Origin of the sequence: Pseudorhizobium flavum, from assembly GCF_044142885.1 — a bacterium.
GTDB lineage: Bacteria > Pseudomonadota > Alphaproteobacteria > Rhizobiales > Rhizobiaceae > Neorhizobium > Neorhizobium flavum.
In genome coordinates this window covers 225,849-339,267 of the sequence record NZ_JBIOKZ010000004.1, presented here as the reverse complement: position 1 = coordinate 339,267, position 113,419 = coordinate 225,849, and the positions used below count along the sequence as shown (strand labels likewise).

Genomic DNA, 113,419 nt, shown 5'->3' with positions numbered 1-113,419 from the left:
AGCACACCCTTATCAAGCACGATGACCTGGAAGCGAGGAACACTAAGGACAATCCCGAAAACGTGAAGCCGCAGCAGGTGGAGGGCACGGCTAGCCTGGAGGAAAATCGCGTGCGCGTTACGGTGCCGCCCTATTCCTACTCGATGATCAGGATCAAGCTCTAGTTCGTTCACAAGTGGCGGTAGGAGGCCACTTCATCCAGGGAGGAGAAGACGATGGCGAATTGGTACAGGTTGACGAAGGCGCTTGTGGTTGCGACGGGGCTGATGACCTCCGCCGCACACGCGCAAGAAACCGTCGTGTGGTGGGACTTCCTTGCCGGCGGCGACGGGGTGCGCATGAAGCAGCTGATCAGCGATTTCAACGCCGCCCATCAGGGTGAGATCAAGATCGACGCGACCACGCTTGAGTGGGGCACGCCTTTTTACTCAAAGGTTCAAACGTCTGCTGCCGTTGGCGAGGCGCCGGACGTGATGACCTATCACGCAAGCCGCATTCCCCTTGCCGTAAAGCAGGGGATCCTGCAGGAGATCACCCCCGAGGACTGGAACACCATGGGGCTGGGCAAGGATGATTACGCAGCCGCCACCTGGGATGCGGTGACCGTCGATGGCAAGCAATATGCAGTGCCTCTCGATACCCATCCGATCGTGCTCTACTACAATAAGGACTTGCTGGCGAAGGCCGGTGTCCTTGGCGATGACGGCAAGCCGAAGGGGATGGACTCACGCGAGGGCTTTGAGGCGACGCTTCAGGCCCTGAAGGGCTCCGGAGTGAAATTCCCACTCGGGTCTGTCACCGCGGACGGTAACTTCATGTTCCGCACCATCTATTCGCTCATGGGCCAGCAGGACGGAGAGTTGATGACCGGCAACGAATTCCTTGCCGGAGATAATGCGGAGAAGCTGCAGAATGCGCTGTCCGTGCTGCAGGATTGGACGAAAAACGGTCTGCAGTCCACCTATACGGATTATCCCGCAACGGTCGCTCTCTTCACCTCCGGTGAGGCGGCAATGATGATCAACGGCGTCTGGGAAGTTCCGACGATGACGGATCTGCAGAAGGAGGGCAAGCTCTTCGAATGGGGTGCCGTCGAACTGCCGGTGATCTTCGACCATCCCTCCACTTATGCCGATAGCCACACGTTCGCGATTCCGGCAAACAAAGGCGAGGAGATGACTGCTGAGAAGCGTGCGGCAGTGCTCGAGGTGATCAGCTGGATATCCAAGAACTCGCTGCTCTGGGCAACGGCAGGTCATATTCCTGCCTATGGTCCAGTGACGGCTTCGGCGGAGTATGAGGCGATGGAGCCAAATGCGACCTATTCCTCGCTGACATCGAACATGATCTTCGACCCGAAGACACCGCTCGCCGGTATCGCGGGCCCGATCTTCGACGTCATGTCGACTTACTTCGTGCCAACGCTGAACGGCGAGATGGAACCAGCAGAGGCCGTGGAGGAGATAAAGCTCGGTCTCGAGGACCTTTGAATTGATCCCCTGGCCAGGCTGGACTCTGCCTGCCTGGCCAGATGGTTCGCCGTACATTGTTCAGCCGCCGGGGGGGAGGGATATCAGGGAGCATGCTGAGGAATAGACGCAGCGAGATGATGTTTGCCCTAGCGCTCGTCGCGCCTTTCGTGGCGATCTACGGGCTTGTCTTCATCTATCCGACCATCAAGCTTTTCATGATCAGCCTGACGGACGCTCCTCTAATCGGAGAGGGCAGTTATGTCGGCTTGGCGAATTATACCCGTCTGGTTAGTGACCGTCGGTTTGAAACGGCCTTGTGGAACACCGGCTATTTCGTCCTGCTGACTGTCATCCCAGGGACAATTGTCGCCTACGCGATCGCACTTGGTGTGAACCGGCTGTCAGGGCGAATGCAGGCAGCCGTCCTGGCGCTGTTCTTTCTGCCGTATATCCTTCCCGTTTCCGTGGTTTACCTGATCTGGGACTGGACACTGAACTTCCAGTTCGGGATCGCGATGTATGTCTTTGACCTTCTCGGGATCCAGCGGATCCCGGTCTTCAAGTCCACTCTCTGGTTCATGCCGGCGGTGGGCCTGATCACCATCTGGTGGACCGCCGGCTTTTCGATCCTGCTTTTCCTGGCCGGCTTGCGCGCCATTCCGAGAGAGATTTACGAGGCAGCAGCTCTAGACAATGCGGGGAGGTGGGCGACGTTTTCGCGCATCACATGGCCTTTGATGTGGCCGGTGACTGCGCTGGTCTTGACGATCCAGCTGATCTCGCAGCTGAAGATCTTCGATCAGGTCTATCTGTTCTCGACCGGCGGGCGGCCAAATGACAACCTGGTCCTCGTCTACTACATCTTTCTGCGGGCCTTCCAGTCCGACCAGGGAGGACGTGCGGCCGCCGCTGCCGTGGTACTCTTCTTTATCGTCATTGTCGTCTCGGTTCTTAATTTCCAGCTGACGAGGCTTTCGGGAGGCCGCAGCCGATGAATGCGCAGACCGCACGTCGCCTCAATCTCGCCGGCCTTCTCATCACCCTGTTCACCGTTGTTGCCGCGATCCTTTGGGCGTTTCCCCTTTACTGGGGCGTGGTCTCGTCGCTGAAGCCGGAAGATGAAGTGGTCCGGCCTTATATCGAACTTTGGCCGGATACGTTGACGTTCTCTCATTACATCTTTGCATTGACCGAGACCGAGATCGGCCGGTGGTACCTTAACTCCGTCGTCACGGCGCTTAGCGTCACTGTCCTGACGGTATCGTCTTCCTTGCTGTGCGGTTATGCGATCTCGCAGCTGAAGTTCCCGTTTCGCAACCTGCTGTGGTGGCTGATCCTGGCGAGCTTCATGGTTCCGATGCAGACGTTGATCGTCAACCACTTCGAGTTGGTCGCGAACCTCGGCCTGATCAACACCTGGGCGGGGATCGTGCTGCCGCAGCTGATCCACCCGGTTATCATCATCGTTTACAAACAGTTTTTTGATGGCATTCCAAAGGATTTCCGAGAAGCGGCAGTCATGGACAACGCTTCAGAATGGCGGATCCTAACTCGCATTTACATACCGATGAACTGGGGTGTCACGACGGCGCTCTGCATCGTCTGCTTCATCTGGTCGTGGAATTCGTTTCTCTGGCCGTTCCTCGCGGTCACGCGTACAGACATGATGACGATCACCGTCGGCATTACTCAGGTGAACGACGCCTTCGGCGTCTATTATGCTCGCGAACTAAGCGCAGCCGTTCTGGCGGGTCTGCCGGTCGCGCTGGCGTATCTGATCTTTCAGCGGCGCGTTACGGAAGCGATAACGCTGTCAGCGGGTATCAAAGGGTAGCGGCAGGACGCATCCGGTCTCTCGACCACGGCAATTGCGGAGTGCCCTAGTGTGCTGCGTAGGACTTGCCTGCTGTGTCGAACAGATGAATGGCGCTCGGATCAAAACGCAGACGGACGCGATCTCCGGCGCGCACGGGAGAGCGGCCTGCATCCTGAGCAATGATCTCCGTTCCATCGTCGAGCCTGCAATAGGCAAGGGTGCGCTCGCCCAGGCGCTCGACGACGTTGATACTCGCCTCCGTCGTCTCCCCCGGAGGAGCATCCCCCTGCGTCAGCACCTGCACGGCTTCGGGACGAATGCCGAGGTCGAATCGACCTGCGCTCGGTACGGGAGCATCGACGTGCATCTCAAAGCCGTTGCGCATACGGATCGGTCCCGGTCCTGGGCGGGAGACTTCCACGGGAAGGAAGTTCATGCCTGGCGAGCCGATGAAGCTTGCAACGAAGCGCGAGGCCGGTCGCAGATAAACATCCATCGGTGCACCGATCTGCTCGATCTTGCACTTGTTCAGCACGACGATACGGTCGGCGAGCGTCATTGCCTCCGTCTGGTCGTGGGTGACATAGATCATCGTGGCGTTCATCCGCTGATGCAGTTGCGCCAACTCCACGCGAGTTCGCACGCGAAGGGCGGCATCGAGGTTTGACAGCGGCTCGTCGAACAGGAAGGCTTTCGGCTCCTTGACGATCGCCCGGCCGATCGCCACTCGCTGGCGCTGGCCTCCCGAAAGCTGCGCAGGCCTACGGGCCAGCAGTTCTTCCATCTCCAGCATGCGCGCGGCTTCCTGGACCCGCGCATCGATTTCCCTGGCGGGCATTCCGATGTTGCGCAGACCAAACGCCATGTTCTCGCGAACCGTCATATGCGGGTAAAGGGCGTAGTTTTGAAATACCATTGCCACGTTACGCTGGCCAGGCGGGAGTGTTTCACTGCGCACGCCGCCGATCGTCAGGGCGCCGCCGTCGATGCTTTCCAGCCCGGCGATCATGCGCAACAACGTGGACTTGCCGGACCCGGAAGGACCCAAGAAAACCACAAGTTCTCCCGGTTCCACCGTGAGTGACAGGTTCTCGATCACGGACACCGCGCCATAGCTCTTGGACACGTTCTCCAGCCGAATATCCGCCATCCTCTCCTCCTCCTTTACCGTCGGGATCATCTTTCCCGGTACGTATCAGAAGTCAAGATATATAGGCGGGGCGGCATTTGGTGTGTCCGCGTCGGTGAGCTAGCGGGCGACATCCCGTCGCCGTTCTCAAGGCGTGTAAAGAGGGCATGGCCTCAAGGTTGGGTCTCAGCGGGCTGCCCAGTTGGCGCCGCGGCGGTAGATCTCTCTCATCTGCGGGACGTTGAACTCTTCTGCCACATGGCCGAGGGAGGAGTAGAAGACGCGGCCCTTGCCGTAGTGCCGTTTCCAGACGACCGGCATGACCACGCCATCGATCCACCATGCATGGTCTCCGGTGAACGTGGTCGTCGCCAGCACCTCGTTGGAAGGATCGACATGCATGTAATATTGCTCGGAGTGGTAGGGGAAGTCGGAGATGCCTTCCATGACGGGATCGTCGGGCCGGGTGATGTTGACGGTATAGTCGATGATGTTGCCGGGATGGGCGACCCACTGGCCGCCGACGATAAACTGGTATTCGACACATTCACGGAATGCGTCGCCCGCTCCACCATGATAGCCCGCCAGCCCCACGCCGTTCTCGATTGCGGTCGCGAGGTTCTTGGCCTCTTCCTTCTCGATCTTCGACATCGTCATGATCGGTACGATGAGCGAAAGGTCGTGAATTGAGGGGTCGGCAAAGGCCTCGGTGCTGCGCTCGACATACACGTTGAAGCCGTCCTTCTGGAGCATGTCCTTGATGATCTCGGAGCATTGTTCCGGTTCGTGGCCGCTCCAGCCACCCCAGACTATCAGGGCTTCCCGCATGTTCTGTTCCTTTCGTTCTGTCTCGTGATGTCAGGCAGCCAGCCGAGTTTCGGAGAGGGACTCCGAAAGAGGGGCCGGCCGCTCCGCTCTGGTCTCGATCATAACCGTGGTGCCGCTTTCGGCCGCCTTCTGGAAGGCTTCCATCACCTCCAGAACATGGAGGGCAAGGGCGCCATTGGCCCGGTGCGGCCGGTTGGCGCGGATCGCATACGCCATGTCCGCCACACCGATCGAGCGGTAGTTGCCATCGGCATAGGGCTGTGTGGTTTCCTGGGGTTCGAAGCTTCCACCCCTCTTCAGCAGTTCCACCTGTCCGCCGAAGTGGTTCGGATCGGGAACAATGAGCGTACCTTCCGTTCCATAAAGTTCGAGCGGCACGTGCTTATGCCCCGCCACGTCGAAGCTCATGCCGATCTGGACGATTGCGCCGCACTCAAAGGCCATCGCGCCCGCAACATGGGTTGCCACATGAACGGGGATGCGCTCGCCGTTGCGCGGTTGGCTGGTGATCAGGCGCTCACTGCGCGGTGAAAAGGCAAAGCCAGAGACCTTCGCCACCGGCCCCAGCAGATTGACGAGGTCGGTGATGTAATAGGGACCCATGTCCAGCATGGGTCCGCCGCCGATCTCGTAATAGAAGTCCGGGTTAGGATGCCAGCGCTCGTGACCCGGGCACATGAAGGTCGCCGTACCGCCGACCGGGAGGCCCAGCGCACCGGAGTCGACAATCGCGCGCGCGGTCTGATGCGAGCCGCCGAGGAAGGTGTCGGGTGCTGCCCCAATGCGCAGCCCCTTCGCTTCCGCAGCCTCCGCCAGGCGCTTGCCTTCAGCAAAATTTATCCCGAGCAGCTTTTCCGAGTAGGTGTGCTTGCCGGCGTCCAGCGCCTGCATGGCGACGGCAACATGGGCCTTCGGCACGGTCAGGTTGACGATGATCTCGATAGTTGGATCGGCAAGAAGATCTTCTACGCTACGCGCCTGAAGATTGAATTCGGACGCCCGCTGTCGGGCAAGCTCCGCATTGAGGTCGGCGAGTCCCCTGATGTCGAGGATGTCGAAGGAGGCCATGGCCTTCAGATACGCCGAGGAGATGTTCCCGCAGCCAATGATCCCGATCCCTACCTTTTTCATAAATCCTCCCAGATTTCAGTTGCAGCCGTCAGCGTCTCACCGCTGTGGCGTCGATGCGGGTCCCGTGGTCGACCACGGAGATTCGTACAGCTCCCAAAGGGCGACAACGGCTGCGCCTTGCGCCCACATCTCGTCGGGCGAACGATCAAAGACGAGATCTGCTACCTCGCGAATGGATGACGGGATCGCTGACCTGTAGGATTCGGAGAGCGCTTTGAGGAAAATCTCGCCGAGCGACAGGCTGGATCCGACGATCACTACCCTCGGCGGCCCGAAGAGGGTCACGATGTTGGCAACAGCAATGCCGACGGCCTCCCCAGCGCGCGTTGCCGCAAGGATGAGAGCGTCGTCTTCGGCCGCGATCAGTGTCTCGGCGACGGCCATTCCACGTCCCAGGCGGACGGCATCGGCGAAGCGGGCATGGTGGATATGCTCTTCCAGGATAGCGGCTTCTCCGGCCAGGGCGGAGAGGCGTACGGTTTCGGCCAAGCCGCTCCCCATCATCAGGTCGCCGAGGTTGTGGCTCAGTCCGCCGGCGCCGCGGAACAGCTGACCGCCGTGCAGGACGCCCAAGCCCAGGCTGTGCTCAAGAGACACGAGCACCATGTCGTCGAGGTCTCGCCCCTTGCCGAACCAGTGGTGGGCAAGGGTGATGGCATGCGAATCGCTTTCCACGATCGTTGAAACGCCGAGGCGCTCACTCGCGCCTTGCAGTTCCACCGCCAACATCAACCCTGCATAGCGCCCTTTTTAGATTAGCACGGCGCAAGTCCGCTGGGTAGCGTACAATCGGCACCGCAATGTCCGCTTTCTCAGGGGATGGATCTGGAGGCGGATATTCTGCTCCCGGCCTGAAGCGGAAATAGTTCCGTTCTGTTCCGGGCCTAGGAACTGCATCTTCAAATGCGCGAAGCGGAAGGAGCTTTTCCGGCACTTTACCGGATCGCCGTTGCTGCTCGGCAGGACCAGGCTTCAGCGGCTCAGTCGTGATGAAAGACCTCTTCCATCATCGCCCACCATTCCCCTTCCTGACAGCTGCCTAGAGGTGTTTGGCAGGGGATGGTGAAAGACCACCATTCTTGGTTCTTGGGGTCTGCTGCCATTTTTGCCATATCGGCCCTAAAGTCGTTACCATGGTACTCCCAGGTGCCGAACAGCAGGTTCTCCGGTTCGCGCAGAAAGATGGTGTAGTTGCGGATATTGCAGAGCGAGATCAGGTCGAGGATCTCCGGCCAGACCGTGGCGTGCAGTTGCTTGTATTCTGCGATCATCTCCGGCTTGACGCCTATAACCATCCCCATGCGCTGCATTCTGGCCTCCTCAGTAGTGTCAATGCCGTCGGCGCCCAAAGACACAGGCTTAGATAAGTCTTAGAACCGCGCCACGTTGAGATTGTAGAAGCGGACGGCATTGCCGCCAAAGACGGCGTCGTGGTGCTCGGGCGGTACAATGTCGAGGCATTGGGTCAGCCAGGCCTGATACTCTCCAGCAAGCCGTAGAACCGGCCAGTCGCTTCCCCAGATCACGCGCTCAGGCCCAAAGAGATCCAGGACGGTTTCCGCATATGGTCGCACCGCGGCAGGTTTCTGGTCGCCGGCCTCGGTCAGCAGGCCCGACAGCTTGCAATGCACATTGGGGAGTTCGGCGAGTGCCTTCATCCGCGCGTACCAGTCGACGAACCTGCCCTCGGCTATCAGCGGCTTTGCACAGTGATCGATGACGATCGGCAGCCGCGTCGATCGTCGGGCGAAATCGAGGAGCGGTTCGAGGTGCCTGGGCAGCACCAGTGCATCGAAGACGAGTCCTTGCTCAATCATCGCGGCAACGGCAGGCTTCAGCGCAGGATCATTGATCCAGCGATCATCTGCTATGTCCTGCAGCATTGGCCTGAAGCCCTTGAGCTTCGGCGTCTGCGCCAGCCGCGCGATGGCAGCGGGTGCATTCGGCGATTTCAGGTCCGTCCAGCCGACGACGCCAAGGATGAAAAGACTCTTGTCGGCCAACTCCAGCATGAACCGAGTGTCAGCGTCCGTCTTCGTGGTCTGCACCAGCACAGTCCCATCAATCTTCGCGTCAGCCATGAGCGGCTGCAAATCCTCTGGCATGAAATCGCGGTAGATCGCTGCCAGTTGTGCCGGAGGCCATTGTCCTGCCCGGTCAACGAGGCGCCAGAAGTGCTGGTGGGCATCGATCCGCATCTTGGATTATGCTCCATCCCGCGGCAGCGGGACGCCTTCAGCAACTAGTCCGCGATCGCGCAGCCGCTGCCAGAAACTGTCGGGGATGTGTTCTGAGAACCAGGCAAGGTTGGACTGGATCTGATCGGTCGTGCGGGCGCCGGACACGATAGTGACGGCTGCGGGGTGGAGGAGCGGGAACTGCAATGCTGCAGCCTGCAGGCTCACGCCTTCTTCCTCACAGGCTGTGCGGAGCGCATCGACCCGCGCCAGAACGGCGGCCGGTGCGTCGGTGTAGTTGAACTTCCTGTTGCCGGCAAGGATGCCCGAGTTGAACGGCCCGGCGACCACAATGCCGACGCCCCGGCGGGCGCATTCATCCATGAGCGGCAGGCTTTCCTGTTCCAGGAGCGTGTAGCGGCCGGCGAGCATGGAGACGTCGATGTCGAAGACCTCCAGCGTATCGCGGATGACTTCCCACTCATTCACGCCCAAACCGACGGCCTTGGTCGAGCCTTCGTCCCGGAGCTTTGCAAGCGCCCGGAACCCGCCGCCATCCGTCAACTGGCTCCAGTAGTGTTCGTGCTGGTCTCCATGGGTCATACGGCCGATGTCGTGCACGTAGAGGATGTCGGGCTTGAGGATGCCGAGGCGCTGCTGGCTTGCCTCGAAGGATCGCATGATGCCGTCATAGCTGTAGTCGTAGACCGGCCGGAAGGGAAGCGGCCGGACGTAACCATCCTCCTCCTCGCCCACGGTCTCATCCGGCGTCATGACACGGCCTACCTTGGTGCTGATGACGAAAGCGTCGCGCGGCAGGTCCGTCAGCATCGTGCCGAGCCGACGTTCCGAGCGAGTGTAACCGTAGAAGGGGGCCGTATCGAAATAGCGTATGCCCGCATTCCAGGCGGCCTTGAACGCACCGGCCGATTCCTCGTAGCTGGTCACGCGGTAGAGGTTACCCATCTGGGCGCAACCGAGGCCGACGAGGGTGACTTCCACATCTGCGTGAGGAAGTTTGCGAGTTTCGGCAGCGTTCATCAAAGTATTCCTTGGGAAGGGCGCGCATCATTCGCGATGCGCGCCAGGGAGGAACTCAATAAAGGACGTTCTGAGCTTCCGGCTTGTCGATATTGTCCTTGGTGACAAGCACGACACCGGTGTCGACGAATTTCTCGACCTTCTCCTTGTTGATGATGCTGGTCACTGTCTGAATGCCGAGTTCACCCATCTGGAAGGACCCTTGAACGGCGATCGCAGCCAGTGTGCCGTCCTTGACGAACTCCTGGAGGTCCTGGTTGCCGTCGAAGCCGACCGCCACAACCTGGCCAGCCTTACCAGACTGCTTCAGCGCGCGGCCCATTCCGATGGCGGTCGGCTCATTGGCGCCGAACATACCTTTGAGGTCAGAGTTCGCGGCCAGAACGTCCGTCGTCTGGTTCAGCGCCGTCGCCATCTGCGACTGAGAGTAGAAGGGGCCTACGATCTCAAGTTTCGAATTCGCTTTGATGTAGTCGGTGAAACCGCCGACACGGCCGATTTCTGAGCCAGCACCTGCGACATAAGACATGACCGCAATCTTGCCTTCGGTGCCGACGCGCTCGATCAGGGCTTGGGCGGCCAGTTCGCCGGCCTTCTTGTTGTCGGTCGAGAGGAAGGACTGATAGTACTGCTCAGCACCCTCGGCCAGCATGGAATCGATGATGATGACCGGGATACGGGCTTCCCAAGCCTTCTTCACGGCGGGAATTAGCGCGTCCGGATCGGACGGGGCAAGCACGATACCGGCAACGCCGCGATTGACGGCATTCTCGACCATGTTGACCTGGTCAGCGATTGCCGATTCCGCAGCCGGACCCTGAAAGGTCATCGTATGCTCCGAGACGTCCTTCATGGCAGCGTCGGCGCCCTTCTGGACGTTCTGCCAGAAGGTCGAGTTGACCGTCTTGACGATCACGGCGATTTCACCCGCCTGAGCGGCAGAGAGCGTGCCAAAGGCCATGGCGGATGCGAGTAGTGCTGTAGCGAGTTTCTTCATGTCTTCCTCCAACTGAGTGGCCATCCGGCCGGTTATCCGGGAGCTCCTCACTCCCTCATGCATGCCGCGGATAAGGGTCCGCACCCGTTCTTCATCGGCGGTTGCGCAGCTGGTCGATCCAGACAGTGCCGAGAATGACGAGGCCGATGATGATCTGCTGTGTGAAGGCGGAGACGCCGTTCATGTTGAGTCCGTTGCGTAGGATGCCGATCACGAAGGCCCCGATACCGGTACCGGAGATCGTGCCCACCCCACCCATCAGCGACGTGCCGCCGATAACGGCGCTAGCGATGGCGTCCAGCTCGTACATCACGCCTTCGTTTGGCTGTGCGGTGACGAGGCGGGACATCAGCACACAGCCGGTGAGGCCGGCGAGCGTTCCGGAGAGGACGTAAGTGAAGCTGACGACGCGCGTAACGTTGACGCCGGACAGGCGGGCTGCATCTGCGTTGGAGCCGACTGCATAGATATGGCGGCCGAGCACGGACCGGTTCAGCATCAAGGAGACGGCGACCGCGATCACCACCATCAGGATGACCGGGTAGGGAATGCCCGGAAAAACGACGGTCGGAAAGCCGTCATCACCAATGTTGACGATGCGAAACAGCGAACCATTCCCAAGCACGCCAAAGGCTTCGCCCAGCCCTGATACCGCACGCGCTCCCGTGATCTGCAGGGCGAAACCACGGGCAATCAGCATCATGCCGAGCGTGGCGATGAAGGGGGGAAGCTTCATCTTGGTGACGAGGATGCCGTTGATCCAGCCACAGATCGAGCCGGTCAGGATGCCGATCAACATGGCGAAGGGCACGGGGATACCCCAGTCCTTGACGGCGAGTGCCGCCACCACGCCGGCCAACGCCAGCACGGATCCGACGGAAAGGTCGATGCCGCCGGTGATGATGACACAGGTCGCACCAATTCCCAAAAGGGCAATGGAGGTGACCTGCAACGCAATGGTCATCGCATTATTGATGGTGAAAAACGCGCTGCTCGTTGCCGAGAATACGGCGATCAGCACGAAGAGGCTGCCAAGTGCGGCAAACTTCTGGATAATGTCCTTCTGGCGATCGCTTAGCCGCCGGGTCTTCTGTTCGCTTATGTCGGCCATGGTTACCCTCAGTGCACCCTCGGGCCGTAGCCCGAGGCGTATCGCATGATCTCTTCCTGGTCCGTGTTCCGCGTCTCCAGAACACCGGTGATGCGCCCGCCGTGAAACACGGCGACGCGGTCAGTCATTCCAAGCACTTCCGGCAACTCGGAACTAATCAGCACGACGCCGATTCCCTTAGCCGCCAGTTCATCCATGATCTTGTAGATCGCGAACTTCGCGCCCACGTCGATGCCGCGCGTCGGCTCGTCGAAGAACATCACCTTCGGCTTACGGAACAGCCATTTGCCAATGATGATCTTTTGCTGGTTGCCACCCGACAGAAGGCGGACCGGCTGTTTGATGGAAGGTGTGCGGATGTCGAGGAGTTGGACATACTCTTTCGCTACCTTGTCGTGCCTGGCAAAGTCGATGAGGCCGAACCTGTTCGACACGTCCTTCATATTGGCCAGCGTCATGTTGGCGTCGATCGGCATCTTGACTGCCAGCCCCTGCGCCTTGCGGTCTTCCGAAAGATACGCAAGTCCCGCCGAGATGGCGTCGCGTGGCGATTGAATCTTCAGCGTCTCGCCGTGGAGCGTAATGGTACCTGTCTCGAGCGGGTCAGCTCCGAAAATGGCGCGCGCGACTTCCGTGCGTCCCGCGCCCATCAACCCTGCAAAGCCGAGGATTTCTCCGCGCCGTAGCGAGAAGCTGACATCGGAGAACACACCGGTGCGGGTAAGGCCGGAGACGCTGAAGATGACCTCCTCGGAGGGAGCAGACGTACGCTCGGGAAATTTCTCTTCCAGGGAGCGGCCGACCATCTTGGCGACGATGTCGTTGACCGTAGTCTTCTCGAAGTCGTCGGTCGCGATGTAGCGGCCGTCGCGCAAGACGGTGACGCGATCGACGATTTCCGCCATTTCGTCCAGGCGGTGGGAGATGTAGACGATCCCGACGCCGGCGGACTTGAGATCGCGGATCACCTTGAAAAGCAGTCGCGTCTCCTGCTCCGTAAGAGAGGAGGTCGGCTCGTCCATGATCAGCACTTCGGCGTTGAGCGACAGTGCCTTTGCGATCTCCACCATCTGGCATTGCGCCACCGAAAGGTTGCGCACCGGCGTCTCTGCGTCGATCGACACGCCGAGCCGGTCAAGACAACGCTTCGCGTCGGCTCTAAGCTTCCTGCGATCGACAAAGGGGCCGCGGCGGGGCTCGCGCGCCAGATAGATGTTCTCCGCGACCGAGAGGTGCGGGACGAGATTGAGTTCCTGGTGAATGATGGCGATGCCGGCGGCCTCGGATTCCATGGGCGCCGCGAACTGGTGGATCTGTCCCTTGTAGACCATGGTGCCGCGGGTCGGCTGGTAGACGCCGCTGATGATCTTCATCAAGGTCGACTTGCCCGCGCCGTTTTCGCCGCAGACGGCGTGAACTTCCCCTCTTCGCAGGTCAAAGCTGACGTCTGACAGCGCGAGAACGCCAGGAAATTCCTTGGTGATGCCTTCGAGACGTAAAAGCGGTTGGTGGCCAGCGGCTGGAACTTCAGCTTCTGGATTGCCAGCCGACTTCCGCATGACGTCGTCCTCCCTCTGTCGGCATTGCTCCACCCGCCAACAACAAATGGTTAAACGCTCTATCGGAAAGTGGTCAAGCCAATTTTCACTAAGGCCGTCGCGGATTCTATTGTGGGCCCCCGGCAAGAGCCGCGAAACAGGTAGTTCCCGCCGATCCCATCCGATGCGAATGAGAGAAAAGGATGCGACGGTAAGGCCAATATGCAGATCCGGTGTCGCTGCAGGCCCCAGCACCGGGAAGTTGAACTGCAAGGCGCACAGGCCAAAGCGGAACGCCGTTGCTACAAATATGGCTTCATACTCCGCAACGTGGCTTGTCGAAGCGCGTCTGGGTATGCTTCATGGCGCGGTGGGGAGATCGTCCGGCGAGCGGCTGGTTGGGCTGCAGGGAAGACGTGTCCTGCCGGGAACTTGAGGCTCAAAGTGGCGTGTCGCCGGACAAAGGACAATCGGCTCAGGCGGACTTTCGTTCAACTAAGCGGCATTCCACCTTTAGCTGGTCGTGGGAGCTGTTCAGGCCGCCGGCAATGTCAGCCATCATCTCCACTGCCATTGCGCCCATCTCGAACATTGGCAGATGGAAGGTCGTAAGCGGCGGGAAGGTAAATTGGGCGATATCGCGATTGTCGAAGCCGACGACCGCGACGTCGGAAGGGATTGCCTTTCCGATTTCTTTCAGCGCCTCAATGCAGCCTAGCGCCATAAGGTCATTGGCGCAGAAAATTCCGTCCGGCGGATCCGGCAGCTTCATCAGGGCATGGGTTTTTTCATAGCCTGAAGAAGGTTCCCAGTTCCCATAGTGCACGAGCTCCGGATCGTAGGCGAGGTCGTTGCTGGCGAGCGCCTGCTTGTAGCCGCGCAGGCGATCGCGCGGGTTGTCCAATCCTTCCTGGCCATTGATGAGCGCAATGCGCCTGCAACCGGCCGCTATAAGCCTCTCCGTTGCCGCGCGCCCCCCCGCCACGTCGCCCGGCACAATAGAGGGAAGGCGCCGTTGCTGATCATAGCAGTTGACCAGGATCGACGGCACCTTGAAGAGTGGTTCCGGGGGATCGATCTTCCGTGTCAGGATCGTCCCGAAGATGTAGCCCACCAACGATTGGCTGTCGCAGATGGAGAAGATGCTCTCCTCCGGATCCTCATCCTTTCGAAAGACGCCAAGGGTGACCCTAATGCCAAGTTCCAGCGCCTTCTCGCGCGCCCCCTCGAAGGCGAGCGACATCCATGGATCCGTGGTGAGCTCATCAACGACGAAAACGATCACCTTGCTGTTCGAGTTCGCCGATGCCGCCGATCTGCTGGAAAGACGGTAACCCAGCTCTTGCGCCGCATCCAGAACCCGCTTGCGCGTCGCTTCGCTGAATCGGGCTCCTGAACTGCCGTTGAGAATGAGGGACACCGTCGCCTGCGATACGCGCGCCAGTGCGGCAACATCCATCATTGTCGGCTTCAATGCAGTCTCCCCGCCAAGCGTCGCCGTCTTCCTTGACGTGATCCGGTTTTCAAGACCTGAAATGCCGGACACGATCGAAAGCGACGGCGACTATGATGAAGGTACCTATGAACATACCTTGCCAGAATGTCGAGATGCCGAGCAGGATCAGGGAGTTGCGAATGACCTCTATCAACAGCGCTCCGACCACCGCGCCGAGTGCATTCCCTTCGCCGCCGGCGAGATTGGCCCCGCCGATGACAGCTGCCGCAATCACCGTCAGCTCCATCGCCTGGCCGAGATTGGTGGTCACGCTGCCGAGCCAGCCTGCCATCAGGATGCCAGCGAGCCCGGCCGTGAAAGCGGAAAACATGTATATGCTGACCTTCATCCGCCGCACTGGGATCCCCGTCAGAAGGGCCGCGTTCTCGTTGCCGCCGATCGCGAAGAGATGCTGTCCCCAGCGTGTCCACCGAAAGATGCACGACATCACCATGGTTAAGGCCGCCAGCACGAAAAGCGGATGTGGGACGCCGAGCGTCGAGCCGCCGCCGATCCACAAGAGGACGTTATGATCTGGCCCAAACTCCCAGATCATTTTGTTGTCAGAGAGCACCATGGCCAAAGAGCGCGCAGCGGACAGTGTGCCGAGTGTGACGACGAATGGCGGCATCCCCGCATAGGCGACCAACAGCCCGTTCAGCAGACCGACCAGGAGCGCGGAGCCAAGTGCCAGGGGTGCGGCCAGCCAGAACGGGGCACCGGCGGCCATCGTTATGCTGATCACCATAGCGCTCAGGACCACGCTGGATCCGACCGACAGGTCGATGCCGCCGGATGCGATCACGGCCGTCATGCCGATTGCGATGATCGCCACGAAGGCGAAGTTGCGTGCAACGTTGAAGAGGTTTCTTTCGCTCGCGAAGGAATCTGTCAGCAAGGTGAGTGCGAGGCACGCGACGATCGCTGCCACCAGGACCCAAAATGACTGCAGACTTGTGATCCGTGTGAACCAGTTCTTGTGCTCACTTGTCGAAATGACGTCATCAACTGTGGTCATCGGCCTTCCTCCCTCATGCCGCCTGGATCGCACCGGTGATGAGACCGGTGACTTCTTCTGGTGAGGAGTTGACGGCCTTTTTGTTGGCCACGAGTTCCCCGCGCCGCAACACAGCGATTGTGTCGGAGACACCGAACACGTCCGGCATGCGATGACTGATCAAGATCACGCTGATGCCGTGGTCTCTCAGGCGACGAATGACATCAAGCACCTCGGCCACCTGACGGACCGAGATCGCGGCCGTCGGTTCATCCATCATGACGATCTTCGGTTCAGACAGAAGCGTACGGGCAATCGCCACCGCTTGGCGTTGGCCGCCGGACATGCGTCGGACGAGATCACGCGGCCGGGTCTCCGATTTGAGGCGGCTGAACAGCCTCGCCGAGACCCCGTTCATGTAAGCATAATCGACATATGTGAAGGGACCGAGCCGCTTTACCGGCTCACGACCCAGGAAGACGTTGGAAGCAGCCGAAAGGTTGTTGCACAGGGCAAGGTCCTGGTAGACCACCTCTATACCCTCACGCTGTGCATCGCGGGGATTATGGAAGGCGACGGGGCGCTCATCGATCCGGATCTCGCCCGAGGAAGGCGGGAAATTGCCCGCTATGATCTTTACCAGCGTGCTCTTGCCAGCGCCGTTGTCACCCATGAGGCCGAGCACCTCGCCCGGCTCGATCGACAGAGATACAGCGGACAGCGCCCGTATTGCTCCGTAATGCTTTGAAATTCCGTCCAGTTTCAGCCGCGTCACCACCTACCTCCGTTGTTTCCCTGATTGGCGCGACCCGGGCACCCGGCGACGCCTGCTGCTCTTTAATCATCACCTGCTTCTTGACATAATATTATTACTAAATATTAATTGGATCAATGGGAAATGAGGGAGGCGCGAATGAGGCTGCTCGTGACGGGCGCGTCCGGTAAGGTGGGTCAGGCCTTCCTGCCTGCCTTTCTCGCTGACCCAAGGTTCTCGCAATGGGAGGTCGTCGCGCTCTGCAACAACCGGCAAGTTCACCTACTTCCCAGACTTTCTGTCGTGCAGGGTTCGATCGCTGATGCGCAGGCAGTTTCACGAGCTCTCGAAGGGGTGACCCACGTGCTCCACCTCGCAGCAGTTAAGGAGAGTCCGGATCAGGCAATCGACGTAGCCTTGAAGGGGCTTTTCATTTTGCTCGAGCGTTTCCGGCGAAAGGCAGATGCGCGCCAGTTCATCTTGCTGAGTGGTGACTGCGTCGTCGGGCATATCTTTCAGGAATATGCGCATCCGATCACCGAGCATTCTCCTCGCAAGGCATACAAAGGCAGTTATGCCCTCACCAAGGTTCTCGAGGAGGTGATGCTGGAGCAATTCGGCAGCCAGTATGGTCTCAACTGGACGACGCTGAGGGCGCCTTGGGTCATGGAGAAGGATGACTTCCGGTTCGCATTTGATCTGTCGGACTCGCAATTCGGAGGTCCCTCTTGGGGGCAGATCGTCGATCCTGAGCGCCTCACGCAGATCCGAAGTCGAGAGGCGTTCCCGGTGATGCGCGATGCGGAAGGACGTCCGCTCAAGCGCAGCTTCATCCATGTGGAGGATCTGGTTCGCGCAATTCTCGCAAGCATCGATAACCAAAACGCCTTTGGCGAGCTCTTCAACATCGCCATGAACGAACCCGTCGATTACCGGCAAGCCGCCGACCTCGCCTCGCATGTCGCAGGCCTTGAGCCTTGCGACATTGAAACACCGTTTCACAGCAACTGGCTCGACAACTCCAAGGCGCGCAAGGTGCTCGGTTGGGAACCCGAGATCGACCTCGCCGGGCTTGTTGATCGGGCATGGAATTATCGACGCGCGGCGGATGACCCGCGCATCGTCTGGTATCCCGGCTGAGCAGGAGGGCTTTCGCCGGAAACTTGGAGGAGGAGAAAGGCAATGAACATCAGATATTTGGCATTCACTGCACTACCAGTTCTCATGCTTCTTGCCGGCGAGACGGCTGCGCAGGAGAAGAAGACACTAGCAATCGTCGTCAAAGGCCTCGACAACCCGTTCTTCGAGCAGATCAATCTTGGCTGCAAGAAGTGGCTGTCAGAGAACCCCGACAGTGAATACGAGTGCCTCTACACCGGCCCCGCGTCGTCGGCGGATGAAGCGGGGGAAGTGCAGATCGTCGATGATCTTCTTACCCGCGGTGTGGCCGCAATCGCGATATCGCCGTCGAATGCACCGGCGATGGCCAACCGCATACGCGAAATCGCCCCGACCGTTCCCGTCATGACGGTTGATGCGGACTTCCTGGAAAAGGACCATGATCTTCGCAAGACCTATCTCGGCACCGACAACTATCTAATGGGTGTAAAGATGGCGGAGGAGGCGATGAAGCTGAAGGCGGAGGGAGGGTCCGTCTGCCTGCAACTCGGCAATGTCGCTGCCGCAAATATCAATGCCCGCGCCCAGGGGTTTCGTGACACGATTGCCGGCGCCAAGGACATTGAACGCCTCACAGGGCAGAACGGCTGGACGGAGATCGAAGGCTGCCCTGTCTATACAAATGACCAGGCTGATCTCGCCAACCAGCAGATGTCGGACGTCTTCACCGCACATCCCGACCTCGACGCGTTCATTCTGATCGGGGGGTGGGCGCAATTTGCGCCGCAAGCCTATACGCAGGTCACCGATCAAGTCATGGACAAGCTGAAGTCCAAAGACCTGATCATCGTCGCCGGCGATACGCTGCCGCCGCAAACCCAGGCCTTCCGCGATGGGCGCAGTCATGCCCAGGTAGGCCAGCGTCCGTTCGAAATGGGATACAAGGCACCTGATGTGATGATCCAGTTGATCAAAGGCGAAAGCGTGGAGGATCCGTTGTTCACCGGCCTCGACGTCTGCAACACCGAGGATCCTGGCTTCTGCAAGGACAACTGACCTAGGCGACGGGGAACCGAGATCGTCCTCAGCACAAAGCGCAGTGTCATTCGGGCGGCCACCATGCCATCCGGATCGCGACCCTGAACCACACTGGCGGCCCGGAGGAGAGGGCAGCGGGAGGAAAAGATGAGATACATTTCGATCACGGCCCTTGCGGCCATCATGACTATGGCGGTGACACCTGCACTTGCCCAGGAAAAGCAGGCGCTTGCATTCGTGGTGAATGCGGCCTCCGATTTCTGGAAGCTCGCCGAAGCTGGAGTGAAGGCAGCCCAGGCAGAACTCCCTGACTTCGATATGCAGTTTCGGTATCCCGCCCAAGGCACCGCGGCGCTACAGAATGCGCTGATGGACGACCTCGTCGCCGCGGGAACGGATGCGATCATGATTTCCTCGGTTGATCCGAAGAACTCGGTCGATGCCTTCAACCGGATCGCCGCCCAAGTTCCGCTGTTCACTACTGATAGCGATGCACCGCAGTCGGACCGCATCGCCTATCTCGGCTCGTCAAATACCCAAGCCGGCATCCAGGCCGGAGAGATCGCCGTCAAGGCGCTGCCGAACGGTGGAAAGTGCATGGGTTTTGTTGGGTTCCTTGGGGCCGACAACGCAAAGGAGCGAATCGAGGGCTTCCGCGAGACGGTCGAGGGCAAGGGCATCGAACTGGTCGATGTCCGTGGCGATGATGTCGATTTTGCGCGCGCGCGCTCGAATGTGGACGACGTGCTCGCGGCAAATCCGGAAATTGACTGTATGGTCGGCTTCTACTCCTACAACCCGCCGAAGATCTACGAGGCGTTACAGGCCGCTGGGAAACTTGGAAGCATCACGGTGATAGCCTTCGATGAGGATCCGATCACACTTGGGGCGGTGCGGGAAGGTTCGTTTGCCGGGACGGTAGTTCAGGACCCTTACCAGTGGGGCTATCAGGGTATGAAGCTGATGGCGTCCTACCTGCAAGGCGACAAGTCGCAGATTCCGTCTGATGGGCTGATCATCGTCCCCACACAGGTCATCGACAGGGACAATGTCGACACGTTTGAGAAGCAACTCAAGGAGCGTATCGGCGGCTGATCCCTGCTCTGTTATCTAGCCTGCGCGGCCGAAAGCCTGCGCAGGCACATCCATCGAATGAGGAGGGGGTGTGGATGGAGCATCGGCCGGAGATGATTGCGCTCGATCTGCTCGGAACTACCAAGGTCTACCCTGGCGCGGTGGCGCTTAATGCCGTCTCTCTTAGTATCAAGGGCGGCGAGGTTGTCGGGCTCGTAGGCGAGAATGGTGCCGGCAAATCGACCCTGATGAAGGTTCTCGGCGGAACGATCCAGCCGGACGAAGGCGAGATCTTGATTGACGGGACAAGTTTCTCGAGCCTGACACCGGCAGAGGCCGTCTCCCATGGCATCGCCTTTGTGCACCAGGAGCTCAATCCCCTTACGAATCTCGACGTTGCCGGCAACATTCTCCTGGGGCGGGAACTCCGCAAAGGCATCTTCGGCCTCATAGACCAGGCTGCGATGGAAGCCCGGGTGCGCCCGCTTCTCGACATGCTGGGCGCGAGGTTCTTGCCGTCTACGCCCGTCTCGGAACTTTCACTGGCCGATTGTCAACTCCTGGAAATTGCCAAAGCTCTGTCGATCAATGTGCGGCTCATCATACTCGACGAGCCAACCTCAAGCCTCACTCTTTCAGAGACGCAGCGCCTGCTGAGCGTAATCCGCAGGCTCCGCAATGAGGGGGTCGCCGTCCTGTTCATCACCCATCGTCTGTCGGAGATTGAGGAGGTTGCCGACCGCGTCGTCGGCCTTCGCGATGGGAAAAACGTGGGTGAGCTTGAGCGTGGGGCGATCAAAAGGGATGCGATGGTCCGCCTAATGATCGGTCGGGACATCCAGCAGTTCTACGAACAGGCGAACCCTGAAAGAGGGCCGGCAGTTCTCGAGCTCAAGGGCTTGAGGACCAGGACCTACCCTGAGGCGGAGGTCCAGCTGGCAGTCCATGCCGGTGAAATTCTCGGATTGGCCGGTCTGGTCGGCGCCGGCAGAACCGAACTCGCGAGAACCGTGTTTGGCATAGACTTTCCAGACGCCGGGACCATCGAAATGAACGGGAAGCCGGTCTCTCCGGGATCGGTACGGGAAGCCGTCAAGGCGGGTATCTGTCTCGTTCCGGAAGACAGGAAGAGCGAGGGGCTCTTCCTTGACTTCACAATTGCCGAGAACATCGTCGTGGCAAACCTCGGTGCAGTGTCGAAGGGCGGCTTTGTCGACCGGCGAGGCGAGCGGCGGGTTGCGGAAAGCTTTCGCTCGCGACTGTCGATCAAGTCCCGCCGCCTTGACTGTCCGGCTGGAGAACTCTCCGGCGGCAACCAGCAGAAAGTTGTGCTGGCAAAGTGGCTGGGGATGGCACCCCGTCTTGTCATACTCGACGAGCCGACCAGAGGGATCGACGTCGGCGCGAAGGCGGAGGTCTACCGGCTGATAGGTGAACTCGCGGTGCACGGTGTAGCTGTGCTGATGATCTCGTCCGACATGGAGGAAGTGATCGGCGTGTCGACAAGGATTGCGGTGATGCGGCGAGGGCGGATTGCCGGAGTGCTGTCGCGTAAGGAATTCTCCGAAGAAGCCATTCTCCACCTTGCCGTCGAATGAAGGGGAAGAAGATGCATAAGAAAGACATCGGGTTGGGTGTGCTCGTCCTCACCGTCGGTGCTATTGTGGCGCTGGCCAATCCTCGCTTTCTCTCCCCGATCAATCTGGCGAATACCGCCAACCTGATCGGCCTATTCGGCCTGTTCTCAATTGCCGAAGCGTTCGTCATCGTCACGGCTGGGATCGAGCTCTCGATAGGCTCCGTCATCGCGCTCCTCGGAGTCATCTTTATCGACCTGATCGCCTCTCACGGCGTACCCTGGCCGGTCGCGCTTGGCCTCGTTCTGGCTCTGGCGGTGGTCCTCGGGCTTCTGCACGGCTGGCTGATTACTAGGCTTAAGCTGCAGCCTTTTGTCGTGACGCTCTGCGGACTTCTGATCTATCGAGGCGTCGCGCGCTTCTACACCAAGGACGGTACGGCAGGCTTCACCTTCGGAACCGAAATGCCGATGCTCGACTATCTCTTTGTCGGACGAACGGCAGGCGTACCACATTCCGTCATCGCCTTTGCGATGTTCGCTGTTGCGGCGTGGTTTCTCCTGCATCGGACAGTATTTGGCCGTCATCTCCTTGCTGTCGGAAAGAATGAGGAAGCGGCGCGTTACTCGGGGATCGACACCAGGCGAGTGATCGTCAGTGCCTATGTGATATGCATGTTTTTAACCGGCGTCTCCGCCGTCTTTTTCGCCATGTACACTAAATCCGTCCAGCCATCTTCGCATGGAAATTTCTACGAGCTCTACGGCATAGCGGCGGCGGTGCTTGGCGGTTTTTCGCTCCGCGGAGGGGAGGGATCGATCATCGGTGTCGTCCTGGGGGTAGTACTGTTGCAGATGCTGCAGAACCTGGTGAACCTTCTGGGCATTCCTTCATCTTTGAACTTTGCCGTCATGGGCACCGTGATCCTGCTCGGCGTCATCGCCGACACCCAGGTCCGCGCGTATCGCGAAAGACATCGGCGAGCGGCTGCGAGATCAGCGCTGACGTTGGCCGTCAGCACGCCCGCCAAAGAGCCGGCGCCGTGAGGTAAGAAACACCGAGGGCAGTTCCGCCGTTCAGAGACCTGCAAACAAACGCGTGACGCAAGCCATGGCGGTTCGGCGCGTTTGAATGATAGACGGATATTCACGGTCGGGCATGCTGGTAGTTGTGGGTCCGGCGACTCAGGCGAGAGCCGCAAGGTTTGTCGCAGGTTCTCTGTTGGAACTTACGCAGTCGGGAACAGCCGTCGCTATCAGCCGAAGGCAGAGATTCTCGGTGTTAACGAGGCTTCCCGTGGATACCTATTGGTGCACTCCCCCTTCCGAGACATTGAACATCGTGCCAGCGTTTTGAATGCAGCACAGCTTCCTTTCGCCGCTATGGGGTTTGGTCGAACCCCAGGTGTCCACCAATGATGCGTCTTTAACCATTGATTAATGCTAGCTGGTGCTAATACGCCTTACAGGCGGGTTCGCGTATTGATTTGCCACGTCTTTTCCCAACCTTGACGAAAGGACGGTGTCGTGTCGGTTGCGAGAGCCTGGATGTTGCGTGTCTGCACAGGAGTGATGATAGGGACGGTCGGTGCTGGTTGCAGCTCCACGGGTACGGTGACGCGCCCGGTATCTCCCGCTCTAGTCGCCGACGAGCAGGCGCTGGCGCTGCCGCCCCCGGGCGGTCCCGCAATCATCGGGGTTGTGGAGCGCACGCGCGGCAATGGTGTCGAACAGACCATCTCCCTTGCTACAACCGCACGCGTTACTGGCCAGAATTACCTTAAGATCGAGTTTTTTGGACCTGATGTGTCGCGCGGCGAGTCGGCCGCGTTTAGAACCATTAACGAGCGCGCCATCCTGAGCGAGGCAGCGGCCGCCGTACCAGGCGTGGGCCTTTCGCGCCGCTCGACCTTTCTGCAGAACAGCTACGGTCCTTTCGCCTATGCCGCCGGCCGCAGCGCCTTCGGTGATACCTGCATCTACGCATGGCAGCAGATACGTGCCGGGACGGCGTCGGACGGGATCGGGCGCAACTTCGGCACGATTCAGGTACGCTGGCGGCTTTGCGACGCCTTCGCGAGCGAAGAGCAGCTGCTGAGCGCCATTTACGGCTACACGATCACCGGCACCTTCGACGGGAAGGCCTGGAATCCCTTCGGCGAACCCAATCGCGTCGATCCCCGCCTCGGCGAGACGGGATACCCTATCTACCCTCAAAACGGCGCAAGGCTTGCAGGCCTGCCAATGGGGTATGCCGGAGGGATCGACCTCCGCTCCACGGCAACCATTTCAGCACGGCCCGTGCGCAGCACCGTAGAGGCACCGCAGCCTGCGGGAAAGAATGAAGCGCGCGAGGCGGGACCACGGGTGCCCAGTCCCGATCAATTGACGACAAGAGCAGCCGCGGAAGCTTCCGCGGCTACACAAGAACAACATACGGCGAAGCGACCAACGGTCATGGTGCCTTCACCGAAGGGTTTATCAACGCCCCAGCCATGATGGCGGGCGTCAACAACTGGCGTATATCCGGTCCTATCCGCGGCCGGTTCCTTGGCGCCGAAGGATGTCGATGCACAGAGCCCGTAGCGTATTCTTGTGGGCGATCGTGGCGATCTTCGAGATCGTCCTGATCACACTTCCGGTCAGCCTCCAGGCTCAGTTGATCGCGGGGATCAGCGTCGTAACGCTGATGGGCGTCATCAAGATCCTCAACGCGCAGGGTACATGGCGCCTGGTATCGCTGGCGCTCGGCACTGGCATTGTCTTGCGTTACGTCTACTGGCGCACCACCGAAACGCTGCCGCCGATCGATCAGATCCAGGACTTCATCCCGGGCATGCTGCTCTACCTGGCCGAGATGTACAACGTGCTGATGCTTGCACTCAGCCTGTTTATCGTCGCGATGCCCCTGCCGCCACGCCCGTCGCGCAAGGATGCGGTGGAGGACTTCCCGGACGTCGACGTCTTCATTCCGAGCTACAACGAAGATGCCAAGCTGCTGGCCAATACGCTGGCGGCGGCGAAGGCAATGGATTACCCGCCAGAAAAGCTGCACGTCTGGTTGCTGGATGACGGGGGAACAGTCCAGAAGCGAAGTGCCGCCGATGTGGCCTCGGCGGAGGCCGCCCGCGAGCGGCATCATGAACTTGCCGAGCTTTGCCGGGCCTTGGGTGCCAATTATCTGACCCGCGAACGCAACGAGCATGCCAAGGCCGGAAACCTCAACAACGGTCTTGCCCATTCCACCGGCGATCTAGTGGCCGTCTTCGATGCAGACCATGCGCCGGCGCGCGACTTCCTGCGTGAAACTGTCGGCTATTTTGGCGAGGATCCAAAGCTCTTCCTCGTTCAGACGCCACACTTCTTCATCAATCCCGATCCTCTGGAAAGAAACCTGCAGACCTTTGACACGATGCCGAGCGAGAACGAGATGTTCTACGGCATCATTCAACGCGGCTTGGACAAGTGGAACGCCGCCTTCTTCTGCGGCTCGGCAGCCGTGCTGAGCCGCAGAGCCCTTGAGGAGACGGGAGGCTTTTCGGGGCTGAGCATCACGGAGGACTGCGAGACGGCGCTGGCACTCCACAGCGCTGGTTGGAACAGCGTCTATGTCGACAAGCCACTGATCGCCGGTCTGCAGCCTGCGACCTTCGCCAGCTTCATCGGCCAGCGCAGCCGCTGGGCACAGGGCATGATGCAGATCCTGCGTTTCCGCTTCCCGCTCTTCAAGGGCGGCCTGAGCGTGCCGCAGCGGCTTTGCTACATGTCATCGACCCTGTTCTGGCTGTTTCCTTTCACTCGCGCAACCTTCCTGTTCGCGCCGCTGTTCTACCTGCTCTTTGACCTGCAGATATTCATCGCTTCCGGCGGCGATTTCCTAGCGTACACGCTGTCCTACCTGATCGTGAACCTGATGATGCAGAACTACCTCTACGGTTCGTTCCGCTGGCCGTGGGTGTCCGAGCTCTATGAGTACGTGCAGACCGTTCACCTTCTTCCGGCGGTGGTCTCGGTCATGCTCAATCCGCGCAAGCCGACCTTCAAGGTGACTGCGAAGGACGAGTCTATCGCCGTTAGTCGCCTCTCGGAAATCAGCCGCCCCTTCTTCGTGATTTTTGCCGCGCTGGTGATTGCCACAGGCTTTGCCGTCTACCGGATCTATACCGAGCCGTACAAGGCGGACATCACGCTCGTGGTGGCCGGCTGGAACGTCCTCAATCTCATCCTCGCGGGTTGCGCGCTGGGTGTCGTCGCGGAGCGCGGCGAGAAGGCGGGATCTCGACGGGTCAAGCTGCAGCGTCGGTGCGAGGTGGTTATCGATGATCACCCCTATGCTGCCTCCATCGAGGATGTGTCGGTGGGCGGCGCTCAGGTCCACATCTACTCGAAGCAGATACGCGGGCTTGGCAAGGGGAAAGAGGCGCTGTTACGCTTCCAGCCCCACGGTATGGATACGAAGGAAACGCTCCCTATCATAGTGCGCAGGGTAGAGACATCGGGCGACCTTACGACGATCGGCTGCCAGTATCAGCCGGCCGGGCCGCTGGATCATCGCTGGATCGCCGACCTGATCTTTGCAAACTCCAGGCAGTGGTCGCAGTTTCAGGAGTCGCGGCGGCGCAACCCGGGCATCGTCAAGGGCAGCCTGATATTCCTGAGTGTGGCGCTCTACCAGACGAGCCGCGGCCTCGTTTACTTCCTGCGCGGCCGGGGCAGCAACAAGGTAGCTGGGGAGGGGCGTGCACGATGAGGCGGTTCCGGTACCCGTTTGTCTTCATTGCCTTTTGCGGCCTCTCTACGACGGTGCTGGCCCAGCCGGTACCCTTCGACATGTCGCCGGAACGGCCGGCGGGCCAGGGAGAGGTGCCCCAGATGCCACGGCCGCGTCCGGTCGCTCCGCGAGAGCCGGTACCGCAGGCTGAGGAGGAGGTGCCGGCAGCTGCCAACCCGCCGGCGCCAGCGCCTGTTCAGCAGCCGGCGCAGGTGGAAGCTCCTCGACAGCCGGAACCGCCGCAAACGACCGCTGCGCAGTCTTCCGCGGCAGGCGATTCGCTGCGCCGCTACATCGTTCCCTCGGAAAGTTTGGCGCTGACGGGTGAATACAGCCGAAGCGCATGGTCCGTCTACTTGACGGCCGAACAGGCGGGAGCCGCCCAGTCGATCAACCTCGGCTATCAGAATGCAATCGTCGTCGCACCGGAGGCGTCCACCCTGTCCCTGTTCATCAACAACAGGCGCGTCGGGGAGGAAAGGATCAGCGCTCCGGATGCAACGAGGTCAGTACGCTGGCCCATACCCGCCGGTCTCTTGCGTCCGGGCAGTAATGACGTGGAGCTGGTGGCGAGCCAGAGACACCGGACCGACTGCGATGTCCGTTCGACCTACGATCTGTGGACGCAAATAGACAGCGGCGAGACCTACCTGCAGTTCGGCCCCCAGTTCGCGCCGGCGAATTCGGCGGTCGAAGCGGTGAACGCGCTTGGGCCGGATCCGGAAGGGCTAACGCAGTTTCAGATGGTGGTCCCCTCGGTCGGCGCGATCGAGGAACTGGCGCCTCTGTTGAAGCTCACTCAGGGTCTTGCCGTGATGAACGGCATGCCAAACCCACGGTTCTCCTTTCGGGAAGGTCTGCCGGACCCGATCGGAGCGCCCGGCCGCCTGACCGTTGCGATCGGAACGGCAGCCGAACTTGCCGACCTCCTGCCATCTTTGCCCCCGGGCGCCGAAGCCGGGCCCGTCAGTGCCGTCACCCCGTCTGGAGACGGCAAGACCTCCATCATCGTCTTTACCGGACCGACGTGGTCTGCCGTCGGCAGCGCGATCGACAGCTTTCTGGCGCCGGTCGTGCGGTCACCGACCCTGCGACGTGAATCCATGTCGAACGAGCGATGGGTGCGCCCTAACGCTCCCTTTGTCTTCGGCGGCGAGAGGTTGACTTTCGCTCAGCTCGGCATCTCGACAATCGAATTTTCAGGGAGACGTTTGCGGACCGGCTTCGATATTGCCGTCCCTTCAGACTTCTATGCCGGTGCCTATGGCGAGGCAACCATCCTTCTCGATGCCGCCTATGGGGGACAGGTCACAGCCGGTAGCCACATCGATGTCTACGTTAACGGCAACATTGCCTCGACCGTGCCCATCACGGAAGGCGGGGGGGGTATTTTGCGGCAGGCACCGATCCGCATCACCATGCGGCACCTGCGCGCCGGCATCAACCGTATTGAGGTCGAAGCGATCCTGCTGTCGGATGCCGATAGCGCCTGCGTCCCCGGCAGCAATGCATCGACCGACGCCCGCTTCGCACTCTTTGACAGCTCCGCATTCTTTATGCCGAGCTACGCCCGCATCGGGCAGACCCCAAACCTTTCGGCTCTGTCGGGGACGGGATTTCCCTACAGCCGCCAAACGGAGGCGGCGGCCTTCTTCATGGACAGGATTGATGCCGACATGCTCTCGGCCGCCGCCAATTTCTTCGGCAAAGCAGCGCAAGTCTCCGGTGCTCCCATCGCCCTCGATCCCGTGTCAGCTGCCAATGCCGTGGGCGGCCGCAACGCGATCTATATCGGTTCGGCCGGGCAGCTACCGGCCAACGTCCTGACCCAGCTTAATCTGGCCCCGAGCCTGGCTGCGGGATGGAGCCCCGCCGCAGGAGAAGGCCAGACGGCCGGCGACACTGCCGCCTCGATCGAAGCCTGGCGTGGCCGAGTTCAGGGAGGCTTCCTGAGCCAGAAGATTGCTTCCTTCCGCGAGTGGCTGCAGGCCAAGCTCGATCTTTCTGAAGAGGCACTGCGGTTCCTGCCCGGCAGCGAGACGGTGTTCAGCCCGGATGAGGACGATGATCTCCTTCTGGCGCAGGGGCCGGGCGTCAACGGGAGCGGTATCTGGACGGTGCTGACGGCTCCGAGCCCGCAGGAGTTGCGCCTGGCCACCGGTGAACTTGGCCGGCAGGATGTCTGGCAGCAGATTGAAGGCCGCATCTTCAGCTATTCGCGCGCGACAAATGATGTCTCGATTCAGGAAGCAAGCAAGCTCTCCTTCCTTCCGCCGCTCGATACCTCGCTTAAGAACTACCGCCTGATCGCTGCGAACTGGCTGTCGAGCAATCTGCTTTCCTATGCACTCGCCATTGTGCTTGTGTCTTGCCTGCTCGGTGTGACAACGGCTAGCCTGCTCAGATGGCTGGGGAGGCGAAGATGACCGCCGGACGGCTGATCTCCATGCTGACGCTCATCGGATTGCTGGCCTCGTCATGGCCTGCGGCTGCGCAGCAGGGCTCGCTGCAAGCATCGCTTTGGAAGACCTACAAGTCGAGGTTTCTCGATGCCAGCGGCCGGATTATCGACAATGCCAACGGCGGTATAAGCCACAGTGAGGGGCAGGGCTACGGTCTTCTACTCGCCTTCTTCGCCAACAGCCGGTCGGACTTCGAACAGATCTGGTCGTTTACCAAGATCGAACTGCTGGTGCGCAACGACGGGCTTGCGGCGTGGAAATGGGATCCCACCGCCCAGCCGCATGTAACGGATGTGAACAACGCTTCCGACGGGGACCTGCTGATCGCCTACGCGCTGGCGATGGCAGGTGCCGCTTGGGATCGGCAAGATTACGTTTCCAGTGCGGCATCCCTTGCACGTGCGATCCTCGAGAACGTCGTCGTGGAGCGAGGGGGACGGGTGCTGCTCCTGCCGGCGGCGGAAGGTTTCGACGCCGGCGAACGGGCCGATGGTCCCGTAATTAACCCGTCCTACTGGATCTTCGAGGCCTTCTCCATCATGGCCATCCTAGCACCTTCCGACCAATGGCCGAGGCTGGAGCGGGACGGGCTGGCCCTTCTGAACACCATGAAGTTCGGCCCACGCAACCTGCCGGCGGAATGGGTCAGTCTGGCGCGGCAGCCGAAGCCCGCCGAAGGGTTCGAGGCAGAGTTTGGTTACAACGCTATTCGTATTCCGCTCTATCTGTTGCGGGCAGAGGCCGAGATAGGTCTCGTGAAGCGCTTGCAGGAGGGCATGACGGTGGACGGCGGCACTCCAGCTATCATTGATCTCAGCAGCGGCGAACCAAAGGAGCGGCTGGACGATCCCGGTTATGATTTCGTTAACCATGTTGTGGCCTGTGTTAACAACGGCACCGTCGTGCCGAACGCCGCCCGCGAGCTGACGTCGGAATTCTATTATCCGGCAACGCTGCACCTGCTTGGACTTGCTTACCTCGTGGAGAAACATCCCTCGTGTCTCTGAAGCTGCCCATACTGATGGTCTCCGCTGCCGTATCGGCGGGTCTGTTCGTGACGCAGTCGAGCGACACGTCGTTGCCATTGTCTTGGCTGGCGTCGGAGGTTGCGGACGTGAGCAACGGCCCGACCGTGCCACAACTCGTGGCAGACGAGGGTGGAGACCCCGCGGCGCTCGATGTGGTCGCGCGCGACATTCTCGCCCTGCGGCAAAGGCCGCCAAAGACGGAGCGCGTAAATCAGCCTGCGCCGATCGTTCCCTTTGAGCTTTCGCAGTTACTACCGGACAGTGCGGCTCAAACGACCGGGCGGACGGATACCAGTTCGGATGAGCCACCGGTGGAGGTGGACGAGACGGCGCTTCGATACTTCGCTGCGCAAGGGGACACAGCGCGACTTGCTGCCGAGATCGCACGCCTGCGGCAGCTTTATCCGAACTGGACACCGCCGGCGGACCCGCTTGCCGTGCCCCAGAATACCGATAAACAGCTCGACACCATGTGGCAGCTTTATGCGGAGGGTCGCTACGCCGAAGTTCGCAAGGCAATTGCGGAGCGCCAGGCGGCGGAGTCCGATTGGCAGCCCCCAGCCGATCTCCTGGAGCGTCTTGCCCTCGCAGAAGGGCGTGCTCGTCTGATCAATGCTTCCGAACTGAAGCAATATGAGCGGGTCATTGAGGTTGGTGCTGCCAATCCGCCCCTTCTGAACTGCACCGAAATAGATGTTCTGTGGCGCGTGGCCGAGGCTTTCGCGAAAACCGACCGGCCCCAGCGCGCGGTGGATGCCTACAACTACATCCTGACGAACTGCACGGATCCGGCAGAGCGGCTGGCCACCGTCCAGAAGGCCGCCGTCGCATTGCCCTATGCCCGCGTTCAGCCTCTTCTCGCGTTAGAAAAGTCCTCAGAGAACGGAACTGGTGAGTTCGACAGCATCCGTGACGATCTCGCTCGCCGCTTTGTGGCCCAAGCGAATGAAGAGTTGTCGCTTAAGATCGCGCCGGAATACGTGGAGCGGTTGAAAACGTCAGCCAGTGCAAACGGCCCAGCCTCCGATGCCTTGCTGCTTGGCTGGTATTATCTGCGACGTGATAATGCCGACGAAGCTGCTGTCTGGTTCAGGCGTGCCAGCGAGCGCGAAGACAACGCCGAGGCTGCACAGGGGTTGGCGCTTGCCCTGTTGGAGCAGGGCAAGCCAAGCGAGGCGGAAACCGTGCTCTACACGTGGCGTGATGCCTCCGAGGACGCGACAGCGACCTATCTGGCGGCAACCGCGAACGTCCTGGCGATCGATCCGCCGCCGAGGATCGAGGAAAACATCCTGACGCGGATGGCAGAGACGGTGATTGCCGAACGCTATGCGCCTTCGGCACAGCAGTTTGGTTGGTATGCTCGTGCGTTCGACCAGCCGCAGACGGCGGCCCAATGGTTCGAGACAGCACTGAATTGGGCGCCGGAGGATGAGCCTTCCGCCTATGGCCTTGCCTTGACGCGGCTTCAGCTGAACGACAGGGTGGGCTTTGCCGAGCTTCAGCGGAAATGGACCGACAAGTCGGCGCGGATTGCAGATCTGGCAAGAGGGCGGACACGCGAGGGGGATGGAACGCCAGCGGCAGCGTCTCAGTCAGACCAACGCACCACCGAGGAGCGATCCGTTCAGCAGAGCCCGAGGGTGGCAGCGCGAACGGCCCCTCCTTCGCTCGAATCGGGCCAGCCTGCACCTCCGGCACGGGCCACCACCCTTGTCACCACTGTCCGCCGTTCTTCCTGCTCGAGCCCAATTCAAGCCTCTCGTCTATCACCGGGTGCAGCACTACAACGCGGGTGGTGCCTGATGGACCTGAACCGGCCGCTTGAAGCCGCGGAGAGTTTCGGGGTGGCCGTTTCTAGCAGCGATCGCAACATCAGCGAAGATGCCGCCTACGGACAAAGTCTCGCCTATCTCCGCCTCGGCCTGACCGACCGCGCGGCCGTTGCGGCGACGAAGGCTCCGATGCGCGCGGTAAGAGCCCGCGAGCTGCAGGCGTCAATCCTCGCCGGCCGGGCCATTCAGGCGTTCCAGTCCGAGCGCTACCGGGAGACCCTTCTTTACCTCGATCAGAGGGCGCAGGTGCAGCAGGAGCCGGTCGACCTGATGGTCTTGCGCGCCTACAGCTACATGAACCTGAATAGACCGCATGATGCGCTCCGTCTGTTCGAGGCCGCCGCCGCCACTGGCAATCGTGACGCAAGCCGCGGCCTCGCCGACGCCAAGGCTGCGGTTGGTTTGAACTGATGCCATGAAACGGTCACTCCGACCGTTATCGGTATCGGGAAGGGTATGCCTCTGCGGCAGATGAAAGGTGCGGCGCTCGGTCGAGCCACGCAAGACAGGAGGTCTTGATGGAAACCACCCTTACGGAAGAGCTACCGCTGGAATCGCGCCGACTGACGGCTGTCCGATCTCTGCTTGATCTCCATTTCGGGCCGACCCCTGAACTGGCTGCCACCGCAGAGCTTGCTCAGGGCGTGTTCTCCGTGCTGCGGGCAGGCGTGCATATCCTGGACGAAAGCTGGCTCAGGATCGCGGCCCAGGCTGGGTTGGAAATTGCGGAATGCGCCAGCGACATGTCGATCTGCACCCGCGTGGTCCAGAAGCGCGACCTGATCATCATTCCCGACCTGCGGGCGCATCCTGAGTTGCGCCTGATGCCCTATGTCACGGATGGACCAAGACTCAGGTTCTACGCTGGCGTGCCTCTGGAACTGGAGCCGGGGCTGATCGTCGGCACCTTCTGTCTCCTGCACGACGAGGTGAAGACGCTGACCGATGAGAATGTTGAAACCCTGCAGCGCTTTGCGGTGGTAGCGGAGGCACTTCTGCGTTTGCAACGGGCAAACTGCATGCTCAAGATCAGTGAAGACAATCTCAGCGAGGCCGCGATGCGCGATCCGCTGACACGGTTCTATAACCGCTTAGCTCTCGAAAAAGTTGTCGATGCGAACCTGTATGCCAAGAATGGCGAGAGCGAACTCCTCGGCGTTCTCTACCTCGACATGGATGGGTTCAAGGCGATCAACGACACATACGGCCATCGCGCAGGGGACGTAACGCTGCACGAGGTCGCCGACCGTATCCGCCAGATCGTGCGCGGCAGCGACGTGGTGGTACGTATGGGTGGCGATGAGTTCGCCATCTTCATGCCGAATCTGGGATCGCGCGATCGGCTGAAGCGTGTGGCGGAGCGGCTACTGGCGCAGTTCCAGGAGCCGATAACGCTGGACGGCAAGGCTGTATACGCTGGCGCAAGCATCGGTGGTATCGTTGCCGAAAAGGGCGATGTCGACCGAAACACCCTCTTGGCGACGGTGGACGCGGCCATGTATGAAGCAAAGGCCCGGGGGCGTAATTGCTTCGTCGAGAGAACTCTGTAGAGCCTCAGGCTGCCGCAGCGGGATGCGCATGCTCCCAGCGGTTGCCGTGTCACGTTGTATCTTGAAGATTTCCGCCTGACCGCGACGTGGTCATCACCATTGGTGCAACCCTATAATCGATGGGACGTGGAGCATCAGTGTCATTCCAACGGCTTGTACGCAATCACGTCCATCTCGACTTTCACGTCCACCATCATTGGAGACTGGACCGTGGAACGGGCTGGCGGGTGGTCGATGAAGTGCTTCTGGAAGACCGCGTTGAAGCTTGAGAAGTCGCGGGCATCGTCGAGCCAGACATTGACCTTCACCACATCCTCGAGCGTGCAGTCCGCAAGTGCGAGAACGGATCTGATGTTCTCGATCACCTGTTCGGTCTGCGCCACGATGTTGCCGACGATAACCTCGCCTCCGACCGTGGGAACTTGACCCGATACATAGACGAAATCGCCAGCACGGACGGCTTTTGCGAAGGGACGGCGCTGGCCGCCTGCCTGGCTGTCGGCGACGTCATAGCGGATCAGTTTCTTGTTGGTCATGGAATGCGCTTTCTGTTTGGTAAGGCCGGGCGTCAAGGCCGGGTCACAGCGTTTCCTGCACGAAGTGCATGGGTGAAACTTCACGATACGCCCGTTTGGGCGGGACGTAGTCAAAAGCGCGGACTGGGCTTTTGATCTCTTCCGAAAGTGGTGGGGCCATCTGGCCGCGCCGGGTCGGGTCCGGGATCGGCACCGCGGATATCAGCCGTCGGGTGTATGGGTGCTGGGGGTTTTCGAAGATAGCCGCCCGCGGCCCGATCTCGACAATCTCCCCGAGGAACATCACGGCTACCCGATGGCTCATACGCTCGACCACGGCCATGTCATGGGAGATGAACAGATAGGCGAGGCCATGCTGCTGCTGCAGATCCAGCAGGAGATTGGAGACTTGCGCCTTGACCGACACGTCGAGGGCCGAGACAGCCTCGTCGGCTACGATGAATTTCGGTTCGAGCGCAAGTGCTCGCGCGATCGAGATTCGCTGGCGCTGGCCGCCGGAGAATTCATGCGGGTGCCGATCAGCCATTGCGGCGGAGAGGCCCACCTGTTCGAGAAGCTGCGACACACGCAGCTTTGCCTCCTTGCGGCCCATCAGGCGATGGGCGAGGATGGGCTCAGCAATCGCGGAACCCACGGTGATGCGCGGATTAAGGGAGGCGAATGGGTCCTGAAAGATCATCTGCGAGGAGCGGCGCATCTCACGCAACTTGCGGTTATCTGCTTTTGTGACATCCTGTCCGTCGATCACGATCGACCCGGCAGTTGGGGTGAGGAGCCTGATGATGGCGCGGCCGGTCGTCGACTTGCCGCAGCCGGATTCGCCCACCAGCGCGAGTGTCTCGCCAGGGCGCAGGTCGAAGGACACATCTTCCACGGCATGAACACGCCCGTTCGGAAGATCGAAACGGACCGCGAGGTTATCGACCCTGAGGATCGGTTCCACCGTCTGTGGAACCGGGTTCATCTCGATGCCATCCGTCGCTTCTCCGGTTGCCGGATCGACCTCCGGGAACCGCCGCGGTGCGTTCGCAGCGCCCATCGTGCCGAGCCGCGGGATGGAAGCGAGCAGCGATTTCGTGTAGACGGCCCTCGGATTGGCAAAGATTTCGTGCGTTGAACCGGTTTCGACCATGTCCCCGCGAAACATCACCACGGTGCGGTCTGCTATTTCTGCAACGACGCCCATGTCGTGGGTGATGAACAGGATGCCCATGTTCTCCTCCCTCTGCAGTTCGCGCAGGAGGTGAAGGATCTCGGCCTGGATGGTCACGTCGAGGGCCGTTGTCGGTTCGTCGGCGATCAGCAGCTTCGGCCGGCAGGCGAGCGCCATGGCGATCATGACGCGCTGGCGCATGCCTCCGGAGAATTTGTGCGGGTATTCGTGCAACCGGGTCTTGGCGGCTGGAATGCGAACACGCTCCATCAGGCGCAGGGCTTCGGCTTCCGCTTGCCCCCATGACAGGCCGCGATGCAGGACAAGGGCCTCGGCAATCTGGTTGCCGATGGTGAAGACCGGGTTGAGGGAGGTCATCGGCTCCTGGAAGATCATGCCGATGGAGCCGCCGCGGACGGAGCGCATCTGCTTGTCACTCATCTTCAGGACATCTGTGCCGTCGAGCAGAATCCGGCCTTCGATACGGGATCGTCCTGCAGGCAGAAGCCGCATGGTCGACAGCGCCGTGACGCTCTTGCCGGAACCGGATTCGCCGACGATGGCAACCGTTTCGCCTGCATCTACATGCAGGTTGATATCGCGGATGACCGGGATCCAGCCTTCCGACGTCTTGAACGAGGTGGTCAGGTTCTCGACGGCAAGCACTGGCGGCGTCGTGGTCATGGCAGTGGTCATGATCAGCTTTCCTTGGCCAGTCGTGGATCAACGAAGTCGCGCAGGCCGTCCCCGAGCAACTGCAGCGAGAGAACCGAGAACACGATAGCCAGTCCCGGGAAGATCATCAGCCACGGGGCGTTGTTCATGTATTCACGGCCGGACGCGAGCATCGTCCCCCAAGTCGGCATGTCGGTGGAAACGCCGACGCCAAGGAATGAGAGGCTTGCTTCCGCCAGCATTGCCGAAGCAAAGACAAAGGTCGCCTGAACCAGGATGGGGGAGGCGAGGTTGAGCAGGACATGCCGGGCAAGGATTTGCCAGGTGGGCAGGCCCATGGCGACCGCCGCCTCGATATAGGGTAGTTCGCGCAGGACGAGCGTCGAGCCGCGTACAATCCGGGCGAGGCGGGGGGCATAGGTTATCCCGAGCGCGATAATGACAGTCGAAAGCGAGGGGCCGAGTGCAGCAACCAGCGCGATCGCGAGCAGGATGTCCGGGAAGGACATCATTGCGTCGAGGAGGCGGGAGATGGGCGCATCCAGGCTGCGGAAGAAACCGGCGGCAACTCCCAGGATCACGCCGAGTAGGGTCGAGATTGCGACGACGCCCAGACTGACGAGCAGCGAGATCCGCCCGGCGAAGATAGCCCGCGAAAAGATATCGCGCCCGAATTCGTCGGTTCCAAACAGGTTGGTCATCGACGGCGGCTTCAGTTTGTTGACGATCGAGAGCTTGTTCGGAGCATAGGGGGCAACCCATGGCGCAAGAAGTGCAGCCAGTATGACCACCACCAGGATGACGGTGCCGAGCAGCACCGCCCGGTTGCCGAACAGGCGGCGAAGGCCAGACACCAACGGCAGGGAGACGGAGGCCATCGTGGTCATTGGCGCACCCGTGGATCAACGAGGATATAAAGCATGTCTACGATGAAATTGATGAGCACATAGATGGCGGCGACAACAAGCAATGTTCCCTGAATCACTGGGTAATCGCGCCTCAGTACTGCCGATACGACAAGGTTACCAATCCCGGGCAATCCGAAAACGGTCTCCGTAACGACGGCACCGGCGACGAGTAGCGCGATCGACAGGCCGATGACGGTTATGATCGGGATCAATGCATTCTTCAGCGCGTGTTTCAGGATAACGCGACCTTCACCCGCTCCCTTGGCCCGTGCGGTCCTGACATAGTCGTCACCGAGAACGTCCAGCATGGCGGCGCGGGTGAAGCGTGTGATCAACGCGGAGTTGACGACGCCGAGCGCCACTGCTGGCAGAACAAGATGGTGAAGACGGTCAAGGAAAGAGGTGTCGGGACCACCATAGCCGGAGGCGGGAAACCAGCCCTGGCCGACAGCGAATACCTGGATCAGGATCAGGCCGAGCCAGAAACTCGGCACACTCGCCGCCACCATAGTCAGTGTAACGACGATCTGGTCGAAGATTGTGCCTCGCTTGACTGCGGACAATATCCCGACCGGTAGGGCAATCAGGACGGCGATCAGGATTGAGAACAGGGTGAGGAAGAAAGTCGGCTCCGCCCGTGCGGCAAGTGCCGTCGTGACGGGTTGGTTGAGGAAGATCGACTGGCCGAGATCGCCCTGCAATATGCCCAGCACGAACTGGCCGTATTGCAGGAGGAGCGGCGCATCAAGCCCCAGACGGGTGCGCAGTTGCGCGATGTCTTCCGGGGTCGCATCGGACCCCAGCATGACAGCGGCAGGATCGCCAGGCGTTACGCGAACGATGATGAAGACCACCGTCACGACAAGGGCGAGCACTATGGCCATTCCCCCCAGCCGTTTCACGAGTGCCTGAGCGATCCTTGCCATCAGTCAGTCCTTACTTCTTCGGGCTCACGTTCCAGAAATGCGGCCAGTACGTAGGCTCATAACCATCAACCCCATTGGCGAGACCGGAAACGGCGTTGAAGTTTCCCACCTTGTAGAGCGGAGCATCGTCATAGATGACGGTCTGGATGCCTTCCCAGGCCGCCTTCTTTGCGTCGTCGGTGGTGGCATCCATATAGGCAGCAACTGCCTTGGCCTTCTGCTCGGAGACATACCAGCCCGGATAGGTGTCGGTAATCGTGTTGATCGTCGTCGGATCGCCGGGGAAGTTGGAGTGGGTGATGAAGATGTCCCATTCCTTCGGATCAGCGCGGCGGGTCGTCAGCGTTGCCCAGTCCACCACCTGAAGGTCGACCTTGAAGCCCGCGGCTTCGAGATAGGCCTTTGCGACCTCGCCGATCTTGTAGTGGAACTCATACTGGCGGCTGGTCATCAGGCGCAGTGGCGTGCCATCGTATCCGCCCGCTTCCAGAAGTTTTGCGGCAGCTTCGGGATCGCCCTCACCATAGCGTTCGACGCCGGCTTCGGTGTGCCAGAAGGAGCTTTCCGGGAAGATCGAGGCATCAACGCTGAAGAAGCGGTCGTCGGAGAAGGCCGCCAGCATCATGTCGTTCGGATTGAGTGCGGCCTGAACTGCCTGGCGCAGTTCCTTTTTGACCAGAAGGCCTTCCTTCATGTTCATGTTCATCGACGCCCAGCCGGCATCCTTGAAGATGACGGGCTTGGCGCTGTCGCTTTGTTCGACACGCTCATAGGCGCTGACGGGAAGCGAATCCGCATAGTCGAACTGGCCCGAGATGAGGCCTTCGACGCGGGTATTGGCATCAGGCACGGGCACAAAGCGGATTTCCTTGGCGATCGCCTCGCGCTTGCCGGCATAGTTGCTGACTTCACCTTCCGGAGAGGTATAATCCTCGAAGCGGACGAGCTGGATGTACTGGTCAGGCTTGCGCTCCTTCAGCGCATAGGGTCCGGTGCCGACAAACTCGGTCAAGGTATCCGCGATCTTCTCGGACGGCAGGATGACCGAGGCCTGCGAGAGCGTTGCCAGTAGCGGCGCATAGCGCGACTTCAGCTTGATGACGACAGCGTGATCCCCGTCTTCAGTCAGGCTGTCAACAATCTCGGCAACCTGCTTGCCCTTCGAATTGATCGCCATCCAGCGCTTCAGGGAGGCGGTAACGTCCTTGGCGTCGAAGTCGCTGCCATCGTGGAACTTTACGCCCTCGCGCAGCGGAATCCGATAGGTGAGACCGTCTTCCGACAAAGTGGGCATGTCGGCTGCGAGGAGCGGCACCGACTTCCACTGGGCGTCGTAGGTGTAGAGCGTCTCGAAAATGTGCTGATCGATGGTCAGCACGATATCCGTCGGCGTCTGCATGACGTCAAGGGTTGGCGGTTCGCCGATCGTCGCGACGGTCAGTACGCCGTCGCTTGCCTGCGCCAGAGCCAGGCTGCTTGTGCCGGCCAGTGCTGCCAGCGTGATCAGAGCAAGTACATTCTTCTTCATGGTCATCCCCTTCTTGTGTTGCGTCGTTAATCAATCCGGCCGGCTTTCCTCCCGGCCGAAAGTTCAGGCATTATCCAGCCCCAGCGGGTCGGCCACGCGCGGCCAAAGCTCAAGGCTTGCCTTGCGATAGGGCGTGGTCGCCGGGTCGGTCGGATAGGAGGTCGGCGCGGCGATGTAGACGATCTCGGACGAGATCGGCTGGAAGCCGGCATAGAAATGGTTCGTCGACTTGATCAGTAGATATGACTTGCCGGAAAGTTCGACGCCCTGGTTGGTGAAGATGTCCGGCTCGTAGGTCTGGGTGCGGCTGGTGATCAGCAGGATATCGATATTCGTCCCGACGGGGCGGATGACGGCGGTGCTTCCGAGCGTCACTCGACTGTTCTGAAAACTTTGCCAGCCGGCATCAAATACCTTTGCGACAGTGACGCGCAGGTCCAGCGGATCACCGCCTTCCGGCCCGGATTTCCCACCGATGCGCAGGTTGATCTGCGCCCCTTCTCCCGCCGCATGGCAGAAGGTGACCGCGACGGGATCCCATATTGTTGCCACCGCGATGTTATCCAATCCGCGTGTCATCATGCGGCGGAGGATGTGGGTCGCGTCACCGGCCACGCCGCCGCCGGGATTGTCCCAGATGTCGGCGATCGTGACCGGCTTGTCGTGATGAGCGGCGCGGATGGCGACCGCCTTATCCAGGCCGGTCTCAGTGTCGAACATGGGCATGGCGGTCGTCTTGCGCAGGCTGTAGAGCTCGCGCCCGAGCCGAGCGGCCAGCGCGTCGCCCTTCTCCTTGTCGTTGTCGGTCACGACCACCATGCGCGTGCCCATGTCGGGCAGGTCGCCGGCCATGAAGCCGTGGATAACGGAGATGGAGAGGATGCCGTCTCTGCCTTCCAAGTCCTTGATACGGTCCACGAAGGACCGCATCGGCTCGCGGCTCGTAGGGAAAATGGTGATCATGCGGCAATCAAAGGTGGAGATGACCGGCGTGATCTCACCGCGCAAAGTCCTCAACGCCAGGTCAACAACATGCTCGCCACGCTGTTCGAAATCGGTGTGAGGAAATTCCTGGAAGGCGGCCATGATGTCGAGATTGGCGACCCGCAGCGCGGTCAGGTGGCTGTGCGGGTCGAACTCCGCAGCGATCAGCAGGCCGGGGCCAACTATGTCTCTGATGCGGGAAAGCAGATCGCCTTCCGGATCGTCATAACCCTGGGCGGCCATGGCGCCATGCAGGCCAAGTACCACCCCGTCGACAGGCATGGCTTCCTTCAGCTCCGAAAGGATCAGGTCACGCAGAGTCTCGTAGGTTTGTCGCTGGATCAGGCCGGCTGGTTCCGCCCAGCAGGAAGTACCCTCGATGACGGTAAAGCCTTCTTCCCGACTGCGACGGCGGAGGATCGGGACCACGGCGGAGCAAAGCGTGGGGGTATCCGGGTGCTCGCCCGGTCCGGCATAGAAGGCCGCCTTGAAGGCGTTCATATCGGTGGGGACGGGGGAGAAGGTGTTTGTCTCGGTCGCCAGCGAGGCGGTAAAAATGCGCATTCCGGTCCTGTCCACATACACTCCGGCCTTCGCGCCACCGCTTTGGCGCGCGCTGCCATCGTATCTTTGTCATGAAGCCGAGAAATCTGATCATGCCTCTCTGGGCTGTGTCAGCCAGAGCAGGTTCAGGCTCTCGATATCCCGTTTTCTTCAGTTCGCCCGTTCACCGTTACGGTGTAATTTATTTTCGTCATAATGCGTCAAAATGGTTTCAAGTCAATGCTTCTTCCTGGTTTCTAACAGGCCGGTGTAATTAATTTTCTTCTTGAGCGAAATCGCGCATCATTTTCGTAAGGGGGAACTGCTCGGAACTCGTTTCACGATGGGCGGAAGGGCCATTATTGCTTTAAGATCATCAGCTTCCGGCAACTCAGGTGGGAGGTTGATCCAGAACGAGGCCTCGCTCCCCATGAAAAAGCAGGCCCGCAAGAGGCCCGCCATTTTCGTGACGTTCGCTGGTTCTGGATGCCCGGCCCATTCGCTCAGACCCTGAGGAAGCAAAAAAATCTAAGGTGCTTCACCAGACAGTCCCGCGTGCATCCACTTTCTCGACGCGGGTGACGATGCCGTTGCGGTGGAAGACCATCCGTTCGAAAAGATTGCTCACGACGCAGGTGTGGTTCGGGACTACCTTGACCATTCTGCCAATCTGAGGGAAAGGCTCGGTGCACTTGGAAAGATCGACCACCGCATGTTCCTCTGACAGCGAGACGATGCGGGCGCCTTCGAACCCATCGATCGCACCGTAGTCGGTAAAGCCGAGAAGGTCGGAGGTGAGGGCCTTGGAACCGCAATCCAGCACGGACCGATCCTCTGCAGGCCGCGAAACCACTGTGGCAATGACATGCATGGCAAGGTCATCGGCACTGCAATGACCGGCGCGGACCATGCTGCGGTCGTTATAGACATAGGTGCCCGCCCGATGTTCAGTAGCAGATGGCACGAGATGGGCGGCGAACAGATCCGGAGAGCCGCCGCTGGAGCGGACGGGGCAGTTGATACCCTTTCCCGACAGTAGCGCCATGGTTCGGGCCAGGAACGCTTCCACTTCAGCCGCTCCGCCGACGGCCGGGTAGGTCATGATCCCTCCAAAACGCAGGCCGGGCGCTGCCGCCACCTGTTCGGCAAGCAAGGCCGCCGCCTCCGGCGTCTGCACGCCACAGCGCCGGGCGCCGGTGTCGCATTCAATCAGCACCGTCAGCGGCTGATCGGCACTGAACGTGGAAGCGAGTCCAGCGATGGTAACTTCGCTGTCCGCTACAACGGCAAGCTTCGCGACCCGTGAATTCAGGGCCTTCAGGCGGGCGAGTTTGGCGTGCCCCAGAATGTTGTAGGTAATCAGGATGTCATCGAAGCCCGCCTCGGCAAATATCTCAGCCTCGGTCACCTTCTGGCAATTGAGACCAACCGCGCCAGCGTCCAACTGCTGGCGTGCAATAGCCGCGATCTTGTGGGTCTTGATGTGCGGCCGGAACGCCTTGCCGTGCTGATCGCAATAGGCCTGGGCGCGCGCGATGTTGGCAGCCAGTCGGTCCTCGTCGATCACCGGCATTGGAGTCGCAATCTGCTCAAGCGGTGTGCCGGCTTCCGGCCAGGGATAGTCCATGGTGAACCTCATCGGGAAATGGAGCGCCACAATTGCGGCGGCAGTGGTTTCTTTTATTTTCTTTCCAGCTGCGGATTGATTGATGGCTGCCCGTACTATGGTATCAAAAGCGGGGCAAACTGAAATTCATTTTCAAAAAATGCATTCCTCGAAACGCTGCCGAAGCATAGGAAGAATCGAATGGACCTTTTTCACGCCCTTTCGGATGAGGAGGGCAGACTGTCCAGCCTTGAGGCGAAACTGGCGCAGTTTGCGTTGGAGAACGTCGATTTTGTCGTCAACTCCTCCATTGTGGAACTGGCCGAACGGGTTGGCGTCTCCCCCCCGACCGTGACACGTTTCTGCCGGCGGCTGGGTTGCCAAGGTTACTCGGATTTCAAGGTGCAACTCGCCAAGCTCGCCTATGTCGGGTTGCGATACCTGAAGCCGGAGGTTCCGACGACCACTGTGGAGGAGGTGGCGCACGATATCGTCTCGAAAGCGCAGAATGCGTTGTTCGAACTGCATCGCCAGCTCGATCTCGCCGCCATCGAAAAGGCTGCTGACATATTGCGAGGCGCCGATTTCATCCAGGCGTTCGGAGGCAGCGGTAACTCGACGATGATCGTCAATGAGCTCTACAATCGCCTCTTCCGTCTCGGCTGTCGGATCAATGCTTCCAACGACCACGGCATGAACATGATGTTGTCGGCTGCGGCACAGCCCGGAACAGTGATGTTCGGTTCGTCCTTTACTGGCCGGGACATGGGTCTTGTCCATTGCCTGGAGCTTCTGCGGCAGAACGACATCCCAACGATCGTCATGACGCAGGCGGGCTCGCCGGTCGCCGTCGCTGCGGATGTCGTGATCGCGATCGAGATGCCGGAGGGCAAGAATATTTTTCGACCGACATCCACTCGCTATGCCTATCTTGCCGCAATCGACATACTGGCCAACATGGTCGCCTATGCAGATCGCACCAAGGCACTCAGATCCCTCCGCAGCATCAAAGGCGAACTGGTGCGCAATCGAGACGGAGACGACCGCCAGCTTCTAGGGGATTAGAGGCTGAGACGGCGTCATCTGTGCTTCTTCGCCCTGAATACGCTCGCCATTGACGCCGCCAGGCGGTGCAATACTTCCTGCGCATTGTAATCGTGGCGAGAGACGAGATTGTCCCGAGCGTTTGAACGGTGGAGACAGCAGTCGTTGGCGCGCCGGTTCCTTCTGGCCGGCGGCGTCGTATCCATTGCAGCAGCACTGGTCGTGGGTGCGCTCGTAACAACCCTCATCGAGGCTGCCGTTACCAGAAACTCTGCGGCCACCACGGCGATGTATGTAGATGGCATCATCGCTCCACTACTTCCCGATCTTCAGACCACCGAGGTCCTGGACGATATTACAAGCCGCACACTGGACGAGACCTTCGGGCAGGGAGCGCTGGGAGACCGCGTCATTTCGTTTCGTCTGTGGCGGGCGGATGGGACGGTTCTCTATGCCACGGATGCCAGCATGATCGGCCGAAGCTTTGAGTTAAACGAGGAGCTTCAACGGGCGTTTTCGGGCAAGCTGGTTGCCGAGTTCGAGCGACCGGACGACGAGGAGAGCATCGCTGAACGCGCCGCCGGCATCCCGCTCCTGGAGATCTACAACCCAATTCTGCAGCCGTGGTCAGGCGAAGTCGTGGCGGTCTCGGAGTTCTACGAGGTGGCGGAGGGGTTCCAGGAAAGCCTGTGGGAGGCGAGGCTACTGAGTTGGGCAGCGGTGGCTGCGGTCGTTGCAGTCTTCTTTCTATCTCTCTCCGCCATCGTGGTTCGGGGGAGCCGGACCATTGATGATCAAAAGGCTGCCCTGACGGAGCGGGTCGCCGAATTGTCCAACCTCCTTGAGCAAAACCGCGAACTTCACAGGCGGGCCCAGCGTGCATCTCAGCGAGCGACTGCGCTGAACGAGAGTTACCTGCGCCGCCTGGGTGCTGACCTGCACGATGGTCCTGCGCAATTGGTGGCGTATGCCGCCCTTCGGATCGACAGCAAGACCCTCGTGACACCGGATACACCAGTCGCTGTCCGTGAGGTCGAGCTTTCGGCGATCAAGGCCCGGCTCCATGAGGCGATGGAAGAGATCCGCGCGATCTGCAGGGGGCTCATCCTTCCTGACATAGAAAATGGGGACCTTCACGAGGTGATCACTCGCGCCGTGAACGCCCACGTTCAACGAACAGGTTCGCCCGTGGCACTTCAATTGTCGGATGTCGGGTGCGAACTTTCGCCGTCAGCCAAGATCACCATCTACAGGTTTGTTCAAGAGGCCCTAAATAACGGCTTTCGCCACGGAGGCGGGGCTGGACAGAAAGTGTGCCAAACCCTGGGTGACAATGAGATCACGGTGGAAGTAGAGGATGAAGGTCCGGGCTTCGATGTGGAAAAGGTGAAGCCCGAGGGTCTTGGGCTTGCGGGGCTGCGGGAACGGATCGAGAGCATTGGCGGTCGCTTCAGCCTTAAGAGTTCGACAAGCGGAACAACCGTCTGCATGACGTTAAGAGCCGAGGGAGCAGAATTCACACAATGACGAACATCCGTGTCGCGGTAGTGGACGATCATCCGCTTTTCAGAGAAGGCGTTATCCGTAGCCTGGGTGAATCCCCCGGACTGGAAATCGTGGCGGAGGGAGCATCAGGCCAGGATGCGGTCACCATCGCCGAAAACGACGCGCCGGATGTGATGCTGATGGATATCTCGATGCCGGGGAACGGCCTGCAGGCGATCCAGGCAGTACTGGCGGCACAGCCAGACGCGAAGATCGTGATGCTGACGGTCTCGGAAGCCGGCGACGACCTTGCCAATGCCGTCAGGATGGGTGCGAAAGGCTACGTCCTCAAGGGCATCGGATCGCAAGGACTGGCGGAAGTGGTCAAAGCCGTCGCCTCCGGCCAGAGCTATATCGCGCCCAGTCTTTCGGCACGTCTCGTAGAGACGCTTTCGAGGTCGTCGGAGCCAAAGCACGATCCGTTCGGAGACCTCACCCATCGTGAGATGGAAGTGCTGAAGCTGGTGGCATCCGGGCTCAGCAACAAACGTATCGCCATCGCGCTCGATCTGCACGAAAAGACAATCAAGCATCACATGACGCGCATCTTCACCAAGCTCAACGTGACGAACCGCACCGAGGCAGCGCTCGCCTTGCGCGACGCCGCGCGGGAAGGGTCAGAAAGAGCGCAGGCGCGCACGATCTGAAGCGGTCGCTCTGCGGTTAATGATCTGCCTGTTGCGCGCATCGCGCATTTCGTAGCGGTTGCGGACGATCCTTTCCACCACCCCGTTCGGATGGCGCACTGTGATCGACGAGCCATTGCTGTGGACTTCTGCCTGACCAGGTGATCTGGACGATCCGCCATTTAGACGTCCTCCGCCCGACCTGCCTTCCTGGTTGCTGTTGCCGCCAGCATTGCCGCCGCTGTTGCTGTTGCCGGCTCCGCCGCCACCACCGCCGCCGGCACCGCTGCTGCCTCCACCGCCGCCGCTATTCCCACCGCCGTTGCCGCCACCGCTTCCGCCGCTGTTGCCGGCTCCGCCGCCACCACCGCCACCACCGCTGCTGCCTGCACCACTGCTGTTGCCGCCGCTGCTGCCTCCACCGCCGCCGCTATTCCCACCGCCGTTGCCGCCACCGCTTCCGCCGCTGTTGCCTTGTGCGGCAGCCTCATTGGGCGCTAGTGCTGGGCTACCCTTCAGGAAGGCCAGGCGGATCGGTGAAAACAGCGCTGCTGATGTCAGCGCGGCGAACGCGATTAGCTCTCTTCTTGTCCTCATCTGCGGTCTCTCCGCGTCCTCCGAGCGTCCGGGGTCATCCAGCATCTAGACAGCGTTCGCGGCAAAAGAAAGCCCCGCCCGTTGCGGAACGGACGGGGCAGGAGCCTGCGCAGGAAGGGACGGGCAGCGCAGGTATCCGTTGATCTCGCTACGCCGCTGCCGTGCCGAGAAGGACGAAGCCCAGGGCGAGACCAGCGATCGGAATAAGAAGCCATCGAGCCTGAAAGACGCTGTTTTCCATAATCATCTCCGCATGCATCGTTGTGTTGGGGCTTCAACGGATTTCGCGGTCCTGCCGTTCCTGCGCGCCGCGTCCTTGGGACCTTTGCGCGGAACTATCCGACCAAGGTCTGAACTTTTCCGCCCAAGCTCGGAAGTCTTCCCGGACTTAATCCGAGCAATCACACCAGAGATGCAACGGAGATGGGAGCATCTGCGAAAGACGTCCAAGCACTGCGTGCCTCGGGAGGGCGAACGGATGGATGTAGAGGAAGAGGTCGACGAGGCGTCCTGTGCCGACGCGCGTGGAAAGCCGTTTGCGGCCCTGCGGGATTCGCGAAAAAGAAACCCGCCGAAGCGGGTTAGGAAAACGCGAGACGCTCCTTCCTAGTCAGGAAGGGCAACGCTGCTGTCGGTGCGATCAATTATAGGCTTTTTGCCGGGCACATGGGACATGGTGCGGGTTGTGCTCTCGAGTTCACCATCTCTCACCCGCGTCTTTGTCTGGGACTTGCTGAAGGTGCCCTTGTCCATCGCCTGAGCGCGGGACTGCGCCTTCAGCTGGTTCGGGTTCTCATTGATCTGCGTACGGCTCTGCGCCTTTCCGTCGGCAGCAGCAGCGCTGCCGCCTGATGCGATCGAGGCGGTGGTGCCGTCGTCGGTGACGCAGGCCCCGGCAGTGCCGAGCGTGCTTGCGGAGGTTTCGCCAGCCGCGGCGCTTCCGCCGGACCCAACGGTTCCTGCCGCGTCACACTCCTGCGCATATGCCGGAGAGGCTGCGAAGATTGCAATTGCTGCTGCGGATCTAACAAGCGTTTTGCGCAACATGGGGAATGCCTTTCACTTTGCGGGTTTCGTGATGTCGCACGTACCATCCGACCGACGGGTGATAACTGTGCCGTCCGGCTGGACAACACTTGCGGTGGATAAGGACTGACCGCCGGCAGAACTGGAACTCGACGCCGACGCACCGCTTGAAAACGATGACCCGGCAGTGGAGGATGTCGATGATCCGGTGCCTGATGTAGTCGTGCTGGTTTGCCCATTGACGGTTGTCGATGACGTGACCTTTCCGCCGCCCGCGGTCACGGACGAGGATAACCCACTTGTAGCCTTCGCCTCGCTGTCATCGCTGTGGATGATGGTGCATGTGCTTCCATCTTCCAGCGTCACCCGCTCCGTCGTCGCCGCCACGGCAATACCGCCGAACAAGATGAGCGGTAAGGCGAGCGGCTGGCTCGATAGTCTGCTCAAAAGCTTCATGATCTCCTCCTGAAAGGTTGGCTCCGTCTACCGGAGCCAACCTGAGACACGTTAGCAGGTGCCGTCGTTCTTCTTGGCCTGGCCCGGAGGGCAGTCCTTGTTGCTGACGTCGTCCTGTGCTGCGCCAGCGGCACTGCCGGCAGTCCCAACGGAACTGCTGGAGGTACCGCCGCCAGCGCTGGTGCCGCCTGTCCCGAGGGTCGAAGCCGAGCCGGCGCCGCTGGCTGAGCCGGCAGCGGATCCACCGGTCCCGACGGAGCTGCTCGACTGGCCGTCGCCAGCAGAGGTTCCACCAGTGCCAAGGGTTGAGGCAGAGCCAGCGCCCTCAGCGGATCCGGCCGCGGAACCGCCTATGCCGACAGAACTGCTGGACGTACCGCCTCCCGCAGAGGTGCCGCCTGTGCCGAGGGTGGACGCCGATCCGGCGCCGTCACCAGAGCCTGCCGCAGAACCGCCCGTGCCAACCGAGCTGCTGGAAGTGCCACCTCCTGCCGACGATCCTCCGGTTCCAAGAGTGGAGGCAGAGCCAGCGTCGCAATCGGTAGCCCCAGGAGCGCAATCCGTGCTTCCGGCGGAGCTGCCGCCTGTGCCGACAGTACTGCTGGACGTCCCGCCGCCCGCGCTGGTGCCGCCGGTGCCGACGGTGCTGCTGGTTTGGGCGTAGGCTGAAAGGGCGGTCCCGGCGAGCAGCGCCGTCGCAAGTGCAAGTGGGGTCACAAGTTTCATGGGGTTCCTCCTGGGTTTACCATGCTTCGGTCGATATTCGCCAAAGCTGCAAACGGAACATCCACTCCGGCACCCTGTTCCCCGCCTGAGGCTTCAGTCGTACAGCCGCTAAGACCTAAGTCTTGTCGCGCGCGCGGGTCCAAGAGGCACCGCATGGCCGACGGAGGGATTGCTATTTGGCTATAGGAAGCGTCGGATAAGACATCCGCGGAGTTTCGGCTCATTCATGAGCGAGCTTATGACACCCACTTCTTCTGAGCTCATTCCTCAGATAACAATGTCGCAACAGGCCTCCGTCGAGGCGACCATACCGGCCATCATTTGTGGACTGGGATCGAGGCGGCGAATAAGTTCACCGTGACACGGCGCCGTTTCCCGTGCGCCTGTCTTGACACCAGCGAGGGGAGCCGCGTCCGGAATGGCAGTATTGATTTCGTCACTCTCGACCCGTTCCGACACATTCGCCGCGAATGTCAAGGCTCATCAGGCCGCGATGGAAACGGTCCATCAGGCTGCAGCGCTTGCCGTTGATGGTGGCGGTCAGCAGTCGCGGGAGCGTCACGTGGCGCGCGGCAAGATCCTGCCACGGGATCGTGTGGCGAGGCTTCTCGATCCCGGATCGCCGTTCCTGGAAATTGGAATGTTCGCTGCACATGGTCTCTACGACGGCGCGTCGCCGTCGGCGGGGCTGGTGGCCGGCGTCGGCCGCGTGTCTGGCCGCGAGGTGATGATCGTCTGCAATGATGCTACCGTCAAAGGCGGCACCTATTATCCGATGACGGTCAAGAAGCATCTTCGCGCCCAGGAGATCGCCGAGGCCAACTGCCTGCCCTGCGTATACCTCGTCGATTCAGGCGGGGCGAACCTGCCCCAGCAGGACGAGGTTTTCCCGGATCGCGACCATTTCGGCCGCATCTTCTTCAATCAGGCCAACATGTCGGCCAAGGGCATCGCGCAGATCGCGGTTGTGATGGGATCCTGTACGGCAGGTGGTGCCTATGTGCCGGCTATGTCGGACGTGACCATCATCGTCCGCGAGCAGGGCACGATCTTCCTGGCGGGCCCGCCGCTGGTCAAGGCTGCGACGGGGGAGGTCGTATCGGCGGAGGATCTCGGCGGCGGCGACGTGCATACCCGGCTGTCGGGCGTGGCTGACTACCTTGCCCGGGACGATGGCCATGCACTCGCTCTCGCGCGGCGGGCAGTCGCCAACCTCAACCTGACAAAGCCCCGGCAACTGGATCTCGCACCGGTGGAGGCTCCTCTATATGACCCGGAGGAAATCCTCGGTATCGTTCCCGCCGACCTGCGCACGCCCTACGACATCCGAGAGGTGATTGCCCGCGTGGTGGACGGCTCCCGCTTCGACGAGTTCAAGGCCCGCTACGGCACCACTCTGGTCTGCGGATTTGCGCATGTCATGGGTATGCCGGTGGGGATTGTCGCCAATAACGGCGTACTGTTTTCCGAGAGCGCCCTGAAAGGCGCTCATTTCGTCGAGCTTTGCTCGCAACGGAAGATCCCGCTGGTGTTCCTGCAGAACATCACCGGCTTCATGGTCGGTCGCAACTACGAGGCGGGCGGGATTGCGAAGGACGGGGCCAAGCTCGTCACGGCGGTGGCGACAACGAAGGTCCCCAAGATTACCATGCTGGTCGGTGGCTCGTTCGGAGCCGGCAACTACGGCATGTGCGGTCGCGCCTACAGTCCCCGCTTCCTGTGGACCTGGCCGAACTCGCGCATTTCCGTGATGGGTGGCGAGCAGGCGGCAGGTGTTCTGGCGACGGTGAGGCGCCAAGCGCTGGAGCGATCGGGAAAGACTTGGTCGGCGGAGGAGGAGACCGAGTTCAAGCGGCCGACGATCGAGATGTTCGAGCGGCAGTCGCATCCGCTCTATGCCGCGGCAAGGCTCTGGGACGACGGCATCGTGGATCCGCGAAAGACACGGGAGGTTCTCGCGCTGTCGCTGTCGGCGGCTCTGAACGCACCCATCGAAGACACACGCTTCGGCGTGTTCCGTATGTGAGGGCAGGGCAATGTTTCAGAAGATCCTGATCGCGAACCGGGGCGAGATCGCTTGCCGTGTCATCACAACCGCTGCCCGCATGGGAATAAAGACCGTTGCCATCTATTCCGATGCCGACGTGCGGGCGAAGCATGTGGCGATGGCCGACGAGGCCGTGCGCATCGGGCCGGCGGCGGTTGCCGAAAGCTATCTCCAGGGCCAGAAGATCATCGAGGCGGCGCTTCGTACCGGGGCGCAGGCCATCCATCCCGGCTACGGCTTCCTGTCGGAGAATCCCGATTTCGTCGAGGCAGTCGAGGCGGCAGGTCTCGTTTTCATCGGTCCTCCGGCCTCGGCGATCCGCACCATGGGCCTTAAAGATGCGGCCAAGGCGCTGATGGCAGACGCCGGGGTTCCTGTTGTTCCGGGCTATCACGGTGAAAATCAGGACCCGCAATTTCTTGCGGAGGAGGCGAGCAAGATCGGCTATCCGGTGCTGATCAAGGCCCGCGCCGGCGGCGGCGGCAAGGGCATGCGCCTTGTCGAGCAGCCCGCCCACTTCATGGAAGCCCTGGCAGGCGCACGGCGGGAAGGGCAGGCCAGTTTCGGCGACCCGACCTGCCTGATCGAAAAATACATCACGCATCCCCGCCATATCGAGATCCAGGTCTTTGGAGACGGCCACGGCAATGTCATCCATCTCTTCGAACGAGACTGTTCGCTCCAGCGCCGCCACCAGAAGGTGATCGAGGAGGCCCCGGCGCCGGGCATGCCTGCAGCCGTTCGCGAGGCGATGGGCAGGGCCGCAGTCGAGGCCGCCACGGCAATCGGCTACACGGGCGCCGGTACTGTGGAGTTCATCGTCGACGGATCTGGCCCGTTGCGGGGAGACGGTTTCTGGTTCATGGAGATGAACACGAGGCTTCAGGTGGAGCATCCCGTCTCCGAAGCCATCACCGGGCTTGATTTCGTCGAGCTGCAGCTCCGGGTCGCTGCGGGTGAGCCGCTGCCGGTAAGGCAGGACGATCTGGCGATCAATGGCTGGGCCTTCGAAGCGCGGGTCTATGCCGAAGACGTGCCCAAAGGGTTCCTTCCTGCGACCGGAGAACTCCGCCATCTGCATTTCCCGGCGGCAACCGCATTCGAAGTAGGTTCCGTCCGCATCGACTCCGGTGTGCGGCAAGGGGATGAAATCAGCCCATGGTACGACCCGATGATCGCGAAGGTCATCGTCCACGGACCGACGCGCTCGGCAGCGCTGAACATGCTTTCCTCTGCGCTGGAAGGCTGCCGGATTGTCGGCTCGGTCACGAATGTCGAGTTCCTGGCGGCGCTCTCGCGACACGAAGGATTCCGCCGGGGCGAGGTCGAGACCGGCCTCATCGCACGCGACATGGCCGAACTGATGCCTGCCTCGGAGCCATCGCTCGACGTTCTGGCACTGGCGGCGCTTGGTGGCCTGAACCTGCTGCGTGCAGAGCAAGGTTCCGATCCATGGGATAGTCTCGTAGGCTGGCGACACTGGTCGGATGCGCGGCAGTTCGTGCACCTGGAAGGCGGCGACAGGTGCATCGAGGCGCAGGTGACGAGCCTTGGCCAAGGACGATTCACTGTCTCGGTCATGGGGGAAACCGCGATGTTGAACGTGATGGTTCTCGGCGGCCCCGCCGTCCGGGTGGAGACGGATGGCCACCAGTTCAATGCCGATATCGTGCGTGAAACCGATCGCGTCTCGGTGTTTGTCAGCGGGCGCAGTTTCTCGTTCGGCCTGGCTGATGCACTTACGGATGTGGATGAGGGGCAGGCCGCAGGTGACACGATCACCGCACCCATGCCCGGACTTGTCAGGGCAGTTTACGGAAGGCCGGGTGCATCCGTCACCAAAGGCGAGGCCCTGCTTGTCCTTGAGGCGATGAAGATGGAACACACCCTGTTTGCACCGCGCGACGGAGTTGTCTCGGAAGTCCTGGCGGCAGAGGGCGACCAGGTTACCAACGGGACGTTGCTGCTGGCGCTGGAGCCGCAGGATGAGTGATCACGTGACGATCTTCGAGGTGGCGCCGCGGGACGGGCTGCAGAACGAGCTGGCAATGATCGCGACGGCCGACAAGGTCCGGCTCGTAAACCTGCTAAGCGCATGCGGCTTCACCCGGATCGAGGTGACAAGCTTTGTCAGTGCGAAATGGGTGCCGCAGATGGCGGATGCGGCCGATGTGATGACGCGCATCGAGCGCCGAAAGGGCGTCTCCTATGCTGCCTTGACGCCCAACCTTCGCGGCTTCGAGGCGGCGGAGGCTGCCGGTGCGGATGAGGTTGCCATCTTCGCCTCGGCGTCCGAAGGCTTCAGCCGTGCCAACATCAACTGTTCGGTTGCAGAGAGCCTCGAGCGCTTCGGCCCCGTGGCTGAAGCTGCACGCGCGGCAGCGGTACCGCTCCGTGGTTACATATCCTGCGTCACGGATTGCCCCTTCGACGGTCCGACTGATCCGGGCAGGGTGGCGGAGGTTGCGGCGAAGCTGGTCGCCATGGGCTGCCATGAAATCAGTCTGGGGGATACGATCGGGGCGGGGACGCCGGACACGGTCGCTCGCATGCTCGATACGGTTCTGACTTCTGTCCCCGCCAATCGGCTGGCGGGGCACTATCATGACACCGGAGGACGAGCCCTCGACAATATCCGCGTCAGCCTTGATCGCGGGCTTCGCACCTTCGATGCGTCAGCGGGCGGGCTCGGCGGATGCCCCTACGCCCCGGGTGCCAAGGGTAATGTTGCCACCGAGGCGGTGGTTGAACTGGTGGAGTCGCTGGGGTTCGGCACCGGTATTGATCGGGAACGCCTGGCCGAGGCAGTTGTGTTCGCACGCAAGTTGAGGAAAGTGGGATGAGTTATAAAACGCTGGACGTGCGGGTTGACGACCGAGGTGTCGCCTATGTCAGCCTCAACCGGCCCGACAAGCGCAACAGTCTGTCGGCGCAGATGATCGAGGATCTGACGCGGATGGCTGGTACCTTGGGCGCCGATCCAGCCGTCCGTGCCGTTGTCCTTTCCGGCGCGGGCGAGGTCTTCTGCGCGGGCGGTGACTTGACCTGGATGAAGGCGCAGATCGAAGCGGACCGGGCAACCCGCATACGGGAGGCGCGCAAGCTAGCACTCATGCTGAACGCGCTGAACACCGTGCCGAAGCCGCTGATCGGCCGCATCCATGGTGGGGCGTTCGGGGGCGGCGTGGGCCTGACCTGCGTCTGCGACGTGGCGATTGCGGAAACTGCCACGCGGTTCGGACTGACGGAGACGCGGCTTGGGCTGATCCCGGCCACCATAGGTCCCTATGTCGTGGCGCGGATGGGTGAGGGAAATGCGCGTCGCGTCTTCATGTCGGCCCGGCTTTTCGACGCTGATGAAGCCGCGGCACTCGGTATCGTGGCCCGCGCCGTGCCGAACGTCGAGCTTGATGATGCCGTCGAAGCCGAGATCCAGCCCTATCTGCTGGTCGCTCCCGGTGCAGTGGCGGCCGCTAAGAAACTGGTACGCAGCCTTGGGCCTCGCATCGATGAAACCGTGATCGACGATACCATCCGGCGCCTGGCCGACACCTGGGAAGGGCCGGAGGCGCGGGCAGGCATCATGGCGTTCCTGGAGAAGAAGGTGGCTCCGTGGGCTCCCGGTGGGCACGACGTTTCGTAGCCGCGCCCTTTCCCGGCTGCGCTGCCTTCAGATGTGCCTAGAACTCGAAGTCCGGTAGGCTTTTGAACGCTGATCTGAGTGCTTGCGACCATCCGTCTGAGATTGCCCGAAAGCAAGGATCATCCTGTTCGATGCGTTTCTGATGCCCGACCTTGAAGCTGTCGGCGGGGTAGCAGAGAAGGTCGAGGGGCAGGCCGACGGAGAGGTTCGATTTCACCGTCGAATCGAAGGAGACAAGAAGCAGTTTGGCCGTTTCCTCGAAGCTCAGGTCCATCTCATGAGCGCGAATGAGGATAGGCTTGCCGTATTTAGTCTCGCCAATCTGGAAGAACGGAGTGTCGGGCCCGGATTCGATGAAATTGCCTTCCGGATAGATGAGAAAGAGGCGCGGCTCGCCGCCGCGGATCTGGCCGCCGAGAATGAAGCTGGCGCCGAAGGCGTCGGCGCTTTGGCCGCCGATTGCAGCCTGACGGATCACCTCCTTCAGCGTATCGCCAACGAGGCGGGCTGTCTGAAACATGGATGGGGTGGCCAGAATAGACGGCGTGCGGTCTTCCGGCGCCTTGCTGCGTTCGTCGAGGAGGCTTGCAACCGCCTGGGTGGTGGCAAGGTTGCCCGCCGATAACAGCACGATGACGCGTTCGTCCGGTCGCTCCCAGACCTTCATCTTGCGGAAGGTCGAGATATTGTCCACACCCGCATTGGTGCGGGTATCGGACATGAAAACAAGTCCGCTGCCTATCTTCAGTCCCACGCAATATGTCATCAGGCTGGCCTTCCTGGCGGCGAGAGTGACTCGCCTTTCGGGACGATTACTGCTCGACCGTGAGCCGAACCGCAAGATGTTCTTCAGCCTGGCCCAGTCTGATCCCCATCACCGGCATTGCATCCCGATAGTCGCGGCCACAGGCGATGCGAACATACCGCTCATCCGGCGATATGCCGTTGGAGCAGTCAAACCCGATCCAGCCCAAGCCTTCCACATGCGCCTCAGCCCATGCATGGGTGGCCGTCTGCGCGTCGATCGCGTCAAGGTTCAGGTAGCCGCTGACATACCGAGCAGGGAACCCCATGAGCCTCGCTGCTGCAATGAAGACGTGGGAATGGTCCTGGCAGACGCCCTGACCCTTGGCGAGTGCTTCTTCGGCCGTGGTCACCGCGTCAGTAGCTCCGATCGTATAAGCAACCCGCTCCCCCACCAGTCGCATCAGTTCGTGAAGCCGCTCAAGATCGCTACCGACCGGGACAAGAGCCACGACCGCCTCCGTTGCTGGCCCCGGCCGGGAGAGGTCCGTCGGTTGCCTGAACAGCCAGAGCGGCGCCAGTCCACGGTGGATGCCAAGTATGCCGTGGTTGTCGATGGTCTCCACGGTTCCCGAGGCATGGATCGCGATCCGGTGCGGTTCCCCGTCGACGCTCAGAAGCGAGGTCGTATTGCCGAAAGAATCGTCGTAGGTCACTTCCACCTTGGCGCCGTCCATGGAAATATTCCAGTCGATCACGGTCTGCAATGCAGAGGATCGCGGTACCAACCGAAGGCGCTGAAGCGAATAGATCAGCGGCGCGTCGTAGTGGTACTCGGTGCTGTGGGTGATCCTGAGCAGCATGGCGGGCCTCAGTGAAAGCGGTAATCGGTCATGATTTGGTCGCCCAGTCTCGCATTGGCCCTGATGAAGTCCGACAGGAACTCGTGGAGCCCAGTCTCGAAGATATCCGCGATCGAAAGCTCCCGCAGCTTCTTCGACTGCGCCTGCGCAATATCATGGCAGCGATGCCGCACGTCGTACTCGTCCGCGAGAAAGCCAAGCGCGTCATTGATGCCGAGATAGCAGTAGGCGAGCGATCGCGGCAGTCGACGGTTCAAAATCAGATAGTCGGCGATATTCGCAGCAGTGTAGTCGCCGTAGCTCCAGCGGAAGGAACGCTGTGCGGAGACGGAGCGCAGGATTGCGTGCCACTGGTGATTGTCCAGCGACGTCCCGACCCAGTGGACGGAGGGAAGCAGGACGTAGTACTTCACATCGAGGATGCGGGCCGTGTTGTCAGCCCTTTCAATCATCGTTCCAAGCCTAGCAAAGTCGAAGATGTCATTGCGCAGCATCGTGCCTTGGAACGACCCCCGGATAAGCGCCGTTTCGCGCTTGATGATCTCCAGAACCTGTGGCAGTTCACGCTCGTCGACCGGATGCCTCAGCAGGCGACGAAGCGCCATCCACGCTTCATTGACACTCTCCCAGACCTCGCGGGTAAGTGCGGTGCGGACCATTCGTCCGTTCTGCCGGGCGTTTTCCATGCAGGTCATGACGCTGGAGGGATTTCTCGGGTCGCGCAACAGGAAGTCGATGACCGCATCGGCGTCATAAGATCCTACGCTCTCATCGAATGCCTGGCTTACGCCTGCGCTGCGCATCACCGACATCCATTCATCGGCGGCGGCAGAGGTCTGCGTCAAGGCGAGCCTGAGGCCGGTGTCGATCAGGCGGGCCATGTTCTCTGCCCGCTCTATATAGCGGCTCATCCAGTATAGACCATTTGCGGTGCGCCCCAGCAGCATGGTCAGCCCCGTCGCATCGTCTTGGGAGAGCTAGTCATCAAGCACCCATGTGTCCTTGGTTCCTCCTCCCTGAGAAGAGTTGACCACGAGCGACCCCTCCTTGAGGGCCACTCGGGTGAGCCCGCCAGGCACGATCTTGATCTGGTCCGACACCAGCACGAAGGGCCGCAGGTCGACGTGGCGCGGTGCCAATCCCTTTTCAGTCAGCACAGGACAGGTCGACAGCGCCAATGTTGGCTGGGCGATGTAGTTGGACGGGAAGGCTCTCAACTTGGCGGCAAAGGCCTCTCGCTCCTCCTTCGAAGCGGCGGGGCCAACGAGCATTCCGTAGCCGCCCGATCCATGCACCTCCTTGACCACGAGTTCCTCGAGATTGTCGAGGACGTAGGAGAGGCTCTCGGGGTCCGCACAGCGCCATGTCGGGACGTTGCGGAGAATGGCCTTGCGGCCGGTATAGAACTCGACGATTTCAGGCATGTAGGAATAAATAGCCTTGTCGTCCGCAATGCTGGTACCGGGGGCATTGGCGATCGCCACGTTGCCGGCACGGAAGACATCCATGATGCCGGGAACGCCGAGGATCGAATCCGGCTTGAATGTCAGTGGGTCCAGGTAGTCATCATCGAGCCGACGGTAGAGCACGTCGATCGTCTTGTATCCCTGGGTGGTCCGCATAGCGACGCGGCCGTCGACAACACGCAGATCCTGCCCCTCCACGAGTTCAACACCCATCTGGTCGGCAAGAAAAGCATGCTCGAAATAGGCGGAATTGAAGCTGCCGGGTGTCAGCACCGCAAGCGTCGGGCTGCCCTTGCACCCGTCCGGCCTGGCGGCGGCAAGCGAATCCCGCAGGAGCTGCGGGTAGTTTTCCACGGGCAAGACCCTGATCTTCTGGAACAGCTCTGGGAAGAGCTGCATCATCGTCTCCCGGTTTTCCAGCATGTAGGAGACGCCCGAAGGGGTGCGCGCATTGTCCTCGAGCACGTAGAATTCGTCTTCGCCGGTACGGACGATGTCCACACCGATGATGTGAGTGTAGACGCCGCCCGGCGGTCGCACGCCGATCATTTCCGGCACGAAGGCCTTGTTCCTGGCGATCAGATCGGTCGGGATGCGGCCGGCTTTTAGTATTTCTTGCCGGTGATAGATATCGTACAGGAATGCGTTGAGCGCTCGAACCCTCTGCTCAATGCCTTGCACCAGAAGCCGCCACTCCTTGCCGGACAGGATACGTGGCACGATGTCGAATGGGATCAGCCTTTCCGCGGCTTCGGGATCACCATAAACGGCAAAGGTGATGCCAGTGCGTCGGAAGACTTTCTCGGCGTCCTCTGATTTTATCCTCAGTCGTTCGGCATCCTGCCGCTCGAACCAACTGGCATAGGCGTTGTAAGGTGGCCTGATCTGGTCGCCCAGACGCATCTCGTCGAATGTATCCACGAAGTACTCCCTCGGAGTATTTGTCGCGACCTGATCGATATTTGCAAGTAGAATTTCTGATCTTTATTTCTTGATGAAGTAATAGGCGGGATGCCTCGGTTATGTACGCGACGTGATCAAGGGAGAGGCAAGTGTCGGTCCGCCAGACTCGCCCGCGACGGCGGCTTCTCAAATGCCATCGTCGAATGGCTAATATGATAGCCACCCGTTTAAGTCCTACCTCCCGCCTTGCTCCGCAGCAGAGTTCGACCGAGGGTGGACGGCTCCGGCAGCCGGTCTGCTTCGAGCGACGCAAAAAGCCAATCGATGAAGACGCGGACGATGGGGGCGGCGCGCATTTCGTGGCGGCAGGCAACATAGAATGCGTCGTTCGCGGGCACGCTGAGATCGAAGGGGACCAGGAGTTCGCCTTCTGCGATGAGTTTTGCCGCGGTTATCGTATCGCCCAGCGCGACACCCTGTCCCTGGAGCGCTGCCTCCGTGGAGAAGCGTGCATCGCCCATGAAATGCTGTCGGCGTCGGGGAATGTCCGCACCGTCGGCCGCAGCCAGCCACGTGTTCCATTCCCGGCCGTCGGTATCGCCATGCAGAAGAACATGGTCTTCCAGGTCTCTCATCGACCGCAGCGGCCGGCTGTTGAGCAGGGTGGGGCTGGCCACGGGAAAGAGCTGCAGATTGCTCCAGAGCCGTGTCCAGGCATCCGGCCAATTGCCGTCGCCGTATAGGACGCAGACATCCACATCCGATGAATGGAGGTGGCGGGGGTCATTGGATGCCGCAAGCTTCAGGGTCAGGTCGGGATACTGGTCCGTAAACGAAGACAGCCGTGGGACGATCCAGAACGACAGGAGAGCCGGGACGCAGGTGATGGAGAGGCTTCCCCTCGTCGCCGGCCGCTGCATCTGGGCAGTTGCCGCGGCAATCCCGCTGAAGGCCTGGGTGACGGCCGGCAACAGGAGGGCGCCGGCGGCCGTGAGCTTCATGCGCTTCCCGCCGCGTTCGAAGAGAGCGGTGTCCAGCGCCTCCTCCAGCGCTTTCAGCTGATGGCTCACTGCGCCATGGGTCACCCGCAGTTCCCGGGCGGCAGCCGATACCGAGCCGAGGCGCGCCGTTGCCTCGAAGGCGCGAAGCGGGTTGAGCGGCGGCAGACGGCCGTTCATCTTTGTCTCCTGTGTGTGAATTTTCCTCACAGCTTCTGCTAGAACATTGTCAATTGCATTTCCAGCTACTCTTTGCCGATAATGATGAAAACAGAGGCGACACGTTCGCTGGAACCAAAAATAGGCACATGGGGAGCGGTCGGATCTATGGCCCTGAACGACGAAAAGCTGAAGGAACTGCGGGAGAAATACGGGAGCGGGCACGGGGGCGATCTCTATGACCCGGACTTTCGCAAGGTGGGGGAAAAGATCTTCTCGAAGAGCGGGAGCAGGATCGCCCCCTATGCCGGCGTCCCGACATTTCTTTCTGCTCCATTCAGGCAGGTGGATGCGGAAAATCCCGAACTTGGTGACTTGCAGGTGGCCATAACCGGGGTGCCGATGGATCTGGGCGTAACGAACCGGCCCGGATCGCGTTTCGGGCCGCGCGCCTTGCGGGCGATAGAGCGGATTGGCCCATATAATCACGTCCTGAAGACGGCGCCGGTGTTCGATCTTCGCGTTGCAGATATCGGCGACGTGCCGCTGCGCAGCCGCTACGACCTTGAAATGTGCCACCAGGACATCGAGAAGCGCTTCACCCAGATCGTCAATGCGGGCGTGGTGCCGCTCGCGGTTGGCGGCGATCACTCCATCAGCCAGTCCATCCTGAAGGCAGTGGGTCGACGCGCGCCGGTGGGAATGATCCATATCGACGCCCATTGCGACACGAGCGGCCCCTTTGACCATAGCAAGTTCCATCATGCGGGCCCGTTCAGAAACGCGGTGCTGGACGGGGTGCTGGATCCTACTCGGACGATCCAGATCGGTATTCGCGGTGCAGCGGAATATATCTGGGAGTTTTCCTATGCGTCCGGCATGACGGTCATTCATGCAGAAGAGGTGCCTGGACTCGGGATCCCGGCTATCATTGAGAAGGCGCGGGCGGTGGTCGGCGAGGGTCCGACCTATCTGTCCTTCGACATCGACAGCCTCGATCCGGGGTTTGCTCCGGGAACCGGTACCCCCGAGATCGGCGGCCTGACGACGCGTGAAGTCCTGGAACTCATTCGCGGCCTGAAGGGGCTGAACCTTGTCGGGGGCGACGTGGTGGAGGTCGCGCCGCAGTATGATCCGACCAGCAACACGGCCCAGGCCGGCGCGCAGATGCTGTTTGAAATTCTCAGCCTGATGGTGTTCAGCCCTTCCGTGACGGGCAAGCCCTGACGTAGACTGAAGACAAGAGTGGGAACTGGCTGCGCAGGCACAGAACCTGCCGGCAAACAAAGGAGAAAGACATGGGTAAGATCTTCAACATGCAGCCGACCCGCCGCGCGGTACTTGGCGCCGGCCTGGCAGGTGCGTCGATGCTGGCAATGCCGTCCATCCTGCGCGCTCAGGACCGTTCGCTGAAGGTCGGCGTCTACGGGGGCTACTTCAAGGACTCCTTCGACAAGAACATTTTTCCGGAATTCACCAAGGCAACCGGCATTGCGGTAGAATCCATTGCCGAGCCGACGGGCGAGGCGTGGCTGGTGCAGCTGGAGCAGGCGGCGCGCGCTGGCCAGGCGCCGGCGGACGTCTCGATGATGTCGCAGGTGGCGCTGTTGAAGGGGCAATCGACCGAGCTCTGGGCTCCGCTCGACATGGCGAAGATCGGGAACGCTTCCGGCCTCATCGACACCTTCATCAACAAGTACCCTGATGGTCGCGTCGCCGGCATCGGTGCCGTGTCCTGGTATATCACGCTCGTCACCAATACCGACGTCTATCCCGAGGCGCCCACTTCCTGGGCTGCCCTGTGGGATCCGGCAAACGCCGACAAGCTGGGCCTGCTTGCGCTCGTCTCCAATTCCTTCCTGCTCGAGGTGACGGCGAAGACGCATCTCGGCGGCACCGATATCCTCGCAACCGAGGAGGGGATCCTCCAGGCCTTCGAAAAGCTGGCAGAGGTAAAGCCGAATGTACGGCTGTGGTATCGCGACGAGGCGCAGTTCGAGCAGTCCCTGAAATCGGGCGAAATCCCGATGGGCCAGTACTATCATGACGTGACAGGACTTGCTGCTGCGGACGGCCATCCCGTGCGTTCCACCTTCCCGAAGGAGGGCGGTATCCTCGATTCCGGAAGCTGGGCTCTCTCGCGCGCCTCCGAGAAGGTCGAAGAGGCGCATATCTTCATCGATTACATGTGCCAGCCGGCCGTCCAGGCGACGCTGTCGCGCAAGGTCGGCACGTCTCCGACGGTCAAGCGCGATCTCCTCGACCTGACAGCCGAGGAATTCGACGCGGTTTCGTCCGATATCGATCCGATCATTCCGCGTTACGAGATGTACCAGCAGAAATCCGACTTCCTGAACCAGAAGTGGACGGAGATGATTGCAGGCTGATCCTGCGACGGCCACCCTCCCGATCAGGGAGGGTGGCTTCCCTTCAAAGACAAGAAGCTTCTTGAAAGCCGAGCGTAGAGCAGATGTCCGGACTGACCCTTAGCCATGTGACGAAAGAGTTCGGCACGTTCAAAGCCGTGAACAATGTCAGCCTTTCGGTTCCGGACGGGACCTTTGTCTGCCTCCTCGGTCCATCCGGATGCGGCAAGACCACGTTGATGCGGATGGTCGCTGGCCTTGACCTTCCGACGGAAGGCTCGATCACCTTGGGCGGCGAAGACATCACGCGCGTCCCGACCCACAAGCGCAATCTCGGCATGGTCTTCCAGTCGCTCGCACTGTTCCCGCACCTGACAGTTGGTGAGAACATCGCCTACGCTCTGCGCATCCGTGGCGTTTCAAAGGACGAGCAGAAGAAGCGGGTCGACGAGCTTCTGTCGATGATCCATCTGCCCGGTTTTTCCGACCGCTCCGTCAACAAGCTCTCCGGCGGCCAGCGTCAGCGGATTGCGATCGCCCGCGCCCTGGCCATCTCGCCAAAGCTCTTCCTGCTCGATGAGCCGCTATCCGCACTCGATGCGAAACTGCGCGAGGCCATGCAGGTCGAACTGCGTCAGTTGCAGCAGCGTCTCGGCATCACCACGATCGTCGTGACGCATGACCAGCGCGAGGCGATGACCATGGCGGATACCGTCGTGGTCATGAACGGCGGTGAAATCCGCCAGGCCGCAGCGCCTGTGGACATTTATCGGCGGCCAGCCGACTCCTTCGTCGCCGACTTCATCGGCTCGACGAACCTCATTCCATTCACAACCGACGGCAAGGGAGAGGCATCCATCTTCGGTTCCTCCGTCGCAGGTCTCACGCTCGGCACCACGAGAAGCGGCACCATCTCCGTCCGGCCGGAGGATGTGCAGATCGTCCCGTCAGCGGAAAGCAGTCTGGCCGGAAAGGTCACCTTCGTCCGTGACCTCGGCGGGAGCGTCGAAACCTTCATCGAGGCGGGCGGGCAGCAGATCGTCGCCGTATCCGCCCCGCGCTCGCGGCCCGATGTCACTGTCGGGCAGACGGTCGGCCTGCGCTTCGACCCAGAGACGAGCGTGGTGCTGGCGCGATGAGGCGGGAGGCACCGCAGCGCCTGGCCGACTACGGACCGCTCGTCTTTCCGGCGGGGATGCTGATCGTCTTCTTCGTCATTCCCTTTGCCACCATGATCGCTGTCTCCTTCTTCGAACGGCAGCAGGGCGGCTTCTACGAACCGGCCTTCGTCCTCGACAATTACGGACGCTTTCTCAGCCTGTTCTTCGGCAAGGTCCTCGGTTTCTCGCTTTTCCTCGCCATGGCGGTTGCGGCCGCATGTGTCGCCATTGGCGTGCCCTTCACTTATCTCCTCTCCTGCGCTTCGAGGCGGGTGCAGATCTGGTGGCTCGTGGTCCTCCTCTCCATCCTTTCCCTCTCGGAGGTGATGATCGGCTTTGCATGGTCGACGCTCCTGTCCCGGACGGCAGGACTTACCAATCTGCTCGTCATGCTCGGTCTCATGGAAAGCCCGCAGGCGCTAACGCCAAGCTTCGGCGCGGTGATGACTGCGATGACCTACCAGGCGCTGCCCTATACCGTTCTCGTCCTCTACCCGGCTCTTGTGCGGCTTGATCCGACGCTCACGGAAGCTGCCCGGACCCTGGGAGCCTCGCCTGTCAGGGCCTTCTTCTCCGTCGTGGTGCCGGCGCTTCGCAACACCATCCTCGCGACATTGATCATGGTGTTCATCTTCGCGCTGGGTTCCTATCTGCTGCCGCAATTGCTGGGCCGGCCGCAGCACTGGACACTCTCGGTGCTCATCACGGATCAGGCGATCTACCAGTCGAACATGCCGTTCGCCGCGGCCATGGCAGTCTTCCTGGTGCTTGTCTCGCTCGCGCTGGTTGGTCTTGCCTTCTACGCTGGACGGCAAAAGGAGGCGGCGTGATGACGGCTCTGCGACGCTTCTTCTTCCTTGCTGTCGGCCTCTTTCTGGCACTGCCACTGATCGTTGTGGCAGGCGTCTCTATCAATGAGAAGCAGACCCTGGCCTTTCCGCCACAGGGATTTTCCCTGTCCTGGTATGGAGAGATCTTCGCGAATGACGAGTGGAGAAGCGCGCTCTTTGCCTCTCTGACACTCGCGGCCACCTCAGCCGCACTTGCGCTGCTCGTAGCGCTGCCGCTTGCGTGGTTTCTGTGGCGTCGGGTGGCGCCGTGGGCCAACATCTTCCAGCTGCTCGGGGTTGCCCCATTCACCCTGCCGCCCGTCATAACCGCACTAGGTCTCCTGACCTTCTGGGCAACCAGCGGGTTCTACGGCCAGCCGTGGACCGCCGTCATCAGCCACGCAATCTTCTTCGTGACTCTGCCGCTCGTCACGCTGTCGCTCGGCTTTTCGGCGATCGACCGGTCCCTCGTCGAGGCCGCCGCGACCATGGGAGCAGACGACCGGACGATCTTCCGCACGGTCATTTTCCCGCTGATTCTGCCCTATATGGTGTCCGGGTATGCCTTCGCCTTCGTCCTATCGCTCAACGAGTATATCGTCGCCTACATGACGGTTGGCTTCACTATGGAAACCCTGCCCATCAAGATCTTCAACGCCTTGCGCTACGGCTATACGCCGACCATGGCCTCGGTAACCGTCTTCTTCCTGGCGATCGCAGCGCTTGTGTTCGGTGCAATCGCCAGATTTGGCGACCTTCCGAAGCTGCTCGGCGCAATGACGAGTGACCGATGAAGATCGCCGGATACCAGATGCAGTCGATGACGGGCGACGTCGAAGCCAATCTCGACAAGATCGCCAAGGCTGCTGCACGCGCCGCAGAACAGGGTGCGAGGCTGCTGATCGCGCCGGAACTTGCGATCAACGGATATGGTGCTGCTGAGGCGCTTGTCGAAACCGCGGTATCGGCCCAGTCACCAACGATGGCGCGCCTGTCGGAGATGGCAGCCCGCAATGGGCTCACGATCGTTGCCGGTTTTGCCGAGTCCGATGGTGATACCATCTACAACAGCGCAGTACTCACCGACGGCTCCGGGGAGTTCGCCGTCTATCGCAAGTCGCACCTTTACGGGCCCTATGAGCGGCGCTGGTTCTCCGTGGAAGAACCTCGCGCCATCCTGGCCGATGTCGACGGCATGCGCGTCGGCATGCTGATCTGCTACGACGTCGAGTTTCCAGAGAACGTCCGCCGGCTGGCGAAGGCGGGTGCCGATCTGGTGGTGGTACCGACGGCTCTTCCCATCGGCTGGTCGGGCAGCTTCATTGCCGAGCACATGATCCGGGTCAGGGCCTTCGAGAACCAGGTCTTCGTCGCCTATATCAACCACTGCGGTGCGGACCGGAATTTCGCCTATGCGGGCCGATCCCATATCGCAGCGCCTGACGGCAGCCTTCTGGCGGATGCGCCTGCGGATGAGGAGGCCCTGTTCTTCGCCGAAATCGTTGCCTCCGCATTCGACCAGTCGCGCGCAGAGAATACCTATCTGAGGGATCTGCGCTAGTTGCTGCCGGTGGGATCTGCGGTCGTCACGCCTCGTGACGCGCCGCTGGATCGTTCGCGCTCGGCGCCGATCGCTTCAGCGGCCTCGTGCCATGTCGACGTTGTCGTTTTTCATGGTGCTATAATCTGACCTAGTAGGGAGGACGGCATTATGCGCGCGATGGTGTTGCACAAAATTGGGCAGCCGCTGGTGCTTTTGGAACGGCAAGACCCGCTGCCGGGAGCAGGCCAGATTCTCCTCCGGGTCGAGGCCTGTGCCGTCTGTCGCACCGATCTCCATGTGGTCGACGGTGACTTGCCCAGTCCGAAGTTGCCGCTCGTTCCGGGACATGAAATCGTGGGTCGCGTCGAGGCGGTCGGTGAGGGTGTTTCCCGGGACAGGCTTGGCCGGCGTGTCGGGATACCCTGGCGTGGCCACACCTGCGGACACTGCAGTTATTGCACGAATGGGCAGGAAAACCTCTGCGACGAGCCGCTGTTCACGGGCTATACCCGCGACGGGGGCTTCGCTACCCATGTGGTCGCGGATCAGGAGTATGCATTCGAACTTGCCGAGGATGGGGATCCGGTGTCTCTCGCGCCGCTTTTGTGTGCGGGCCTGATCGGCTGGCGATCCTTGAAGAAGGCCGGTGAAGGGAGGCGGATCGGCCTCTACGGGTTCGGAGCCGCTGCGCACATAATCGCCCAGATCTGCCGTTGGTAGGGACGCGAAGTCTTCGCCTTCAGCAAGCCAGGCGACGTGCAGGCGCAGGATTTCGCCAGAAGCCTCGGCGTCAGCTGGGCCGGTGCTTCCGGCGACAGGCCACCAGAGCTTCTTGATGCGGCAATCCTGTTCGCGCCCGTCGGGGAGCTGGTGCCCGAGGCCCTGAAGGTGGTGAGGAAGGGGGGCGGTATCGTTTGTGGGGGGATCCACATGAGCGACATTCCGAGCATGCCTTATGCGCTCATATGGGAGGAGCGAAGCATCTCGTCGGTCGCGAACCTTACCCGGAAGGATGCTGAGGAGTTCTTCCCAATTGCCCGGGCTGCAGGGGTGATAACCCATACTGTACCCTACCCTCTGGTCGAGGCGAACGCCGCGCTGGATGACCTGCGTTCAGGCCGGCTGTCCGGTGCGGCGGTGCTGGTGCCCTGAGCCATAGCCACGGATCGTGAGATGCGCACACCAGTGCGCACCTCCCAACTACCCTGTCTCAGGCTGCCGCTGAGCGACGTCCTTCCGCCTCGGAGACCTTCTTCTTCACAGCCACGAAGCTATCCGGGCTGACCGAGATGCTGTCGATGCCGCAGTCCACCAGGAACTTCGCGAACTCCGGATGGTCGCTCGGTGCCTGGCCGCAAATGCCTATCTTGGCGCCAGCCTTTCCGGCCTCGGTGATGACGCGGCGGATCATCCACTTCACCGCCTCGTCCTGTTCGTCGAACAGGTCGGCAAGCTCGCCGGAGTCCCTGTCCACGCCCAGGGTGAGCTGGGTGAGGTCGTTCGAACCGATCGAGAAGCCGTCGAAGTGCTGCGCGAACTGCTTTGCGAGGATGACGTTGGAGGGGATTTCGCACATCACGTAGACCTGCAGCCCGTTCTCACCCCGCTTCAATCCGTTTTCTGCCATCACCTCCAGTACTTTCTCCGCCTCCGAGACGGAACGGCAGAAGGGGATCATTACGACGACATTCTTGAAGCCGAGTTCGCTGCGGAGCTTACGGATTGCCCGGCACTCCAGCGCGAAGCCCTCGCGATAGCGGGGCGAGTAGTAGCGGGATGCACCGCGGAAGCCGATCATCGGGTTCTCCTCCTTCGGCTCGAATTCCGCGCCACCGACAAGGCCTGCATATTCGTTGGTCTTGAAGTCGCTCATCCTGACGATCACCGGCTTCGGGTAGAGCGCCGCTGCAATTCGAGCCAGACCTTCGGACAACTGGTCGACGAAATACTCCGACTTGTCGTCGTAGGCGGCAGTCAGCGCGGCGATTTCCTCTTTGGCGGCCTCATCCTTGAGGCGATCGAAGTGGACAAGCGCCATGGGATGGATGCGGATAGCGTTGCTGATGACGAACTCCATGCGCGCAAGGCCAACTCCGTCCGCCGGTAGCTTCCACCAGCGGAAGGCAGCCCCGGGATTGGCGAGGTTCAGCATGACCTTCGTCTCTGTCGTCGGAACGTCGTCCATGTTGAGCGTTTCGATATGGTACTCCGCGACGCCTTCGTAGATCATGCCTTCGTCGCCCTCGGCGCAGGAGACGGTTATCTGCTGGCCAGTGTGCAGGAGACGCGTCGCATCTCCGGTTCCCACAACAGCTGGAAGTCCCAGTTCCCGGCTCACGATGGCGGCATGGGAGGTGCGTCCGCCGTGGTCTGTGACAATGGCTGCCGCACGCTTCATGATTGGCACCCAGTCGGGGTCGGTCGTGGAGGTAACGAGGATCGAGCCGTCGACGAACTGGTCGATGTCCTTGGCCGTCTCGATGAGGCAGACCTGGCCAGAGACGATGGCATCGCCGATGGAGAGGCCGCTGACGAGCTGCTTTCCCTTGCTCTTGATGTGGTAGGCCTTGAAGACCGCAGCTTCGCGGTTGGACTGTACGGTTTCTGGGCGGGCCTGGACGATGTAGAGGCGCCCGGTCTCCCCGTCGCGGGCCCATTCCATGTCCATCGCGCAACCATAGTGCTGCTCGATGGTGGCTGCCCAACGGGCAAGCGTCAGGATCTCCTCATCGGCGAGCACGAAGGCCTCCCGCTCCGCCCTGGACGTCGGCACATTGCGCGTCGGCTGATCCCCGGTGCCGTAGATCATCTTGATAGCCTTTGCGCCCTTCTTCTTCGCGATGATCGGCCTTAACGACGGCTGGTCGAGGAGCGGCTTGAAAACCTGGTATTCGTCCGGATTGACCGCGCCCTGGACGACGTTTTCGCCGAGACCCCAGGCCGCGTTGATGAGGACCACCTTGTCGAACCCGGTTTCGGTGTCGATCGAGAACATGACCCCGGATCCACCGATGTCGGAACGGACCATCTGCTGGACGCCGATCGACAGAGCAACCTTCATGTGGTCGAAGCCCTTGGCTTGACGATAGGAGATGGCGCGGTCGGTGAACAACGAGGCGAAGCAGCGTCGGCACGCGTCGAGCAGCGGCTTCTCACCCGCAACATTGAGGAAGGTTTCCTGCTGTCCGGCAAAGCTTGCGTCGGGCAGATCCTCGGCTGTCGCGCTCGATCGGACGGCGACACTGGCGTCCGTACGACCTGCCCGCCTAGACAATTCGCTGTAGGCGGCAATGATGGCCTCCGCAGTCTCCTTGGGCCAGTCGCCCCGCAGGAATAGCTTGCGGACTGCCGCTCCTGTTTCCGCAAGACTGGCTTTGCCCGTCGTCCAATCCGCAATCAGCGCAGCCATTGCGTCTCGGATCCCATTCTCGTCGACGTAGTTCCAGTAGGCGTCGGCGGTGGTGGCGAAACCGGCCGGAACATCCACGCCTCTCTGCCCGAGTGTCTGGATCATCTCGCCAAGGGACGAGTTCTTGCCCCCAACCTTGGCGACATCGATCCTCCTGAGCTTCTCGAACCAGACCACGGGGGCTTCGGTAACGCTCATTGCTGACCTCCACGAATTACGGTGCGGGCCGCGTGCGGCCACCTTCAATGAGGGAGACGCTAGTCCGAGGGCAGCCGCTTAACCTTGATCCGTGTCAAGATCGGGTCATCCTTCCTATCAAGGCCAGGCGGCGAAGTTCGTCTCCTGCGTCGTTCGCTTCATGGCAGCATCCTGACGGTGTGCTTTCGGAGAGTGTCCAGCCACTCGCTTGAAGAAACGACTGAAATAGGCGGGGTCCTTGAAGCCGAGCACATTGGCAATTTCGGCGATCTGCATGGCGCTTCCGTCCAGAAGCATCGCCGCCTCCGCTACAAGTCTGCTGTGAATCAGCTCCATGGGCGTCCGCCCGGTTGCCCGACGGACGGCCGTGTTGAGACGGTCCGCCGTGACACCCAACGTGTTCGCATATTCAGCAAGCGACCAGTGTTCACGCGCGTGAAGTTCGACAAGATGAACGAAGCCGCGAAGGATCATGCGCGGCGAGGGCTGCGCCTGCTCCGTGGAGGGCTTCGAGAGGCGCCAGACCTGCAGGAGCAGAAGGGCCAGATGGTGGCGGACAGCTTCCTGCGCGCCCGGCACATCCAGACGCAGTTCCTGATCGATCGCAGCGATCGTGGAAAGCAGCTGCCTGGCGTCCGCAGTCGCCAACCGCGCGCCGAGGATGGGGCGGGTGATTGCATCGCGGACCTGCGAGAAGATGGCTCCCACGGGCATGGCCGAACCGAGAAGGACGTCGGGAATGGCAAGTGTTCCACCCTCAGCGCCGGCCTCGAACAGGATCGATCCATTCGCGTCGGCGGGTATCCAGACGATGGCGGGTCCGGCGACTACCACGTCCTGCTCTGCGAATGTCAGCAAACCGCTGCCGGCTTGAAGAACGAAGACGCGGCTCCGCCGGCCGCGAAAGGTCCACTCCATGCCGGCCAGGCCACCCTGGAAGAGACGGGCTTCGATGGGATCGGAAGGGGCCGCCGGTCTCGGCACGACGGATCCGGTGGATGAAGCTCTCAAGTCGGGGGTCCTGCTTTCCGTGAAAAGTACCAGTATCTCCTGTAAAAGTCTATTCCGTCCTTCGTTAGGCCTGTTACCGTCAGGAAGTCGAGCCGACTCCGTAGAACCGCGGTCGGATTGATCATGATGGCCCGGTGGAGCGGGTCCGAGGGAGGAATCCATGAAGAATTTGCTACGCAGGCAGGTCCTGCGCACGACGGCTTTGGCCGTCTCGACGCTCGCGTTTGGTATGGGCGCGGTCGCAACCGCTCAGGAGCGCGCATCGGTCAAGATTGGCTACGCGCTTTCGCTGACCGGGCCGAACGCCGGCGGTACCGGCATCACGACGCTGCCCAACTACCAGCTCTGGGTCAAGGAAGTGAACGACGCAGGCGGGCTGGAAATGCCCGACGGCAAGCGGTTGCCGATCGAAGTCGTCGAATACGACGACCGTTCCTCTGCGGAGGAGCTCGTGCGGGCGCTACAGCGCCTTGCAACCCAGGACGAGGTTGACTTCATCTTGCCGCCGTGGAGCACTGGCTACAATCTGGCGGCAGCACCATTGCTTGACCGCTACGGCTATCCGCATCTGGCTGCCACTTCGGTGACGGACAAGGCACCCGAATTCGCCGAACGCTGGAAGAAGAGCTTCTGGATGCTCGGCGGCGGCCACGACTACACGAGCGCCCTGGCCAAAGTCCTTACCGATGCGGCCGAAAAGGGAACGATCAATAAGAAGGTCGCGATGATCTCGATCGCTGACGGCTTCGGTATCGATCTGGTCAATGCGGCTCGTCCGTCGTTCCAGGAGGCCGGTCTCGAAGTCGTCTATGACAAGACCTACCCGGTCGGCACGACCGACTTCACGCCGATGATCAACGAAGCGAAGGCGAGCGGCGCCGACACGTTCGTGGCCTTCTCCTACCCGCCGGAAACCTTTGCCCTGACGCAGCAGGCGCAGGTCGCCAACTTCAACCCGAAGGTCCTCTATTTCGGTGTCGGCACGGCGTTCCCGATCTATGCCAAGAACAATGGCGAGGCCATCAACGGGATCATGGGGATCGGTGGCATCGACGGCACCAGCGAGAAGATCGCGGACTACCGCAAGCGCCATGAGGCTGCGACAGGCAAGGCTCCCGACTACTGGGCGAGCGTGATCACTTATGCCTCGCTGGAAATCCTGCAGGAAGCCATCAAGCGCAAGGGCCTCGATCGTGAGGCAGTTGCCGAGGAAATCGCTTCCGGCACCTTCGAGACGGTACTGGGCGAGACCAAGCTTGAAGACAACCAGCTTCGTGACCTGTGGTGGGCCGGCCAGTGGCAAGACGGACAGTTCGTCGCCATCGCGCCATCCGATCGTCCGGGTGCTGCAGAGCCGATGATCCCGCGGCCCGCCTGGAAGAAGTAGGCCGCTACGGCGCAAAGCTTGTCTACAGAAAAGCCTCTCCCCCTCCGGGGAGAGGACAGATTTCGACACCCGCTTTTGCTGACATCCGAGATGATATCCGACGGCACGTACTTGCCGGGATCTGGCCCATAAGAAGGAGCAGGCAGTGCTCACCACGACCCTTATCTCCGGACTGGTGCTTGGAGGGACCTACGCGCTGATCGCGATGGGACTGACGATCCAGTACGGCATCGCGAGGATCATGAACCTTGCCTATGGCGAGACGATCATCGCTGCCGCGTTCCTGGCCTATGTTCTCTACGGACAGTGGGGGATCGACCCCGTCCTTGGTTTGCTGGTCGCCGTCCCGATCGGGTTCGCCTTCGGCTACGTGATCTACGGCCTGATGCTGAGGCCGCTCGTTTTGCGCTCCGCTAGTCGGGAGAGCCTCGAAATCGACTCCATCCTGGCCACCTTCGGGCTGCTGTTCGTGATCCAGGGGGTGATGCTGGTCGTCTTCGGTTCCAATTATACCAGCTACAATTATCTGAATGTCGGCATCGAAGTGTTCGGTGCCGTGGTTGCCGCCAACAGGCTCCTTGCGCTCGCCCTCGCAGTCGTCATCGGCGGCGGGCTGTACCTGCTTCTCACGCGCACCCTCTGGGGCACGGCGTTGCGGGCTGTCGCGGTGGCGCCGAAATCGGCTCCGCTGGTCGGGATAGACGTCAATCGAGCCGCGCGCTTCGCCTTTGCAATTGGCTGCAGCCTGGCGGCGGCAGGTGGCGTCGTCGTCTCCACCTATCAGACCTTCACGGCCACCGCCGGCGTTGTCTTCACCATGAAGGCACTGGTGGTGGTGATCATGGGGGGCGTCGGCAATATCCTCGGAGCGCTCTCTGCAGGGCTGATCCTCGGACTGGTCGAGACCTTTGTCGCCTCCTACCTCGATCCTGGCCTGACGCTTGCCGCCACATACCTCATCTTCCTGGCCGTGCTGCTCTGGCGTCCGGCCGGCCTGTTCGGGAGATCCTCGCGATGACCCTGAAGACCGTCGCCTCCGCCGTCTTCTTCCTGGCGCTGCTCGCCGCGCTTGCCAGTGTGCCTTTCTTTGCCGGCGAGTATGCCGTCACGCTGATGATTGGCATGACCGGCTACGTGGTGCTCGCCACCGCCTGGGGCCTGTTCTCAGGTCCGACGCGCTACGTGTCGCTCGCCACCGTCGCCTTCTTCGGGATCGGTGCCTATACCGTCAGCGTGCTCAGTGAGGTGCTGCCCTATATCCTCGTCCTCGTGGCCGCCGGCCTCGTGGGCCTGGCCGTTGCGCTCGTCGTGGGGCTTGCGACACTCCGGCTCGCGGGCGTCTACTTCGTCATCTTCAGCTTTGGCCTGGCAGAACTCGTTCGGCAGCTCGTCACCTGGTACGAGGTCAATATCACCGGCACGCTCGGGCGTTATATCTTCCTGCCGGTTACGCCCGAAGGCATCTACTGGCAATTGCTGGCGCTTGCTGCTGCAACGCTCCTGTTCTCCTGGGCGATCGGCCGCAGCCGGCTGGGGTTGGCACTCAAGGTGATCGGCGACGATGAGGTGGTGGCAAGCCATTGCGGCATCAACATCGCCGGCGTGAAGCTCGCGCTGTTCTCCATCAGCGCCGTCATCATCACCCTTGTCGGTGCAATCCAGGCGCCGCGTTGGACCTATATTGAGCCCAGCATCGTCTTCAATCCGACCACGTCGTTCCTGACGCTGATCATGGCCCTGCTCGGCGGTGCGGACCGGCTCTGGGGCCCGTTGCTGGGTGCAATCCCGCTCTTCCTGCTGTTCGAATGGCTCTCGGCCAATTTCCCGAACCACTACCCCATCATCCTCGGCCTTATCTTCATCGCCATCGTCTTCGTACTGCCGAAGGGTGTGCTGGCGGCGGTCGAGAACCTGACCTCCCGTCGGACGTCCGACAAGGGATCCGCCGCTGGAGTGGAGGCCGTACAATGACCGAGATCCTGGCCCTGTCCGGCATAACCAAGCGCTTCGGCGGACTGACCGCCGTCAACGAGCTGAGCTTTTCGCTGGCGGCAGGCGAAGTGGTCGGTCTGCTCGGACCAAATGGCTCCGGCAAGACAACCGTGATGAACATGATCTCCGGCTTCTTTGCCCCGACGCAAGGGGTGATCGCGTTGAAGGGCGAGCCGATCCAGGGACTTGCACCCCATCGCATCGCGCCAAAAGGGGTCGCCCGGACGTTCCAGCTGGTCCGCGCCCTTCCATCGTTGACGGTCTCGGAAAACGTTCAGACCGCGCTCGCCTTTGGCAAGCAGAGGCTGTGGGGCGAGGAAGTCCGCGAGCGCGCCCTGCACCATCTGGAGGAAGTTGGTCTTGCCGAGCGTGCCGGCGAGAAGGCCAGCGACCTGACCTATATCGACCAGAAACGGATGGAGCTTGCGCGGGCGCTCGCTGCCGAGCCCGATCTTCTTCTGCTCGACGAGTGGTTGGCGGGCCTCAATCCGACTGAATTGCGCACCGGGATAGATCTGATCCAGTCGCTCGAGCAGCGCGGCACGACGATCCTGCTGGTGGAACATGTCATGGATGCCATCCGGGCATTGTGCGGACGCTGTGTCGTGATGAATGCCGGCCGCAAGATCGCTGACGGGCCCACCGACGACGTATTGCGAGACCCGGAGGTCGTGCGAGCCTATCTGGGAGACGATCATGCTTGAGATACGGGACCTGTCCTTGCACTATGGCCAGCACCTTGCGCTCGACCGGATATCGATCACGGTTGGCAAAGGCGAGACTGTGGTCATCCTGGGAGCGAACGGCGCGGGCAAGTCATCGCTCTTGAAGGCGATCGCCGGTATGACACCGGCAGACAGAGGAGCATCGATTGTGTTCGGAGGTAGGCCGATCCATGCTCTTCCGGCGCACGCGGTTCTGGAGGCCGGAATTGCACTCGTGCCGGAGGGCCGGGGGGTCTTTGGCGACCTCACCGTCGAGGAGAACCTTGCGCTTGGGGCTTATGCCAAGCGGGCCCGAGCCCATGCGAACGAGAATCGTGCCTTCGTCTACGAACTCTTTCCAAAGCTGCAGGAGCGCCGGCGCCAGTACGTAAACACCATGTCCGGCGGTGAACAGCAGATGGTGGCGATCGGACGGGCACTGATGTCGAAGCCGGAACTGCTGATGCTCGATGAGCCGAGCCTCGGACTTGCACCGGTCGTAGTCGGCGACTTGTTCCGCAGCCTCGGACGGATACGCGAGCGGGGCCTGGCGCTTCTGATCGTGGAACAGAACGTCAAGATGAGCCTTTCGATCGCAGACCGAGGCTATCTGGCGGAGGCCGGCCGGGTGACCGGCGAGGACACGGCCGCAAACCTGATGAACGACCTAGCTGTGCAGCGTGCATTTCTTGGCAGCGCCGCATGATCGACCCCAACAATGCGAGGATAGTGGAGAACTGCATGAGCATCCTGGGACTGAAGATCGATAACATCGAAATGGAAGCCGCCGATGGGCGCTATTTCGAGCGCATGAACCCGATAACAGGCGAGGTGGCGTCAAAGGTGGCCGCAGCGTCCGTCGACGAGGCTCGGCAGGCCGCCAATGCGGCCGCGAAGGCGTTTCCTGCCTGGGCGGCAACTGGCCCGGGCCAGCGCCGGAAGCTGCTCATGGCGGCCGCCGACCGGCTGCAGGAGAAGGCGCAGGAATTCGTCTCCGCAATGGCCGAGGAAACCGGCGCCACGGCAGGCTGGGCGATGTTCAACGTCGGACTTGCAGCCGACATGCTGCGCGAAGCTGCATCGATGACCACGCAGATCGCCGGAGAGGTGATTCCGTCGAACCGGCCGGGCAGCCTCGCAATGGCTGTGCGGCAGCCGGCGGGCGTCGTCCTGTCCATGGCACCCTGGAACGCGCCGGTCATCCTCGGCGTACGCTCGATCGCAATGCCGCTCGCCTGTGGCAACACGGTCGTCATGAAAACCTCTGAAATCTGCCCTCGCACCCACCGCCTGATTGTCGATGCACTTCATGAGGCGGGGCTTCCGGAAGGTGTGCTCAATGCGATTTCCAACGCGCCGGAGGACGCGGGCAAGATCGTTGAGGCGCTCATTGCGCATCCGGCAGTCCGGAGGATCAACTTCACCGGCTCCACGCGTGTCGGGAAGATCATCGCCGAAACCGCTGCGCGGCACCTGAAGCCTGCCCTGCTGGAGCTCGGCGGAAAGGCGCCTCTCGTGGTTCTGGACGATGCAGACGTCGGAGAGGCGGTCGCCGCAGCAGCCTTCGGCGCCTACATGAACCAGGGGCAGATTTGCATGTCGACGGAGCGTCTGGTCGTCGACGAGAAGATCGCTGACGAATTCGTTGAAGCCATGGCGGCCAAGGTTCGCACACTCAAGGCAGGCGATCCGCGTCGCAGCGATTCACCCCTCGGCTCGCTGGTCGATCTGAAAGCCGCACAGCGTGTGGAGGCCTTGGTCAAGGATGCCATTTCCAAGGGCGCCGTACTCGCCGCGGGCGGTGGCTGCGAAGGGACGCTGATGGACGCGACGCTTCTCGACCGGGTTACCCCGGCGATGCGTATCTATTCGGAAGAGAGCTTCGGGCCCGTCGCCTCGGTCGTGCGGGTGGGCTCGATCGACGAGGCGGTCCGGATTGCCAATGACACGGAATACGGGTTGTCTGCGGCCGTATTCGGTCGCGACGTCAATCGTGCCATGAGTGTGGCGCGCCGCATCGAATCCGGCATCTGCCATGTCAACGGGCCGACGGTGCACGACGAGGCGCAGATGCCCTTCGGCGGCGTCAAAGACTCCGGCTACGGTCGATTTGGGGGCAAGGCCGGTATTGCCGAGTTCACGGAGCTTCGCTGGCTGACGGTACAAGACGGGCATATTCATTATCCCATCTAAGGCGTCTAAGCCGATCACATAGAAAACGGCGCAGCAATGGCTGCGCCGTTTTCTACTGAACCGGGTTCCCCTCAGAGCCCTACATAGGGCGACACCTCGTTAAAGCCGCGCCAGATCATCTCCAGGGCGACATAGAGGATCACCGCGAGGCCGACATAGGCAATCCAGCGGTGCTTGTGCAGCAGGCGAGCGATGAAGCTTGCGGCAAGGCCCATCAGCGCGATGGACAGGGCTAGGCCGAAGACCAGAACCGTCGGGTGCTCGCGCGCGGCACCGGCCACAGCCAGAACGTTGTCGAGCGACATGGAGACGTCGGCAATGACGATCTGCCAGGCGGCTTGTGCAAATGTCTTGCGGGGTACGGTGCCCGCAACCGTGCCGTCGGCATTGAGATCCTGATCCTCAAGCGCCTCCGTCGCGTCGGTTTCCTCGGCGTGTGTTGTCCGAAGCTCGCGCCACATCTTCCAGCATACCCAGAGAAGCAGAACGCCACCTGCCAGCAGCAGGCCGACAATCTGCAGCAGCTGCGTGGTCGCGGCAGCAAATACGATACGAAGCAGCGTTGCCGCGATTATGCCGATGAGGATGGCCTTGTTCCGCTGCTCCTTTGGAAGTCCCGCTGCCGCAAGGCCGATGACGATCGCATTGTCGCCGGCCAGTACCAGGTCAATCATGATGACCTGCAGGAAGGCGGTCAGCACTTCCTGCGAAAACATTTCGCCCATTTTGCACCCTGTCCTTTTCTGCGGGAGCCCGGACACGGCATCATTGATCCGTCGTCCGCCGCACCGGTTGGTGTGAGGAACAAGCTAGATCGTCGACGGCCGCTATCTGATCAAAACCGGGACACCCTGATCGAAATTTTTCCAGTCCGACATCACAGCCGACGGCTGCCAGAGGGGCCCGGCCTGGTAATCGCACACCTATTCCTATCGCTGCTGAAACTCAAGCGGCTCCTCCCAATTGGCTGGATGGCAAGTACCTGTAGCAAAAAGCCGGAAAGGAAAGAGCAGGTCCGTCTTTCCGCCGGGCCCTCTCTCCCGATTTGAATAGACGCAAAGAAGCTGTGTGTGAGACCGCTAAAGCGTGGCGTGGGCGGCGGTGTTGCGTGCTCGCGCTACCCAGGCCGCACCTTCGCGGGCGTGAAGGAAGCCATTCGAGAGGGGAACCTCCTGATAGATGAGGCCGACCCGTGCCACAGCCTCTTCCGCCGCGATGCGATCCGCCAGAAGATCAGCGAACACCTCCGCAATCGCCACCATGTCACAGTCCTGCGGCGACAGGCGGAAGCGCGAAACCCCCGCCTCGCGCAACGACGGCAGCTCCGCGGCAAGCATCTGACAGGTGTGGGACACGGTCTGGACGCCGTTCAGGACCAGGAAGGATTGTCGGTCGAGTGTCCGGACGGGAAGACCATCCGGCTCTTCGCCGCAGACGAACTGGCAGTTGTCCTTGATGTGCCCCTTGGATCTCGCATGGGCGCAACGGGCCGATATCGCGAGCGGCATCCGCCCGAAGGCGAAGACTTCGTAATCGACCTCGTGTGCGTCCCCGGCAATCGCCGAGATGGACGCCATCGGCAGTTCCGGCGGCAGGCAGATGGTCCGCGCACCGCGAGACGCCAGAAGCCTTGCCGTCGCCGCGTTGTAGACATTGATCAGGGGGCCGATCACGTGCTCTCTGCCGTTCAGCAGACCCAGGGCGGACAGGTCGCTTGCCTCCACCAGATTCGTCGTCGCCTCGATCAGATTGCGCACGTGCTGGCTTTCCCGCTCTAATGTCACCATGGCAAGCGTGGACAACACGATCTCCTTTCCGGCCGCCGCCAGTCGTTCGACGACATCGGCGATGTAGGGCTCGGTGAAGTGCAGCCGCTTGGAGCAGACGGTTTCGCCAATCACCACGCGGCTGACGTCCGCTTCGTCGGCGATACGGAAATAGAAGTCACGCCATTTGGGGCCGTCCCAGAGATAGAGCACGGGTCCCAGGGTCAGGCTGGCGGCTGTCGGCATGCACTTCATCTCCATTTTTTCTCGTAGGCGCCCGACGTGGTCTTCTGGCCTTCGCTCAGATGGCGCAGGCGGCCGAGGAGTGCCTGACGCTCCGTCCCCTGCGCCGAGAGCGCGCGCCGGAGCGTGCCGACCACTTCGGCGACATACGCTTTGCCGCGCTGGCGGCCTTCCACCTTGAGGGCGCTCACGCCCGCCTCACGCAAGGCATCGACGTGATCCATGATGTCCAACGAGACCGGATCCTCGAAGGCATAGCCATGGCTGTCGCCGACTTCGAAGCGACCCTTGCAAAGCGTGGGATAACCGGCGGCCTCGCCCGGGGGGAACCGGTTTATCGTATAGTCGCCGAGTTCGGAGACGAGTTCGCCGCTGTCCTCGCGGTATCGCACATGGGTCGCGGGCGAGCAGACGCCATTCATGTTGGGCGACTTGCCGGTGGCATAGGAGGAGAGCGAGCAGCGGCCTTCGGCCATCACGCAGAGGCCGCCGAAGACGAAGACCTCGACCTCGCAGTCGATCTTGCGGGCGATCCGGGCGATGTCGCTGATGGTCAGGGTCCGCGGCAGGACGACTCGCTTCACGCCGAATGCCGTGACCAGGAATTTGATTGCATCGACATTCGATGCCGAGGCCTGGACGGACGCATGCAGGCGTTGCTCAGGATGATGTTCTGCCACATGCGCCATCAGGCCGAAATCCGCCACGATCAACGCGTCCGCGCCGACCTCGACAGCGTCAGCGGCTCTCTTGTACCAGAGCGTCTCGCTTCCGGCCCGCATGAAGGTATTGAGTGCCACTAGGGTTCGAACGCCCTTCTGCCGGGCGTAGGAGATGGAGCTGGCCAGTTCCTCGCGACTGAAGTTCAAGCCGGGGAAGTTGCGGGCATTGGTCTCGTCGGCAAAGCCGCAATAGACGGCATCGGCACCTGCATCCACGGCCTCCCGAAAGGCGGCTGGAGTGCCTGCCGGACAAATCAGTTCCATCTCTGTTGCTCCTGCGGAAGAACTCGCTCCCGTATCTCGTAAGCGGCCCGTCTGAGCAGCGAGCCAAAAGGTCCTGCCAGCTTGCCTATCTCTGTCGGCAGGTCGATCAGGCTGTCGTCGAGCGCATTTCGAAGCGCGAGCATTGCTTCCATGTCGCCCGTAACGGTGATCTCGCGGGCGAAGAACAGGGCATCGGCGTCACACCGCCCCTCCAGGAGCGCCAGCAGGTGGACGATCGTAGCTTCGATGGTGCAGTCGGCAGTGGCATTCTCCGTCTTCCGGATGACGGAGAGGGATGGGAGCGATGGGTCGACGATAAATGCGACAGGCAGATCGGTCGGCCGGAAGGCGAACCGTTTTTGTCGATAGGCACCAAGCCGATGGAAGAGGTCCGGATGCTCGGCGAGGACTTTCCTAAAGACCATCTGCGTCGCTCTTTCGAAGATGGGCAGCGGCACATAATGGATCGGGAGCGACAGGTAAGAAGGGATTTTCATCAGTTGAATCCTAGAGATGGGCGACCCTAGTCCGGATTCGGCGGACCGACTTGCGCTAGAGCAAAGACAGCTCGGTTTTTGCCCGCGACAGACAGCGCATGGACACATGCACGCCGCCGCGCAGCTATGAATCGCTTCAGCATTTCGTGGGGGAGCTCGAACGACGTGGGCGGCTGACGCGGATCACGCAACCGGTCAGTCTCGTCCATGAAGTGACCGAGATCCACCGCCGGGTCCTGAATGCCGGGGGGCCTGCCCTTCTGTTCGAGAAGCCGGTCCATGCAGACGGGCGCCCCTCCAACATTCCGCTGCTGGCAAACCTTTTTGGGACGCGGGAACGTATCGAATGGGGACTGGGGCTTGCTGGAGGCGGGATTGGCGGACTGGCCGAGTTGCTTGCCAGGCTCCGCCACCCAGAGTCGCCAAGATCAATCCGCGACGTGATGAGCAGCCTGCCCTTGTTGACCGCTGCCCTTGCGATGCGCTCCAGCCGGACCGTCAATCCGACGTGCCAGGAAGTCGTTTGGCGGGGCGAGGAGATGGACCTTGCGCGGCTTCCGATCCAGTGGTGCTGGCCGGGAGAGCCGGCACCGCTCGTGACCTGGCCACTGGTGATTACGCGCAGTCCCGATGATCCGAGTGATATCAATGTCGGCATCTACCGGATGCAGGTGCTCGGCAAGAACCGGTTGGTCATGCGCTGGCTCGCCCACCGAGGAGGCGCAGGTCACCATCGCCTGTGGCAGCAACGTGGGAAGGATATGCCGGTGGTGGTCGTGATCGGCGCCGATCCTGCCCTGCTTCTTGCCGCTGTCATGCCTCTGCCCGAGGGCATGAGCGAGCTTTCGTTCTCCGGCGTCCTTAGGAAACGGCGAACCGCTGTCGGCAGGGCGCTTACCGTGCCGCTGCCAGTGCCGGAAAACGCAGAGATCGTCCTGGAAGGTACGGTGTCGGCGACCGAGACTGCCAATGAAGGGCCCTATGGCGATCACACGGGCTACTACAACTCGGTCGAGCCGTTTCCGGTCATGCAGTTGTCTGCAATCACCAGCCGACGAAAGCCTGTCTACCTCTCCACCTTTACCGGGCGGCCGCCGGACGAGCCGTCCGTTCTGGGAGAGGCCATGCTGGAACTCTTCCTGCCTCTCGCCAAGCGGCAGTTCCCCGAGATCACCGATCTGTGGATGCCACCGGAGGCCTGCTCCTACCGCGCGATGGTCGTCTCCATCGACAAGCGCTATCCGGGGCAGGCGAGGCGGATCATGATGGGGCTCTGGTCGATGTTGCCGCAGTTCAGCTATACGAAGCTGATCATCACCGTCGATCCCGACATCAATGTCCGCGATTGGGCCGATGTCCTGTGGGCGCTCTCCACCCGGTTCGACGCCGGACGTGACCTGCTGCTCATCCGTGATACGCCGATTGATTATCTCGACTTTGCGTCACCCCAGCCGGGGCTCGGAGCAAAGCTTGGGCTCGACGCAACCAACAAGCTTCCCCCGGAGACCGATCGCGAATGGGGGCGCGTGCTTTCCATGTCTGCGGATGTCGTTTCGAGGGTCGATGCCCTTTGGGCGGACCTGGGGCTGGGGGGATCACGATGAGGACCGTCCGCGTCGTGATCGGCATTTCGGGGGCATCCGGGGCTCTCATCCCGCTCAGGATCCTGCGCCTGCTGGCGGAAACGGGATCGGTCGAAAGCCACGTGGTGGTATCGTCCGCGGCCGAGAAAACGCTGTTGCACGAGGCCGGCGCGGACGCGCTCGACCAGATCCGGCAGCTTGCCGGACGGCTCTACCGCCGCGACGACATCGGCGCGGCGATTGCCAGCGGTTCCTTCCATACGGATGGCATGATCGTGGCGCCATGCTCGATGCGGACGCTCGCCGCAATCGCCACCGGTACGTCGGACAATCTCCTCGTGCGGGCGGCCGACGTCCACCTGAAGGAGCGGCGCAAGCTGGTCCTGCTGGCGCGGGAGACGCCGCTGCATCTCGGGCATCTCCGCAACATGTGTGCCGTGACCGAAATGGGTGGCGTCATCATGCCGCCGGTTCCTGCCTTCTACCACCGGCCAACCACAGTCGACGAGATCGTCGATCATTTGGCCGCGCGGGCGATCGACCAGTTGCACCTGCCGATCGACTCGCGGTCACGGGAGTGGAACCCGGATTTGCCCTAAAATCCAGCAAGCCTCGGCAGCCATGTCGAAAGCGCCGGTACGAACGTCACCAGGAGCAGCACCACCACATAAGCGATGAGGAAGGGGGAGATTTCCCGGGTGATCTCGCTGACCCTGATCTTGACGACGGACGAAACCACGAAGAGCAGGGCACCCACCGGCGGCGTGATGAGGCCGACCGTGAGGTTGAGGATCACGATCATGGCGAACTGTATCGGGTCTACGCCAAGCTGGAAGGCAATCGGCGCGAGGATCGGGACAAGGATCATCACCCCGGGCAGCGGGTCCATGAACATGCCGAAGATCAGCAGCAGCACGTTGACCGCGAGGAGGAAGACGATCGGGCTGAGGTTCCAGCCAATGATGGTGTCTGCCAGGAACTGCGGAACGCCTTCAATAATGAGGACCCAGGCGAAGGCACGCGCGGACGCCAGGATCAGCAGTATGCCGACGGTCACCATGGCTGAGCGGAAGATGATCTCGGGAAGGTCCTTCACCTTCAGCGAACGGTAGATGAACATACCGCAGAAGAGTGCGTAGAAGACCGCGATCACGGAAGCCTCGGTGGGCGTGAACCAGCCAAAACGGATGCCGCCGACGACGATGACGATGAGTGCGAGCGCGGGTACCGCGTAGAGCGTATTTGCCACCATCTCCTTGAGGCTTGGCCTGATGTCCAGCGAGCGATAGCTCCGCTTGCGGGAGACATAGAAGTTCACGACGCACATCGCCGCAGAGATGACGAGACCAGGCACCACGCCCGCCAGGAACAGCCCGCCCACCGACACCCGCTGATCCTGAAGTGCATAGATGATCATGGTGATGGAGGGAGGGATGATCGGGTCGACGACGGCGACCGCTGCCGCAAGCGCGGAGGCATACCGCTTGTCGTAACCACTCTTCTCCATCATGCGGATCGACATTGCTCCAGGGCCGGCGGCGGCGGCGAGCGCGGAGCCGGAAATCCCTGCGAAAAGCGTGGTCGAGATAATGCTTGCGTAGCCCAGGCCACCCCGCGCCCTGCCGACGAACTGGGATGCCAGCCGCAGCAGGTGGTGGGTCAGCGCGCCGCCCGTCATGAGTTCTGCAGCCAGGATGAAGAACGGTACTGCCAGGAGAGGAAAGCTGTCCACGCCTGTGAACATCTCCTTGATCACCACGATCTGCGGATAGCTGCTGCCCAGCACGACTGCCAGCCAGGTCGCAATCGCGAGCGTGAAGGCGACAGGAACGCCGAGAGCCAGCAGGACGAAGAACGAAGCAAAAAGTATGATGATCATCGGGTTTCGAATTTTTCGGCTGGATCGTGAGGGGCGGCGGTCACCGTTATCCTGCCACCGGCGGGGCGTCGTCGCTCTGTTGAAGAGCGCCCATTCCGCCCGCAAGATAAGTCTTCAGGACCAGCAGGAAGTGGATGATGAGCAGGCCGAAGCCGATGGGCATGGCGAGGTAGATGTAGCCGAACGGAATCCTCGTGGAGGGTGTCGTCTGAAACATTGTCCGCTCCACGTAGATCTTTCCGGCCCAGATCATCGTCAGGAAGAAGATGATCATGATCGCTGCGACCAACGCGCGGAGCGCCCGTGCCTGGCGCTCCCCTAGCACCGCCTGCAGATTGTCGATTGCGACCAGTCCGCCGTGGCGGAGTGTCAGGCCGGCGCCGATAAAGGTCAGCCAGATCATCAGATGGCGGGAGACCTCGTCCGACCATGTGATGGAGTGGTTTGTGAAGTAGCGAAGGCAGACATTGGTGAAGACAAGAACGGCCATCAGCGAGAGGATCGCGATCAGCGCCCATCTATTGGCTTCGATGAAGATCGTTTCGGCCTTGCGTGCCAGCATTTCAGGGGCCCCCGTCGAAGTGGCGCCCCGCCGTTCGGCGGGACGCTTCAAGGTCATTTCACTTCGTTGCAATGATCTGGTCGATCAGTTCCTTGGTGAAGGTCTCGTAGTACTGCTCGTAGGCCGCCTGGATTGCCTGCTGGAACTGCGCCTTCTGCTCGTCGCTCAGTTCGTTGACCTGCATTCCTGCCTGCTTGGCAGTTTCGACGCCATTCTTCTCCGAATCGTCGACGAAGGCGCGCATGGCTTCCTGGCCCTTGAACGCGCCATCAGCGAAGATCTTCTTGTCCTCGTCCGAAAGGCTGTCCCAGAAGGTCGGCGAGACGATCAGCATGGCGGGAGAGTAGACGTGGCCGGAAACGGTCAGGTACTTTTGCACTTCCCAGAGCTTGGCGGAGACTATCACCGATAGAGGATTTTCCTGCCCGTCGATGGCGCCCTGCTGCAGGGCGGGAATGACCTCCGGCCACGACATGGGCGTCGGAGCAGCGCCTGCCGTTTCGAAGGCGGTGATGTGAACCGGGTTTTCCATCGTGCGGATCTTCAGACCGGCAAGATCTTCCGGTTTCTCGATCGGCTGGCGATTGTTGGTGATGTGGCGGAAGCCCTGTTCGCCCCAGGCGAGCGCGATCAGCTGCCGGTCCGCGAACTTCGAGAGGATATCCTGGCCGATCGGCCCGTCGAGGACTGCACGCGCATGGCCGAGGTCGCGGAACAGGAAGGGGATGTCGGTGACGCCGATCTCTGGCACGAAGTTGGAGAGAGCTCCGGAAGAGACCACAACGGCCTGAACGCCGGTTCCGAGCTGCAGCCCTTCAATGACCTCACGCTCGCCGCCCTGGGCGGAGGAGGGGAAATGCGTGAAGGTGAACCGGCCGCCGCTGGTTTCGGTAACATATTTGTCCCAACCATCGGCAGCAGCGCCGTAGTGCGATTCCCGCGCCAGAGCGTAAGCGATCTTGACTTCGGTAGTCTGGGCAAAAGCGCCACCGGTCCAAAGAGTGGATGCAGCAAGGCCAAGGGCGGCGAGGCGCCCGATAAACATGTTCATGAGTGTTCCTCCTACTACGAGACCCGCATGTGCAGGGTTCCCGTCCGTCCATCCGCGAAAACCATAGCAGGGTCAAGCTGTCAGACAACCCGAGGAGTACGCTTCCCAGATCGAAGGAGCTGTTTTTCAAATTGTCCGGCCGAGGCTCCGTGAGCCGCACTACCTGCCCGCCACGCCGGTAACCTTACTATATCTCGCTTGTTTCAATCTATTTAGTGCCGTCTATATTGCCGCCGTTCCAATCGTTTGTGTGGCGAGGGCGTATGACGCAGAAGAAAGTCCTGGTAGTCGGGGGAGCGGGATATATCGGCTCGCACACCTGCCTCGTTCTGGCTGAGCGGGGTTACCAGCCCATCGTTTTCGATAACCTCTCCAACGGCCATTCGGAGTTCGTTCGCTGGGGGCCGCTCGAGGAGGGGGATATCCGCGACCGGAAACGGCTGGACGAGGTTTTTGCGACCCATCGCCCTGACGCGGTTCTTCATTTCGCAGCACTGATCGAAGTAGGCGAGTCCGTCAAAGATCCGGTCGCCTTCTACGAAAACAATGTCGTGGGCGCCCTGACCCTGTTGTCGGCGGCCATGTCGGCGGGTGTCGACGCGTTCGTGTTTTCCTCCACCTGTGCGACGTACGGACTCCCCGATCAGGTGCCGATGGACGAGACCCACCGGCAGGTCCCCATCAATCCCTATGGCCGGACCAAATGGATCATAGAGCAGGCCCTCAAGGACTTCGGTACCTACAAGGGGCTGCGCTCCGTCATGCTGCGCTATTTCAATGCCGCCGGGGCGGATCCCGATGGGCGGATCGGCGAGTGGCATAGCCCGGAGACGCACGCCATTCCGTTGGCAATCGAAGCAGCACTTGGTCGCCGAGATGGTTTCAAGGTCTTCGGCAGCGACTATGACACGCGCGACGGCACGTGCGTACGCGATTACATCCATGTCCTTGACCTCGCGGACGCACATGTCCGGGCCGTCGACTATCTTCTGGAGGGGGGAGAGACCGTCGAGCTGAACCTGGGAACCGGTACCGGGACGACGGTGAAGGAGTTGCTGGCGGCCATTTCCGTCGTTTCGGGTCGACCCTTTCCCGTTGAATATGTGGGCCGACGCGACGGCGATTCCACGTCGCTCGTCGCAGACAATGCGAGGGCGAGGGAGGTGCTTGGCTGGCAACCTCGGTTTAGCCTCGAGGAGATCATCCGCTCCGCCTGGCACTGGCATTCCCGCACCAATCATGGCGGTGGCGGCTGAAACAAAGGGTAACAAACCGTCATTTGCGGTGTGGATCATTTTTGCGACGTTTTCGTTCTCTCTCCTGAAAGCGGTGCAGGGGCCTTCAGGTCACCTGCGGGGGCGTTTCCAAGGAGACCTATGATGAGAAGAATTTTCGCGTCCGTACTCGCTGCCGCTGTCGCAGGTCCAGGCGTATCGGGAGCCATTGCTGCTGATGCCGTGCGCTATTCTGAGCCGGCGCCGGCTTATATACACGAGGATGCCCGCAACGGGGTCAAGATCGGCTACCTCACCTGCGATATCGGAGGGGGCGTGGGATATGTCCTAGGCTCTGCCAAGGAAGTGGGCTGCGTTTTCACCTCCACCGACGGCAGCCGCCGGGACGAGTATGTCGGCAACATCCGCAAGATGGGAATCGATCTTGGCTTCACGACCCGCGGCAAGCTGGTCTGGGCCGTCTTTGCGCCCACCGCGGGCTACCATGCCGGTTCGCTGGGCGGCCTTTACCAGGGCGCAACGGCAGAGGCGACCGTTGGTGCTGGTGTCGGTGCCAACATCCTCGTCGGTGGTACATCCGGCTCGATCCACCTGCAGACGGTCAGCGTCCACGGCCAACTGGGTCTGAACATCGCTGCTACGGGCACTTCCATGACCCTCACACCGGTCGGTTGAGCGTCAAAAGCTGTCTGGAATATAAAAGGCCCTCCCGTCGAGGGCCTTTTTCATGTCGCGTCCCGAACCTGCGCTGCTCGAGGCCCCCGCGTAGGCTGATCGGCCTCAGGAAGCTTTGCTTGAGTCTCGTGACAATCCGGGGTATTCGCCCCCCTTTCTAGCGACCAAGTTCCGAGGCAGTTGTGAACAACGGCATTCAGACTCCCCATTACCTGATCGACAAGTCCCTCCTGCTCCGGAACATGGAGCGGATCGCGCGGGTCCGTGAGACGTCGGGAGCCAGGGCGCTTCTCGCCCTCAAATGCTTCGCGACCTGGTCGGTATTCGACTTCATGCGGGAGTATATGGACGGCACGACCTCCTCCTCGCTGAATGAGGTGCGCCTCGGCCATGAGCGGTTCGGCAAGGAGACGCATGCCTATTCCGTGGCCTATGCCGACTACGAGATCGATGAAGTCGTCAGCCATGCCGACAAGATCATCTTCAACTCCATCAGCCAGCTCGAGCGGTACGCGGACAACGCCGCAGGCATCGTTCGCGGCTTGCGGCTGAACCCGCAGGTATCTTCCTCCAGCTTCGATCTCGCCGATCCCGCACGACCCTTTTCGCGTCTGGGTGAGTGGGATCTCTCGAAAGTCGAGGCGGTGATGGACCGCATTAGCGGTTTCATGATCCATAACAACTGCGAAAACAGCGACTTTTCGCTGTTTGACCGCATGCTCGGCCAGATCGAAGAGAGGTTTGCGCCCTTGCTCCGCAACGCGGAATGGGTGAGCTTGGGGGGCGGCATCCATTTTACCGGTGATGATTATCCGATCGATCAGTTTGCGGAGCGATTGAAACGCTTTGCCGGTGAATACGGAGTGCAGGTCTATTTGGAACCTGGCGAGGCCTCGATCACCAAGTCCACGACGCTCGAGGTGACCGTTCTCGATACGCTGTTCAACGGAAAGAACCTCGCGATCGTGGATTCCTCCATCGAGGCCCATATGCTCGATCTGCTCATCTACCGGGAGAGCGCCAAGGTGGCGCCCAACAGAGGCCCGCACCGCTACATGATCTGCGGCAAATCCTGTCTTGCCGGCGACATCTTCGGCGAGTTCGACTTCGAGCACGAGTTGAAGGTCGGCGACCGCATCTCGTTCCAGGATGCGGCCGGTTACACGATGGTCAAGAAGAACTGGTTTAACGGCGTGAGAATGCCGTCAATCGCCATCCGCGAACTGGATGGCAGCATCAGGACGGTCCGCGAGTTTGACTACGCGGACTACGAACAAAGCCTCTCCTGAGGCTTCTGACGATTGGACACGAAGGAGTTGGTCCCCATTATGAAAAAGAACGTCCTCATCATCGGCGCCGGCGGCGTCGCCCAGGTGGTGGCGCACAAATGCGCCCAGAACAACGATGTGCTGGGCGATATCCATATCGCCTCCCGCACGAAGTCAAAGTGCGACGCCATCATCGCCTCCGTTCATGAAAGGAAGGCGATGAAGCAGCCGGGCGTGCTGGAAGGGCATGCATTGGACGCATTGGATATCGAAGCCACCAAGGCGCTGATCAAGAGGACCAATTCCCAGATCGTCATCAATGTCGGCACCGCCTTCCTCAACATGTCGGTGCTGCGCGCCTGCATAGATACCGGTGTTGCCTATATCGACACGGCGATCCATGAAGAGCCGAACAAGATCTGCGAAACGCCGCCATGGTATGGAAACTACGAGTGGAAGCGTGCGGCTGAGTGCGAGGAGAAGGGCATCACCGCCATTCTCGGCGCCGGCTTCGATCCGGGCGTCGTCAATGCATATGCCCGCCTTGCCAAGGACGACTATCTCGACAAGGTAACCGACGTTGATATCGTCGACATCAATGCCGGCAGCCACGGCAAGTATTTCGCCACGAACTTTGACCCGGAAATCAACTTCCGCGAATTCACCGGCGTCGTCTACTCGTGGCAGAACGGCCAGTGGCAGACCAACAAGATGTTCGAGATCGGCAAGGACTACGACCTGCCGGTCGTCGGCACGCGCCGCGCCTATCTCTGCGGCCATGACGAAGTGCATTCGCTTGCCAAGAACATGGATGGCGCCGATGTGCGCTTCTGGATGGGCTTCGGCGACCACTACATCAACGTCTTTACCGTCCTCAAGAACATCGGCCTGCTTTCGGAGCAGCCAGTGAAGCTCGCGGATGGTTCGGAGGTCGTTCCGCTCAAGGTCGTCAAGGCCTGCCTTCCGGACCCTGCTTCGCTTGCTCCAGAATACGAGGGCAAGACCTGCATCGGCGACTTCGTGAAGGGCATCAAGGACGGCAAGGAACGGACGGTGTTCATCTACAATGTCGCCGACCATAAGGAAGCCTATAACGAGGTCGGTTCTCAGGGCATCTCCTATACCGCCGGCGTCCCGCCGGTTGCGGCAGCCATGCTGGTCGCCACCGGAGAATGGGACGTGAAGAAGATGGCTAATGTCGAGGAATTGCCTCCGAAGCCTTTCCTCAACATCCTCAACAACATCGGCTTGCCGACCTGGATCCGCGACGAGCAGGGCGAGCGCCCTCTCTCGTTCTCCTGATCGATTGCTTCCGTGATTACGGGGTGCCGCAACGTTCGTCGTTGCGGCATTTTCTTTTTCTGAAAACCGGTCGGGACGGCTCGCCGGTACTGTTCAGGCTGAATGCTCGTCCAGCATCCGGGCCTCGACGCACGCCTCAACGAAGCAGTCGCGGGCAGTCTGGGTTTGGCGGCTGTCGCTCAGTGCGCCCAAGCATGCCTCCTTGGCCTGCCGATAGAAGTGGCCATGGATCGCGGGCCAGCGGAAGTCGAGGTAGGCGAGGGCCTCTCGCGGGCCTCTGATGGTTTCCGGAAAACCATAGCCGATGCGGACGCGGACCGGGGAAAGCCAGCGGACGTCGCTGGTCGTGATCATCATGTTCATTGTAGTACCCTAGATAGCGGGCTGATGAACGTGACTCTGGGGAAAAGGTTGCGGCGCCTGGAAAATTATCTGCGGCAAATATCGGCCAGCAGCATCGGACGCCGCTGGCCGATATTGCGGATGCTATAGCTTCACTTTCTCGTTTTCGCCCATATCGGGGCGAGCGCTCGAGACAGCAGCGGCAGCCATCTTGATATAGCTGACGACGGTACCCGGGCTGTCCCAGAACTCAGCGAATGAGGGATTCACCTTGAGCACGCGGATGGACGGGTCATCAGGACTGTCCCACCACGCCTTGGCCGGGGTCGACCAGATCTCCCGGATCAACTCACGATCGTTGGAGACCTCTGCAGCACCGGAAACCGACACGTAGCTTTGGGCCTTGGTGTCAGCAAATGCGAGGCACACGTTGGGCCAACGGGAAATTTCCTCGTCCTTATGGCTGGCGACGTCCGTCAGAAAGTAAACGGCGCCATCCCGCCTCTTCGTGTAAGCGGACATCGGCCGAGAGCGGATATCGCGGCCATCCTGTGTGGCGAGCATGCAGAAGCTGATCTTGTCGATGAGGTCCCACACCTTCGCTGTATCGTCGTGACTGGTCATTCTTGGGTCTCCTTTTGTCAGTTCGGAAAACCCAGAAACCTGCCATCGGTTCCGGCCCTGATCGCCACACCTCACTCGTGAACTTCTCGTTCAGCAATTGCTGATACCCTCTGAAGCGGGTGGAGTTCTAGTATGAGTGAGTTTCTCAACAGCCGCGCGGGTACGCAGTTCCTTTATACCTGCCTTGCCGCCATCGTGCTGTGGGGCCTCGCGATGGTTTTCATGCGCGAGATCGTCGACTATCTCGGCACGGCCAATGGGAAGGGCGTTGCAATTGCCCTGGTCATGGCGAACGTCGCCGGCGGCGTCAGCATCGTCTACTCGCTGCTTCGTATCCTCGACATGAAGGACGAGATGCTTCGCAGACGTGATGCAGAACGTCGGGCCGACTACATTGCCACCCACGATCATCTCACCAAGCTGCCCAATCGCTACGCCTTCGATCGTTGCGAACTGGCACCAAACATGCGTTTGGATGACGCTTCGGAGCCCGCCGCCGACGCTCCGCTTGCGACCGTCTACGCCATAGACCTGGATGGCTTCAAGAAGGTCAACGACCTGATGGGGCATCAGGGCGGGGATGTCCTGCTGAAGGAAGTGGCGCGTCGCATCTGCGCATTGGCGGAGCAGGATTGCGTCTTTCGTTTCGGCGGAGACGAGTTCATCGCCATTGGTCGCCACTTCTCGGAAGCCAAGGAGAAACGTTTCGCGGAGCTGTTGATCCAGTCCATCACGAGACCGGTTCGGATCGGCAGTCTTACTGCGGAGGTGGGCGCCAGCATCGGCTATGCCCGCCTGCCGGAACATGGCGCCACGCTTGCGGAGGTCTCGCATGTCGCTGATATCGCGCTTTACGAAGCGAAGGGGCGGGGTCCCAACAATCACGTTCTCTTCGAGCCAGAGATGCAGGCCAAGGTCAGCCGCCGTGCCAAGCTTGAAGGTGAATTACGCCGGGCAATCGACAAGGGGTCAATCGGGGCCTTCTATCAGCCGCTCGTGGACCTGCGCAGCGGTGACGTATGCGGCTTCGAAGCGCTGGCCCGATGGAAGAACGAAGACGGAGAATTCGTACCACCGAACGTTTTCATCCCCCTGGCCGAAGAGGCAGGGCTCATCACGCCTCTATTCCAGCAGCTTCTGCGCCAGGCGTGCGAGGCGGCCAGGTCATGGCCCGAGGGGATGGGACTTTCGTTCAACCTTTCACCGGTGCAGATGGAAGACCGCATGCTGCCGACCCGTGTCATCGGCATCCTGGACGAAGTCGGCTTTCCGCCCGAACGGCTGGAACTGGAGATCACGGAAAATGCTCTGGTCTCTGACCCGGATCTGGCCGCTCACATCATGGACAGCCTGAGCGGCAGGGGCGTTCAGATTGCTCTGGACGACTTCGGCACCGGCTACTCCAATTTTTCCCAACTGGCGCGCTTCCGATTTGACAAGATCAAGATCGACAAGAGCTTCGTCGCCGCCTGTGGCACCGACGAGCGGCAGGAGAAGGTTATCCAGGCGATGCTGGGCCTCAGCCGCAGCCTTCATGCCAAGACGACCGTGGAAGGTATTGAGGACCACCGGCAACTGGCTCATTTCGTAAGTCAGGGTTGTGATCTCGGGCAAGGCTACCTGCTTGGCAGGCCTATGCCGGCGGAAGATGTTCTGACCTATCTGTCCGACCGACGTCAGGTGCTGGCAACCGGTTAGCGAACGGCATCCCGCGGGTGGGATTGCATGATTTCGGTCCGCCGCTTAAGCAGGTTGCCGATGTCAGAGCGAAACGGATCGGCAATGAACGACAGCACCTACCATTCACGGCTCGGCGGTCTTCCCGGGCAGACCGAACTCCTCTCCAGCAAGGCCATCTTCACGACCGCATATGCCGTCATCCCGCGGTCGGTCATGACCGACATCGTCACCAGCATCCTGCCCCACTGGAACAATACCCGCGCCTGGATCATCGCGCGGCCAATGACCGGCTTTGCAGAGACCTTTGCCCAATACGTGATGGAGGTCGAAGCGGGAGGCGGTAGCCTGCGTCCCGAGCCCGACAGCCGGGCTCAAGCCGCACTTTTCGTCACTGAAGGCGAAATGACTGTCGAACTGGATGGCGGGGCCCACCAGCTTCGCACTGGCTCATTTGCCTATCTGCCGGCAGGCAGTTCCTGGAGCGTGCGGAACCATTCCGGATCGGCAGTCCGGTTCCATTGGATCCGTAAGGTATTTCAGGCGGTGGACGGTCTTGCACCCCCGCCGGCCATATTCACGCATGAGGGCGAGCAGCAGATGGTCGCCATGCCAGACACCGAGGGTAAATGGGCGACAACCCGGTTCATCGATCCTGCCGACGTCCGCTACGACATGCACGTTAATATTGTCACGTTCGAACCTGGCGGCACGATCCCCTTCATGGAGACCCATGTGATGGAGCATGGGCTCTATGTTCTCGAGGGGAAGGCCGTGTACCGGCTCAACGCGGACTGGGTGGAGGTCGAGGCTGGTGACTTCATGTGGCTGCGAGCCTTCTGCCCACAGGCCTGCTATGCGGGCGGGCCTGGCCGCTTCCGTTATCTTCTCTACAAGGATGTAAACCGTCACGTACCGCTCTGGTAGCAGCGGTCGGCGAGGCTGATCGGGGGCCGGGTTGGCCGGCCCCCGAATTCACGCGTTACTGCCAGCTCTTGACCAGCTCATCGTAGTTGACGGTAATTGGCTTTTCCTTCTCGTTCTCGATCTTCAACTGAGGAGCGAGATTGCCGGCCTTCACCGCTTCGGCGTTCCAGTATTCGAGATCGTGCTCTTCAGCGAGCTTCGGCCCGATGTCGCCCTGAACGCCTGCACGCTCAAGACGCTCCATGACCTTCTCCTGCTCGGCGCAAAGTGAGTCCATGGCTTCCTGAGGAGTTTTTGCACCGGAGGAAGCATCTCCGATCGCCTGCCACCAGAGCTGGGCGAGCTTCGGGTAATCCGGAACGTTTGTCCCGGTCGGCGACCACTGCACGCGGGCCGGCGAACGGTAGAATTCGATCAGGCCGCCGAGCTTGGGCGCACGCTCGGTGAAGCTCTCATGCTGGATGGTGCTTTCGCGAATGAGCGTCAGCCCGACGTGACTTTTCTTCACATCGACAGTCTTGGACGTGACGAACTGAGCATAAAGCCAGGCCGCCTTCGCCCGATCGTCCGGTGTCGACTTCAGCAACGTCCAGGAACCGACGTCCTGATAGCCCAGCTTCATGCCTTCCTTCCAATAGACGCCGTGGGGCGAGGGGGCAAAGCGCCACTTCGGCGTGCCGTCTTCGTTGACCACCGGCAAACCGTCCTTGACCATGTCGGCGGTGAACGCCGTGTACATGAACATCTGCTGGGCGATCTCGCCTTGGGCGGGTACCGGGCCGGATTCGGAGAATGTCATGCCCTGTGCGGCAGCCGGTGCATAGGCCTTCATCCAGTCGAGATACTTCTGGATGGAGTAGACGGCTGCCGGCCCGTTGGTATCACCACCGCGGGCAACGCAGGAGCCGACAGGACGCGAGTTCTCGTCGACCTTGATGCCCCATTCGTCGACCGGAAGACCGTTCGGCAGACCCTTGTCGCCGTTACCGGCCATGGAGAGCCAGGCGTCGGTGAAGCGCCAGCCAAGCGACGGGTCCTTCTTGCCGTAGTCCATGTGCCCATAGACCTTCTTCCCGTCGATCTCGCGACCGGTAAAGAACTCGGCGATGTCCTCATAGGCCGACCAGTTGACCGGAACGCCGAGATCGTAGCCGTACTTCTCCTTGAAGTCCGCCTTGTTCTTCTCATCGTTGAACCAGTCATAGCGGAACCAGTAGAGGTTCGCGAACTGCTGGTCGGGTAGTTGGTAAAGGTCGCCATCCGGCGCCGTGGTGAATTTCAGGCCGATGAAGTCATCCAGATCCAGCATGGGATTGGTGACGTCCTTGCCTTCGTTCGCCATCCAGTCGGTCAACGAGCGTGCCTGCTGATACCGCCAGTGGGTGCCGATCAGATCGGAGTCGTTGACATAGGCGTCATAGACGTTCTCGCCGGACTGCATCTGTGTCTGCAGCTTTTCGACAACATCGCCTTCGCCGATCAGGTCATGGGTGATCTTGATGCCGGTGATCGCCGTGAAGGCTGGGGCCAGCACCTTGGACTCGTATTCATGGGTCGTGATGGTTTCGGAGACAACCTTGATGTCCATTCCCGCGAACGGTTGAGCCGCGTCGATGAACCACTGCATCTCCTTTTCCTGATCCTCGCGGGAAAGGGACGACATATCGCCGATTTCCGCGTCCAGGAACTGTTTGGCTTCCTCCATGCCTGCAAATGCAGACCCTGTCATTGCCAGCAGCACCGCTGCCGTTGTTGTCATCAGATGCCTTCGCATATCATCCTCCCAAGGTTGCGATTGCACTTACTCATGCGGAGGCAGGCGACCGCCTCCGTATTGCTTGCGTCAGACGGTTCTGAACACGACCATCGCGTAGAGAACGCTGACGACAAGAGCCCACCAGAGGCTGAGGTCGGACAGACCCAGCCACGCGAGGTGAATGAAGGCAGAGCCGAGCAGCGAGATGAACAGCCGGTCGCCCCGGGTCGTCTCGAAACGCAGGATGCCAATTCGTGGATGTCCTCCGGGCCGCGCATATTCCCAGACCGCCATGCAGGCCAGCAACGCGAAGATCGTCAGGAAGAACATCGCCGTCGGGAAAGACCAGGCCATCCAGCCGCCCGGGATGAGCGGTGCGGTCCAGTCGCGCGCGCCGTCCTTCACCGGAAGCGACATGGCCAGCGACATGGCGACCACCGCATAGACGACCAGAACGGCAGCGAATGCAACGGGCCAGCGGCGGCTTGAGTGATCGTGAGCTTTCGACATCAAACTCTCCCCAGGGCGAAGCCCTTGGCGATGTAGTTGCGAACGAAGTAGATGACCAAGGCGCCGGGGATGATCGTGAGCACGCCGGCAGCGGCGAGAACGCCCCAATCAAGCCCTGAGGCCGAAACAGTGCGGGTCATCGTCGCCGCGATAGGCTTCGCGTCCGTCGTCGTCAGCGTCCGGGCGATCAGCAGTTCGACCCACGAGAACATGAAGCAGAAGAATGCGGCGACACCGATGCCGCTTGCGATGAGCGGCATGAAGATCTTCACGAAGAAGCGGGGGAAGGAGTAACCGTCGATATAGGCGGTCTCGTCGATCTCCTTGGGAACGCCCGACATGAAGCCTTCGAGGATCCAGACTGCCAGCGGCACGTTGAACAGGCAGTGGGCGATTGCGACGGCGATATGGGTGTCGATCAAGCCGAACGCGGAATAGAGCTGGAAGAACGGCAGCGCGAAGACCGCCGGCGGGGCCATCCGGTTCGTCAGGAGCCAGAAGAACAGGTGCTTGTCGCCAAGGAACCGGTATCGCGAGAAGGCATAGGCCGCAGGAAGTGCGACGGTGACCGAGATGATCGTGTTCAGGACCACATAGATGATCGAATTGATGTAGCCGTTGTACCAGGAGGGGTCGGTGAAGATCACCGAGTAGTTCCGGAGTGTCGGGTCCTGTGGCCAAAGGGAGAAGGGGCCGAGGATCTCGGCATTCGTCTTGAAGCTCATGTTGACGAGCCAGTAGATCGGCAGGATGAGAAAGACGATATAGACGGTCGGGACGATCCAGGACCAGCGCGGCGTGATGTTCGAACTCATCGCAAACCTCCTATCGCTGCGTGTCGTGACTGGTCATGACGGTATAGAAGACCCATGACAGCAGCAGGATGATCAGGAAGTAGATGATCGACATGGCGGCTGCCGGTCCGAGGTCGAACTGACCCACCGCCATCTTCACCAGGTCGATCGACAGGAACGTCGTCGAGTTGCCGGGTCCGCCGCCCGTTACCACGAAGGGTTCGGTGTAGATCATGAACGAGTCCATGAAGCGCAGGAGGACGGCGATCAGCAGCACCCGCTTCATTTTCGGAAGCTGGATGTAGCGGAAGACGGACCAGCGGGAGGCGCCGTCGATCTGGGCTGCCTGATAATAGGCGTCCGGAATGGATACCAAGCCTGCGTAGCATAGGAGAACGACGAGGCTCGTCCAGTGCCAGACGTCCATGATGATGACGGTCGCCCAGGCGTCCACCGGATCTTGTGTGTAATTGTAGTCCACACCGAGGACACGGAGGTAGTGGCCCAGGAACCCGATATCGACACGGCCGAAGACCTGCCAGATGGTGCCGACAACGTTCCAAGGAATGAGCAATGGCAAGGCCATCAGGACGAGGCAGACCGGCACGCCGATCCCTTGCTTCGGCATATTCAGCGCGATGAATATCCCTAGTGGTATCTCGATGGCGAGGATCGTCAGCGAGAAGATGAGGTTGCGTAGCAGCGCATCCCAGAAACGGTCCGATTCCAGGATGTCAACGAACCAGTCTGTGCCGGCCCAGAAGAAGGCATTGTTGCCGAACGTGTCCTGGACGGAGTAGTTCACCACGGTCATCAGCGGCACGACTGCAGAGAAGGCTACGAGCAGCAGGACCGGGAGGACCAGGAACCACGCCTTATTGTTCCATGTCTTTTCCATGCTCAGCCTCCAAGCTCGACGCGCCAGGAATCGGCATAGATGCCGATTGCAGCTTGATCGAAGTGAACCCTTGGCTCGGACGGGATCTCCTCATCCTCCGGCACCACCACGGCAATCGGCTGTCCGCAGAAGCTGGCCCGCACGATCTTCTGCCGGCCGATATCCTCGACCTTGGCGATTGTGATCGGCATGCCGTCGCGGGAGATACGGATGAACTCCGGCCGGATGCCCAGCTCGAGCCTCTGCGGCGTCTGCACCGTGGGCGTGCCTGAGAGCGGGATGGTCTGGTCGCCGATGACGGCATTGGCACCTTCGATCGAGACCGGCATGACATTCATGCCGGGCGAGCCGATGAAATAGCCGACGAAGGTGTGGCTCGGACGCTCGAAGAGTTCTGCTGGCGTGCCGATCTGGACGATCTGACCGTCATGCATGACCACCACCTTGTCAGCAAAGGTCAGCGCCTCGGTCTGATCATGGGTCACATAGACCATGGTGAAGCCTGATTGACGATGCAATCGCTTCAATTGCGATCGAAGCACCCACTTCATGTGAGGGTCGATCACGGTGAGAGGCTCGTCGAAGAGGATCGCATTGACGTCGGAGCGAACGAGGCCTCGACCGAGCGAGATCTTCTGCTTCTGGTCTGCCGTCAGCCGCCGAGCGGGGCGCGTCGCCATGCCGGCGAGGTCCGTCATCTCCAGAATGTGTTCAACCCGCTTCCTGACTTCAGCCTCCGGTACACGCCGGTTTCGCAGCGGGAATGCGAGATTGTCGTAGACGGTCATCGTGTCGTAGATCACCGGGAACTGGAAGACCTGAGCGATATTGCGCTGCTGCGTGGAGAGATGGGTTACATCCGCTCCGTCGAACAGTATCTTCCCTTCGGTCGGATGAATCAGGCCTGATATGATGTTGAGAAGCGTGGTCTTGCCGCATCCCGACGGCCCGAGCAGCGCGTAGGCACCGCCGTCGTCCCACTCGTGATGGACTTCCTTGAGCGCATAGTCACCCGCGGCCTTGGCCTTGGCCTTGGCCTTGGCGCCGTACGCGTGGCGGATATGGTCGAGATTGATGCGTGCCATGTCCGCTCCCTCACATCTCTTCGTGTGCCGCACCCGCCCAGGAGCGACCGCTCCTGGGGTCGAATGCCATCAGGTGACGGGTGTCCAGGAAGAAATCGATCGACTGGTCGGGGTCGATGTCATGAATGCCGTGCGTCAGCAGCACCCATCGTGCTCCGGAAAACTCCAGATGGATGAAGCTCTCGGAGCCCGCGATCTCCGAAACCTGCGTGCGCGCCGTCAAGGGAACACTGGATGGCCGCGGCTTCAGTGAAAGGTGATGCGGGTGAAAGGCAACAGTTACCGGTCCGTCGGGGATGCCGGTCAGGTGCATCGGGACCGGGAGGATTTTCTGCTCACCGAGGAGGAAATCGTCACCGTAGCGGGCGACGTCGATGGTGTTCAGAGGTGGATCTGCGAAGGTTTTTGCCGAAACCAGGTCGGCCGGCTCCCGATACACCTTTATCGTCTCGCCGAATTGCGTCACCCGGCCCTCGGCAAGTGTCGCCGTATTACCGCCGAGCAGAAGCGCTTCGGAAGGCTCTGTCGTGGCGTAGACGAAGATTGCGCCGGACTCCGCGAAGATCTTAGGTAGTTCCTCGCGCAACTCCTCCCGCAGCTTGTAGTCCAGATTTGCCAAGGGCTCATCAAGCAGCACGAGGCTGGCATTCTTTACGAGCGCCCGCGCCAGAGCTGTGCGTTGCTGTTGCCCGCCGGACAGGTTGAGCGGAGTCCTCTTGAGATAGGGTGTGAGCTTCAGAAGTTCGGCCGCGCGGTGCACTTCGCGATCAATGGTTTTGCGGTCCTTGCCGGCAATGCGCATGGGCGAGGCGATGTTCTCGTAGACGGTCATGGCCGGGTAGTTGATGAACTGCTGGTAGACCATCGCGACGTTGCGGTCCTGCACCCGAACGCCGGTGACGTCGACACCGTCGAAATGGATCGTGCCGCTGGTGGGGATGTCCAGTCCAGCCATCAGTCGCATGAGCGACGTCTTGCCCGAGAGCGTCGGTCCAAGCAGGACGTTCAGCGTGCCCCGTTCAAGGCTGAGGCTGGTCGGATGAATATGATACTCATCCGCCACCACTTTCTCGACATTTCGAAGTTCCAGCATTCGGCTCCCGGGCCTCCTCCACCACGGGGAACCACATGCGTGCTAGCCGACGGACCTCGCCGGCACAGCCGCCATGTATTCCTCCAAGAGATTCGTTTCTTCCTGAGACAGGCGCAGCCCCTGCTTGGTCCTGCGCCACAAGATGTCTTCCGCGCGATAGGCCCATTCCCGCATCATCAGCCAGTCCACCTCGCGGGCATAGAGGTCGCTGCCGAAATGGCGACCAAGGTCCCGTTCGCTCCTTGCATCTCCCAGTAGCGAGGCTGCCGCCGTGCCGTAGGCTCGAACGAGGCGTCGCGTGTGTGCGTCTGTCAGGAACGGATAGACCGCCGACAGTGCCCGAACCTGCTCCTCGTACCCTAGCACAGGGAAGTCTCCGCCGGGCAGGCGACTTTTCGCGGTCCACGGAGATCCCTTGGTACCGATCTTCTCGCCGATCTTCTCAAGCGCATGTTCGGCGAGCCGTCGATAGGTGGTCAGCTTTCCGCCGAACACGTTCAAGAGGGGCGCGCCGTTCGCCTCGTTGACTTTCAGCACGTAGTCTCGTGTCGCCTCCTGCGCCTTGGAGGCACCGTCGTCATAGAGCGAGCGCACGGCGGAATAGCTCCAGACGATATCCTGGGCCGTCACCGGTTCCGAAAAATACTCGCTTGCGGCCGAGCAGAGGTAGTCGATCTCGCCCTGGCTGATCTTCACGTCCTTCGGGTCGCCTTCGAAGTCGCGATCGGTGGTTCCGATCAGCGTAAAGTCCTGTTCATAGGGAATGGCGAAGATAATGCGGTTGTCGGGGTTCTGGAAGAAGTAGGCACGGGGTCCTTCGAACTTCTTCTTCACGACGATGTGGCTGCCCTGTACCAGCCGCACGTTTCGACGCGCATTCGCGTCCACTGCGCCGGAAAGCACGTGATCCACCCACGGACCGGCGGCATTGACCAGCATGCGCGCGGAAATCTCGCGCCTCGTCCCGCTCGCGTGGTCTTCGACTTCGATGCTCCAGAAGCCGTCTCTTCGCCGCGCTGACACCACCTTCGTCCGCGCGAGAATCAAGGCACCTTTGTCAGCCGCGTCGCGTGCGTTGAGAACGACCAGCCTTGCGTCATCCACCCAGCCGTCGGAATATTCGAACGCCTTCGTGAACAGCGGCTTCAGGGGGGGCCCAGCCGGATCCCGTCGCATGTCCAGGCTTCTGGTGGGCGGCAGCAGCTTTCTGCCACCCAGATGATCATAGAGGAAAAGGCCGAGGCGGATCAGCCAGGCGGGACGCACGCCGCCCTTCTGGAAGGGCAGGACGAACCGCAGCGGCCAGATGATATGGGGCGCCATCGCCCACAGGACCTCGCGCTCCATCAGTGCTTCTCGCACCAGGCGAAACTCGTAATACTCGAGGTAACGCAGGCCGCCGTGGATCAGCTTCGTGGAGCCGGAGGACGTGCCGGCACCAAAATCGTTCATTTCGGCAAGGGCAACTTTATATCCGCGGCCGATGGCGTCGCGCGCAATCCCGCATCCATTGATGCCGCCGCCAATGACGAATATGTCGAATTCCGGCCCGTTCACGCTCGCCCCACGATTTCGGAAGTCGCATCAGGCGACAATAACGAAAGTCAGATACAGTTCATACGAGCTCAAAACGAATGTCAAACGAAAGTTTTCGGAATGCTGTCCGTTTCAACCAGCGCGACGCCACTTTCGGCGCAGATCCTTCGAAGCGACGGTACGGGGCAGTGATCCGTTATGAAGGTGTGGACTTGCGTGATCTGCGCGATCCGGACGGGCGCAGTTCGCTCAAACTTGGTCGAATCGGAAACGAGAATGACATGCCTGGCATTGGCGATGATCGCCTGAGCAACCTTCACCTCACGGAAGTCGAAGTCGAGAAGCGCGCCGTCTGCGTCGATGGCTGACGCACCGATCACCGCAAAGTCCACTTTGAACTGGCGGATGAAGTCCACCGCCGCTTCCCCGACGATGCCGCCGTCGGAAGCACGGACCACGCCTCCCGCGATGATCACCTCTATCGAGGGGAGCAGGCGTAATCGGTTGGCGACATTGATGTTATTGGTGATGACCATCATTTCCTGATGCTTGGTCAACGCCTCGCCCACAGCTTCCGTCGTCGTGCCAATGTTGATGAACAGTGAGGCGTTGTTGGGGATAAGTGCGGCGGCCGCCAGTCCGATCGCCTGCTTTTCCTGGGCTGCGATCTGCCGTCGCGCCTCGTACTGCATATTTTCGGTGCTGCTGGGAAAGGTCGCTCCGCCGTGGATGCGATTGAGCAGTTGGCGGTCGCAAAGGTCATTCAGATCCTTGCGGATGGTTTGGGGCGAGACGGTAAAGCGATTGGACAGCTCGTCCACCAGGACTCGCCCATGCAGTCTGGCCAGTTGGATGATTTCCTCCTGCCGGGGGGTCAGAAACATGCGCCGTCTTTCGTGTCGCTTTCGATTGAAACGACGGCATCATGGACGAGGTAGAAAACGAAAGCCAGCCCTTGTTCCCGCGGAGCTGGCTCTCATGGTTTCGTCAGTCGTGTTGCTTGTCACCCGCGCTTCGGCCGTCGGAGCTGCGCGCACGTTCTTCGAAGCGGTCAGCGCCCTTGGCGAGATCGCTGCCTTTCTCGGCTTCGACGTGCCGCTCTTCTGCCTTGCTGCTGTCCTTCAAACCGCGGGCGGATTCCTTGCCCTGTTCGGTCGGTGCCTCTTCGATGCCCATTGTCTCCTCCATCATTGTGCAAGAACAACTCGTCGCCGTGGCTGTGGTTCCGGTTTGCAAGGAACTCTGGAGCCAGTTTCCTCATTCTGTCCTGGCGACGAGGTGGTGCATCAAGAGATTGGCAGATGATGTCTGGGAACGATGAAGGATGGGGTGTCGGCAGCCGGTCTCACGAGGAGCGTATCCAGTTGCTTCGGCGACTGCGTCGGCTGAACAATCTCGCTCGGCTTCTCGATACAGCGGTGCGCGTGCCCGGAACCGGCATCCGCTTCGGGGCCGATTCACTTCTGGGATTGCTTCCGGTGATCGGCGATGCGAGCGGCGCGATCATCGGACTGGCGATCGTCAACGAAGGCCGGAGGCTCGGAGTGCCATCAGACAAGCTGGCGCGAATGCTGACCAATATTGCTGTCGATGCGGCTGTCGGAAGCGTCCCGCTGCTGGGCGACGCATTCGATGTCTACTTCAAGGCTCACAAGCGCAATATCGGCATTATCCTCGATCATTTCGATGTGGAGGCGGCGGAGTTGGCAGAGCCAAGACGCCGCTGATCGGCCCTGTCGCTGGGCTTGTCACGCGAGGAAATCGGCCCGGTGCGGTGTGAACGAGTCAACGAGGCGACCAGCTTCGAGCGCAACCACTCCATGCACGACATTCGATGGAACGATGAAGCTGTCGCCTGCCGACAGGACATCAGTCCTGTCCCCGACGGTAACCTCGAAGCGGCCTTGGGCGACATAGCTCGCCTGCACATGCGGGTGGGAGTGGGGTGCGCCGACCCCGCCGTCTTCGAAAGCAAACTCCACCATCATCAACTCATCGGTGTGCAACAGGATGCGGCGGCGATTGCCGCCGCCCAGGTCTGTCCAGTCACCTTCATCCTTGCGCGCGAAGATCTTCATATCGGTCTGCCTTGTCTGATCGGTCTGATGCCCGGGATCTGCTATCGGAGCATGTCCATGGGCACGGCGTCAACGTCGGTATAGTCGACATTGTCTCCGGCCATTGCCCAGATGAATGTATAGCTGGACGTTCCGCAGCCCGAGTGAATGGACCACGGCGGAGACACCACCGCCTCCTCGTTTGCCATCACGATGTGGCGTGTCTCGGTCGGCTCGCCCATGAAGTGGAAGACCCGTGCCGTCTCCGGCAGGTCGAAATAGAGATAGGCTTCCATGCGCCGGTCATGAACGTGACAGGGCATGGTGTTCCACACGGAGCCGGGAGCAAGTTGCGTCATCCCGACGACAAGTTGACAGGTTCTTGCACCTTCTGGGTGGATGAACTGGAAGATCGAGCGCTCGTTCGAGGTCTCTCTGCTGCCGAGGTCGATACGCTTTGCATCGCCGATCTGGATCAACTGCGTGGGGTGCTTCTGGTGAGCCGGGGCACTGAGAAGGTAGAACTTCGCAGGCGTGGAGGCGTCGTCCGATGCGAACGCCACGCTGCTTCCCATCCCGACATAAAGCATGTCGCGGGTTCCAAGGGCATGACGCTCGCCATCGACCTCGATCGATCCCTTGCCACCGATATTGACGACGATCAGTTCGCGGCGATCGAGGAAGCCGGGGGTTCCCGTCGGCTTGATTGTTTCCAGCGCGAGCGCGGCGTTTGTCGGCGTTGCGCCGCCGATCACCATCCGGTCGTAGTGCGTGTAGGTGAGGTTCACCCGACCGGAGACAAAGAGATTGCCGATGTGGAAGTTGTCGCGAAGTGCGCTGCTGCCCATCTGCGCCCCCGTTGCCGGGTCAAAGGCCTGGCGGATGGAATAGTCTGTATGGTTTGCAGTCATGGCGTCCTCGCTGTGATGGTCATTGTGGTTCAGGGCGTCGCGGCGGAACCGAAACGATAGTCCGCCTGCTGACCCGCCAGCCGATCTCGATAGCGTCGCTGGCTTTCTGTCAGGTGCGCTCGCATTGCAGCACGCGCCGCCTCGGCATCTCCGGCAGAGATAGCCTTCAGAATGGCAAGGTGCTCCCGCTGGAGCATGACCTGGTACTCCCTCGTCAGGAGGCTGTCGGTGCCCCAGGGAGATGTGATGTCGCAGGGAATAGCCCGCATGCCCAGGGCATCCAACACTTCAACGTAGAATGGATTGTTGGTGGCTGCAGCGATGGCGCGATGAAACATGAAATCACTGCGCCCGGTGGCCTCGCCCATGGCAAGCAGCCGGTCGAACTCGAAGAAGGCCTCCTGAATGGCAGCCTCCTGGGCAGCATTCCGGCGCTGTGCCGCAAGACCCGCGCTTTCGATCTCGAGCCCCATGCGGACCTCGATAACATTGAGGGCATGCGAGATCTTCATCCCGATGTCCTGCGTGATCGACGAGAAGGCCATGGCAGGCCGTTCGCAGACAAAGATACCCGCGCCCTGGCGAGACTCGACCAGCCCATCGGCTGCTAGATTCGCAACCGCTTCCCGGATGACAGTGCGGCTGACGCCGAAGGCCTCCGTGAGCTGGCTCTCCGTCGGAAGCTTCTGTCCCACGCCGATATCGCCCGCCAGTATCTGGGAACGCAGGGACGCGGCGACGTGGGCCGAGAGTTTCGGCTTGCGTTCAACCTTGGTTGCGACGGTCAGATCTGCAGGCATATCCGCGTCCTATTTGAAAACGCCCGGCAGCCATAGCGAAATGGCGGGGACGTAAGTGACGAGGCCGAGGACGGCAACGCCGGCGAGATAGAAGGGCCAGATGGAGCGCATCGCCTGCCAGACACTGATCTTACCAACCGCACAGGCGACGAACTGCACCGCACCGACCGGCGGCGTGTTCAGGCCAATGCCGAAGTTCAGGATCATGATCACTCCGAAATGGACAGGGTCGACGCCATAGGCCTGCGCCACCGGCAGGAAGATCGGCGTGGCAATGATGATGGTCGGGCCCATGTCCATGAACGTGCCCAGGAAGAGCATCAGGATATTGAGGAGCAACAAGATGATCAGCGGGTTGTCCGAGATGGTGTTCATCCAGGCGATCAGGGCTGCGGGCACCCGGAGGAAGGCCATCAACCAGGAGAAAGCGGCTGCCATGCCGATGATGAGCAGGACCATTGCGGTGGTGCGCACGGCGCCCATGGTGGCATGAACGAAGCCTTCCCAAGTCATCTGCCGGTAGACGAAGACCGTGATGAGCAGGGCGTATAGAACGGCAATGCACGAGCTCTCGGTGGCCGTGAAGATACCGGAGCGGACGCCGCCGAAGATGATGGCGATCAGAAGCAGGCCAGGGATGGCAACTGCTCCCAGGTGAAGTGCGATCTGGAAGCCGGGGAAGGATTCAACCGGGTAGCCGCGGCTGCGAGCCACGAAATATGCGGTGACCATCAATGCGAGTGCGAACAGGAGGCCGGGAATGACGCCGGCAGTGAAAAGATCAGCGATGGAGATCTTCCCGCCCGCAGCGATGGAATAAATGATCATGTTATGGGAGGGCGGAAGGAGAAGGGCGATCAACGCCGCCATCGAGGTCACGTTCACGGCGTAGTCTGCGCCGTAACCTCGTTCCTTCATTTGCGGTATCATCAAGCCGCCCACGGCTGCTGCCTCGGCAACTGCTGACCCGGAAATGCCACCGAAAAGGGTCGCGGTCACGATATTGACCTGACCAAGTCCGCCCCGGATGTGGCCCACGAGGGACGCTGCGAACGCCACGATCTTCTGAGCGATACCGCCACGAACCATAAGATCACCGGCGTAGATAAAGAAGGGGATGGCGAGCATTGAAAAGACGCTCATCCCGGAGTTCAATCTTTGGAAAACGACCAGTGGGGGAAGCCCGATATAGGCTACAGTCGCAAAGCTGGCCACGCCGAGACAGAAAGCGATCGGCGTGCCGATCAGCATCAGAAGGGTGAAGACGCCAAAAAGAATCCAGTATTCCATGAGCATCAAGCCTTCACGTTGGCAGTGTCGAGTTCGGCCGCCACTTCCGCAGGCGGCGTCTCATCCAGAATGTCGTCGATGGGAGCGCCTGAGAGCCTCAAAACGATCCGCTCCAGGGTGAACAGCACGATCAGCACCCCACCGCCGACCAGCGGTACGTAATCCCACGCGCCTGAAATTCCGAGCGACGGCAGCGTCGTGTTCCATGTCAGCAGGATGAGCTCCCAGCCGTACCAGATCATGCCGACGCCGAAGCCGAACGCGACGACGTCAGAGATCATGCGCAGCCATTTCTTGCCGCTACGGGGGATCACGTAGAGGATGACGTCGAAGCCGAGATGATAGTTCTCCCGCACCCCAACCGCTGACCCAAGAAAGATGAACCAGCTCATCAGCATGACCGCGCCTGGCTCGGTCCAACTCGGGGAGTCGTTGAGCACGTAACGGCAGAAGACCTGCCAAGCTACGAAGGCGGTCATCAGGATCAGGCCGATGCCGGCGCTCCACAGAGCCAGTGTATTGAGCCGGCCGAGAAGCCCAGCCGTAAGTTTGAGTCGGTCCGACATGGTGTGCTCGTGATTGCGCTTGTGGCTGTTGCAGATCGTTTCAGGTTCGACGCCCACCCGAAGAAGGGGCGGCTGGAGACCAGCCGCCCCGATCTTGCGTTACTGGACAGCCTTGACGTCATCCACCATCTTCTGGAGCACAGGGTCGGTCACGTGCTTGGCATAAACCGGTTCCATGGCATCGATGAAGCCCTGCTTATCGGGTGTGGTGATTTGCGCGCCCGCTTCTTCCACGATTTTACGGGACTCGCTTACCTTCGCCGCCCAGAGTTCGCGCTGCTTGGCGACGCTGTCTTTTCCCGCCTGGCGGAAGATCTCCTGATCCTCAGGCGTCAGCTGATCGAAGGCCGCCTTGTTCATCACGAAGACTTCCGGAAGGATGGTATGCTCGTCGAGCGAGTAGTGCTTGGCTACTTCGTAGTGCTTGGCCGTGTCGTAGCTCGGGAAGTTGTTCTCCGCACCGTCGATGACGCCGGTTTCGATGGAGGAATAAACTTCGCCATACGGCATAGGCGTCGCATTTGCGCCAAGTGCTGCGACCATGTCGACGAAGATGTCCGACTGGATGACGCGGAACTTCAGGCCCTTCATGTCCTCGACGCTGTTGATGGGCTTCGTCCTGTTGTAGAACGAGCGAGAACCCGCGTCGTAGAAGGCCAGGACCACGAGGCCCGCTCCCTCGAACGCCGTCTTGATCTGATCGCCGATCGGACCGTCCATGACCTTGTGCATGTGTTCTTCCGAACGGAAGAGGTAGGGCAAGGCCGGAACGATCGATTCCTTCACCGTGCCGTTGAACGGGGCCATGGAAACGCGGTTGAGTTCGAGAACGCCGGAACGAACCTGCTCGATCGTGTCCTTTTCCTCGCCGAGTTGGGCGGAGTGGTAGACTTCCACCTCGTAGCGGCCCTCGGTTCGTTCCTTGATCAGTTCGCCGAAATATTTCACGCCCTCAACGGTCGGATATCCGTCGGGGTGCGTGTCCGATGACTTCAATACTGTCTGCGCGAGCGCCGTGCTCGCAAACAGTGTTGCTGCGACCGTGAAGGCAGCAGCGACCTTTCCAAAATGCAACATGATGTTCTCCTCCCTGTTTCCTCGGCGCCACGCGCCACTCAAAGCCGATACGCTTTTTTCGCGAGCGTATAGGCAAGCTCTCTGGCCAGATCGAAGGCTTCCTCCTCCCTCAACCTGTGCTCGGCGACTAGGCGCGCCAGAAAGGCGCAGTCCACGCGTCGCGCAATATCGTGCCGCGCCGGTATGGATGGGAAGGCGCGGGTGTCGTCGTTGAAGCCGACGGTGTTGTAGAAGCCGGCGGTCTCGGTCGTCATCTCCCGGAAGCGGCGCATGCCCTCCGGGCTATCGTGGAACCACCAGGCCGGTCCGAGTTTGAGCGCCGGATAGACACCCGCCAGCGGCGCAAGCTCGCGGGCATAGGAGGTCTCGTCCAGGGTGAACACTACGACGGTGAGGTCACGCTCAAGGCCAACCGCGTCGAGGAGCGGCTTCAGCGCGCCGACATAGTCGGTCCGGGTCGGGATATCAAAACCCATGTCGCGGCCATGGCGGGATAGCATTGACGGCGAGTGGTTGCGCCAGGAACCGGCATGGATCTGCAGGACCAACCCATCGTCCAGGCTCATCTTCGCCATTTCCGTCAGCATCTGCGCCCGGAACTGGCGGTGATCGCCGGCGTCTCCCCTGCCGCTTCTGATCCTGTCGAAAAGGGCGGCGGCCTCCGCTGCGGAGAGGTTCGCCGTGTCCGCAGTGGCATGACCGTGATCGGAGGACGTGGCGCCAAAGGATTTGAAATAGTCGCGGCGCTTGCGGTGGGCGGCAAGATAGCCCGCCCATGTCCCGGTATCCTCGCCGGTGATCTCCCCCAACAGATCCAGATTGGCGGAGAAGCCTTCGAAGTCCGGATCGACAACCGCGTCGGGACGGTAGGCCGTCACCACACGGCCATCCCAGCCGCTCTCGCGGATCATCCTGTGCCAGCGCAGGTCGTCGAGTGCTCCCTCCGTGGTGGCGATAGCCTCGATGTTGAACCGCTTGAAAAGAGCTCGTGGCCGGTACTCGGGCTGGCGGAGCTTCTCGGCGATGCGGTCGTAGCTGCTGTCTGCCGTTCCCGCGTCCAGAGGTTCCTCGATGTGGAAGAGGGAGGATAGGACGTAGTCCATCCAGAGGCGGGTCGGGGTGCCACGGAAGAGATGGTAGTTCTCGGTGAAGAGCTTCCAGATCCGCCTGCCGTCGGTTTCGGTCTCTGCTCCATCAAGCCGCCTTACGCCCAGATCCTCCAGTGCGATCCCTTGACTGAAGAGCATGCGGAAGATGTAGTGGTCCGGAACGATCAGAAGCTGGGCGGGATCGGGGAAGGGCTCGTCGAGCGCGTACCACCGGGGGTCCGTATGGCCATGCGGACTGATGATCGGCAGGTTCGACACGGTCCGATATAGAGCGCGGGCAATCGAGCGGACGCCGGGTTCCGGCGGCAACAATACGTCCTCGTGTACCAGTGAATTCATCAAGACTGCCGCTCCTCCTTCGGCATAAGAATGGCTAGAGCAGCGAGGTGTGGTATGTCAACATACAAAAATCGGTATTTTGTATGACAACCATTTTATGCGGAGGAGGCGATATGCGGATAGGGGTGATCGGACTGGGTATGGCATCGGCACCACATGCCCAAAGCCTGCTCGATCTTCGGGATCGTGTTGAAGTGGTAGCGGCCTTCAGCCCGACGTCCGCAAGGCGCCAGACCTTTGCGAGCCGGTGGGGGATGCCCGTCACCGATACCCTCGACGGCATTTTTGAGAATCCACGAATCGAAGCCGTCCTCGTCCTTACCCCACCGAATACCCATCGCCAGTTGGTGGAGCAGGCCGCTGCCAGGGGCAAGCATGTCCTGCTGGAGAAGCCGCTGGATGTGTCACTGGAAAACGCCGAGGTACTGGTTAACGCCTGTGAGAAGGCTGGCGTGACGCTCGGGGTCGTGCTGCAGCACCGGTTCCGTCCGGTCAGCATCGCGATGTCACAGATCGTCGCCGACGGCCGATTGGGACACATCGTGGGTGCGTCGGCCAGGCTGTCCAATTGGAGGCCACAGAGCTACTACGACGAGCCCGGTCGCGGGACGAGGGCAAGGGATGGCGGCGGCGTGTTGTTGACGCAGGGGATTCACACGCTTGACCTTCTGATATCGGTTGCCGGTCTTCCAGTGGAAGCCATAGCCTATGCTGTGACCACCCCGGTGCATCGCATGGAGACAGAGGATCTGGTCGCCGGAGCAATCCGCTATGAGAACGGTGCGATAGGTACCGTGGGTGCAACCACCTGCGCCTATCCCGGTACGCCTGATGCGATCGAAGTGATCGGCACCAATGGGATGGCGAGGATAGAAGGCGCGACTCTCATAGCAAAATTTCACGACGGGTCCGACATCGAGATGGACGATGGCGCGGTCGGCGGCGGTGCGGGTGCCGATCCCATGGCGTTCTCGCACATGCATCATCGGGCTGTGATTGAGGACTTCGTGGATGCCGTCGAGAATGGGCGCTCCCCCAAGGTAAGCGGCCGGGAGGCACTGAAGGTCCATCGGCTGATCGAGGCAATGCTCCGGTCGGCCGCGACGGGTCGTCGGGAACAGGTCTGAGGCGCGATCGCCGAAACCGATCAGTAGTGATTTCGTGACGTTCAGGAAAGAAGCGGCGCCTGACGGCGCCGCTTCTTTCGAAAGTGTATCGTGCAGATTTAAACCTTGGCGCTTTCGCCGGCCTCGCGGAGTTCCACGAAGCGCGTTGTCACGGTGTGCAGGTTGTCGTCGATCCATTTCGCCATGTTCTGCTCCTCCTGCAGGTTCGCCTGGAGGGCGGAGGTCGCGGATTGGAAGCCGCCGAGTTCTGCTACAGCCAAAAGAGACTTGTAGGCAGCAATTTCGAAGTTCTCGAAGGCGAAGTTGGCAAAGGAGTTCTTGAGAATCTCATCACCCGCGATGGTATGGCCCATTGCGGCCATCGCACCGGTAAAGGACAGCGCCATGTCCTTCATGGAGGAGTGGCTTTCATCCAGTTGCTGAAGCAGTTCTTCGAGCCGCGTCATCTGCCCTTCCGTCTCGCGAATATGCTCCTCAAGGCGGCGGGCGACTTCCGGATAGTTCTCAATTCTCGAAACCTGCGGCTTCATGATCGACAGAGCCTGGTTTTCCATAGCGTGGGCGTTTTTCAGGCCGGTCACGAAGATCTCACGGGTCGCGCTGGTGTCAGCCATGTCATTCTCCAAAGTGGGTTGAAGTTCCGGGACACGAACCCCGGTGCGCAGCGAAAGTTCCGATCCGGTGCGGGGTTTGCAGCGTAGATTTTCCATTGTCGCGCGTTTATCCGTTAACTGGCGCGGGTATCGGGAGCAGGCGCTGATGAGTGGGGGAAGAAAGTGGATTGGCTGGCACTGAGCGAGGAGGAATGGACGGCCGTCCGCCTGAGCGTCAAGGTGGCGACGGTAGCAGTTGCCTGCAGCCTGCCAGTCGGCATCGCCATAGCGTTCCTGCTCGCCCGCGGTCGGTTCTGGGGTAAGTCCTTCCTGAACGGGATCGTTCATCTGCCGCTCGTCCTCCCGCCCGTGGTCACAGGATTTCTTCTCCTGGTCACCTTCGGCCGGCAGGGTGCGGTCGGCTCCTTTCTCCATGACTGGTTCGGCATCAGCTTCTCGTTCCGGTGGACGGGAGCGGCGCTGGCCTGCGCGATCATGGGTTTCCCACTGATGGTGCGGTCGATCCGCCTGTCCATGGAGGCTGTCGACACGAAGCTGGAGGAGGCGGCAAGCACGCTGGGTGCCCGTCCTGCCTGGGTATTCCTCACAGTCACGCTGCCGCTTGCCGCCCCGGGCATCATCGCCGGCATGATCCTTTCCTTTGCAAAGGCGATGGGCGAGTTCGGAGCGACAATCACCTTCGTGTCCAATATCCCCGGAGAGACACAGACTCTGTCGGCCGCGATCTACACCCTTACGCAGGTGCCGGGGGGCGATGCCGGGGCGATGCGGCTGACGATGGTTGCGATCGCGATTTCCTTTGCGGCGCTGGTGGCGTCCGAATGGGTGGCGCGGCGCGTCGGGCAGAAAGCTGTCGCATCATGAGGCTGACAGTTGAGGTGAAGCAGGCCCTCGGGACCTTCCAGTTGGACGCGGCCTTTAACGCGGAGGGTGGCGTAACGGCATTGTTCGGCCAATCGGGCTCCGGCAAGACCTCTCTTGTCCGCGCAATTTCGGGCCTCGCAAAACCCCAGTCGGGAAAAGTGCTGTTTGATGGCGAGATCCTGCTGGACACGGAGAAGGGGTGTTTCGTGCCGCCACACCGCAGGCGGTTCGGATATGTATTTCAGGAGGCAAGGCTCTTCCCGCATCTGAGCGTGCGGCGCAATCTGGGCTTCGGCCAGTGGTTCGCGTCCGCGAGGAAGGATGCGCGTGCATTCGAGCGGGTTGTCGATCTCCTCGGTATCGCATCCTTGCTCGACAGGCCGCCAACTCATCTTTCCGGGGGTGAACGCCAGCGCGTTTCGATCGGACGCGCCTTGCTGTCCTCCCCGCGGCTGCTGCTCATGGACGAGCCACTTGCTGCCCTTGACGACGACCGCAAGGCGGAGATCCTGCCCTATCTCCGCCGCCTCAGGGACGAGGCGGGAATCCCGATCGTCTATGTCAGCCATTCCGTCGCCGAGGTGGGGCAACTGGCCGATCGCGTCGTCATGATGCGAGACGGGCGCGTTGCCGCGATCGGCTCGCCGTCGGAGGTTCTTAAGGGGCACCTTCTGTCCGCCCATGAGCGTCGCGATGCAGGCGCCGTCCTGAGCGGGGTTGTCCGCTCGGTAGAGGCCGGTCACGGACTGGCCGTCGTAGCTTCCGGGTCCGTCGAGATCACGGTTTCAGATGCGGCTTTGCAGGAAGGTCAATCGGTGCGTCTGCATATCCCGGAACGGGACGTGATGATTGCAACAGAAAAGCCGGTTGGGATAAGTGCGCTGAACATCCTCCCCGGCACGATATCCGGGTTCGAGGACGATGAGGACGGGTCCGTTCGCGTCGCTATCGCTGTGGGCGAGGTGCGGATCTTCGCGCGGATCACCGCCTTCTCCCGTGACCGTCTCGGCCTTTCGCCGGGTCGAGGGGTCTATGCCGTTGTGAAGTCGGTTGCGCTTGCGCGCTGACCTTGCGTTGGCAAATAGTTGGAGAACGGAAGACCGTGCTGGCGCACGCGGCCGGCTTGTGCAAAATCCGCCCCTGAGCTTGGCGGGAGGCCAAGGGAGGTCAGACATGGATTTCACGCTCACCGAGGAGCAGGCTGCCATACGGCAGATGGCTCAGGACTTCACCCGTGAGGAAATTGCGCCGTTCGCCCTGGAATGGGATCGGGAGAAGCATTTTCCCGTAGAAACGATCCGCAATGCGGGTGCGCTTGGGATGGGTGCTATCTATGTTCGCGACGACATCGGAGGCACAGGGCTTGGACGTGTCGAATCGGCCCTAATCATAGAGGCGCTTGCGTCCGGTTGTCCGGCAGTCGCATCCTACATCTCCATCCACAACATGTGCGCCTGGATGATCGATCGGTTCGGCAACCAGCAGCAGCGGGAGCAATGGCTACCCGGGCTCGTGACCATGGAGAGGCTGGCAAGCTATTGCCTCACCGAGCCGGGGTCCGGATCCGACGCTGCGGCTCTCAAGACACGGGCGGTTCGGGAAGGTCATCATTATGTGGTCTCCGGCCAGAAGCAGTTCATCTCGGGTGCGGGCGCCTCGGATGTCTACGTTGTAATGGTGCGGACCGGAGATGACGGTCCGAAGGGCATCTCGACCCTGGTCGTGCCGGCGGATACGCCTGGTCTTTCGTTCGGCGCTGATGAGCGCAAGATGGGCTGGCATGCGCAGCCGACCCGGGCGGTCATTCTCGATGGCGCGCGCGTTCCCGTCGCTAATCGGCTGGGCGAAGAGGGAGACGGGTTCAAGATTGCGATGGCGGGCCTCGATGGCGGGCGCCTCAACATTGCCGCGGCCTCGCTCGGGGGCGCGCAGTCGGCCTTCGACAAGGCGCTTGCCTACATGGGCGAACGACGTGCCTTCGGGCAACCGCTGACGGCCTTCCAGGCCCTGCAGTTTTCCCTGGCGGATATGGCAGCCAATCTCGAAATGTGTCGGACGTTCCTCTGGCGCGCTGCCGCTGCCCTGGATGCCAAGGCTCATGACGCGACAACACTCTGTGCCATGGCCAAACGGCTGGTCACGGACCGGTGCTTCGACGTCGCCAACAACGCGCTTCAACTGCATGGCGGCTATGGCTACCTCGCTGAATACGGGATCGAGAAGATCGTGCGTGACCTGAGGGTGCACCAGATCCTCGAAGGGACGAACGAGATCATGAACGTGATCATCGCGCGCTCGCTGATCGGACGTACATCCTAGAGGCTATCGCAAGAGAGTTTTGGATCGGCCGCACGCTGCGCCGTCCGCTTACGGGAGGAAAGACATGGAAGACCGCGTTGCGTTCATCGGGCTGGGAAACATGGGCGGGCCGATGGCGGCCAATCTCGTGAAGGCAGGTTACCAGGTCGCGGGCTTCGATCTGTCGCCGGAATCGCGCGATACCGCTACGGGGAATGGTATCTCTGTCACTGCGAGTGCTGTGGAGGCGGTGAAAGAGGCAGGCGTCGTCGTGACAATGCTGCCGGCTGGCAAGCATGTGCTGTCGGTCTGGGAGGAGTTGATTGCCGCCGTAACGCCCGGCACGCTCCTCATCGACTGCTCAACCATCGACGTCGAAAGTGCCAGGCAGGCGCATTCCCTGGCGAAGACCGCAAGTTGCCTCTCGCTCGACGCGCCGGTTTCAGGCGGTACCGGCGGCGCGACGGCTGGCACATTGACGTTCATGGTTGGTGGAGCGAACGAAGCCTTCACGCGGGGGGAGGCGGTCCTCCAGAAGATGGGTAAGCGGATCGTGCATTGCGGTGATGCGGGTGCGGGACAGGCGGCCAAGATCTGCAACAACATGATCCTCGGCATCACGATGGCAGGGGTCTGCGAGGCAT

Annotated in this window: 103 protein-coding genes and 3 pseudogenes (2 of these 106 only partly in view); 49 read left to right on the top strand and 57 right to left on the bottom strand. The window is 61.0% G+C overall.

All coding sequences use genetic code 11. The features are described 5' to 3' along the window. The 4 genes from arfA to ACEPP2_RS11060 form a co-directional block, all read left to right on the top strand. Positions 1–164, top strand: partial view of an arabinosylfuranosidase ArfA gene (gene arfA, locus ACEPP2_RS11075; protein WP_395516637.1) — the 3' end only. It extends 1,348 nt beyond the left edge of the window; only the last 164 of its 1,512 coding nucleotides appear in the window; its start codon lies beyond the left edge, outside the window; it ends in the stop codon at positions 162–164. A gap of 51 nt (positions 165–215) precedes the next feature. Continuing rightward, positions 216–1,490 (top strand): extracellular solute-binding protein, encoded by a 1,275-nt coding sequence (locus tag ACEPP2_RS11070; RefSeq protein WP_395516636.1) that lies wholly within the window; start codon positions 216–218, stop codon positions 1,488–1,490. A 92-nt stretch (positions 1,491–1,582) separates the two neighbouring features. Next, positions 1,583–2,467: a carbohydrate ABC transporter permease gene (locus ACEPP2_RS11065; RefSeq protein WP_395516635.1), complete on the top strand. Its 885-nt coding sequence runs from the start codon at positions 1,583–1,585 to the stop codon at positions 2,465–2,467. Next, on the top strand, positions 2,464–3,306 hold the full coding sequence (locus tag ACEPP2_RS11060) for a carbohydrate ABC transporter permease (RefSeq protein WP_395516634.1): 843 nt from the start codon (positions 2,464–2,466) through the stop codon (positions 3,304–3,306). The genes ACEPP2_RS11065 and ACEPP2_RS11060 overlap by 4 nt, the downstream gene beginning before the upstream one ends. Positions 3,307–3,352: 46 nt before the next feature. Here ACEPP2_RS11060 and ACEPP2_RS11055 read toward each other — a convergent pair whose 3' ends face one another. The 13 genes and pseudogenes from ACEPP2_RS11055 to ACEPP2_RS10995 form a co-directional block, all read right to left on the bottom strand. Continuing rightward, positions 3,353–4,438, bottom strand: coding sequence for an ABC transporter ATP-binding protein (locus tag ACEPP2_RS11055; protein WP_395516633.1), 1,086 nt, complete (start codon positions 4,436–4,438; stop codon positions 3,353–3,355). Between the two features lie 165 nt (positions 4,439–4,603). Next, positions 4,604–5,245, bottom strand: a complete 642-nt coding sequence (locus ACEPP2_RS11050; RefSeq protein ID WP_395516632.1) for a ThuA domain-containing protein — start codon at positions 5,243–5,245, stop codon at positions 4,604–4,606. Positions 5,246–5,275: 30 nt separating this feature from the next. Further along, a complete protein-coding gene (locus tag ACEPP2_RS11045; RefSeq protein WP_395516631.1) occupies positions 5,276–6,376 on the bottom strand; it encodes a Gfo/Idh/MocA family protein in 1,101 nt (366 codons plus the stop codon). Positions 6,377–6,412: 36 nt separating this feature from the next. Next, positions 6,413–7,078: pseudogene (locus ACEPP2_RS11040) on the bottom strand (ROK family protein); the annotation flags it as partial. A 278-nt stretch (positions 7,079–7,356) separates the two neighbouring features. Next, the gene (locus tag ACEPP2_RS11035) at positions 7,357–7,686 is read right to left on the bottom strand and encodes an L-rhamnose mutarotase (RefSeq protein WP_395516630.1); all 330 of its coding nucleotides are present in this window, start codon (positions 7,684–7,686) and stop codon (positions 7,357–7,359) included. A gap of 60 nt (positions 7,687–7,746) precedes the next feature. Then, the gene (locus tag ACEPP2_RS11030; RefSeq protein WP_395516629.1) at positions 7,747–8,574 is read right to left on the bottom strand and encodes an amidohydrolase family protein; all 828 of its coding nucleotides are present in this window, start codon (positions 8,572–8,574) and stop codon (positions 7,747–7,749) included. A 6-nt stretch (positions 8,575–8,580) separates the two neighbouring features. Further along, positions 8,581–9,594, bottom strand: a complete 1,014-nt coding sequence (locus ACEPP2_RS11025; RefSeq protein WP_395516628.1) for an aldo/keto reductase — start codon at positions 9,592–9,594, stop codon at positions 8,581–8,583. Between the two features lie 55 nt (positions 9,595–9,649). Beyond that, entirely contained in the window at positions 9,650–10,591 is a 942-nt protein-coding gene (locus ACEPP2_RS11020; RefSeq protein ID WP_395516627.1) for an ABC transporter substrate-binding protein, read from the bottom strand. A gap of 91 nt (positions 10,592–10,682) precedes the next feature. After that, complete coding sequence (locus ACEPP2_RS11015; RefSeq protein ID WP_395516626.1) at positions 10,683–11,702, bottom strand: ABC transporter permease; 1,020 nt, start codon at positions 11,700–11,702, stop codon at positions 10,683–10,685. An 8-nt stretch (positions 11,703–11,710) separates the two neighbouring features. Further along, entirely contained in the window at positions 11,711–13,261 is a 1,551-nt protein-coding gene (locus ACEPP2_RS11010) for a sugar ABC transporter ATP-binding protein (RefSeq protein ID WP_395516625.1), read from the bottom strand. Positions 13,262–13,715: 454 nt separating this feature from the next. Beyond that, the gene (locus ACEPP2_RS11005) at positions 13,716–14,714 is read right to left on the bottom strand and encodes a LacI family DNA-binding transcriptional regulator (protein WP_395516624.1); all 999 of its coding nucleotides are present in this window, start codon (positions 14,712–14,714) and stop codon (positions 13,716–13,718) included. Between the two features lie 49 nt (positions 14,715–14,763). Next, positions 14,764–15,753 carry an ABC transporter permease gene (locus ACEPP2_RS11000; protein WP_395516623.1) on the bottom strand — a complete coding sequence of 330 codons (990 nt, stop codon included), beginning with the start codon at positions 15,751–15,753 and terminating at the stop codon, positions 14,764–14,766. 13 nt (positions 15,754–15,766) lie between these two features. Continuing rightward, positions 15,767–16,507, bottom strand: coding sequence for an ATP-binding cassette domain-containing protein (locus ACEPP2_RS10995; RefSeq protein WP_395516622.1), 741 nt, complete (start codon positions 16,505–16,507; stop codon positions 15,767–15,769). Between the two features lie 138 nt (positions 16,508–16,645). On the opposite strand from ACEPP2_RS10995, the gene ACEPP2_RS10990 reads away from it, so the two are divergent. The 11 genes from ACEPP2_RS10990 (at position 16,646) to ACEPP2_RS10940 (ending at position 32,939) form a co-directional block, all read left to right on the top strand. Continuing rightward, a complete protein-coding gene (locus tag ACEPP2_RS10990; protein ID WP_395516621.1) occupies positions 16,646–17,626 on the top strand; it encodes an NAD-dependent epimerase/dehydratase family protein in 981 nt (326 codons plus the stop codon). A gap of 48 nt (positions 17,627–17,674) precedes the next feature. After that, positions 17,675–18,661: a sugar-binding protein gene (locus tag ACEPP2_RS10985; RefSeq protein WP_395516656.1), complete on the top strand. Its 987-nt coding sequence runs from the start codon at positions 17,675–17,677 to the stop codon at positions 18,659–18,661. A 129-nt stretch (positions 18,662–18,790) separates the two neighbouring features. Continuing rightward, on the top strand, positions 18,791–19,738 hold the full coding sequence (locus ACEPP2_RS10980) for a sugar-binding protein (protein WP_395516620.1): 948 nt from the start codon (positions 18,791–18,793) through the stop codon (positions 19,736–19,738). A gap of 74 nt (positions 19,739–19,812) precedes the next feature. Continuing rightward, positions 19,813–21,315: a sugar ABC transporter ATP-binding protein gene (locus ACEPP2_RS10975; protein ID WP_395516619.1), complete on the top strand. Its 1,503-nt coding sequence runs from the start codon at positions 19,813–19,815 to the stop codon at positions 21,313–21,315. An 11-nt stretch (positions 21,316–21,326) separates the two neighbouring features. Then, positions 21,327–22,340 (top strand): ABC transporter permease, encoded by a 1,014-nt coding sequence (locus tag ACEPP2_RS10970; RefSeq protein ID WP_395516618.1) that lies wholly within the window; start codon positions 21,327–21,329, stop codon positions 22,338–22,340. Positions 22,341–22,820: 480 nt separating this feature from the next. Then, on the top strand, positions 22,821–23,792 hold the full coding sequence (gene bcsN, locus ACEPP2_RS10965; RefSeq protein ID WP_395516617.1) for a cellulose biosynthesis protein BcsN: 972 nt from the start codon (positions 22,821–22,823) through the stop codon (positions 23,790–23,792). Positions 23,793–23,862: 70 nt separating this feature from the next. Beyond that, positions 23,863–26,043 (top strand): UDP-forming cellulose synthase catalytic subunit, encoded by a 2,181-nt coding sequence (bcsA, locus tag ACEPP2_RS10960; protein WP_395516616.1) that lies wholly within the window; start codon positions 23,863–23,865, stop codon positions 26,041–26,043. After that, a complete protein-coding gene (locus ACEPP2_RS10955; RefSeq protein ID WP_395516615.1) occupies positions 26,040–28,490 on the top strand; it encodes a cellulose biosynthesis cyclic di-GMP-binding regulatory protein BcsB in 2,451 nt (816 codons plus the stop codon). Before bcsA ends, ACEPP2_RS10955 begins: the two co-directional genes overlap by 4 nt. Further along, on the top strand, positions 28,487–29,533 hold the full coding sequence (locus ACEPP2_RS10950; RefSeq protein ID WP_395516614.1) for a glycosyl hydrolase family 8: 1,047 nt from the start codon (positions 28,487–28,489) through the stop codon (positions 29,531–29,533). Before ACEPP2_RS10955 ends, ACEPP2_RS10950 begins: the two co-directional genes overlap by 4 nt. After that, positions 29,524–31,800 carry a cellulose synthase gene (locus ACEPP2_RS10945; RefSeq protein WP_449619206.1) on the top strand — a complete coding sequence of 759 codons (2,277 nt, stop codon included), beginning with the start codon at positions 29,524–29,526 and terminating at the stop codon, positions 31,798–31,800. Before ACEPP2_RS10950 ends, ACEPP2_RS10945 begins: the two co-directional genes overlap by 10 nt. 107 nt (positions 31,801–31,907) lie before the next feature. Continuing rightward, a complete protein-coding gene (locus ACEPP2_RS10940; protein WP_395516613.1) occupies positions 31,908–32,939 on the top strand; it encodes a diguanylate cyclase domain-containing protein in 1,032 nt (343 codons plus the stop codon). 140 nt (positions 32,940–33,079) lie between these two features. Here the strand turns inward: ACEPP2_RS10940 and ACEPP2_RS10935 are convergent, their stop codons facing one another. From ACEPP2_RS10935 to ACEPP2_RS10905, 7 genes are all read right to left on the bottom strand, one after another. After that, positions 33,080–33,475 (bottom strand): RidA family protein, encoded by a 396-nt coding sequence (locus tag ACEPP2_RS10935; protein WP_395516612.1) that lies wholly within the window; start codon positions 33,473–33,475, stop codon positions 33,080–33,082. A gap of 43 nt (positions 33,476–33,518) precedes the next feature. Next, on the bottom strand, positions 33,519–35,324 hold the full coding sequence (locus tag ACEPP2_RS10930; protein WP_395516611.1) for an ABC transporter ATP-binding protein: 1,806 nt from the start codon (positions 35,322–35,324) through the stop codon (positions 33,519–33,521). 2 nt (positions 35,325–35,326) lie between these two features. Next, positions 35,327–36,190 (bottom strand): ABC transporter permease, encoded by an 864-nt coding sequence (locus ACEPP2_RS10925; protein WP_281979050.1) that lies wholly within the window; start codon positions 36,188–36,190, stop codon positions 35,327–35,329. Continuing rightward, positions 36,187–37,128, bottom strand: coding sequence for an ABC transporter permease (locus ACEPP2_RS10920; RefSeq protein WP_077548215.1), 942 nt, complete (start codon positions 37,126–37,128; stop codon positions 36,187–36,189). The genes ACEPP2_RS10925 and ACEPP2_RS10920 overlap by 4 nt, the downstream gene beginning before the upstream one ends. Positions 37,129–37,147: 19 nt before the next feature. Next, the gene (locus ACEPP2_RS10915; protein WP_142587462.1) at positions 37,148–38,665 is read right to left on the bottom strand and encodes an ABC transporter substrate-binding protein; all 1,518 of its coding nucleotides are present in this window, start codon (positions 38,663–38,665) and stop codon (positions 37,148–37,150) included. 63 nt (positions 38,666–38,728) lie between these two features. Continuing rightward, positions 38,729–40,213, bottom strand: coding sequence for a M81 family metallopeptidase (locus ACEPP2_RS10910; protein WP_077548013.1), 1,485 nt, complete (start codon positions 40,211–40,213; stop codon positions 38,729–38,731). Positions 40,214–40,730: 517 nt separating this feature from the next. Then, positions 40,731–41,819 (bottom strand): D-TA family PLP-dependent enzyme, encoded by a 1,089-nt coding sequence (locus ACEPP2_RS10905; protein WP_395516610.1) that lies wholly within the window; start codon positions 41,817–41,819, stop codon positions 40,731–40,733. 180 nt (positions 41,820–41,999) lie between these two features. Here ACEPP2_RS10905 and ACEPP2_RS10900 point away from each other — a divergent pair, with 180 nt between their 5' ends. The 3 genes from ACEPP2_RS10900 to ACEPP2_RS10890 all read left to right on the top strand — a co-directional run bounded on the left by ACEPP2_RS10900 (position 42,000) and on the right by ACEPP2_RS10890 (position 45,034). After that, entirely contained in the window at positions 42,000–42,863 is an 864-nt protein-coding gene (locus ACEPP2_RS10900; RefSeq protein WP_395516609.1) for a MurR/RpiR family transcriptional regulator, read from the top strand. Positions 42,864–42,971: 108 nt separating this feature from the next. Beyond that, positions 42,972–44,369 carry a sensor histidine kinase gene (locus tag ACEPP2_RS10895; protein ID WP_395516608.1) on the top strand — a complete coding sequence of 466 codons (1,398 nt, stop codon included), beginning with the start codon at positions 42,972–42,974 and terminating at the stop codon, positions 44,367–44,369. Further along, a complete protein-coding gene (locus tag ACEPP2_RS10890; protein ID WP_395516607.1) occupies positions 44,366–45,034 on the top strand; it encodes a response regulator in 669 nt (222 codons plus the stop codon). Before ACEPP2_RS10895 ends, ACEPP2_RS10890 begins: the two co-directional genes overlap by 4 nt. A 161-nt stretch (positions 45,035–45,195) precedes the next feature. On the opposite strand, the gene ACEPP2_RS10885 is transcribed toward ACEPP2_RS10890, so the two are convergent. From ACEPP2_RS10885 to ACEPP2_RS10870, 4 genes and pseudogenes are all read right to left on the bottom strand, one after another. Further along, positions 45,196–45,504 carry a hypothetical protein gene (locus ACEPP2_RS10885; protein ID WP_395516606.1) on the bottom strand — a complete coding sequence of 103 codons (309 nt, stop codon included), beginning with the start codon at positions 45,502–45,504 and terminating at the stop codon, positions 45,196–45,198. A gap of 712 nt (positions 45,505–46,216) precedes the next feature. Further along, positions 46,217–46,657 carry a hypothetical protein gene (locus tag ACEPP2_RS10880; RefSeq protein WP_395516605.1) on the bottom strand — a complete coding sequence of 147 codons (441 nt, stop codon included), beginning with the start codon at positions 46,655–46,657 and terminating at the stop codon, positions 46,217–46,219. A 12-nt stretch (positions 46,658–46,669) separates the two neighbouring features. Then, on the bottom strand, positions 46,670–47,092 hold the full coding sequence (locus tag ACEPP2_RS10875) for a hypothetical protein (RefSeq protein WP_395516604.1): 423 nt from the start codon (positions 47,090–47,092) through the stop codon (positions 46,670–46,672). 261 nt (positions 47,093–47,353) lie between these two features. Then, positions 47,354–47,818 (bottom strand): annotated as a pseudogene (locus tag ACEPP2_RS10870) (hypothetical protein); the annotation flags it as partial. A gap of 418 nt (positions 47,819–48,236) precedes the next feature. On the opposite strand from ACEPP2_RS10870, the gene ACEPP2_RS10865 reads away from it, so the two are divergent. From ACEPP2_RS10865 to ACEPP2_RS10850, 4 genes are read left to right on the top strand one after another with little or no spacing between them, the layout of a single operon-like run. Continuing rightward, positions 48,237–49,844 (top strand): carboxyl transferase domain-containing protein, encoded by a 1,608-nt coding sequence (locus ACEPP2_RS10865; protein ID WP_152338445.1) that lies wholly within the window; start codon positions 48,237–48,239, stop codon positions 49,842–49,844. 10 nt (positions 49,845–49,854) lie between these two features. Then, entirely contained in the window at positions 49,855–51,858 is a 2,004-nt protein-coding gene (locus ACEPP2_RS10860; RefSeq protein WP_395516603.1) for an ATP-binding protein, read from the top strand. Then, a complete protein-coding gene (locus ACEPP2_RS10855; protein WP_077545819.1) occupies positions 51,851–52,708 on the top strand; it encodes a hydroxymethylglutaryl-CoA lyase in 858 nt (285 codons plus the stop codon). The genes ACEPP2_RS10860 and ACEPP2_RS10855 overlap by 8 nt, the downstream gene beginning before the upstream one ends. After that, positions 52,705–53,508 (top strand): crotonase/enoyl-CoA hydratase family protein, encoded by an 804-nt coding sequence (locus ACEPP2_RS10850; RefSeq protein ID WP_395516602.1) that lies wholly within the window; start codon positions 52,705–52,707, stop codon positions 53,506–53,508. The genes ACEPP2_RS10855 and ACEPP2_RS10850 overlap by 4 nt, the downstream gene beginning before the upstream one ends. Positions 53,509–53,545: 37 nt before the next feature. Here the strand turns inward: ACEPP2_RS10850 and ACEPP2_RS10845 are convergent, their stop codons facing one another. From ACEPP2_RS10845 to ACEPP2_RS10825, 5 genes are all read right to left on the bottom strand, one after another. Further along, positions 53,546–54,274 (bottom strand): proteasome-type protease, encoded by a 729-nt coding sequence (locus ACEPP2_RS10845; RefSeq protein ID WP_077545821.1) that lies wholly within the window; start codon positions 54,272–54,274, stop codon positions 53,546–53,548. Positions 54,275–54,320: 46 nt separating this feature from the next. After that, positions 54,321–55,115 (bottom strand): transglutaminase family protein, encoded by a 795-nt coding sequence (locus ACEPP2_RS10840; RefSeq protein WP_395516601.1) that lies wholly within the window; start codon positions 55,113–55,115, stop codon positions 54,321–54,323. An 8-nt stretch (positions 55,116–55,123) separates the two neighbouring features. Further along, positions 55,124–56,062, bottom strand: a complete 939-nt coding sequence (locus ACEPP2_RS10835; RefSeq protein ID WP_077545823.1) for an alpha-E domain-containing protein — start codon at positions 56,060–56,062, stop codon at positions 55,124–55,126. Between the two features lie 30 nt (positions 56,063–56,092). Further along, positions 56,093–57,502: a circularly permuted type 2 ATP-grasp protein gene (locus tag ACEPP2_RS10830; RefSeq protein WP_395516600.1), complete on the bottom strand. Its 1,410-nt coding sequence runs from the start codon at positions 57,500–57,502 to the stop codon at positions 56,093–56,095. Positions 57,503–57,711: 209 nt separating this feature from the next. Further along, complete coding sequence (locus tag ACEPP2_RS10825; protein ID WP_152339304.1) at positions 57,712–58,662, bottom strand: LysR substrate-binding domain-containing protein; 951 nt, start codon at positions 58,660–58,662, stop codon at positions 57,712–57,714. Between the two features lie 147 nt (positions 58,663–58,809). Here ACEPP2_RS10825 and speB point away from each other — a divergent pair, with 147 nt between their 5' ends. The 7 genes and pseudogenes from speB (at position 58,810) to ACEPP2_RS10790 (ending at position 65,692) form a co-directional block, all read left to right on the top strand. Next, complete coding sequence (gene speB, locus ACEPP2_RS10820) at positions 58,810–59,868, top strand: agmatinase (protein ID WP_395516599.1); 1,059 nt, start codon at positions 58,810–58,812, stop codon at positions 59,866–59,868. A gap of 71 nt (positions 59,869–59,939) precedes the next feature. Next, entirely contained in the window at positions 59,940–61,028 is a 1,089-nt protein-coding gene (locus ACEPP2_RS10815; protein ID WP_172973551.1) for an ABC transporter substrate-binding protein, read from the top strand. Positions 61,029–61,111: 83 nt separating this feature from the next. Next, entirely contained in the window at positions 61,112–62,146 is a 1,035-nt protein-coding gene (locus tag ACEPP2_RS10810) for an ABC transporter ATP-binding protein (protein WP_152339306.1), read from the top strand. Continuing rightward, on the top strand, positions 62,143–62,997 hold the full coding sequence (locus ACEPP2_RS10805; protein ID WP_152339307.1) for an ABC transporter permease: 855 nt from the start codon (positions 62,143–62,145) through the stop codon (positions 62,995–62,997). Before ACEPP2_RS10810 ends, ACEPP2_RS10805 begins: the two co-directional genes overlap by 4 nt. Then, the gene (locus ACEPP2_RS10800) at positions 62,997–63,791 is read left to right on the top strand and encodes an ABC transporter permease (RefSeq protein WP_395516598.1); all 795 of its coding nucleotides are present in this window, start codon (positions 62,997–62,999) and stop codon (positions 63,789–63,791) included. The genes ACEPP2_RS10805 and ACEPP2_RS10800 overlap by 1 nt, the downstream gene beginning before the upstream one ends. Further along, positions 63,788–64,558, top strand: coding sequence for a carbon-nitrogen hydrolase family protein (locus tag ACEPP2_RS10795; RefSeq protein ID WP_395516597.1), 771 nt, complete (start codon positions 63,788–63,790; stop codon positions 64,556–64,558). The genes ACEPP2_RS10800 and ACEPP2_RS10795 overlap by 4 nt, the downstream gene beginning before the upstream one ends. A gap of 150 nt (positions 64,559–64,708) precedes the next feature. Then, a pseudogene (locus tag ACEPP2_RS10790) lies at positions 64,709–65,692 on the top strand (zinc-dependent alcohol dehydrogenase family protein). Positions 65,693–65,750: 58 nt separating this feature from the next. Here the strand turns inward: ACEPP2_RS10790 and ppsA are convergent. After that, on the bottom strand, positions 65,751–68,147 hold the full coding sequence (gene ppsA / locus ACEPP2_RS10785) for a phosphoenolpyruvate synthase (protein WP_395516596.1): 2,397 nt from the start codon (positions 68,145–68,147) through the stop codon (positions 65,751–65,753). Positions 68,148–68,264: 117 nt separating this feature from the next. After that, complete coding sequence (locus tag ACEPP2_RS10780) at positions 68,265–69,158, bottom strand: helix-turn-helix domain-containing protein (RefSeq protein WP_395516595.1); 894 nt, start codon at positions 69,156–69,158, stop codon at positions 68,265–68,267. A gap of 160 nt (positions 69,159–69,318) precedes the next feature. Between ACEPP2_RS10780 and ACEPP2_RS10775 the strand changes: the two genes are divergently transcribed. The 6 genes from ACEPP2_RS10775 to ACEPP2_RS10750 all read left to right on the top strand — a co-directional run bounded on the left by ACEPP2_RS10775 (position 69,319) and on the right by ACEPP2_RS10750 (position 75,434). Continuing rightward, positions 69,319–70,545: an amino acid ABC transporter substrate-binding protein gene (locus ACEPP2_RS10775; protein WP_395516594.1), complete on the top strand. Its 1,227-nt coding sequence runs from the start codon at positions 69,319–69,321 to the stop codon at positions 70,543–70,545. Between the two features lie 145 nt (positions 70,546–70,690). After that, positions 70,691–71,563 carry a branched-chain amino acid ABC transporter permease gene (locus ACEPP2_RS10770; protein WP_395516593.1) on the top strand — a complete coding sequence of 291 codons (873 nt, stop codon included), beginning with the start codon at positions 70,691–70,693 and terminating at the stop codon, positions 71,561–71,563. Beyond that, positions 71,560–72,516 carry a branched-chain amino acid ABC transporter permease gene (locus ACEPP2_RS10765; protein ID WP_395516592.1) on the top strand — a complete coding sequence of 319 codons (957 nt, stop codon included), beginning with the start codon at positions 71,560–71,562 and terminating at the stop codon, positions 72,514–72,516. Before ACEPP2_RS10770 ends, ACEPP2_RS10765 begins: the two co-directional genes overlap by 4 nt. Then, positions 72,513–73,241: an ABC transporter ATP-binding protein gene (locus ACEPP2_RS10760; protein ID WP_395516591.1), complete on the top strand. Its 729-nt coding sequence runs from the start codon at positions 72,513–72,515 to the stop codon at positions 73,239–73,241. The genes ACEPP2_RS10765 and ACEPP2_RS10760 overlap by 4 nt, the downstream gene beginning before the upstream one ends. Next, positions 73,234–73,947, top strand: a complete 714-nt coding sequence (locus ACEPP2_RS10755) for an ABC transporter ATP-binding protein (protein ID WP_395516590.1) — start codon at positions 73,234–73,236, stop codon at positions 73,945–73,947. The genes ACEPP2_RS10760 and ACEPP2_RS10755 overlap by 8 nt, the downstream gene beginning before the upstream one ends. A gap of 35 nt (positions 73,948–73,982) precedes the next feature. Then, a complete protein-coding gene (locus ACEPP2_RS10750) occupies positions 73,983–75,434 on the top strand; it encodes an aldehyde dehydrogenase (protein ID WP_395516589.1) in 1,452 nt (483 codons plus the stop codon). A 71-nt stretch (positions 75,435–75,505) separates the two neighbouring features. Here ACEPP2_RS10750 and ACEPP2_RS10745 read toward each other — a convergent pair whose 3' ends face one another. The 4 genes from ACEPP2_RS10745 to ubiT all read right to left on the bottom strand — a co-directional run bounded on the left by ACEPP2_RS10745 (position 75,506) and on the right by ubiT (position 78,929). Continuing rightward, positions 75,506–76,159 (bottom strand): TerC family protein, encoded by a 654-nt coding sequence (locus tag ACEPP2_RS10745; RefSeq protein WP_152339320.1) that lies wholly within the window; start codon positions 76,157–76,159, stop codon positions 75,506–75,508. Positions 76,160–76,513: 354 nt separating this feature from the next. Further along, entirely contained in the window at positions 76,514–77,446 is a 933-nt protein-coding gene (gene ubiV, locus ACEPP2_RS10740) for a ubiquinone anaerobic biosynthesis protein UbiV (RefSeq protein WP_449619205.1), read from the bottom strand. A 5-nt stretch (positions 77,447–77,451) separates the two neighbouring features. After that, positions 77,452–78,429 (bottom strand): ubiquinone anaerobic biosynthesis protein UbiU, encoded by a 978-nt coding sequence (gene ubiU / locus ACEPP2_RS10735; RefSeq protein WP_395516588.1) that lies wholly within the window; start codon positions 78,427–78,429, stop codon positions 77,452–77,454. Beyond that, positions 78,420–78,929 (bottom strand): ubiquinone anaerobic biosynthesis accessory factor UbiT, encoded by a 510-nt coding sequence (ubiT, locus tag ACEPP2_RS10730; protein WP_395516653.1) that lies wholly within the window; start codon positions 78,927–78,929, stop codon positions 78,420–78,422. The genes ubiU and ubiT overlap by 10 nt, the downstream gene beginning before the upstream one ends. A gap of 95 nt (positions 78,930–79,024) precedes the next feature. On the opposite strand from ubiT, the gene ACEPP2_RS10725 reads away from it, so the two are divergent. Next, positions 79,025–80,530: a UbiD family decarboxylase gene (locus ACEPP2_RS10725; protein WP_395516587.1), complete on the top strand. Its 1,506-nt coding sequence runs from the start codon at positions 79,025–79,027 to the stop codon at positions 80,528–80,530. Continuing rightward, the gene (locus ACEPP2_RS10720) at positions 80,527–81,108 is read left to right on the top strand and encodes a UbiX family flavin prenyltransferase (RefSeq protein ID WP_281976363.1); all 582 of its coding nucleotides are present in this window, start codon (positions 80,527–80,529) and stop codon (positions 81,106–81,108) included. The genes ACEPP2_RS10725 and ACEPP2_RS10720 overlap by 4 nt, the downstream gene beginning before the upstream one ends. On the opposite strand, the gene ACEPP2_RS10715 is transcribed toward ACEPP2_RS10720, so the two are convergent. From ACEPP2_RS10715 to ACEPP2_RS10705, 3 genes are read right to left on the bottom strand one after another with little or no spacing between them, the layout of a single operon-like run. After that, positions 81,105–82,388, bottom strand: coding sequence for a TRAP transporter large permease (locus ACEPP2_RS10715; protein ID WP_152339326.1), 1,284 nt, complete (start codon positions 82,386–82,388; stop codon positions 81,105–81,107). The two genes, ACEPP2_RS10720 and ACEPP2_RS10715, sit on opposite strands and share 4 nt — an antisense overlap. Before the next feature lie 46 nt (positions 82,389–82,434). Continuing rightward, positions 82,435–83,007, bottom strand: a complete 573-nt coding sequence (locus ACEPP2_RS10710; protein ID WP_198445845.1) for a TRAP transporter small permease — start codon at positions 83,005–83,007, stop codon at positions 82,435–82,437. Position 83,008: 1 nt separating this feature from the next. Further along, positions 83,009–84,001, bottom strand: coding sequence for a TRAP transporter substrate-binding protein (locus ACEPP2_RS10705; RefSeq protein ID WP_395516586.1), 993 nt, complete (start codon positions 83,999–84,001; stop codon positions 83,009–83,011). Positions 84,002–84,264: 263 nt separating this feature from the next. Between ACEPP2_RS10705 and galE the strand changes: the two genes are divergently transcribed. The 4 genes from galE to ACEPP2_RS10685 all read left to right on the top strand — a co-directional run bounded on the left by galE (position 84,265) and on the right by ACEPP2_RS10685 (position 88,481). Beyond that, positions 84,265–85,257 carry a UDP-glucose 4-epimerase GalE gene (galE, locus tag ACEPP2_RS10700; protein WP_395516585.1) on the top strand — a complete coding sequence of 331 codons (993 nt, stop codon included), beginning with the start codon at positions 84,265–84,267 and terminating at the stop codon, positions 85,255–85,257. A gap of 123 nt (positions 85,258–85,380) precedes the next feature. Then, entirely contained in the window at positions 85,381–85,911 is a 531-nt protein-coding gene (locus tag ACEPP2_RS10695) for a DUF992 domain-containing protein (RefSeq protein WP_281976912.1), read from the top strand. 242 nt (positions 85,912–86,153) lie between these two features. Then, positions 86,154–87,200, top strand: a complete 1,047-nt coding sequence (locus ACEPP2_RS10690) for a carboxynorspermidine decarboxylase (RefSeq protein WP_395516652.1) — start codon at positions 86,154–86,156, stop codon at positions 87,198–87,200. 39 nt (positions 87,201–87,239) lie between these two features. Further along, the gene (locus ACEPP2_RS10685; RefSeq protein ID WP_395516584.1) at positions 87,240–88,481 is read left to right on the top strand and encodes a saccharopine dehydrogenase family protein; all 1,242 of its coding nucleotides are present in this window, start codon (positions 87,240–87,242) and stop codon (positions 88,479–88,481) included. Between the two features lie 93 nt (positions 88,482–88,574). Here the strand turns inward: ACEPP2_RS10685 and ACEPP2_RS10680 are convergent, their stop codons facing one another. Then, complete coding sequence (locus ACEPP2_RS10680) at positions 88,575–88,844, bottom strand: DUF982 domain-containing protein (RefSeq protein ID WP_077545848.1); 270 nt, start codon at positions 88,842–88,844, stop codon at positions 88,575–88,577. 123 nt (positions 88,845–88,967) lie between these two features. Further along, positions 88,968–89,447 carry a pyridoxamine 5'-phosphate oxidase family protein gene (locus ACEPP2_RS10675; protein ID WP_395516583.1) on the bottom strand — a complete coding sequence of 160 codons (480 nt, stop codon included), beginning with the start codon at positions 89,445–89,447 and terminating at the stop codon, positions 88,968–88,970. Between the two features lie 132 nt (positions 89,448–89,579). Here ACEPP2_RS10675 and ACEPP2_RS10670 point away from each other — a divergent pair, with 132 nt between their 5' ends. Continuing rightward, positions 89,580–91,145 (top strand): putative bifunctional diguanylate cyclase/phosphodiesterase, encoded by a 1,566-nt coding sequence (locus ACEPP2_RS10670; protein ID WP_142587415.1) that lies wholly within the window; start codon positions 89,580–89,582, stop codon positions 91,143–91,145. A gap of 84 nt (positions 91,146–91,229) precedes the next feature. After that, entirely contained in the window at positions 91,230–92,051 is an 822-nt protein-coding gene (locus tag ACEPP2_RS10665) for a bifunctional allantoicase/(S)-ureidoglycine aminohydrolase (RefSeq protein ID WP_395516582.1), read from the top strand. A 55-nt stretch (positions 92,052–92,106) separates the two neighbouring features. On the opposite strand, the gene ACEPP2_RS10660 is transcribed toward ACEPP2_RS10665, so the two are convergent. The 9 genes from ACEPP2_RS10660 to ACEPP2_RS10620 all read right to left on the bottom strand — a co-directional run bounded on the left by ACEPP2_RS10660 (position 92,107) and on the right by ACEPP2_RS10620 (position 100,899). Continuing rightward, a complete protein-coding gene (locus ACEPP2_RS10660; protein WP_395516581.1) occupies positions 92,107–93,825 on the bottom strand; it encodes an ABC transporter substrate-binding protein in 1,719 nt (572 codons plus the stop codon). A gap of 69 nt (positions 93,826–93,894) precedes the next feature. Continuing rightward, positions 93,895–94,317 carry a DUF2160 domain-containing protein gene (locus ACEPP2_RS10655; RefSeq protein WP_395516580.1) on the bottom strand — a complete coding sequence of 141 codons (423 nt, stop codon included), beginning with the start codon at positions 94,315–94,317 and terminating at the stop codon, positions 93,895–93,897. After that, complete coding sequence (locus tag ACEPP2_RS10650) at positions 94,317–95,132, bottom strand: carbohydrate ABC transporter permease (RefSeq protein WP_142587411.1); 816 nt, start codon at positions 95,130–95,132, stop codon at positions 94,317–94,319. Before ACEPP2_RS10650 ends, ACEPP2_RS10655 begins: the two co-directional genes overlap by 1 nt. 10 nt (positions 95,133–95,142) lie before the next feature. After that, positions 95,143–96,009: a carbohydrate ABC transporter permease gene (locus ACEPP2_RS10645; protein ID WP_281976369.1), complete on the bottom strand. Its 867-nt coding sequence runs from the start codon at positions 96,007–96,009 to the stop codon at positions 95,143–95,145. Positions 96,010–96,011: 2 nt separating this feature from the next. Next, positions 96,012–97,094, bottom strand: coding sequence for an ABC transporter ATP-binding protein (locus tag ACEPP2_RS10640; RefSeq protein WP_395516579.1), 1,083 nt, complete (start codon positions 97,092–97,094; stop codon positions 96,012–96,014). Positions 97,095–97,104: 10 nt separating this feature from the next. Beyond that, positions 97,105–98,187, bottom strand: coding sequence for an ABC transporter ATP-binding protein (locus ACEPP2_RS10635; protein ID WP_142587408.1), 1,083 nt, complete (start codon positions 98,185–98,187; stop codon positions 97,105–97,107). Positions 98,188–98,229: 42 nt separating this feature from the next. Continuing rightward, on the bottom strand, positions 98,230–99,744 hold the full coding sequence (gene glpD / locus ACEPP2_RS10630; RefSeq protein ID WP_395516578.1) for a glycerol-3-phosphate dehydrogenase: 1,515 nt from the start codon (positions 99,742–99,744) through the stop codon (positions 98,230–98,232). 80 nt (positions 99,745–99,824) lie between these two features. Continuing rightward, a complete protein-coding gene (locus ACEPP2_RS10625) occupies positions 99,825–100,607 on the bottom strand; it encodes a DeoR/GlpR family DNA-binding transcription regulator (RefSeq protein WP_395516577.1) in 783 nt (260 codons plus the stop codon). Positions 100,608–100,710: 103 nt separating this feature from the next. Next, positions 100,711–100,899 carry a hypothetical protein gene (locus tag ACEPP2_RS10620; RefSeq protein ID WP_395516576.1) on the bottom strand — a complete coding sequence of 63 codons (189 nt, stop codon included), beginning with the start codon at positions 100,897–100,899 and terminating at the stop codon, positions 100,711–100,713. A gap of 128 nt (positions 100,900–101,027) precedes the next feature. On the opposite strand from ACEPP2_RS10620, the gene ACEPP2_RS10615 reads away from it, so the two are divergent. Next, positions 101,028–101,450: a DUF4112 domain-containing protein gene (locus ACEPP2_RS10615; protein WP_077545895.1), complete on the top strand. Its 423-nt coding sequence runs from the start codon at positions 101,028–101,030 to the stop codon at positions 101,448–101,450. Positions 101,451–101,471: 21 nt separating this feature from the next. On the opposite strand, the gene ACEPP2_RS10610 is transcribed toward ACEPP2_RS10615, so the two are convergent. The 7 genes from ACEPP2_RS10610 to uxaC all read right to left on the bottom strand — a co-directional run bounded on the left by ACEPP2_RS10610 (position 101,472) and on the right by uxaC (position 107,872). Then, positions 101,472–101,801 (bottom strand): cupin domain-containing protein, encoded by a 330-nt coding sequence (locus tag ACEPP2_RS10610; protein ID WP_395516575.1) that lies wholly within the window; start codon positions 101,799–101,801, stop codon positions 101,472–101,474. A gap of 41 nt (positions 101,802–101,842) precedes the next feature. Further along, positions 101,843–102,691 carry a 5-dehydro-4-deoxy-D-glucuronate isomerase gene (kduI, locus tag ACEPP2_RS10605; RefSeq protein ID WP_395516574.1) on the bottom strand — a complete coding sequence of 283 codons (849 nt, stop codon included), beginning with the start codon at positions 102,689–102,691 and terminating at the stop codon, positions 101,843–101,845. A gap of 29 nt (positions 102,692–102,720) precedes the next feature. Further along, complete coding sequence (locus tag ACEPP2_RS10600) at positions 102,721–103,491, bottom strand: FadR/GntR family transcriptional regulator (RefSeq protein ID WP_077545861.1); 771 nt, start codon at positions 103,489–103,491, stop codon at positions 102,721–102,723. A 9-nt stretch (positions 103,492–103,500) separates the two neighbouring features. After that, positions 103,501–104,781, bottom strand: coding sequence for a TRAP transporter large permease (locus ACEPP2_RS10595; RefSeq protein WP_077545896.1), 1,281 nt, complete (start codon positions 104,779–104,781; stop codon positions 103,501–103,503). A 5-nt stretch (positions 104,782–104,786) separates the two neighbouring features. Beyond that, positions 104,787–105,347, bottom strand: a complete 561-nt coding sequence (locus ACEPP2_RS10590; RefSeq protein WP_077545862.1) for a TRAP transporter small permease — start codon at positions 105,345–105,347, stop codon at positions 104,787–104,789. Between the two features lie 99 nt (positions 105,348–105,446). Then, positions 105,447–106,424: a TRAP transporter substrate-binding protein gene (locus tag ACEPP2_RS10585; RefSeq protein ID WP_077545863.1), complete on the bottom strand. Its 978-nt coding sequence runs from the start codon at positions 106,422–106,424 to the stop codon at positions 105,447–105,449. Positions 106,425–106,462: 38 nt separating this feature from the next. Next, positions 106,463–107,872, bottom strand: a complete 1,410-nt coding sequence (gene uxaC / locus ACEPP2_RS10580) for a glucuronate isomerase (RefSeq protein ID WP_395516573.1) — start codon at positions 107,870–107,872, stop codon at positions 106,463–106,465. Positions 107,873–107,985: 113 nt separating this feature from the next. On the opposite strand from uxaC, the gene ACEPP2_RS10575 reads away from it, so the two are divergent. After that, on the top strand, positions 107,986–108,999 hold the full coding sequence (locus ACEPP2_RS10575) for a Gfo/Idh/MocA family protein (protein ID WP_395516572.1): 1,014 nt from the start codon (positions 107,986–107,988) through the stop codon (positions 108,997–108,999). A 98-nt stretch (positions 109,000–109,097) separates the two neighbouring features. Here ACEPP2_RS10575 and ACEPP2_RS10570 read toward each other — a convergent pair whose 3' ends face one another. Beyond that, positions 109,098–109,613 (bottom strand): ferritin-like domain-containing protein, encoded by a 516-nt coding sequence (locus ACEPP2_RS10570; RefSeq protein ID WP_395516571.1) that lies wholly within the window; start codon positions 109,611–109,613, stop codon positions 109,098–109,100. Positions 109,614–109,775: 162 nt separating this feature from the next. Between ACEPP2_RS10570 and modB the strand changes: the two genes are divergently transcribed. The 4 genes from modB to mmsB all read left to right on the top strand — a co-directional run. After that, a complete protein-coding gene (gene modB / locus ACEPP2_RS10565) occupies positions 109,776–110,477 on the top strand; it encodes a molybdate ABC transporter permease subunit (RefSeq protein ID WP_395516570.1) in 702 nt (233 codons plus the stop codon). Then, the gene (gene modC / locus ACEPP2_RS10560; RefSeq protein ID WP_395516569.1) at positions 110,474–111,544 is read left to right on the top strand and encodes a molybdenum ABC transporter ATP-binding protein; all 1,071 of its coding nucleotides are present in this window, start codon (positions 110,474–110,476) and stop codon (positions 111,542–111,544) included. The genes modB and modC overlap by 4 nt, the downstream gene beginning before the upstream one ends. A gap of 106 nt (positions 111,545–111,650) precedes the next feature. Then, on the top strand, positions 111,651–112,796 hold the full coding sequence (locus ACEPP2_RS10555) for an acyl-CoA dehydrogenase family protein (RefSeq protein ID WP_395516568.1): 1,146 nt from the start codon (positions 111,651–111,653) through the stop codon (positions 112,794–112,796). 64 nt (positions 112,797–112,860) lie between these two features. Continuing rightward, positions 112,861–113,419: the 5' portion of a 3-hydroxyisobutyrate dehydrogenase gene (gene mmsB, locus ACEPP2_RS10550; protein WP_395516567.1), read on the top strand. The gene runs 326 nt beyond the window's last position; 559 of the gene's 885 nt are visible here — the first part of the coding sequence; its start codon is at positions 112,861–112,863; its stop codon lies off the right edge, out of view.

What these genes read in the sequence shown, in the direction of transcription:
- ACEPP2_RS11070 (WP_395516636.1), top strand. Translation starts at nt 216, where the DNA reads ATGGCGAATTGGTACAGGTTGACGAAGGCGCTTGTGGTTGCGACGGGG.
- ACEPP2_RS11065 (WP_395516635.1), top strand. Translation starts at nt 1,583, where the DNA reads ATGCTGAGGAATAGACGCAGCGAGATGATGTTTGCCCTAGCGCTCGTC.
- ACEPP2_RS11060 (WP_395516634.1), top strand. Translation starts at nt 2,464, where the DNA reads ATGAATGCGCAGACCGCACGTCGCCTCAATCTCGCCGGCCTTCTCATC.
- ACEPP2_RS11055 (WP_395516633.1), bottom strand. Translation starts at nt 4,438, where the DNA reads ATGGCGGATATTCGGCTGGAGAACGTGTCCAAGAGCTATGGCGCGGTG.
- ACEPP2_RS11050 (WP_395516632.1), bottom strand. Translation starts at nt 5,245, where the DNA reads ATGCGGGAAGCCCTGATAGTCTGGGGTGGCTGGAGCGGCCACGAACCG.
- ACEPP2_RS11045 (WP_395516631.1), bottom strand. Translation starts at nt 6,376, where the DNA reads ATGAAAAAGGTAGGGATCGGGATCATTGGCTGCGGGAACATCTCCTCG.
- ACEPP2_RS11035 (WP_395516630.1), bottom strand. Translation starts at nt 7,686, where the DNA reads ATGCAGCGCATGGGGATGGTTATAGGCGTCAAGCCGGAGATGATCGCA.
- ACEPP2_RS11030 (WP_395516629.1), bottom strand. Translation starts at nt 8,574, where the DNA reads ATGCGGATCGATGCCCACCAGCACTTCTGGCGCCTCGTTGACCGGGCA.
- ACEPP2_RS11025 (WP_395516628.1), bottom strand. Translation starts at nt 9,594, where the DNA reads ATGAACGCTGCCGAAACTCGCAAACTTCCTCACGCAGATGTGGAAGTC.
- ACEPP2_RS11020 (WP_395516627.1), bottom strand. Translation starts at nt 10,591, where the DNA reads ATGAAGAAACTCGCTACAGCACTACTCGCATCCGCCATGGCCTTTGGC.
- ACEPP2_RS11015 (WP_395516626.1), bottom strand. Translation starts at nt 11,702, where the DNA reads ATGGCCGACATAAGCGAACAGAAGACCCGGCGGCTAAGCGATCGCCAG.
- ACEPP2_RS11010 (WP_395516625.1), bottom strand. Translation starts at nt 13,261, where the DNA reads ATGCGGAAGTCGGCTGGCAATCCAGAAGCTGAAGTTCCAGCCGCTGGC.
- ACEPP2_RS11000 (WP_395516623.1), bottom strand. Translation starts at nt 15,753, where the DNA reads ATGACCACAGTTGATGACGTCATTTCGACAAGTGAGCACAAGAACTGG.
- ACEPP2_RS10990 (WP_395516621.1), top strand. Translation starts at nt 16,646, where the DNA reads ATGAGGCTGCTCGTGACGGGCGCGTCCGGTAAGGTGGGTCAGGCCTTC.
- ACEPP2_RS10980 (WP_395516620.1), top strand. Translation starts at nt 18,791, where the DNA reads ATGAGATACATTTCGATCACGGCCCTTGCGGCCATCATGACTATGGCG.
- ACEPP2_RS10975 (WP_395516619.1), top strand. Translation starts at nt 19,813, where the DNA reads ATGGAGCATCGGCCGGAGATGATTGCGCTCGATCTGCTCGGAACTACC.
- ACEPP2_RS10970 (WP_395516618.1), top strand. Translation starts at nt 21,327, where the DNA reads ATGCATAAGAAAGACATCGGGTTGGGTGTGCTCGTCCTCACCGTCGGT.
- bcsA (WP_395516616.1), top strand. Translation starts at nt 23,863, where the DNA reads ATGCACAGAGCCCGTAGCGTATTCTTGTGGGCGATCGTGGCGATCTTC.
- ACEPP2_RS10955 (WP_395516615.1), top strand. Translation starts at nt 26,040, where the DNA reads ATGAGGCGGTTCCGGTACCCGTTTGTCTTCATTGCCTTTTGCGGCCTC.
- ACEPP2_RS10950 (WP_395516614.1), top strand. Translation starts at nt 28,487, where the DNA reads ATGACCGCCGGACGGCTGATCTCCATGCTGACGCTCATCGGATTGCTG.
- ACEPP2_RS10940 (WP_395516613.1), top strand. Translation starts at nt 31,908, where the DNA reads ATGGAAACCACCCTTACGGAAGAGCTACCGCTGGAATCGCGCCGACTG.
- ACEPP2_RS10935 (WP_395516612.1), bottom strand. Translation starts at nt 33,475, where the DNA reads ATGACCAACAAGAAACTGATCCGCTATGACGTCGCCGACAGCCAGGCA.
- ACEPP2_RS10930 (WP_395516611.1), bottom strand. Translation starts at nt 35,324, where the DNA reads ATGACCACTGCCATGACCACGACGCCGCCAGTGCTTGCCGTCGAGAAC.
- ACEPP2_RS10925 (WP_281979050.1), bottom strand. Translation starts at nt 36,190, where the DNA reads ATGACCACGATGGCCTCCGTCTCCCTGCCGTTGGTGTCTGGCCTTCGC.
- ACEPP2_RS10915 (WP_142587462.1), bottom strand. Translation starts at nt 38,665, where the DNA reads ATGAAGAAGAATGTACTTGCTCTGATCACGCTGGCAGCACTGGCCGGC.
- ACEPP2_RS10910 (WP_077548013.1), bottom strand. Translation starts at nt 40,213, where the DNA reads ATGCGCATTTTTACCGCCTCGCTGGCGACCGAGACAAACACCTTCTCC.
- ACEPP2_RS10905 (WP_395516610.1), bottom strand. Translation starts at nt 41,819, where the DNA reads ATGGACTATCCCTGGCCGGAAGCCGGCACACCGCTTGAGCAGATTGCG.
- ACEPP2_RS10900 (WP_395516609.1), top strand. Translation starts at nt 42,000, where the DNA reads ATGGACCTTTTTCACGCCCTTTCGGATGAGGAGGGCAGACTGTCCAGC.
- ACEPP2_RS10890 (WP_395516607.1), top strand. Translation starts at nt 44,366, where the DNA reads ATGACGAACATCCGTGTCGCGGTAGTGGACGATCATCCGCTTTTCAGA.
- ACEPP2_RS10885 (WP_395516606.1), bottom strand. Translation starts at nt 45,504, where the DNA reads ATGAGGCTGCCGCACAAGGCAACAGCGGCGGAAGCGGTGGCGGCAACG.
- ACEPP2_RS10880 (WP_395516605.1), bottom strand. Translation starts at nt 46,657, where the DNA reads ATGTTGCGCAAAACGCTTGTTAGATCCGCAGCAGCAATTGCAATCTTC.
- ACEPP2_RS10875 (WP_395516604.1), bottom strand. Translation starts at nt 47,092, where the DNA reads ATGAAGCTTTTGAGCAGACTATCGAGCCAGCCGCTCGCCTTACCGCTC.
- ACEPP2_RS10865 (WP_152338445.1), top strand. Translation starts at nt 48,237, where the DNA reads ATGGCAGTATTGATTTCGTCACTCTCGACCCGTTCCGACACATTCGCC.
- ACEPP2_RS10860 (WP_395516603.1), top strand. Translation starts at nt 49,855, where the DNA reads ATGTTTCAGAAGATCCTGATCGCGAACCGGGGCGAGATCGCTTGCCGT.
- ACEPP2_RS10855 (WP_077545819.1), top strand. Translation starts at nt 51,851, where the DNA reads ATGAGTGATCACGTGACGATCTTCGAGGTGGCGCCGCGGGACGGGCTG.
- ACEPP2_RS10850 (WP_395516602.1), top strand. Translation starts at nt 52,705, where the DNA reads ATGAGTTATAAAACGCTGGACGTGCGGGTTGACGACCGAGGTGTCGCC.
- ACEPP2_RS10845 (WP_077545821.1), bottom strand. Translation starts at nt 54,274, where the DNA reads ATGACATATTGCGTGGGACTGAAGATAGGCAGCGGACTTGTTTTCATG.
- ACEPP2_RS10840 (WP_395516601.1), bottom strand. Translation starts at nt 55,115, where the DNA reads ATGCTGCTCAGGATCACCCACAGCACCGAGTACCACTACGACGCGCCG.
- ACEPP2_RS10835 (WP_077545823.1), bottom strand. Translation starts at nt 56,062, where the DNA reads ATGCTGCTGGGGCGCACCGCAAATGGTCTATACTGGATGAGCCGCTAT.
- ACEPP2_RS10825 (WP_152339304.1), bottom strand. Translation starts at nt 58,662, where the DNA reads ATGAACGGCCGTCTGCCGCCGCTCAACCCGCTTCGCGCCTTCGAGGCA.
- speB (WP_395516599.1), top strand. Translation starts at nt 58,810, where the DNA reads ATGGCCCTGAACGACGAAAAGCTGAAGGAACTGCGGGAGAAATACGGG.
- ACEPP2_RS10815 (WP_172973551.1), top strand. Translation starts at nt 59,940, where the DNA reads ATGGGTAAGATCTTCAACATGCAGCCGACCCGCCGCGCGGTACTTGGC.
- ACEPP2_RS10810 (WP_152339306.1), top strand. Translation starts at nt 61,112, where the DNA reads ATGTCCGGACTGACCCTTAGCCATGTGACGAAAGAGTTCGGCACGTTC.
- ACEPP2_RS10805 (WP_152339307.1), top strand. Translation starts at nt 62,143, where the DNA reads ATGAGGCGGGAGGCACCGCAGCGCCTGGCCGACTACGGACCGCTCGTC.
- ACEPP2_RS10800 (WP_395516598.1), top strand. Translation starts at nt 62,997, where the DNA reads ATGACGGCTCTGCGACGCTTCTTCTTCCTTGCTGTCGGCCTCTTTCTG.
- ACEPP2_RS10795 (WP_395516597.1), top strand. Translation starts at nt 63,788, where the DNA reads ATGAAGATCGCCGGATACCAGATGCAGTCGATGACGGGCGACGTCGAA.
- ppsA (WP_395516596.1), bottom strand. Translation starts at nt 68,147, where the DNA reads ATGAGCGTTACCGAAGCCCCCGTGGTCTGGTTCGAGAAGCTCAGGAGG.
- ACEPP2_RS10775 (WP_395516594.1), top strand. Translation starts at nt 69,319, where the DNA reads ATGAAGAATTTGCTACGCAGGCAGGTCCTGCGCACGACGGCTTTGGCC.
- ACEPP2_RS10765 (WP_395516592.1), top strand. Translation starts at nt 71,560, where the DNA reads ATGACCCTGAAGACCGTCGCCTCCGCCGTCTTCTTCCTGGCGCTGCTC.
- ACEPP2_RS10760 (WP_395516591.1), top strand. Translation starts at nt 72,513, where the DNA reads ATGACCGAGATCCTGGCCCTGTCCGGCATAACCAAGCGCTTCGGCGGA.
- ACEPP2_RS10755 (WP_395516590.1), top strand. Translation starts at nt 73,234, where the DNA reads ATGCTTGAGATACGGGACCTGTCCTTGCACTATGGCCAGCACCTTGCG.
- ACEPP2_RS10750 (WP_395516589.1), top strand. Translation starts at nt 73,983, where the DNA reads ATGAGCATCCTGGGACTGAAGATCGATAACATCGAAATGGAAGCCGCC.
- ACEPP2_RS10745 (WP_152339320.1), bottom strand. Translation starts at nt 76,159, where the DNA reads ATGGGCGAAATGTTTTCGCAGGAAGTGCTGACCGCCTTCCTGCAGGTC.
- ubiV (WP_449619205.1), bottom strand. Translation starts at nt 77,446, where the DNA reads ATGCCGACAGCCGCCAGCCTGACCCTGGGACCCGTGCTCTATCTCTGG.
- ubiU (WP_395516588.1), bottom strand. Translation starts at nt 78,429, where the DNA reads ATGGAACTGATTTGTCCGGCAGGCACTCCAGCCGCCTTTCGGGAGGCC.
- ACEPP2_RS10725 (WP_395516587.1), top strand. Translation starts at nt 79,025, where the DNA reads ATGGACACATGCACGCCGCCGCGCAGCTATGAATCGCTTCAGCATTTC.
- ACEPP2_RS10720 (WP_281976363.1), top strand. Translation starts at nt 80,527, where the DNA reads ATGAGGACCGTCCGCGTCGTGATCGGCATTTCGGGGGCATCCGGGGCT.
- ACEPP2_RS10715 (WP_152339326.1), bottom strand. Translation starts at nt 82,388, where the DNA reads ATGATCATCATACTTTTTGCTTCGTTCTTCGTCCTGCTGGCTCTCGGC.
- ACEPP2_RS10710 (WP_198445845.1), bottom strand. Translation starts at nt 83,007, where the DNA reads ATGACCTTGAAGCGTCCCGCCGAACGGCGGGGCGCCACTTCGACGGGG.
- ACEPP2_RS10705 (WP_395516586.1), bottom strand. Translation starts at nt 84,001, where the DNA reads ATGAACATGTTTATCGGGCGCCTCGCCGCCCTTGGCCTTGCTGCATCC.
- galE (WP_395516585.1), top strand. Translation starts at nt 84,265, where the DNA reads ATGACGCAGAAGAAAGTCCTGGTAGTCGGGGGAGCGGGATATATCGGC.
- ACEPP2_RS10695 (WP_281976912.1), top strand. Translation starts at nt 85,381, where the DNA reads ATGAGAAGAATTTTCGCGTCCGTACTCGCTGCCGCTGTCGCAGGTCCA.
- ACEPP2_RS10690 (WP_395516652.1), top strand. Translation starts at nt 86,154, where the DNA reads ATGGAGCGGATCGCGCGGGTCCGTGAGACGTCGGGAGCCAGGGCGCTT.
- ACEPP2_RS10685 (WP_395516584.1), top strand. Translation starts at nt 87,240, where the DNA reads ATGAAAAAGAACGTCCTCATCATCGGCGCCGGCGGCGTCGCCCAGGTG.
- ACEPP2_RS10680 (WP_077545848.1), bottom strand. Translation starts at nt 88,844, where the DNA reads ATGAACATGATGATCACGACCAGCGACGTCCGCTGGCTTTCCCCGGTC.
- ACEPP2_RS10675 (WP_395516583.1), bottom strand. Translation starts at nt 89,447, where the DNA reads ATGACCAGTCACGACGATACAGCGAAGGTGTGGGACCTCATCGACAAG.
- ACEPP2_RS10670 (WP_142587415.1), top strand. Translation starts at nt 89,580, where the DNA reads ATGAGTGAGTTTCTCAACAGCCGCGCGGGTACGCAGTTCCTTTATACC.
- ACEPP2_RS10665 (WP_395516582.1), top strand. Translation starts at nt 91,230, where the DNA reads ATGAACGACAGCACCTACCATTCACGGCTCGGCGGTCTTCCCGGGCAG.
- ACEPP2_RS10660 (WP_395516581.1), bottom strand. Translation starts at nt 93,825, where the DNA reads ATGCGAAGGCATCTGATGACAACAACGGCAGCGGTGCTGCTGGCAATG.
- ACEPP2_RS10655 (WP_395516580.1), bottom strand. Translation starts at nt 94,317, where the DNA reads ATGTCGAAAGCTCACGATCACTCAAGCCGCCGCTGGCCCGTTGCATTC.
- ACEPP2_RS10650 (WP_142587411.1), bottom strand. Translation starts at nt 95,132, where the DNA reads ATGAGTTCGAACATCACGCCGCGCTGGTCCTGGATCGTCCCGACCGTC.
- ACEPP2_RS10645 (WP_281976369.1), bottom strand. Translation starts at nt 96,009, where the DNA reads ATGGAAAAGACATGGAACAATAAGGCGTGGTTCCTGGTCCTCCCGGTC.
- ACEPP2_RS10640 (WP_395516579.1), bottom strand. Translation starts at nt 97,094, where the DNA reads ATGGCACGCATCAATCTCGACCATATCCGCCACGCGTACGGCGCCAAG.
- ACEPP2_RS10635 (WP_142587408.1), bottom strand. Translation starts at nt 98,187, where the DNA reads ATGCTGGAACTTCGAAATGTCGAGAAAGTGGTGGCGGATGAGTATCAT.
- ACEPP2_RS10625 (WP_395516577.1), bottom strand. Translation starts at nt 100,607, where the DNA reads ATGTTTCTGACCCCCCGGCAGGAGGAAATCATCCAACTGGCCAGACTG.
- ACEPP2_RS10620 (WP_395516576.1), bottom strand. Translation starts at nt 100,899, where the DNA reads ATGGGCATCGAAGAGGCACCGACCGAACAGGGCAAGGAATCCGCCCGC.
- ACEPP2_RS10615 (WP_077545895.1), top strand. Translation starts at nt 101,028, where the DNA reads ATGTCTGGGAACGATGAAGGATGGGGTGTCGGCAGCCGGTCTCACGAG.
- ACEPP2_RS10610 (WP_395516575.1), bottom strand. Translation starts at nt 101,801, where the DNA reads ATGAAGATCTTCGCGCGCAAGGATGAAGGTGACTGGACAGACCTGGGC.
- kduI (WP_395516574.1), bottom strand. Translation starts at nt 102,691, where the DNA reads ATGACTGCAAACCATACAGACTATTCCATCCGCCAGGCCTTTGACCCG.
- ACEPP2_RS10600 (WP_077545861.1), bottom strand. Translation starts at nt 103,491, where the DNA reads ATGCCTGCAGATCTGACCGTCGCAACCAAGGTTGAACGCAAGCCGAAA.
- ACEPP2_RS10595 (WP_077545896.1), bottom strand. Translation starts at nt 104,781, where the DNA reads ATGGAATACTGGATTCTTTTTGGCGTCTTCACCCTTCTGATGCTGATC.
- ACEPP2_RS10590 (WP_077545862.1), bottom strand. Translation starts at nt 105,347, where the DNA reads ATGTCGGACCGACTCAAACTTACGGCTGGGCTTCTCGGCCGGCTCAAT.
- ACEPP2_RS10585 (WP_077545863.1), bottom strand. Translation starts at nt 106,424, where the DNA reads ATGTTGCATTTTGGAAAGGTCGCTGCTGCCTTCACGGTCGCAGCAACA.
- uxaC (WP_395516573.1), bottom strand. Translation starts at nt 107,872, where the DNA reads ATGAATTCACTGGTACACGAGGACGTATTGTTGCCGCCGGAACCCGGC.
- ACEPP2_RS10575 (WP_395516572.1), top strand. Translation starts at nt 107,986, where the DNA reads ATGCGGATAGGGGTGATCGGACTGGGTATGGCATCGGCACCACATGCC.
- ACEPP2_RS10570 (WP_395516571.1), bottom strand. Translation starts at nt 109,613, where the DNA reads ATGGCTGACACCAGCGCGACCCGTGAGATCTTCGTGACCGGCCTGAAA.
- modC (WP_395516569.1), top strand. Translation starts at nt 110,474, where the DNA reads ATGAGGCTGACAGTTGAGGTGAAGCAGGCCCTCGGGACCTTCCAGTTG.
- ACEPP2_RS10555 (WP_395516568.1), top strand. Translation starts at nt 111,651, where the DNA reads ATGGATTTCACGCTCACCGAGGAGCAGGCTGCCATACGGCAGATGGCT.